The sequence below is a fragment of the Terribacillus saccharophilus genome (genome assembly GCF_000725365.1).
In the GTDB taxonomy this organism is placed as follows: domain Bacteria; phylum Bacillota; class Bacilli; order Bacillales; family Amphibacillaceae; genus Terribacillus; species Terribacillus saccharophilus.
Genome location: NZ_CP008876.1, coordinates 701,989 through 817,331, shown reverse-complemented (window position 1 = coordinate 817,331; position 115,343 = coordinate 701,989). Strand labels below are relative to the sequence as shown.

The following is a 115,343-nucleotide window of genomic DNA, read 5'->3' as shown; positions in this document are numbered from 1 at the left end:
TTGCGTTACAGTCTCACCTTGCGCAGGTAGAACACGGAGACTCCAACGGGAACAGCGCGAGGTGAAGACCCCGCAGTGGCGATCTTTCCACGAGGAGGCTGAGGCCGTGCCCGTGGAAAGCGGAGTGTTCTGCCGAAGCGGTACACAAGAACAATATTCGGTTCTTAGCACTGACACTTTAGTTATGTCCCAGGCTGTTTTTTAACCTCTTCCTGCTTGGAAGCTTGGATACTTGGTCATACCACCATCTGCAAATAATGTAATACCTGTTACATAGCTTGACTCATCAGAAGCAAGCCAAACAGCAACAGCTGCAATTTCCTCTGGTTTTCCGATATACCCCATTGGAATCATGCTCTCTACATCTGCTTTTTGCTTTGGATCTGCGAATTTTTCAGCATTGATCGGCGTATTGATAGCTCCTGGTCCAATATTGTTCACACGTATCTGTTTTGGAGCATATTCGAGAGCTAATGTTTCTGTCAAAAGCTTCACCCCGCCTTTACTAGCTGCATAATGTGCAAATAATGGCCAAGGGATCATTTCATGAACACTGGACATATTGATGATATTTCCTTTTACATCATGCTCAACGAAATACTTCAATGCCTCCCGAGATCCTAGAAAAGCACCTGTCAAATTCGTTCCGATAACACGGTCCCAGTCCTTTAGAGGCAATTCATGAGAAGGAACTGGATTTTCGACTCCTGCATTATTAATCATGATATCTAATTTACCAAATGAATCAATAGCTGTCTGAACTAGTTTTTTAACGTCCTCTTCCACCATTACATTTCCTTGTATAGCTACTGCATCACTGCCGCTGTTCTTGATTTCTTTGACTACCTCATCGGCCTTTTCGCCATTATTGTAAAAATTCACGACCACTTTGGCACCTTCTTGGCCAAAGCGTAAAGCCATAGCTCTCCCGAGACCAGTAGATGCACCTGTAATGACGACTACTTTACCTTGTAAACTTGGATACATTAGAAACTCTCCTTTTATTATGATTTCGTATAGCCTAAGAGGAAACCGGCAACAACAATTAAGACGATACCAATACTAATGCTGATTAGCTGTCCCCTCGTTTTCTTCTCACCTAAAATGAAAATACCGCCTAGTGTGGAAATGACGATCCCCATTTGAGATAAAGAGAAACTCGTCGCAACCCCTACACGCGGCTGCGAAATAAACAAGAACATATTCCCTGCAGCCCAGATCAAACCAGGAAGTATATTTTTTATGGTATAGAAATCATATGGTCGGTATTTCACTGTCAATATTATTCCGCCTGCAACCATACCGACAGCCTGTGGGAATAAAGCAGTCCACCCATCAACTCCGAATAGTCTGGCGATAACAACATAAACGAGATATCCGATTGTTGAGATAGCAATGTAAATTAGGCCTTTACGGAAAGCACCACGACTCTCTTCGTCGTTTCCCTCTCCTTTTGCTCGTCGGGAAGTAAGGATTGCACCAACGATAATCAGCAATAATGCCAGGATTCCTAGAATGACAGCTCTGGTTGTATTCCATTCTCCGAACACAATCACACCAAAAAGAGAAGTAGAAACAAGCTGTGCTCCGGTCGAAATAGGCATTGTTCTAGAAACACCGATTGCATGGACACTTTTCAGCTGAAAAGTTTGCCCAAGTGACCAAAACACTCCAGACAAGAAGCCAATCAAAAAGATAAAGCCGGTCAGTTCGGGCCGTACGAAGAAATACAGTACGATCGAAAGCAGCAGAGCACCGATAGTCGTACCTAGAATCTGGTGATAAGGGCTCCCGCCAAGCTTGACATTGAATAACACGATACTACCCCAAAACAATGCAGGCAGAACGGCAAGAAGTATATCCATCACGTCACTCCATTTCCAATATGCTTACGGGTAGTATGATGAGCTTTCTATCGATTTATGCATAAAAAAAGATCCAAAGCTATATAGCTTTGAATCAAACACGCTGGAGTGCCGCTGGGCGGTCCAGCTCATATAGTTTTCTATAATGCGCTGATTCCTGCAGCAATTGTGCATGCGTCCCTCGCATTTTTATTTTTCCTTCCTCAAGGAAGATAATTTCATCCATCTGTTCCATTCCGACAAGGTGATGTGTTACCCAAAGCAAGGATTTTCCTGCCAGGCTATCGAAAATCGTCTTCAGTAAATCACGTTCTGTGATTGGATCCAGACCTACAGTCGGTTCATCTAGCATGACGATTGGCGTATTCTGAAGCAAGACACGTGCCAAAGCAATACGCTGGCGCTCACCGCCGGAGAAACGCTGTCCGGTTTCCTGCATTGATGTCTGATAGCCTTCTGGCTGACTAGCTACTAAATCATGCAAATTGACTTGTTTCATAATAGCTTTCACTTCTGCTTCAGTCGCAGATTCATTTGCCAGCAGCAAGTTATTCGCTACACTTGTGTAGAAAAGATAAGGATTTTGATTCAATACAGAAACCAGTTTTGTCATATCCGGACGAATAGATGATGCTTCATGTCCATTGATTCGTACAGAACCGGAATCTGGAACCAGCATTCCTTGCAGAAGCTTAAGCAATGTTGATTTACCTGCACCACTCTTACCGATAATGGCAATCTTCTTACCTTGCGTCAGCTCGAGTGATAAATTCTTGATAACACTTTCCTGTTCCTCATAACCGAATCCTACACCATCCATAGTCAGCTGCACATTTTCAAACGAACCTTCGTAGGAGACCGCCTCAACGATTGTTTCCTGATCTGATTCGAGTTCGGTGACACGGTTTAGCGACTCCTCATACCGAGGATATTTTTCTACAGCATTTGAAACCGGTAAAATCGCTTCTGTCAGTGGAATGATGACAAGAACAAAAGCAGCAATAAAAACATCTGCTATTCTGCCATCCGTAAACAGGCTGGCACCAAAAGCAAGCATTGTGATAAGCATGGCTGCAACAACTACTTGCCCGATGAATTCACGATAATAAGACCAGTTTTTTGACCGTTTATCAGCTTTATCCTGTGTTTCTTGACGCTTGAAAAAGCGGCTGAAGAAATGTTGTTTCTGTCCGCTCAGCAGCCAATCATGGATGCCAAGGAAACCATCTGTCACATATTGATAAAGCTTATCCTTATCCTTCTTGTAAGCCTGATTGGCCGCACGCATATGCAATAGCGAGAAAATCGGCATAACAACAACCAGTACGAAGAAGTAAATCGCCATAAGTAAAGCAAATCCAACACTAAAGTAACCGAGTGCACAGATACTGATAACATATAGAAGAACTGCGGATGCAGTCGGCAGAATCGTACGCAGGTACAAATCCTGCAGGCTTTCGATATCCTCAGCCAATATACCGAGCACTTCTCCGGTTTTCATTGATTTGCTCGTTGCTGCTTTCGGCTCTACTAGATGATAAAGTCTAGTCCGCATCTTTGCCAGCACCCGGAGAATAAAATCATGACTCACCAGTCGTTCGGAATAACGGAATACAGAGCGTCCCAGTCCGAATGCCCGAACGAGCACAATCGGCACATACACGAGCAGGATGTTCTCCGGCCGAAGTGATGATTTAGAAATCAAGAAGCCAGATGTGAACATCAATGCTGCTGCTGATCCGACTGTCAGCATACTTAGCAGCAATATGGTCAGCATGCGATACTTATATCTTTTAACATATGGCATGATCCAGTCACGATGCTTCATGATTATCCCCCATTTGTGCTTCGAGCAAACGAACATATAAGCCACGGTTTGCCATTAATTGTTCATGCGTACCACACTCTGCTATTCTCCCGTTATTCATGACCACAATCAGATCCATTTCCTGCATCCAATGAAGCCGATGGGATGCGAAGAACAACAGTTTATCTGCAGCAAGCTCCTCAATTACTTCTTTCAATTCATATTCCGTTTCAATATCAAGCTGTGCAGTAGGTTCATCCAGCAGAACAATCGAACGATCACTTAAGAATGCCCGTGCTAATACAACACGCTGTGCCTGACCGCCGCTCAATGCCCGGGCCCCTTCACCAATTAAAGTATCTGATCCCTCTGGAAGTCTTTCGACAACCGCTCTGAGCCCAGCATGATCAATCGCTTTTTCTACTCGTTCATCCGTGGCTTCCGGCTCATAAAACCTTACATTATCCTTGATGCTACCTTGGAAGATGAATGGGTGCTGCGGAATGTATGCTGTCTGTTTCTGCCAAGCTTCAGCTGAGAAATCAACAGGCATTCCATCCAGTTCCCTTTGACCGGAAATAGGATCAATAAAACCACTAAGCAAATCAACGAAAGTCGATTTACCTGCACCGCTTGCTCCAATCAAACCGACCTTCTGATTTCCTTTAATACTTAGCTTTATCTCTGACAAAGCAGGACGATCATTATCGTACGTAACCGTCACGTCGTTTAAGACAAGCTCACTGTCTTCTCTCCAAATTCCTGCTTGATTTCCTTTATGCTTCTCATCTGCAAGCTTGACAACTGCAAGCATCTGATCACCAGCGTCTTTCCCATCCAATGTCGCATGATAATCATTTCCCACCTCACGAATCGGAAGGAAATACTCTGGTGCAAGCAGCAGGATCATCAATGCTGGCTCCAGCAAAAGTGTACCATCAATCAACCGTAAGCCAAGTGTCACAGCGACGAAAGCAATGGCAAGCTGCGTAAATAAGTCCAGCGCAAATGAGGAAAGAAACGCAATTCGCAATGTACCTAACGTGGATTTGCGGTACTGTCCGCTTACCTTCTCAATCGTCTCACCATGTTCCTTGCTGCGACCTAGGAATTTCAATGTTTCCAATCCTCTTAACGAATCAACGAAGTGATTGGAAAGCATACGATATGCCTTCCATTGACTGTCCATCTTCTTCTGCGCAGCTAAGCCAAGCAAAATCATAAATGCAACCAAGATAGGAATGGTAACCAATAAAATAACAGCAGAGATATCATCGTGCATCCAAATATAAATAAGTACTAACCAAGGTGTAATCATATTGGAAACAAGCTTCGGCAGGAATAGCTCCAAATAGTCCCGAAGCTTACCTGCGCCTTCCAGCAAGAAGGTAACCAGATTCCCGGTTCCTTCCTGTCTAGTGTAGCGTGGCCCCAGCTTGAATACACTTTCCAAAAATGCTTTCCGCATATCCGCGACAGTTGCTTCTGCGAAGCGGAAACATATTTTTTTAATAATCAGCTGTAAAAGCTGTCTAGCAAGAAAGGCTGCTATAAAGCAGCCTATAAGTGGTATTTGGGAAGTAAAGCTTTCCCCATGGAATAGGTGCGTGATAGCTTCCGCCAGCCATTTCGCTTGAAAGATAATGGCTACAGCTTGCAGCAGCGTCAATGCGGATAGCCCTAGCAGCACCGTTTTTATTCCTTTGTAAGCCATTAAATTTCTGCCCATTAGTATTCCATATGCTCCTTATGATCTACACGTTTACGGAAAACGTAATAGCTCCAGATTTGATAACCTAATACGAATGGCAGCAATGCCAAACTAATATAAGTCATGATTTTCAAAGAATAATCTCCTGATGATGCTGACTGTACAGTCAAGCTGTAAGCTTCACTGATAGAACTGATCATTACTCTTGGGAATAGACCAATAAATACAGAAGCAATCAACAGGATCATGATTAAACCAGACATTAAGAATGCCCAGCCATCACGCTTACGTGTGATGAAGTAGCCTGATGCGATATAAACAAGAATACCGACCATAAATAGATACTCTAAGATATTGCCATGAACACTGAACATATCTGTTTTAAAGAATGTCATCCCAAGGAATGCAACTAACAAAATTGCATTGATCGGAAGCAAATTCTTCGCTACACGACGGCAGCGTTCCCGTAATGTGTCCATCAAGCGTAGTGTTCCGAAGATAAGGCCATGCCATACGCAAAGCATTGTCAATGTCACTCCGCCAAGAACTGTATAGACGTTAATAACATCGGATATGCCAGCATGCATATGCATATTCTCGTCAATTGGCACACCTTGGATTAAGGCAGTAAACATGATACCGAAAGTTAAAGGCGGAATGATACTGCCGAAAAGAATCACCCAATCCCATGTCTTGCGCCATGTCGGATGCTCTGCTTTACCGCGGAACTCAAATGCTACACCCCGCCCGATTAACCCGAACAAAATGAAAGCGAAACAAAGATAAAAACCGCTTAGCATGGACGCATACCAGTTAGGGAAGGCTGCGAACATTGCACCAATAGCTGTAATCAGCCATACCTCATTTGCATCCCAATATGGACCGATTGAATTGATGAATGCGCGTTTTTCCAAATCATCTTTAGCTACAAATTTACTTGCAATCCCGACGCCGAAGTCGAAGCCTTCCAGGAAGAAGAAGCCAACGAACAAAACAGCGACGAGGATAAACCAGAATTCATTAAGAGAAAGCATGTTGACCCTCCTTCGTGAATGGATCTGCGATTGGTTCTGTTTCTTCTATATCATGCTCTGGTCCTTTTTTGATTTCACGGACGAATAATGTAATCATGACCGCGAACAGAATCAAGTACATGGCCGAGAAAGTGATAAGGGAGAAAAGAACTTCTCCAGCTGTGACACCAGCACTGACCGCATCCTCTGTTTTCATATAACCAAACACAACCCAAGGCTGACGACCGATTTCAGTCATAATCCAACCGGCAGAGTTGCCGATAAATGGAAAACTGATTGCAACGATCATAATGCGCAAATACCATTTGCTATTAACAAGTTTTTTACGTGCATAAAGATAAGCACCCCAGATGGATAAAGCAAGAACTGCTCCGCCTAGTACCGTCATAACACGGAAACTCCAGAATGTCGTCTTAACCGGCGGGATGTAATTGCCAGGACCATATAGATCTGTATATCGTTCCTGCAACGAATTCATACCTTCAACTGAACCGCTGAACTCACCGTATGATAAGAAACTTAATACATAAGGGATTTTAAGCTCGCCCGTATTTTCTTTCGCTTCTGTATCAATATTAGCGAATACTGTCCAAGGAGCAGGATCGGCACTATCTTCCCATAGACCTTCACTAGCAGCCATTTTCATTGGCTGTGTTTCAACTAAATACAATGCTTGCTCGTGACCAGAAAGTGCGATACCAATACCACTGATCAACGCGACAACAATAGCAATCTTAAATGAACCTTTATAAAATGCCACATGTTTCTTGCGCAAGAGCGCAATGGCACTAATACCTACGATGAATAATGCACCAGTCGCGAACGAACCGAAGACTGTATGCGGGAATTCGACCCAAAGCTGACCATTTGTCATGATTGCCAAGAAGTCATTCATCTCAAGCCTGCCATTTTGCAATACTTCTCCGACTGGATGCTGCATGAATGAGTTCGCAGACAGAATAAAGAATGCGGAGAAAATCGTACCTAGAGACACAAGCCAAATACATAATGCATGCACCCATTTCGGCAAGCGATCCCAACCGAAAATCCACAAACCAAGGAATGTGGACTCCAAGAAGAATGCCAGCAACGCTTCTATAGCAAGCGGTGCACCGAAAACATCTCCTACAAAACGTGAGTATTCCGACCAGTTCATCCCGAATTGGAATTCCTGTAATATACCGGTGACAACACCGACTGCGAAGTTAATTAGGAATATATGACCCCAGAACTTCGCCATTTTTTTATATTTATCATCTTTTTTGACCACATACATCGTTTCCATGATTGCAATGATGAATGCCAAACCTATACTTAACGGAACGAATAGGAAGTGGAACAATGTCGTTGATGCAAATTGGATACGCGAAAGCTCTACAACATCCATTTTGCCGCCTTCTTTCTTTTCATAATTTTACCGGAAACTTTGTGAAAATAGTCACAATGTCCTGTTACATTTAGTATACTCCTGCTTTCCTATTTGGGATTGTGAAATATTGAACAATTTGTGGCGTAATCGTCACAGCTTTGTTAACAAACAAAAAAATCCCTTCGAAAGGGATTTTCAAGTAGTTAATATGAATTTATTTTGACATAAATTTATAACTGTTGTTTCATTTGGCTGATAAATCTCGAATAGTCGCAGAGGCAAATTCCGGTAAACTTAGTTCTAGTACTTGCTGTAAACTATGCAGATTTTGCAGTCTGCTTCGGCGGACTAGCGGTCCATTACAGAACACTTATCTTCTTTTCCCGGCAACAGCCAGTACATGATATACCATGCCTCTATAACAATTGGCTAACCGTGCAATAGCTCGCCTTCTATCCATTAATTATAAATCTTTGATATACCACACATCACAAGCATAATGCTCTGTTTCACTTAATGGCTTATCCAAACGTTGAAAACCTTGCTTCAGATAGAAACGATTTGCAGCGCTCATATTGCTCAGCGTCTCCAAGTAACAGCGATTATAATGCCGTCCGGCAAAATTTAGAGCTGTCTGCAGTAGATCTTGGGCAACACCCGTTCCTCGGGTATTTTTGGCTGCATACATTTTCTGGAGTTCACACACTTCCGGATGTCCTTCTACAGGGCCAATTCCACAGCCTGCCACAATCGTTCCTTCTTCTTCCACAACCCAGTATTTAGAACCTGGCTGCTGGTATAAATAATAGAAGCGACCAAGTTCAGGATCACTCCAGGCTGTTCCAGGCTTATCAGCACCGAATTCCTTCAAGCATGTCCGGATCAGCTGCTCGACTGGCTGATTATCTTTTTCTTCTATTTCCCTAATTCGCATACTTCCACCTCTTACGCTTCCCGTTCGAAAATCAGCTCGATACTTAGAGCCATTCCGTCATGCCCTGGAATCGGGTTCATGCTATGTAAACGCCAGCCTTTTTGAGCGTATTCCTGCACAACTTCCCGATAGTCTGTTTTCATCTTACCCGAAAAAGCCTTCATCTGAATTGTTTCAAATGCGTATGTCAACATCCACGCTTCCCCCTTGTATCTCCTATTTAACAAAATGTATCTACAGTCTTTTAACCAAAAAATATTGGGTATGTCCAACCGGATGATCCTCTAATTTCCCGTACACTGTATAGCCATGTTTTTCGTAGAAACGAGGAGCCTGAAAGCTAAAGCTATCAAGTTTGATAAGTCTAGCACCTTTTTGTTTGGCGAAATTCTCAGCTTCGGCTAATAGCTTTGCACCTAGGCCTTCCTTACGTTTTGTTTCCTCCACCCAAAGAAAATCAATATGCATATGCTGCCAGAAAAGTGTGCAGGTAACACCACCTACTATACTCCCTGCTTCATCTCGAACTGTAAACGCAGCGGTTTCCTTTTTTGATTTCACCTCTGCTGGGAGCTGTTCTGCATTATAAGCAATAAGTCTTTCCCGGATATATTGACTTACTTCTTCATTGCTCTCCTGTATTATCCTCATTTTCGTTTCCGCCTCTCAAAAAGAAACGCTCGGTTTCGTCAAATAGGATACCCCTGTCTTCAAGGCTTGCCCAGCCATGATCTGCCCCAGATACTGTCACAAGTTCTGCCGATTCTGGATATACCTCCATATACTTCTCCGCATACACAATTGGGGCAATGTCATCTGCGTCGCCATGGATGATTTTCACTAGACCTTGGTAGCTTTTAGCTGTTCCATAAATGTCTAATGTCTTTACATCTTCTATTAATGCAGGTCCAAGCTTTCTACCGCGTATGTCCATGTAACCTTGCTTTTTAATGATATCGACGGATTTTCCTTGGATGGTGCCTTGCTTCATGATTTCATCGACAATCACAGCTGCTGGTGACCATAAGCAAAGCGACTTAATCAGCTCCGGATGCTTACCGGCAGCTATACTGGCTACGACACTTCCAAGACTCATCCCTAGCAAATGGAATTGATCTGGATCGACCTCAGGATGCTGGCGGCAAAAATGAATAAGTGCGATTGCTTCTTCTATTTCCCTCGATACGGTCAAATCGAAGAAATCTCCTTCACTTTCTCCACAACCACTGAAGTCAAAACGGAACACCACGAAGCCGGCAGATTCCAGCTGATTCCCCATTCGTACAAAACTATCCTGGTTTCCCATACGATTTGAAGCGAAGCCATGCAGCATGAGAAGTGCAGGAAACGGTCCTTTGCCTTCAGGAATATGTACAGAGCCTTGCAGCAGTGTATCCTTATGTTTATATACGAGTGTCTTCTTCATTTTAAATTCCTCCTTATTTTACCATTATCCAGATGATTGTATAGAGAATACAAGGGATACAGAAATACAAAAACGCCGCTAATTTTCCTTGTTCCTGCATTTGTCCTTTGATTGCATGATAGATAATGCCTCCCGAAACGAACGCATATAGGCTGGACAGGGTTCCTGCACCTAATGAAAAAGTCGTACCAAGAAGCCAGCCACCAAGTACTCCGACTAAAAGCAGCCATCTGCCTATTCTCCTGAAAAAGCGCGGACTTTCCTGAGAGAGTTGCAAATCTGATGAAAACAAATAAATACCTAAAGCAGTAAAATAGAATATAGTTTCCTGTGCATTTCCTATTTGACCATGCAATAAAAGATATCCTGTTATGATATTGAAAAGCACATAGTAGGCAACAGGAATAGCAGCACGCACATGCAGACGAGGATTTTCCTCCCTATATGCTGACTGCATCATTTCCAAGCCATAATTCATTACCAGGCCAAGCATGGCCACTAGAAAACCATGACTGTTCAGCATATCAACAAGATTACTCGAGGTTGATTTCTCTACGGTTCCCTGTGTCGTGCTGAGATTCGGTAAGGTAATGGAAAATACGTAAGCAATTGTTATTCCTCCTGAGATAGATCCCAGCCGATATCTAATGCCAGCAGGTATATGATCGAAATATGCTGACAAAAAATGAATCACTGCGAAAAGACAAACAAATACGAAACTTGTTAACAGCAAGATACTTCTTCCTCTCCATCAGATGCTAACCCATTTCCACTCTGGATCAAACCTAAACAAAAAAACCAGACAATTATCACTGTCTGGTTTTACAATCTATCACGCTTCTCCAAATTTAGTCCGATCTTATTCAATGCACGTTCCAAATTGGCTTCTATTGTTATGTCTTTTAATTCCATCTGCAGAGATAAAGCTTTTAATGCTAAATCCGGATGGAATCCGGTTAGAATTGGTTCCACACCGATAAGCTTCAGTAAGTTGGCTATCTTTAATAAAGAATTGCTTACAACATGATCAATCTGAGAGATACCAGATAAGTCGATTACTAGGTAATCCAAATTCAGCTCCTGGCTCTTCTGCAAAGATAGCTGAATGATTTTTTCAGATCTGTCCTCATTGATAAATCCGATGATGGGAAGCACTGCAACCCCAGAAGTAATCGGAACGAATGGCGCCGATAGATTTTGTATCTGCTTGTTGGCATTATCAAGCTCTAATACAAAAGTCAAAAGTGAAGCCATCGTTTCAAATAAACGAACATGTTCTTCCGTAAACGGAAATGATTTCGAGTCAAGCCCGCAAATGGTTCCGTAGTTTTCTCCGTTCTCAAAATAAATCGGAATCCCGATAAAGCTACCGCCCGCCAGGTTCTTTGCTACATCGAGTGATTGAGATAATTCGCTATTCGCCAAGTCAGGGATAATTAGAATTTCTCTCCCGTGATCGACACTGAGCTTGCACAATGTCTCATTGAAAGGAAGCTTTTCTCCTTCTTGAAGAAGTTTTTCTTTCTGATTAACCACTTTAATGATTTGATTATGAACGGTGTCATTTTTAGCGATAAATAATGTGTTAATCTTTACGAATTCACTGATAATATTTAGCACACCTTGTGCCGCTTCATCGAAATTATCAAAAGCACTTACACTTTTGGTCATCTCTGCAAATGTTTTCATTTCCAAGTACCTTTCTCCTTAAACATAATTCGAATATCATACCTTTACCCTAATTAGATTAAGTTATAACACATTTCACAAAGAAAAGTTAGTAATTTTGGCACATAAAAAAAGCGCGCCGCCTGAGCAGCACGCTAAAATTATTTAATTAGCTTTTTTATATGTTTCTGTCTGAGTTTCCGTCACATTTGCAAATTGCTCTCCGTCTTGCTTGACCATTTTCAACCAAGCTGCAAAACAGCCAACAACACAAGCTACTGCGAACACAATTAAAAGATAGATCATTTTGTGCACCTCACATAGTCATTTGATTATGATTATGCCATGGTTTAACGCAAAGGAAAACAATTTGTGACGATGTTCACAAACAGTTCAAATTTCACTGACACATAAGTGTCACACTTATTCCCCGATTCGGACAAGATATCTGCCGCGGGCATGACCTTGTAATAACTTAGGTAATGCTTCCGGCAATTGCTCCAGCGTCAATTCGTCGATAACGAAACGTTCCAAATCTCCAGGATTGAAAGCAGTTGCCAGCTGCAGCCATACTTTTTCCCGTGTTGGTTTCGGGCAATAAACAGAATCTATACCAAGTAAGTTGATCCCACGAAGAATGAATGGGAAGACACTGGTGGGAACTTTACCTCCGGCAGTCAATCCGCTTACTGCAGCAGATCCGTTATACTTGAGCTGGCTAAGGACAGATGCAAGCGGCTCCCCGCCGACCGGATCGACTGCTGCTGCCCATCTCTGGCTTGCGATTTGCTTTAGATTGCCATCATACACCTCGTCGCGTGCAATAATACGAGCAGCTCCAAGCTCCTTCAGATATTCGTGTTCCTCTTGTTTGCCTGTACTTGCTTCCACCTCAAAGCCCAGCTTGTACAATATAGCTACCGCAAAACTTCCTACTCCTCCGGTTGCTCCAGTAACAAGTACTGGACCATTTTCTTTATCCAGACCGTTCTCCAACAGACGCTGAACTGAAAGTGCAGCTGTAAACCCTGCTGTTCCGATAATCATTGCTTCTCTCGTCGTCATTCCTTCTGGCACTGGAACGATATAATCAGCTGGTACTCTTGCGTATTCGCTGTATCCCCCATGTCGTGCAACCCCAATTTCATAGCTCGTAGCAATAACATGATCACCCGGCTGGAAACGTTCATCCTCAGAGGAAACTACCTCTCCAGCTAAATCTATACCTGGTACGATAGGATAAGACTTCACTACATTGCCATTCGGTATTGTCGCTAGACTATCTTTATAGTTGACTCCGGAATAGTGTACCTTAATCAATACTTCTCCCTCCGGCAACTGGTCAACGGTCAATTCTTTCACTTGAACAGAGAAATCTTCTCCTTGTTTATCTGCAATCAATGCTTTAAATGTCTCATTCATCTGCATACCCTCCTACTATCTACATATTAATCTTTTTCATAATCAGACACAATTTATGCGCATTTTGCTGAAGAAATCATTTTCTGTATGTTATTACCCTTTCTGCAGCATTTACAAAACAGGAAGATAATCTTTCAAAATCTTGTCAAGTAATATGGCAAGCTATATTGCAGTGTGATATAATCTCGTGGTCTATCAGAGAAGAAACAATATATTAAAAGGAGGTTATCAGATGAAACAGATAAAGAAGCACTTCCTCAAAGACCTGGTATTCCTCATGGCTGGATCCTTTCTATTTGCCCTGGCAGTGAATATATTCGCCATCCCTAGTGAATTGGGTGAAGGCGGCGTAACAGGTGTTACTATTATCTTATTTTATGCTCTTGGCTGGGCTCCGAGTATTATGAACTTAATATTGAATGGTCTTCTGATTATCATAGGATACCGATTCCTAGATAAGCAGACCGTTTTTTATACAATCATTGTCGTCATACTGAATTCTTTCTTCCTTCATTTAACGGAGAGCTGGGAAATAGCGTCAGATCAGATACTTGTAAATGCAGTCTTTGGCGGTCTATTTGCCGGTGTTGGTATCGGACTTGTACTTAAAGTAGGAGGTACGACAGCTGGAACTGCCATCCTTGCCCGACTTGCGAATAAGTATCTCGATTGGAACACAAGCTTCGCCTTATTGTTCTTTGATTTGATTGTTGTAGCAGCTTCATGGTTCATCATCGGCACAGAAAAGCTTTTAATTACTGTGATCATGCTGTATATCGCAACGAAGGTGATGGAATTTGTTATTGAAGGATTAAATCCGAAAAAAGCAGTATTCATTATCTCCAATCAAAAGGATACGATCGCCAAAACAATTTCCACAAAGCTCGACAGAGGCGTTACCCTGCTGGAAGGACGCGGATACTATACACAGAACCAGAAGGAAATTCTGTATGTAGTTATCAGTAAGCAGGAATTGCTTCCATTGAAAAAAATCGTTCGCTCTATCGATACAAAAGCTTTCATCACGTTATATGATGTTCGCGATGTATTTGGTGAAGGATTTATGGATATTACAAAATAAGAGAAAAAAAGCGTGCTAATTTAGTACGCTTTTCTCTTATAGTTACGTATATTCACATGTTAAAATCATATTGAAATTTTTAGATTGCACACCAACAAGCATCTATTAGTATTATGTGCTATGGTTGGTATAATGAAACAATTTAAGAGAAATGATAGTTAAGACTTACTGCGTGACCGCAAAACTAGCATTGTAACTGGATAAAATTTATAATGTTACTTGGATGATAAAACGCACGAAAAAGGGGTACGGAAGCATTGGACAAGATAGAAATTGGCGGCCTCCAGTTTGCTTGGGAACTGGATAAAGGCAGATTCTTATACGAAGATCAGGATTCAGTACTTTTTTGGATTTCCAGTGCTATGCGTGAATTTTTTGACACGATAGAGGAGATCTCAGGGGAAGAGGTTTCCAACCTTGTTTTTGAAACAACAGGATATCGGCAAGGTTTGGTTGTCGGAGAATATTTCCAAAACAAACCTAATGTTGGTAGTCATGAAGCTGCGGAACTGATTACGAATACGTATGCTTCTGCTGGTTGGGGAAGGACTACCATCAAGAATCTTGATCCCGAAAAACGAACACTTACAGCAGAACTAGTTGACAGTTGGGAACATAAATTAAATATCGCTCAAGGAAAAACTGAGGGAGGTTGCTTCCTGCCTGCCCATTATGCGGGTATATTCACTGGCTTGTTCGGAACGAATATTTGGTACAAGGTAGAACACTATCAATTGGAAGGCTATGAGAGCACTGTTATCCATTACTTCCCTTCAGAAGTTACGGTTTCTGAGAATATCCATCAGTTAGCCCGAAAAAAAGAATCACAGCAAATACTTCAGCTGGAAGCGACAGTTGAGGATAAGACCCGGGAATTGAAAAAACTGGTACGTGATCTATCCTCCCCGATTATCCCTGTACTTGACCATGTCGTTGTCGTTCCTTTAATCGGTAAATATGATGAAGAACGATCCGAGGAGCTGTTATTCAAGACACTGGAAAATTTACCAGCATATAAAGCAAGATACCTGCTGCTTGATCTGACAGGACTGGATAAGGACGTTAGCCAATATACGGCGAACCTTATCAGCAAGGTTGGATCAGCTTCATCCTTGATTGGTACGCAGACATTACTAGTCGGAATCTCACCAGAGCTCGGTTTGCAGATCACAAACTCCGGCATTTCGCTTGCCACATTCGACTGTTTTCAAACATTACAGCACGGAATCCATTATGCGCTCGGGCAAATGGGTAAACAAATCATCTAAAATTAACGAACCTCTCCTTCAGTAGGAGAGGTTTTTTACATCTAGCACCATACGAATAAAAGGATACACCGAACCATTTGTCTGCTGATCGAAACGTTCAGTAAGTCGAAAACCAATTCGTTCGTACAATGTAATGGCTCGTTTATTGAAAGTAGCTACAGCAAGAGAAATATTTTCTGGGTGATATGTTTTTATGATGTAATCAACTAGAAAAGTTACGAACTCTTGCCCGAAACCTCTCCCTGTCAGATCAGGACGCATGCCAAACCCTATTTCTACTTCACCATTTTCTGTTTGGATACTGCAAAAGCCAACCACATCTTCCATCTGTGATACCGTAAAAACATTTCCTTCTCTTGCTTTGGGATCAAGGAATTCAGCCAAGTCTTCTTTATCTTGATCCATATCATAGAAAGCATAGAGGCCTTCATATCTCCACGTGTTCGCAATCAATTCAGCTTGCGACTGCGTCATAGGCCCAATCTGATACATTGTCATTCTCGCTGCCTCCGATCTGCTTGCCATTCATCCATATAAGCATGTTGCTGTCTCTTGTTATATGCTCTGAAACCTAAGTAGGTACCGATGATAAGACCTATCACAATTAGCAGAATAAGCGCAATGATAGCAACGGTGTAAAAAGATAATGCTGTCATGAGATTGTGACTCCCTCTGTTGTAATTTATTCTATTATAAATAGAAAACATATGGAAAACCAATACAAATATAGCTAATTGTGGTTTAGTGTAGCTAACCGTGAAGGATAGCTGTACACCAATTATAGAATTGTATTTAATTAAGGTCCCTCGAAGAATATGTACACACAAAACCGGCTATGAACTATAGTTCATAGCCGGTTACACTTCTTATCATTTATTCACTTTTGCTTCGGCCGCTTTAATTTCTTCTTCGGTCGGTGTGATTGTATTAGCCACCCATTCTTCTCGATATGCGTGGTCTAGAGCACTCAAGCCTTTCTCAGCATCATCTGTTTTTGCATCAGGACTTGGAAGCTTGTCCTCCCGCTCTTTATCCTGCAAATTTGATCCTGTCACATTTGGATCTTCCTTCTTGCGTTTCAAATAAGAAAAGGTACCTGCTGCTGCGGCTACTGCGACTGTTCCTCCTGCGATCCATCCAATATTCGTTTTCTTCATCTTGTTACTTCCCTCCACTCATTTGTGATGACTCAGTAACGCTCTAATTACATATTCCTTGTTTGCGCTTTCTTCAAACTATTATTAAGCTTCTTGTTTCAGCTCGAACTCTACAAGGTTTTCTCCAAGGACACTTAGTGTGATATGGTTGTCACTCATGTTAATATAGCCATATTTAGAGCTAGAAGTATCTGTAATACTTTGTCTTAGATTGCCTGGTACCTTCCGCTCGCCATTTTTATAGCATGTGTAGATATGATCAATTGTCACATCCGGTATATGCAGGACATTCTTCAAATAGTAGACTGCCACTGTATTGAACTTGATATTGGAATTTACTTCATATCGTTCTAGGTAATCACGGAATGGTTCCACACCGCTTTTACCTAGTAAGTCAAGGTCTTTCACCATGCTATAGGAGTCCTTATTCCGGCGAATCGGACGCTTTTTGATTGATTGGACTCGATTGGAGTCGACAACCGAAATATGCTGTACTGTTTCTGTTTCTGGCTCCTCTGTTGCTGCTGCCTCATAGCCATAACCCTGCTCACCAAGATAGCTTTTTACCATAATGTCGAAAACCTTACCTTGCAGGTTTTCCGGAAACTTCTGTATCACTGTCGAAATACGTTCCATTTCTGCTACTAATGCCTCGTACGACGTCGTCATAATTCCCCTCCCATAGCTTTTTCTATTTGTTTCTCGATTGTTTATGCTATTTCCTGCAAAAATTTCAATTTTTCTATATTGAAAGATTCCCTATGTTACCATTCCACTATCCTTATCTTTTCACACCTTCTTTAGATTAAGGGTTTTCTATGTAGAAAGAAGAGCAGATTACTGCTCTTCTCCTCCTGCTTTTTCTTCGGCTGCTTTTTGTTTATCCCATAGCCTGAAAAATGGATAATAAATCAGGAACGATAAGGCAAGAATGACAATCTGCAAAATTGCCCCAGATATGCTTCCTGTAATCAAATAACCCTGCAAAATCGGCGGCATTGTCCATGGAGGCACAATTCCAATTGGCTTTGCAACTATTCCCCAGTCCATAGCAAGATACGTAATCAGCACCGAGACAAGCGGTGTGAAAATAAAGGGTACGATCAGGAGTGGATTCATGACAATAGGCATCCCGAATAGTACTGGTTCATTGATATTGAATATACCTGGCCCGATACTCAGCCTTCCAAGCTGCTTCATCTGCTGACTTTTCGCAAATAACAGCATTGCTAACACCAGACCAAGCGTCGTTCCGGAACCTCCGATAAAGACGATATCATTGATTTCATTTGTTACGATATGCTGCACTGGTTCGCCAAGCTCAAAGGATTTAGCGTTCTCTGCTGTTAATGTCAGCCAAATCGGTCCTGTTACAGCGCCGACTATTGTCGCTCCATGCAAACCTGTGCTCCAGAGCAATGTAATTAACAGGAAGATAATCATTGTACCTGCAAGACTTGTTCCGATGGATGTGAGCGGTTTTTGCAGCAACACAGTTATGACGTTGTGGATACTACCGAAGGAACCTACGTTTTCCACTAGTAGTCGGATGACCCAGATAGCAATGATTGCAAAAAATCCTGGTATCAAGGCTGTAAAAGAACGAGCGACCGCCGGCGGTACACCGTCTGGCAGCTTGATGACTAAATTACGCTGTACGATAAATCTGTATATTTCTGTACACAGAAGCGCAATTAGCATCCCCACAAAAAGCCCCTTGCTTGTGAACATCGCTGTTTGATAAGCTGTCTCGGTAATATCAATGCCTTCAGGTGTCTTGCCGATGATATACGTTACATATGGTGTGCCGACGAAATATGCTGATAAAGATACAGCTCCAGCAGCAAGTGGATCCACTTTATATGACTCAGCCAAACGATAGCCGATACCAAATACAGCAATCAAGGTCATCAATTCAAACGTGCCGCGATATGGGTACAATAAACTCTCCTTGAGCTGCGGCCGTTCAGCAAGGAAATCCATATACGGCTGAATCGGGAAATTGGCTAGAATTAAAAAGAAAGAACCGATGATGATAAGCGGCATTGATAAAATAAGTCCATCACGGAGTGCATTTAAATGTCGCTGCTGCGCTACCTTCGCAGCGACAGGCATTACCTTATCCTCCAGGAACTGATTCACTTTACTCATGACTGTACCTCCTCAGCAGATTTACAGCAGTTTATGTAAACGCTTTCAATTTGATGAGCCCAAAAAATAAATTAATATGTATGAGCTTATTTGTTGCTATAACATTGTAATTGTATACAATTAAATTGTGCACAACTTAAAGTGAAAGGGGATGGCCATTCCTTGTCTATCGAGACGCTGCCATTAGATAAGCAGCTATGTTTTGCTTTGTATGCTTCCTCAAAGGAAATTGCAAAAGCTTATCGTGATAAACTTGCTCCTCATGGGATAACTTATCCGCAGTACCTCATACTGTCAGCTCTCTGGGATCAAGATCATCGTACAGTCTCTGAGATTGGAGCCGAGCTGCAGCTCGACTCTGGAACACTGACACCTATGATAAAACGGCTAGAAGAAGCCGGATGGGTACTTAGAATACGTCAAAAGCCAGATGAACGTCGAGTATACGTAGATCTTACAGAAAAAGGAAAAACATTAAAAGATGACGCAGCCTGTGCCGTTGCAGAGATTTGGAGCGATCTTAACCTAAATGAGGATACGTACCATGTCCTACTGAATCAACTGCATAGCATTACCGCCAAATTACAAAAAGGAGACGATTGAGATATGAAACCTTTATACACAACTGCAGTTACTGCTGTTGGAGGACGCGATGGTCATGTTGCATCCGAAGACGGCGTATTGAAACTTGATGTACGTACACCTAAGGAGCTTGGAGGTGCTGGCGAAGCCGGTACTAATCCAGAGCAGCTTTTTGCTGCAGGTTATGCAGCATGTTTTGAAAGTGCACTAGGTCTTGTTGCAAGACAAAAACGTGTAAAACCAGAGCATACTGAAATAACCGCTCATGTAGCGATCGGCAAAGAATCAGATGGTGGATTTGGCCTTGAAGTAGAGCTTGTCATTACGCTTAAAGGTGTTTCAAGAGAACAAGCTGAAGAGCTGGTTCAGCTGGCACATCAAACTTGCCCTTATTCCAGAGCAACACGAGGCAACATTGATGTACAACTAACTATCGCATCCTAAAAAAAAAAGAGGCTGGGACATAACTAAAAACTCAGTTCTTAAAGCCGAATATTATTCTTGAACGCCGCTTCGGCAGAACACTCCGCTTTCCACGGGCACGGCCTCAGCCTCCTCGTGGAAAGTTCACCACTGCGGGGTCTTCAGCTCGCGCTGTTCCCGAAGGAGTCTCCGTGTTCCGCCTATGCTAGTATAGTGTACGAATTAAAAACCCGAACTTATGCAAACCTTCGTATGAAGATTTGTAATATAGTTCGGGTTTTCATCTAGCTAAAACACTTTTGTCCCAGCCTTTTTCTTTCATATATTACAGAACTTTAAGTGTATAGTGTCCTTACAAGCTAAAATTGTAAATACAGTTTATTGCTCGTTTAATCTCTTCGGCTTGTCTATTAGCTGCTGAATTATTCCCTGCATAATCTTGTCTCGGGTTGCTGTCAAGCTGCTTAAGTCGAGAACTTCATCTAATTGCTCGTTTAGGCTCTCATTCTTAAGCTCTTTTACTTCATTATGGATTTTCTCCATCTTATCATCCAGTGCTGACGCAGAATCAGCAGCTGCTTTTAATTCGCTTGCCAGTCGATTAGGTATGTCTTTCTCGTATTTATAGTAAATTTTGTGTTCCAGACTCGCCCAAAAATCCATAGCGATTGTTCTTATTTGAATCTCCACACACACGCTCTCTTCCCTATCTGACAAAAATACGGGTACTTTCACGATGAGATGCAAACTTTGGTAGCCATTTGGCTTCGGGTTTTTAATGTAATCTTTTCGTTCGATAACCTCGATGTCCTTCTGTTTTTCGATCATATCGCAGAGTGCATAGATATCTGATTTAAATGAACAAGTGATTCTGATTCCAGCAATATCTTTAATGTTTTCCTTTATTGCATCTAATGAAAAATCTATATTCTTTTTAAATATCTTCTTTAAAATACTTTCAGGAGATTTCAATCGGGAATTGCAGTGTTCTATCGGATTGTACTCATGAATAATAGAAAATTCTTCTTTTAAAATATTGATTTTCGTATTCACTTCATCCAGAGCGAATTTGTATACGGCGGTAAATCTTGTGAGTTCTGTTTTCAGTTCTTTAAGCTGCGATAAATTTTCATGTGTCAGTGACTGCATATTAAAGTTCCTTTCTACTTGCTCTACAAAATATTGTGGACAAACGACGGTAAAAGATTCTTCCTTCCCCACTTCCATTTTAACAGGATAGGTAACGATTTTTAGAATCTCTTTATGAACATTGTTCGTTATAAGAAAAAAGACGCTCTCGTGAGAACGTCTCTTTCTTTTACACTCAGCTTGATTTTCTTTCTTTTTCTTTCTCGTGAAGAAGTGCTTCTCCTTCTATGTCAATGTTCGGTAGAATCTTATCGAGCCATTTCGGCATATACCAAGCAGCATTGCCCATTAAGGACATAACAGCCGGCACGATCGTCATACGAACAACAAAGGCATCAAATAGGACACCAAATGTCAGCGCCATCCCGATTGATTTGATCATCGCATCAGGTGTAACCATAAAGCCGACGAATACTGACATCATGATCAACCCAGCTGCAACGACGACCTTACCGCTATCTCGCATACCTGCTAGTATTGCTTCTTTTGGATCACGAGTTTGAGAATATATTTCCCTCATCCGGCTTACGAGGAATACTTCATAGTCCATCGCCAAACCGAATAGAATTCCAATCGCAATGATAGGCAGGAATGCAAGTATCGGACTTTCTCCTGGGAATCCGAACAAGTTGATCATGTTCCCGTCCTGAACAACAAACGTTACAAACCCTAATGTTGCACCGATAGAAAGCAGGAATCCTAAAACTGCTTTAAGCGGCAGAAGAATCGATCTGAATACTAATACAAGAAGGACATATGCAAGCCCTACGATTAGCAATGCGAAAATTGGTAGTGCATCATTCAGTTTCTGTGCAATATCAATATTGACGGCAGCAGTACCTGTAACAAGCAATTCCATATCTTCATTGGACAAGTCTCTGATTTCATTTACGATATCTTTTGTTTCCTGGTCATTTGGCCCAGTTTCCGGTGTCACACTGATGATAAATACATCACCAGCTTCATTCGGCATTGCTGGAGTGACAGTTTTTACATCATCAAGCTCACTGATATCTTGGCTGACAGCTTGTAAATCCTGCTGGACTTCTTCGGCATTCTCATCTGCATCAATTTTTGCTGCAACTACTAAAGTAGAATGGAAGCCTTCACCATAAGCATCTGCCTGTATATCGTACGCTTTTCGTTCTGTTGTATCTTCTTGTTTGGCTGTTCCATCATCCGGCAGGCCTAGATTCATATGAGTGAATGGAATAGCAATAATCAAAAGTATTGCTACAGAAAGGAACGTAACAAGCCATGGACGTGTAGTAACAAATTTACCCCATCTATTATTACTAGGCTTCCCTTCTGTTGTACCCGTGATTTTCTTCAGGAATCGGTTTCCTTTAGAAGGTGCAATTCTGTGCCCTAGCATCCCTAGAACTGCTGGAAGTACCGTAATCGATACTATTACAGACAATAGAATACTGATGGAAGCAGCTACACCCATTACTGTTAAGAACGGAATTCCAGTTACTGCAAGACCCAAGAGACCAATAATAACTGTTAAGCCTGCGAATACAACAGCGCTTCCGGAAGTACCAGTCGCTATTGCCACTGATTCTTTAACCGAATGACCTTCAGCCAGCTGCTGTCTGAATCGTGTCATGATGAACAATGCGTAATCAATTCCGACCGCAATACCGAGCATTGCCGCCAAAGTCAACGATACGTTTTGCATTTCAAAGAAGTTGGAACCGATCACGATTGTCAACAAGCTAATTCCGAGTCCAATCAACGCAGATAGAATTGGCATACCTGCTGCTAGGAAGCTAGTGAACGTCACCGCCAGCACAAGGAAGGCAACAATGATTCCGACGATCTCGCCAGCACCCAAATGCATGCCGGAAAATTCTACGTCACCAGTTAGTTCCGTCTGAATTCCCGCATCGCGAGTCTCTTCAACTTTCTCCGTCACATTATCGATTGACTTCTGTGATACTTCTGCTGCTTCATCTTTAAACGCAACAGTTCCGTAACCAACCGTTTTATCTTCATTTAGATTCTGAAGCTGAACTGGTGTTGCAACTGCGACAACATCCGAATCATCTTCTTGAATACTATTTAGCATATCTGTAATAACTTTATTAGATGCTTCGGAATCGAGTGTTTCATCATCCGATGCTTTGAATACAACCTGAACTTGCGCTCCTGATTCTGAATCAGGGAATGCTTCTCTCAGCAAATCATTGGCTTCTTCAGCAGGCGTATTCGGAATACTCAAGTCTTCGTTAAATGCCGTTCCTAAACTAACAGTTACGATAGCTAAGGCGACAAGAAGAGCCAACGCTCCGAACACCACGCTCTTTTTATAATTTACTGCCCATTTCCCTAACCTATATAAAAGTTTCGCGATTTTAATCTCCTCCAATGTCGTGAATTGCATACAATCGTGTTTAGCAGGAAGGATGCTGAGATCACAATGCATTTGACTCTGCTGTGACGTTCAGATAAACTTGCTCCATCATTAAAGCTAACGTTTGTACTTACATTTGTAAGTATACTAACGTATTAATATCTTTCAATAATTATGTGATAAATTGAACATAAAACGAACAGAACGAGGGGAAGTGTTAGCTTTTGAGGAAATCCAGACAGGATAGTTTGTATTCGCAGCAATATATCATGGAAGCTTTAGATCAATTATTGGAAGAAAACGATCTGGAAGATATCACGATAACGGAGATTTGCAAGAAAGCCGGAGTTGCCAGGGTTACTTTTTACAAGTACTATCACACAATTTATGATGTAATAAATGCATCCGTGGAAGCAGGTATAAAAAAAGCTATTGAGCAGCTTTCTAATATAAACCCTCAAGACAATATACAAGATGTAATTACAGACATCATCGCAGGGATAGCTGCAAGCCCGACTTCGCTGCAACGTCAAATAAACGCTAATACACATGGCGTGGTGCTTGATTATTTTGTGCACGCAATTAACCTCCTTTCACAAGCTGATACAGTCTTTAGCAAGAAGCTGAGCCAGGCAGAGGTGTTATTCATAGCAGGCGGTATGTTCAGCATCATCACCCATTGGTTCAAGAATGACTTGCAAGAGTCCCCTCGTTCTGTTGCGGCAATGATAACCGATGTCCTCCCAAGTTCAGCTTTGAAGCAATGAAAAAAAGAGAAAGGGCAGCAGCCTTTCTCTTTTAGTATATAAATTATATCAATAACCTTAATCTTTGACTGATTCTATCCAATCCTCTTTAAGTCGATTGACATCCGTGCGTGGAGGAAAACCATACATCCTTGCATACTCCCTGCTAAAATGCGAGACACTTTCGTACCCTACTCGCAATGCCGCATCTGTAGTATCTGCATCTTCATATAACAAAAGCTGCCGCGCTTCCTGAAGCCTTATTTGCTTCTGAAACTGGATTGGGCTCATAGCCGTAACTTCCCTGAAATGCCGATGAAGCGATGATACACTCATTCCTGCTATTTCAGCAAGCTCCTCTATTCGGAAGGATTGATCATAATGACTTCTTATATGGTCAATCACATCACGAATACGCTGAGTGTAACTGCCTTGAACGGCCATTTGGGCCAGAGTACTGCCATGTTTTCCTTGAAGTACGCGATAAAGGATTTCTTTCTTAATTAAAGGCGCAAGTACAGGGATATCCTCTGGCTTCTCCAGCAAATTAGCGAGTCGGACAGCCACATCCAATATTGATGCTTCAATTTCATTCACGTACATACCTCGCTTTGGATCTTCTCCAAAATCGAAATGTATAGCAGCCTCCTCCATTACCTCCAATATTTCAGCTGGTGTAAATTCCAGTTTCAAAGCCAAATAAGGAGCAGAACCAGAGGCTTCCAAAATTTGACCGGATACAGGCAGATCAACCGATGCTACCAGATAATGATTCGGACCATAAAGAAAGCGTTCCTGACCTAAAAGAATTTCCTTTTCACCTTGCACAATAATGCAAACAGAAGGTTTATAGACTCTGTGTACCGGCCCGTAAGTACTCGTATGATGAATGAAAAACAATGATGGTATATTGGTTTCGCAAATACCCTCTCTTGGTGCAAATTTATTGATCACTTCGGCAAGTGTTGTTTGCTTTTCTGACGTAGCATCCGTCATAAAACCTCCTCCTTTTCCACTTCATCTTTGTAATAGTATAAATCATTTCTTTTCCTTATCGGTACTAGTGACACTATTAGGCATGTAAATGATACGAATTGGATAACGCTTCTATGCTTATTCACTGCATAATAAAGCAGATAAATACGAGTTAGGAAAGGAAGATATACATTGCAGAAGCGCAAACTTGGAAATAGCGGTATTGAAATTTCAGCTATTGGACTGGGCTGTATGGGAATGAGTTATGGATATGGTCCCGCATCTGACCGAAATGAGATGATTGCTGTTATAAGAAATGCAGTGGAACAAGATGTGACTTTCTTTGATACAGCAGAAGTATATGGTCCATATATAAATGAAGAACTTGTCGGAGAAGCATTACTTCCTTATCTAAATCATATCGTAATCGTCACGAAATTTGGTTTCAATATTCAGGATGGCAAACAAGCCGGTATGAACAGTCATCCGGAACATATTAAACAATTGGTAGAACAGTCTCTTAAGCGCCTTAAAATAGATGCAATCGATCTCTATTATCAGCATCGCGTCGATCCCGATGTACCAATCGAAGAAGTAGCGGGTGCTGTGAAGGATTTGATTCAGGAAGGTAAAGTAAAGCATTGGGGATTGTCAGAAGCAGGCGTTCAAACAATCCGCCGAGCACATGGTGTACATCCGCTGGCAGCAGTCCAAAGTGAATATTCCCTATGGTGGCGACGTCCTGAAGAAGCATTGCTGCCAACTCTGGAAGAACTCGGGATTGGATTCGTCCCATTCAGTCCTTTAGGCAAAGGATACCTAACTGGCCGATTCAAAGCTGATAGCACATTTGCCGAAAATGACCTGCGCAACATTCTGCCGCGATTTACACCAGAAGCATTGGAAGCAAATCAATCTATGGTGGAACTGCTGGAAGATGTAGCTCGGCAAAAGAATGCTACTCCGGCGCAAATCGCGCTCGCTTGGCTTTTGGCACAAAATGACTGGATCGTACCGATTCCAGGTACCACCAAAAGAGAACGACTGACTGAAAATCTGGGAGCTGCAGCTATTGATTTATCTGCCGATGAATTAAACCAAATTGATACAGCAGCTTCAAAAATTGAACTGATGGGAGAACGCTACCCAGAAGAGCTCGAGAAAAGAACAGGTTTGTAAGATCAAAGGATTATCAGAGCCCTTTCTTTGGGCTCTGACTATCATTTACTATTTTATAGGAGTCACTGATAATGCTTAAAAAAAACTTTTATGTCACAATTGAAACCGGATTTGCGCGGCATGCTGCTGGATTGGTCAGCATTGCGGGAAGTTTCTCTTCCAGTATAAATATTTTGTATAAAGGGCAATCCGTTTATTTAAAAAATGTTCCTGAATGTATCATGCAGGTCATGAATCTTGGTATTAGTACACACAGTTGCTTTAAAGTGACAGCAGATGGGACAGATGAAGCTCAGGCTATAACAGCTATAGCCGATCATTTATTAAGTCTGAATACAATGCATGCAATCACTTATAAAAAATAATTCTATCAACGTTGTATCACAACATACTGCCGTTCACACCACCTGAATTTTCGAGCCAGATCAGCTACCTGATTTTCCTTGCTGATTGGAAAAGTTGCTCCTCCAGTTATGTATAGACCAGAATCCAAATGAATCACTGTATCACAAGCTGTACGGCGGGCAGCATCTTCCTCACCATCATAACAAGAGTACAACTCTATCTTCTCCCCAACCCATAGCCGCTCCTCTACAAATCGGAAAAGAGCTTCATAAGCAAGCCTTTCATCAGGACAATCTAATTCATATACAAACTTATTTGTAACATGCGGTATAGTGAGATCCCTCCTGCGCTCAATCGTAATACCAAGATAATCATCTTTGGTCTTATATATAAGCCAGTATTTCTGGCCCTTGATCTCATGCATCTGTCTAAAATAGACTTTTCTCAGCTCGTTTTCACCTATTTCTTCAGCAAGAACCCACATTGGATTACTGCCATATTCCCCTTGCTGAAGTCTTTTATTAGCAACAAGATAGTGTTTTTCTGTCATATTAATCCACCCATTCCTTCGTTCATCTATCACCTACTATACTGGAAACATGCTATACTAACAGCACACTATAACAAGCTATAACACATAGGAGCAGTATAGATGATTACTATTAATAAAAATGAAGCTATTCCGCTTTCTAAGCAAATATATGTTTCTTTCGTCGATAAAATCCGATCTGGTCTACTAACAGGCGGTACGAAACTACCTACAGTCAGACAGCTTGCAAAGGATATCGAGGTTAGTCTTGTAACTGTGATGAAGGCGTACAAACAGCTTGAAGAAGATGGATTCCTGGAATTGAGCAAAGGTAAAGGCACGTATGTAAAAACTCAGCAACATTCCGAACCTAGTAAAACAGGACATGATTTTGACTGGCAGCTGAGCATTCCCGATTATTTGCACCGTTCCCAATATGCTCGTTTTCAGGATTCGGATGCAAGTTACCATTTCTCCTCTTCGATGATTGATCCGGCATTATTCCCGAATCAATATATGGATCAGCTGATTGCACAAGTATTCATGCAAAATCCTCGTATTCTTTCGCAGTATGGCGGCATTCAAGGAGACCTGGCATTACGCGAGAAAATGGTACAAAACATGGAGAAATCCAAAATTACCACTACGCCAGAAAATCTTCTCATCACAAGCGGATCCCAGCAAGGTATTGACCTTGTCGCTCGTACATTTATCGGGCATGGTGATGTTGTCATTATGGAAGCACCAACTTATCCAGGTGCCATTGATGTCTTCCGCAGCCGCGGTGCAACAATCCTTACAGTTCCAGTTGATGAAGATGGCATGCGAGTAGATATGCTGCATAGTTTGTGTGAAAAACATAAACCAAAGCTAATTTATACAACTCCGACATTCCATAATCCGACCGGCACTATCATGCCGCTGCAGCGTCGTAAAGTGCTGCTCGATATCGCCGAAAGCCATCATTGTTTGATCATGGAGGATGATCCTTTCAGCGATATCTATTTTGACCGCAAGCCCCCGCTGCCTATCAAGAGTATGGATAAAACAGGGCATGTTATTTACTTAAAAGGTTTGAGCAAAACAATCGCACCTGGATGCCGAATCGGTCTTATAGCAGCATCAGGATCAATTTTTAAGCGGCTGTATGCAGCAAAAGCAAACATGGATCTCGGCAGTCCGCTTCTGCCTCAAAAGGTAATTCTTCCATTAGTGGATTCCACTAAAATGGAACAGCATTTAAAACGACTGCGAGCTGCCTTAAAGAGTCGTCGGGATACCGTTCTGGCAATACTGACAGAACAGGCACCATCTGGCGTTACATGGCATATTCCGAAGGGCGGCTTGAATGTCTGGATTCAGCTGCCCGCTTGGCTGGATAGTAACGTCCTTTTATATGAAGCTAATAAGCGGCATGTCTCCTTCCTAACAGGTTCGGCTTGCTTTGCTATTGAGAATGAGCATAGTACATTCCGCCTCAGCTACTCCTATGCAAATGAAAAGCTATTACGCGAAGGCGTTATGATTCTCTGCGATATTATGCAGGCAATGCAGCCTGCAAGCTCTTCTTCACCTACTTTTTAAAAACAAGACGAGAGTAGCCCCTGTTCCTTTGGTAACAAAAAGCTATCCGAATCGGATAGCTTTTAACCAAGAAATAGATCCAAAATATTACTGCCTTCTGAGGATTGCTTATTATAAAATTCCGAATAACCACATTGTGTACACGAAATCACCAAAAATTGATTGTGCTGTACATCAAATAATTTTGATAGACCAGTCCCTGTCATCGCAACTTCCTTTTGTGAAACCTCCGTACCGCCGCATTTTACACAACCTCTTTCACGCATGTATGCCACTCCCTTTATCTTTTCTCTTTTATACGTAGAAAGGATATTACAAGTTTCAACTTATTACCAGATGATTACATAAATGATATAATATGATATTCAATAAATTTAATATACATTATGAGACACAAAGTGAGTGAGAATATGAAAAAAGCAGTAGTTGGTATTCTGATAGTTTGTTTATATTGTTTTCCTTATGTTTATAATTCCATGTATCAAGATTTTACTTATCGCTCTATGCTTGGGTATTTAATTATGCTTGTGGCGACTTTACTTCTTCCTTTTTTCGGGAAACTTTTTAGTCATCCAATCTATCTACTTATTGGTAATATATTATCGGTAATAATATCATTTTATTTCATTAATGAAATGTCATGGAATGAAGACTGGGGCGGCTATTTTAAGCCTCTAACTCCAAATCAGCTATTAATTTTTGCTAGTGTTTTATTTTTAATTCCTCAGTTCATCGCTATGCGGTTAGCTAAGAAGTTAAAAGATAAAGCTAAAGGGTGAAGTTGCCTATTTCTTCAATATTTATTAACCATAGAAATGAGGAGTCAGTTCAATGAGGCTGACTCCTCTTTTATTTACTATATTTCTATTATTCCTGTTATCGCGTGCCCATCAAAGAACCACGCATATTTCATTATTGCAGAGGGCTTAAGAATGATGTTTAACCGTTGTAGTATTAGGAAAATTATTAAGGACTTATTCATTTTACAATCAGACTGAATAATAACTCTTCACTTATGACTTAACGTACATATTTTCTAGCTAGTAACTTATTATCCTACATACATAAGGGGAATCACACTATGAGGAAATTAAAGCACAGCATAGCAGCTATTGGTTTATCATCTCTACTTGTAGCTGCAGGTTGCAGTAACGATGATTCAAACGGCGATGATTTTAGTGAAAATGTTAACTACACTATTAGCGGAATCGAATCAGGCGCGGGAATTATGCAAGCAGCTGATAGAGCGCTAGATGAATATGATTCACTGGAAGGTTGGACATTATTACCATCTTCTACTGGTCCAATGGCAATCGCCCTTGATAATGCTATTAGAGATGAAGACCCCATTATAATTACAGGATGGACACCACATTGGATGTTTGCTAAATATGATTTGAAATATTTGGAGGATCCAAAAAAAGCGCTCGGCGAAACGGAACACATCAGTACAATGGCGCGTGAGGGGTTAGAAAAAGATAATCCCGATGCATACAAGTTGCTGGATCAATTTAAATGGTCAGTGGAAGAAATAGAATCTGTCATGCTGGAAGCGAGTGAAGAAGGTGACCCCGAAGCAGCTGCTCGTAATTGGATAGAAGATAACCCAGACAGAGTTGCTGAATGGACTAATGGAGTTGCTGAAGGAAACGGGCAGGAAATCAGCCTTACATACACGGAGCAGGATACAGAGCTAGCATCAACGAATGTCTTGAAACACGTATTTGAAGATTTGGGATATGAAGTCACTATCACTCCTGTAGACATAGCTATAATGTGGCAGTCAGTCGCTACAGGAGAAGCTGATGCCACGTTAGGCGGATGGCTGCCAACTACTCATGGAGATTTGTATAATGAATATAAAGATCAATTAGTAGACTTAGGTGCTAATCTAGAAGGCGCAAAATTAGGTTTGGTTGTCCCAAGCTACGTTGAAGCAGATTCTATTGAGGATTTAAAACCCAAAGAATAGTATATAGACAAAAAAGAGGAATCTGTCCTAAAGGGACTGATTCCTCTTTACATTTATTTATTTGTGCGCTTCAGGATGCTCTTATAATGAGAAAAAGTATCAAAGCTTGCTTTACCGTGATATGCTCCCATACCGCTTGCACCGACTCCTCCGAATGGAAGATAGTGAGAAGTCATATGGCTGATTGTATCGTTGATTGCGCCACCGCCAAATGAAATGCTGTTTAAGATTTCATCCTGAAAACTTTCATCTTCCGAGAACAGATAAAGTGCAAGTGGTTTAGGTCGTTTCACGATTCGATCTACCATGTCAGTTGGATCGTCATATGTGATAACCGGTAAGATCGGTCCAAAGATTTCATCCTGCATAATTGGATCGTCCCACGAAATAGAATCAAGAATTGTTGGTTCAATAATAAGCTGAGAACGGTCGGATTGTCCGCCTGCTGCAATTGTTCCGTTATTCAAGAAGCCTGCAAGACGATCAAAATGTCTTTCACTTACCACATGCCCAAAGTTAGGATTTTGAACGATGTTTTCTCCGTACGTTGCAGTGATGACTTCTTTCAGTTTTTCCAACAATGTTTCTTTCACACTGCTATGAACAAGAAGGTAATCCGGTGCAACACATGTCTGCCCGGCATTGGCAAATTTGCCGCGAGCAATTCGCAAAGCTGCTTCATCCAAATTCGCATCCTTATGGACGATCGTCGGACTTTTACCACCAAGCTCCAATGTCATAGGCGTCAAATGCTTAGCTGCAGCTTCTGCCACGATTTTACCGACGCCAGTGCTTCCTGTGAAAAAGATGTAGTCAAAGTCTTCTTTAAGAAGTGCAGTACTTGTTTCTACTTCCCCTTCAACAACACTCAAATATTCTTCCGGGAAGTTATCATTGATGATTGTTGAGAGTATTGCTGACGTTTTGGGCGTCAATTCAGATGGTTTCAATACAGCGGTATTCCCTCCTGCAATCGCCCCTACCAATGGGGATACTGCCAGCTGGAATGGGTAGTTCCATGGTGCAATTACTAGCGCAGATCCATAAGGTTCTGGCTTGATGAAGCTTTTTGCTCCTTCATGAGAAGCTGCTGTAGGCACTTCCTTTGTTTCTGCCCATGACTCCAGATTCTCTAAAGTGAAGTTAATTTCAGCTAAAACAAGACCAACCTCGGCACGTTTAGCTTCCATTTCAGATTTGTTCAAGTCCTGCTTCACTGCGTCCAGAATGTTTTGTTCATGCTTTTGGATTAAATCTTTCAATCTATTTAGTGTATCTATACGAAATTGTACTTCCTTCGTTTGTCCGCTTCTGAAGAAAGTACGCTGTTTCATCAAAAGGTCTTGATAGTTCTCCATCTTAAACTCTCCTTTGCAATAATGAGATGATTCATTCAATTGCATACAATTAGTTGACGTATCAAATATTCAACGAGAAAAAATATAATACACAGCAGAATAGATTGCAAGAGATACGAATTGGAGATACAAAGGGAAAATAAACCACATAACATACAAAAAAAGAAGATCACCAAATGATCTTCTTTTTTTTGTGAATACTATTAAGCTTATACAGCAGTATTTTTTACCATTTCAACGAAATAACCTATCAACCGAGTATCTGCAGTAAGCTCCGGATGAAATGCAGTCGCCAAGTAGTGCCCATCTCTTGCCGCTACAATCCGGCCTGTATCTTCACTAAGCACTTCAACTTCTGGTCCTGCCTCAAGAATATAAGGCGCCCGGATAAATACAGCAGGGAAATCCTGTGCCACTCCTTTGATTTCAAGATCTGTTTCAAAGCTATCCACCTGACGGCCAAAAGCATTTCGTTCTACTGTCACATCCATCAAACCAAGATGACTCGTCTCCTGGTTGTTAATGCGTTTTGCCAGCAGAATCATGCCTGCACACGTACCAAATATCGGCTTTCCAGCCGCACCAAAAGCTTTTAACGGCTCCAGGAAATCATAGCGATCAATTAGTCTGCGCATCGCAGTACTCTCACCGCCTGGGAGAATCAATCCATTCAATTCTGCCAGCTGCTCCACCCGTTTGACTAGGATTGCTTCTGCTCCAACCGCTTCTACTGTCCGTGCATGCTCCTGCACTGCACCTTGAAGTGCTAAAACACCAATTTTCATCGAGCAGTTCTCTCCTTCCCTTACCTTACCAGCCGCGTTCCTGCATTCTGTTTTCTGGTGATAGGCTCGCGATGTCGATACCTTTCATCGGTGTACCCAGTCCTTTTGATAGTTCTGCAATCAGCTTATAATCCTGATAATGCGTTGTTGCCTCAACGATCGCTTTTGCGAATTTTGCTGGGTTATCAGATTTAAAAATACCAGAACCAACGAAGACTCCATCAGCTCCAAGCTGCATCATTAGTGCTGCATCTGCTGGTGTCGCTACACCGCCGGCAGCAAAGTTTACGACCGGAAGCTTGCCAGCTTCACGGATTTGAAGTAATACGTCGTATGGTGCACCAAGATCTTTGGCAAATGTCATCACTTCATTCAAATCCATAGAGATTAGTTTGCGAACTTGGGACTGCACCTTACGCATATGACGTACAGCTTCAACGATATTACCTGTTCCTGGCTCTCCTTTCGTCCGGAGCATAGAAGCACCTTCTCCGATACGGCGGGCAGCTTCGCCAAGATCGCGACTTCCGCAGACGAACGGTACCGTGAATTCACTTTTGTTCAAATGATACTCTTCATCCGCTGGTGTCAGCACTTCACTTTCATCTATGTAATCGACACCCATCGCTTCCAGCACACGCGCTTCCACAATATGTCCAATTCGAGCCTTAGCCATGACCGGGATAGAAACAGCATTCAATACCTCTTCTGTAATTGTCGGATCCGCCATTCGCGCAACACCGCCAGCAGCACGAATATCAGAAGGCACACGCTCAAGTGCCATAACCGCTACTGCACCAGCTTCCTCAGCAATCTTTGCCTGCTCCGCATTCACTACATCCATGATGACGCCACCCTTTTGCATTTCCGCCATACCTCGTTTTACTAAATCTGTTCCTGTTTTCGCCATGTTGACTCCTCCTGCTCCTCTTTCCCGTTTTCGGAAAAGTTTGATAGGAGTATTGTACATATCATCAGGGTATAACACGCAAGCTTTGAGTATAACAATTTAGTATGCTGAATACTTTTGCAGAAAGTGGTCGTATTCCTTCCAAAAGTCTGTATACATATCTTGGTCGTATTCGTCTTCTATCTCTTTCGCCTTCGAGCTTTCAAATAATGCTTTAGCTTGTTTTGCAAATTGTAAGATCTCTTGTTCATACAAAGCCTTTTTTACAGATACACTTAAATCCGGATATTCGATTTTTCCTTCTGTCAGATCAGTGCTTGTGAATTTAACGAAGTCTGACAGAAATACTGCGCCTTCTTTGTGTTGGACTGACCAGTGAATAGAGATTGGACATCCAGACATTAGCATCGCCCCACATCCATGGAGGATCAATCCTTCCTCGCAGTCTGGATTACTTATATAATCCGCATCTAGTGTACGAAGTAAAGCTAGCGCGGATTCACTGATTCCCCATTCTTCTTTTACACCAGCGCTGGTTATTTTAGCACCGCCTATCTCTAGATGTATCTCTCCATGTGAGCATAAGTCTTCTTTTTCATCAGATAGCCAATATTGTGACTCAATTTTTATACTAAATGGTTTCATACATTATCCTTTTACTTTCTATAATTAGTACTTTATTGGGATTAATAATTCAATTGTATTATCGGCTGCTTTTTACTTTTACTCATTTTAACAATCATCTAAGATATAAGCTTTTAGAGCCTTCGGAATAAATAGTCCTCCAACAGCTAACAAAGCGTTCGTAAAAGTAAGAAAACAAAAGTTTAGTTTCTATAACCTTCATATGAAATTTACAACCCATGGTAAGGTATTTACTCCGCTTTTTATTGACCAAATAAGTAAGTAGCTAAATTGTTAAATTTTTATCCGATGAAACAGAAAACGTAGATATAAAAAACAGATTTACTTGTGATAAAAAATCCCTCTCAAGAAAGCTTGGGAGGGATTTTCTAAATTATATTCCTGAAGACACCATGTTTTCGTGATTCGATTTGGAAGTTAATTTCTTCATTTTTATATTAATAATCTGATGATTATCCATCTCCATCACAGTCCATTTATGGCCATGCGCTTCTAATTCGGTCATCACTTTAACTTCATTACTATTTCTAATAAGCCAACCGGCTATTGTATCAACTTCCATTTTATCTTCGTCAATGAATCGCAACCCAAAGGCAGCCTCTAATTCATCAAGCAACACACGTCCATTTAGCTTGTACGTTGTTTCATTTATCTTTTGGATATGTGGTACTTCATTATCATCAAATTCATCATGAATTTCGCCTACAATCTCCTCTAAAATATCCTCCATTGTCAGCATTCCTGCTGTTCCACCGTATTCATCGACAACTTGAGCAATGTGGACACGATTTGACTGCATAGTAAGCAAGGCTTCATGCAGCGTTGTGGATTCATGAATAGTTGGAACATCATGAATAAACTGTTCTAAAGGTTTTCTGCCATTTACAACAAAATCAGTAAGCATTTCTTTTACGTTGATAAAACCTAAGATTTTATCTTTATTACCAGCATCCGTAACGAGGTATCGTGTAAATTGGTGCTCATTAATTACAGCTCTTATCTCATCTCTGTCCATATCATTTGAGATAGAGATTATCTGAGGTCTTGGTACCATGATGTCTTTCACATCACGATCATTGAATTTAAATATATTTTGCATATAGTTGAACTCAGTTTCGTTAATTTCACCACTTTTATAGCTTTGCGCCATAATTATACGCAATTCTTCTTCTGAATGGGCATGTTGTTCACTAGCAGGTTTTACTCCAAACATTTTCAAGAATACTCTTGAGGAACCATTAAGGAAGAAAATAAGGGGTGCCATGATTTTTCCAAACCAATATAAAGGTCTAGCCAGAATCAGGGTTACTCTTTCTGTGTATTGAATAGCAAGTGTTTTTGGTGCTAATTCCCCTATTACTACGTGTAAGAACGTAACAAGGGCTAGTGATATTGCGTAAGATAGAACATCGGTTAACGACTCAGAGGTACCAAAGTACGAGAATACTGGATATAGAAGTTCCTTTACTGTCGGCTTACTCAATGCTCCTAAAGCCAAAGCTGTAACTGTTATACCTAATTGACATGCAGAAAGGTAATAATCCAAGTTATTGGCAACTTTTTTCGCAATGATTGCACTCTTATTTCCCTCAGCAACCATTTGTTCGATACGTGACATCCTTAGTTTTACGACAGCAAATTCTGCTCCTACGAAGAAAGCTGTCAGTAATATAAAGACTACTAATAACACTAAATTCAAAACGACAAAAGTATCCAAATTCTATCCCTAAAAAGGGATTCACCTCCAATGATTTTTACAAGCATAATTTCAGGCAATAAAAAAAACTTTATCCTTTGATAAAGTTTTCTTGAATAGGAAATCCTTTACCAAAATAATGGCAAAGGTCTCGCAAACAACATTACTGTTGCCAGATAAGCCGGTGAAATTCCTTTCACGTATATGTCGACTTAGCTGTAAGCTACTCCCCTTTGAATATTCGCTTGTAGTTATTATTAATCTATCATTTGCAAGAGTGGCGTGTCAACGATTTTTATAACTAATATTCATCTTTATTTAATTAATCTAAACAAAGTCTTATTATATAAGAAGACTGTTGAAAGATGTAAGATTTTCTATGATGCTAACTTGGTAAGCCCACAATAAGAAATCGCATGGTCTGCTTCATTACTTACTCTCTATTTAACGAGTTCTAGACTTATAATGAATTTGCTTTATGAGAATGGAAAGACTACTGTTTAACTATAAGCCTAAGTAGGTGACATAATGCATATTGATGAACAAGAATTAAGAAATGCCATTTTTTTTAGAACAACAAATACAAGCACAATTTCTAAGCAGGACGAGCAAAATGGAATTTCTGGAACAAAAGAGAATTATAGTGGACATGTTAGCAAAAAAACAAAGTGAGCATGAAGATTTATCTTAAACATTCCGTATTTACAAAATTAAAGGTACATGTGCTTCCTTAAGGAACATTGGCTTATAGGAAAATCATTAGCTGCAATTAGCTACATTTTGATTTCCCTACAAAATAAAGGTATACGTAAACGTTTGAGTTTACGTATACCTTTTCTTTATCAAAGTAAAGGTCAATAATTATATTTCCCAACCTCTAGCATTTTATTTTAAAAGCTTCAGGACTTAATTATTTTTAATAGGAATTTGTGAGAAGGCAGTTTTATAAACTTCAAGAATCAACTCTTTTGTACATGGACGTGGATTACCACCAGTACACACATCAGCCATAGCAGCGTCTGCTAAAGCATCAAGATCTTCCTCTTTTACGCCGATTTCGTCCAATGTTTGTGGTATGTTAAGATCAATGGATAATTGACGGACAGCCTCGATTGCAGCCTGACGGTATTCGTCTTGCGTCATGTCGTCAACACCTTCAACACCCATAGCACGAGCTATTTCCTTAAACTTTTCACCTGTGTAATCTTTGTTGAATTCCAAAACATATGGTAGCAGTACTGCATTAGCAATACCGTGAGGTGTATTATAGAAGGCACCTAATGGATGAGCCATACCATGAACCACGCCAAGACCTACGTTAGAGAAAGCCATACCTGTCATATATTGACCGAGAGCCATGTCTTCTCGTCCCTTAGGATCGTTATTGACAGCATCTCGTAGTGAGCGGGAAATCAATTCAATGGCCTTTAAGTTTAACGTATCAGCAAGCTCCCAAGCAGCTTGTGTAGTATATCCTTCGATAGCATGTGTCAGCGCATCCATCCCAGTGGCAGCAGACAATCCATGCGGCATGGAGGACATCATGTTAGGATCAACAACTGCAACGATTGGAATATCGTGCGGGTCGACACAAACGAACTTCCGGCGTTTCTCTTCATCGGTGATAACGTAGTTGATTGTAGTTTCAGCAGCTGTACCTGCTGTAGTAGCTACAGCAATCATCGGAACGGCTTTATTCTTAGTCGGGGCCGTACCTTCCAAGGAAACAACATCAGCAAATTCCGGATTATTGATGATAATACCAATGCCTTTACCCGTATCTTGAGGAGAACCTCCGCCTATAGCGATAATATAGTCAGCATCAGCATGCTTGAAGGCATCCACACCAGCTTTGACAATAGCAACAGTTGGATTAGCTTTCACTTGGTCAAAGATGTCGTAAGGCAAGTTAGCGTCATCTAGTAAATCAGTTACCTTTTTAACTACACCGAACTTAACTAAATCAGCATCCGTAACAATCAATGCTTTTTGGAATCTGCGGTTTTGAACTTCACCAACGATTTCGTTAATAGCTCCAGCACCATGGTAACTAGTTTCATTTAAGATAAAACGATTAGCCATTTCTATGACCTCCATTTATTTTTTGAGAGAATGGTGAATCCTTGTGATTGCTCATTCAACTATGTGTGAGTTGACCTCTTGTACTTTTCCTCCGCTATACAGACGTCGCGAATTGTCTCTACACTCTGTTAGAGCAATTCTTGCGGTAGATGAGAAGCTTCTAGATGACTTTCTACGTTTTAGAACATTATTTCTTTTCTTGGTTATATTGAAGATACACAACATGTGTTTGCAGATACTCATCTAACCCGTGTTTTCCATCAGCACCGCCGATACCGGACTTTTTCCATCCAGCATGAAAGCCTTGTATTGCTTCAAAGTTTTCACGATTAACATATGTTTCGCCAAATTCCAATTCCTTGCTTGCACGCATTGTTACATCCAGGTTTTGTGTATAGATAGAAGACGTTAGCCCGAACTCACAATCATTTGCCAGTTTAAGAGCATCGTCTAAATCTTTAAATGTGGCAATTGGAAGAACTGGACCAAAGATTTCTTGCTGCATGATATTCATCTCATTATTTACATTTACAAGAACAGTTGGTTCATAGAAATAACCTTTCTCTCTCGCAGAAGGCTTACCACCTGTCACTAGCTTTGCACCGTCAGCCACTGCTTCTTGAACCATTTGGTCTACAGATTCAAGCGCATCTTTACTAATAAGAGGACCCATATCAATATCTCCATCAACTAAAGGGTCACCATATCTTACTTCTGACATTGCTTTTGTTACTTTGGAGATAAACTCTTCTGCGATGCTTTCATGAACATATACACGCTCTGTACAGTTACATACTTGCCCTGTGTTAATGATACGAGAATCGATAACGGAACGTACCGCCAAATCAATATCAGCATCATCCATAACAATAGCAGGAGCTTTTCCTCCCAATTCCAAAGATACCTTTGTGATATTTTCTGCAGCAGCGCGCATAACGGCAGCTCCAGCATTATAACTTCCCGTTAAGCTGACCATCCCTATATCTTCATGTTTCGCCATTTCCTGACCAATTGTACGACCGCTGCCGGTCACGATATTAATAACGCCTTTAGGCAAACCAACCTTTTCTATAATCTTTGCAAACTCTAAAGCATTATTAGGAGATAAATCACTTGGCTTCAAAACAATTGTATTCCCTGTGACCAAAGCAGGAGCTGCTTTACGAGCAACCAGGAAAAATGGGAAATTCCATGGTAAGATACCAGCGATAACCCCAATCGGTTCTTTATGAACAAATATTTGTTCATTAGGACGATCACTTTGAACAATCTCACCTTCATAGCGTCTCGCCCATCCAGCCATATAATCAATGTAATCGGCTGTAAAGTTTACCTCTGTTCTAGCTAAGGCCAGTGTTTTTCCCATTTCCTCTGAAATGGTACGTGCTAAAACATCTTCATTTTTGCGTATTTCTTTGGAGATCTCTAATAAGTAATTTCCTCTTTCAAAAGCGGGAGTTTTCTTCCATTTTTTTTGAGCACGCTTAGCAGAGTCAATTGCTGCTCTTACATCTCCTATAGTTCCTCGAGGAATCTCTGAAATAATTTCCTCGGTTGCAGGATTCACAACATCGAGTGTTTCCTGGGAACTAGAGTTTACAAATTCTCCATCAATGAACATTTGATACTTCTTAGTAGTAATTTCCATAAATTTTCTCCTTCCAAATATTGTAGCATTATCATAAAAAAACTCATTGCAAGCGTTATCATTTTAAGTATCAATGATCTTTTTAACTAACTTATAATAGTCAAATTCATCGTGGTGTTTGGATATACAAATAGGAGTAACCTTCTTCTAGGGGCAGAAAAATATAAAGTACTGCTGACTCTTTCATAGCAATGCTGTATTAATCCAAGAAGTTAAGATGAAAACTGTGTGTGACAAATTCATCTAAGGGGTCAGGAGAGAAATGTACATAGTTCCTTCTAAAAACTTCAATCAGAAAGATTTTCTTTTTGAGGAGGTAAAAAAAATCTATATCAACTTTAACCACCCTTCCTTTTATTGACATCTAATCATCTAGTCATCAGATGACTCAATATCTAATGCTATTTAAACACTAACTAGATATATTTGTCAATTTGTAATCTAGTGAATTTCCCTATGAAACTTAAATTTGAAAACTATCTCCTTAGTCTTAGTATTGTTACCTATTAACGAAGACAAATAAAGAGGAAGCAAACTCATTTGCATGAGTGCTTCCTCTCTTTTATTATCTGTTAACGTACTTCCTGTTTACTTTCTTCCACAACACGATACTCACTATTCTGCCGAATCAAAAACATAAGGACTCCAAGCAATGCAATAGCTCCTCCAATAATCTGCAGCGTACTTAATTTCTCCCCTAGTAACCAGACCGCCAGAAGTGTTGCACCTACTGGTTCTCCCAATACACTCATCGAAATCGTAGTCGAATTCACATAGTTCAAGAGCATATTGAATATGACATGCGCTACTGTCGGGAATATAGCTAACAGTAAGAATATCTTCCACTCATCGAAATCATAACCGCGAACAGGCACCCCGGTCACTAGATTGTAGATGTTGAGCCAAACAGCAGCTGAAAGGAATACACAAAAGCTGTATATCCAATGTGATACTTTTTTTACATTGTTCTGTCCGATTAATAAATAACCGACAACAGCAATTACACATAGAAAGGATAAAAGATCTCCAATCAGAACGGATGGTGTCTGTAATCCAAAGTCTCCCCACCCGACCATCACTACACCAATGATGGAAATACAGATAGTGATAATGACAGCTTTAGACGCTCTCTCTTTATAAAGTAAGAATCCCCCTATCATTGCGACAATCGGCTGGAGAGAAAGAATGATAGTAGAGCTTGCCACTGTCGTTAGTTTTAAAGAACTAAACCATAGGGCGAAATGTGCTGCTAGACAGGCTCCTGACAATACGAAAGCCAACGCTTCTTTCCTTCCAATCTTCTTGAACTCTTTTCGCTTTATCCACACAATCGGAAGCAATAAAAGACATGCCAGATACATACGGTTCATACTTAAAATCGTAGCTGGTGCGTCTGACCATTTGACGAAGATGGCCGCGAAAGAAATAGCGATGATAGATATAACTAATAAAATGGCAGTTTGGTTTTGTTTCATATGCAGCCTCCTTCTCAAGCTATTAAGTTTTAAATATCAATTACATCCATTCTAGACCTTCACTTGTCATATTGTCTTGATAAAATTTTAATTTTTGCTATAAAAAAAGATTATGTATTATTCGCATGTAATCCACTTCTTAATGACAGAAGATGCACTAACTGCACGGTTTACATTCAACCAATGGCTCTTTCATCTTTATTAATCGCAAGCATCCATTCTGGGCAGTATGATAAGATAGATAAAAATTCAAAAAGCTAGGTGAATTGTTGTGGAAAACAAAGAAAAAATAACATATGTAAGAGGTACTCCCGACCTTAAACAAAAAACAAAACGTGCTGCTATGTTGACTCATGCATTCAATTCCTGTTCCCCAGATGAAGAAACTAAGAAGGAAGAACTTTTAAGGGAGTTGCTCGGAAGATGCGGTCAGCAGCTTTCCATTGAGCATAATTTTCATTGTGACTTAGGATATAACATTGAAGTAGGGGAAAACTTTTATGCTGGATTCAACTTCACGGTGCTTGATATGGCAAAGGTCACTGTTGGAGATAATTGCATGATTGGACCTAATGTCGGGATTTATACAGCTGGTCACTCCATACAGCCTGTTGACAGGACAAAAGACGGTTATGCTATTCCGATTACAATAGGTAATGATGTTTGGATCGGCGGAGGCTGTACGATACTTGCCGGCGTTACAATCGGGGATAATTCCATTGTGGCAGCTGGTTCTGTTGTAACGAAAGATGTACCATCAAATACGATTGTTGCCGGTAATCCAGCGAAGCGTATTAAGGATATAGAATAAACAAAAAGCCGTCAGTATTGACGGCTTTTTTATTACTCTTCTGGCCAAACTGTCTTCGACACATCAACGATAAAGCGCAGTTTTTCCCATTGCTCTTCTTCTGTCAGTTTATTGCCATGATGTGTAGAAGCAAATCCGCATTGGGGGCTTAAACAAATTTGGTCAAGCGGGATATATTTTGCTGCTTCATCAATACGGCTGATAACAGCATCCTTATCTTCCAATTCACCGAACTTCGAAGTTACAACGCCCAGCACGACTCTTGGACCGTCCTGCGGGATATATTGAAGCGGTTCAAATGTGCCGGAACGCTCATCATCATATTCTAGGAAGAAGCCGTCCACTTTCTCTTTCGCTAATAGATCTTGGGCAATCAGATCATAGCTTCCTCCGAACATATAAGTGGAGCGGTAGTTTCCTCGACAGAGATGCGTCGTCACAGTAAGGTCTTCTGGTTTTCCTTCCAATACACCATTGATTACTCGGCGTGCCAAATCGATCAGGAATTCCCGGGAATGCTCTCCATCGAATTTCGCATCAGGTGACGACAGCGTTGCAATATAGACATCATCCAGCTGCAAATAACGCACTCCCAGATCATAGAAAGCTTGGATGGCATCTTTGTATGCCTGGATTACGTCAGCCGCAAAATCCTCGATATCTGGATAAATCGAATGATCGCGAATATCTGTATGGAAAAGCTGGTTCGGACTAGGAATTGTCTGTTTAGCTACCGCCCTTCCTGCGACGATGTCTTGGAATACCTTATAGTCCTCCAAGAATGGATGGTCAGGATTGAATGAAACTTTGCCGGTATTCTTAATGTTATACCGTTCTGTCTCTTCACCTTTGAACAGATAGCCGGTGTCTGGAACATAGCCCGTGATGCCATTAAGATGCTCCAAAAAATCTGTATGCCAGAATCTTCTTCTGAATTCTCCGTCTGTTACGAGCTCCAAACCGACTTCAATCTGTTTGTCTACGATTCTTTTAATTTCTGACGTTTCAATTCCGCGAAGATCTTGTTTACTGATTTGTCCTTCTTTGAATTGCTGTCTTGCTTTGTGCAGTACATCTGGACGAAGTAAGCTCCCTACGTGATCTGCTCTGAATGGTGCCGTTTTAGTTTTCGTTGTCATGTTCATCTCTCCCATTTTAGTTTTCTACTTTTTCTGTTACTCGTCCAGCAGCCTTTAAGGCCTGCTGCAGATCTCCAATGAGATCCTCCACATGCTCCAGCCCGACAGATAACCGCAAGAGTCCATCTGATATACCTCGTTTCTTACGCTCTGCTTCCGGCATAGCAGCATGTGACATCGTTGCTGGATACGAAAGAATGGATTCAACTGCGCCTAGACTGACGGCAAAGATAGGGATGCGAAGCTGTTCCACAAAAATCTTGGCGTGCTCCCTGCTCGGCAGAGCGAACGATAGTACTGCTCCATTTCCACTGGCCTGCCCGGTATGTATGTCATGTCCGTTATGGGTGGGCAAGCCAGGGTAGAAGACATCTTCCACAAGCGGGTGATGCAGCAGGAATAAAGCTATTCTCTCCGCCGATTCCGATGACTGACGCAATCTTGCACCTAAGGTCTTTATTCCTTGAAGCAGCAAATAGCTATCTTGGGCACCAAGAATTGCACCAAACGTGTTCTGAATAAAAGCCAGTCGTTCTCCCAATTCCGTATCCTTTGTAATCAGCAGCCCAGCGATAATATCACTATGACCTGACAGAAACTTGGTTGCACTGTGAATGACCACATCCACACCAAATGCCAATGGCTGCTGATACAGCGGAGTCAAAAAGGTGTTGTCCAAGAAAGTTAAACAATCGTTCTGCTTTGCTATCCGGACAACTGCCCGGATGTCTGTCACCTTTAAGCAGGGATTAGACGGTGTTTCCAGGTAAATGACCTTCGTATTTGGTCGTACAGCTGCTTCAACAGCATCCAAATCTGTTAAGTCTACAAAGGAATGACTAATCTGGAATTTTGGAAGGATTTCTGTCACAAAACGATACGTTCCACCATATACATCCACAGTCACAATGACATGATCACCTGCCGACAGCAGCATGAACGCTGAGGATATTGCTGCCATGCCAGATGAAAATGCTAAAGCATCTGTGCCGGACTCCAATTCAGCGGCCTTTTGCTCCAGTGCTTTTCGTGTCGGATTGCCAGAACGACTGTAATCAAATGGACCAAAATCATCAAAGCTTTCCTGGTGGAAGGTAGACGATAGATAAATCGGCACATTGACCGCTCCTGTACGTTGCTCTTTGTATGATCCCCGTATACACGTCGTTTCTGCATGTTGTTCTTCCATATGATGACCTCCTAATCCAGTTTGGCGAATGCTTGCTGTAAATCACCAATCAAATCCTCTGCTTCTTCAATTCCGACCGAGAAGCGAAGCAGACAATCACAAATTCCTCTGGCTTCCCTCTCCTCAATAGGAATGTCCGCATGTGTCTGTGTTGTCGGATACGTTATAAAGCTCTCCACCCCACCAAGGCTTTCTGCAAACGTGATGATGTTTAGGCTGCGAAGGAATGTATCGACCCAGCTGCTGTCCTGCACACGGAACGAAAGCATTCCACCTTTGCCTGTATACAAGACATCCTTCACCTTTGACTCCTCTGCCAGGTAATTTGCAATATGCTGTGCATTTGCTTGGTGCTGCCGCATTCGTAGCGGCAGCGTCTTCAAGCCGCGGATGAGTAACCAGGAATCGAGCGGTGACAAGACAGCACCCGTGCCGTTATGCAATACTGCTAATCGATCTGATAATTCACAGCCCTTACTCACTACAAGACCGGCTAAAACATCATTGTGGCCGCCGATATATTTCGTCGCACTATGGATGACAATATCTGCCCCTTCTGTTATCGGCTGTTGGAAATAAGGCGTCAGAAACGTATTATCAACAATCAACAGCAGGTTATGATCTTTTGCTAATTGCGCATATGCAGCAATATCGATTTCCTGCATGAGCGGGTTTGTCGGTGTTTCAAGGAAAATTGCTTTTGTATCTTCCGTTATCAATGCTGCAGTCTCTTCAACGGAATGAAATGGCGCATATACCGGCGATACGTCATATGCATCTGAATAGAAATCAAACAGTCGATAGGTGCCTCCATAAATATCCTCTGGCACTAGCAGTGAATCGCCTGAACGAAAAAGGGATAATACAAGCTGAATTGCTGCCATGCCTGAGCTGCATGCAAAAGCTCGATCGCCTTTTTCCAGCATTGCAAAACCTTCTTCCAGGACAGAACGAGTAGGATTCTTCGTCCGTGAATAATCATACCCGGTAGATTCGCCGATTCCTCCATGTGCATAAGCAGTGGACAGATACACTGGCGGATTCACTGCTCCTGTTATTCCGTCACTGCGATTTCCTAACTGCACGAATGTTGTTTCCAAACTATTTCCCATACCGCTTCTCACCCTTCTCTTAAACAAAAAAAGAACCTTCTCCCCAAAAAGGAAGAAGGTTCAGTCATGACCGAATCAGCTTCTTATCTTTAAGGCGGATACCTTTTGGATTTAGCACCGTGTCTTTCTCAGACTGGTTGCTGAGACATCATCGGGCCAATTCCCTCCGTCTCTCTTGATAAGAAAATTTCTATTTAATTTTTATATTAAAGCTATGTTAACACACAAAAATATACAGTCAAGCATTATTTAAAATTTTCTGCCAAATGAATCTTTTTCTGATGTAATTTTTAGCATAGTACAGCTCATTAGGAAAAAAAGTGACAAAAAATAGGATTGACACCCAGAACTTTTCGGTCTATCCTTTTCCTTACAACTAATATTTCTTATCGAGATTGGTGGAGGGAATGGCCCAACGAAACCAAAGCAACAGGCTGCAAGGTGCAGTACTGTGCTAATTCCAGGTGTATAACACTGCAGATAAGAAGAGCGGAAAATCTTTAAAAGACCCTCTTCTGTCTGGAAGAGGGTCTTTTTTTAGCATCAATTCCGATTATATCCATTGGAAATATCAAGATTATTACAGGAGGTTGGAAATGGAACAGATCAAGCAGAGAATAGCAGAAGTACATACGGAACTAGAAGACAATTTCGCTGAAGTGGTTGAGTGGAGACGATATTTGCACCAGCATCCCGAATTGAGTTTCCAGGAAACAGAGACAGCCCGTTTTATCGCTGATAAACTGCGCAGCTTCGGTTATGAAGATATCCAGACAAACATCGGCGGTTATGGCATCGTCGCTACACTTGCAGGAAAGACAGCAGGCCCAACGATTGCTCTGCGAGCCGATTTCGACGCGCTACCGATTGAAGATGAAAAAGAGACTGCGTATCGATCCAAGACATCTGGCGTCATGCATGCTTGCGGTCATGACGGTCATACAGCCGCCTTGCTCGGAACTGCTAAAACATTGATCAAGCACAAGGAAAGCCTGAAAGGTAAAGTGGTCTTCCTGTTCCAGCCAGCTGAGGAAGTTCCTCCAGGCGGCGCGAAAGCAATGATTGAAGATGGTGCACTTGATGGTGTGGACTATGTTTACGGTGCCCACCTTAATTCGGCTGCTCCTATCGGAAAGATCGGTGTTGGCGAAGGCTTCAAGATGGCAGCAGTTGATAAATTTGCGATCACCATCCAAGGAAAAGGCGGTCATGGCGCAGCTCCACATGAAGCTGTCGATCCAATTGTCATCGGCAGTGATATTGTCAGCGCATTGCAGAAGATTGTCAGCCGCAGAGTCAACCCTCTGGAATCAGCAGTTGTGACACTTGGTGTGTTCCAGTCTGGCCAAGCATTCAATGTTATTCCGGATACCGCCAGATTGGAAGGAACAGTCCGGACGTTTAATGCTGATATCCGCCAGCAGGTGAGAAAACAGATAGAGTCCATTGTAGACGGTATTGCAACTGGATTCGGCGCAACCTATTCAATTGATTATCTGCACGGCTATCCTGCTCTTTACAACCACCCGGAAGAAACCGCACTTCTGCAGCGTCTGTTTGCCGAAGAATTCGGTGAAGAACAGGTTATTCCGCTTGAAACTGGGATGGGCGCTGAAGACTTCGCTTATTATTTACAGGAGAAACCCGGAAGCTTCTTTAAAGTTGGCTCCCGCAATGAGGATACTGCCACACATTATCCACATCATCATCCTAAGTTCGACATCGATGAGCGAGCTTTGCTTATCACGGAAAAAGCATTTACGAAAATTGTATTCTCGTTATTGGGAAGCTAAGGAGGAAGTATATTGAATAAGAAGTTTGCACTTATATTATTCGGCTTGATGGCCACTATTGCCCTATTCGGGTGCTCCAGCAATTCCAGCAGCAGTTCCGGTGCAAGCGGCGGAGATCCCGTTGAAGGCGGTGACCTAAATGTTGCCATGACAGCTGATCCCGATACGCTTGACTGGATGTATTCCGGAGAAAGTGCTACTAGAAAAATTGGCTGGCATATTTACGAAGGTTTATTTGCAATAGATCATGATTATCAAGTACGCCCTTTGCTTGCTGACGATCATACCGTCAGTGATGATAAAAAAACCTATACGATCACGCTTCGTGACGGACTGAAATTCCATAACGGGCAAGACGTAACAGCTGAAGACGCAAAAGCATCAATCGACCGCTGGCTGAAGGTCTCCTCTGTCGGTAAGATCGCTGCAACACATGTTGATTCAGTCGAAGCAACAGATAACCTGACATTGGTCATTACGCTCAACGATCCGTATACCGCTTTGCTTACTGATATGTCTGCACCAAAAGCATCAGCTGTCATCATTCCAGCTGACATTGCTGAAGCAGCAGGTGAGCAGCCGCTGACAAACGAGCAGCTTATCGGTACAGGTCCATTCAAATTTGATTCCTGGAAGCGCGGGAATGAAATTGTCCTTTCCAAATTCGATGACTATCAATCTCGTGAAGAAGAAGACTGGGGCGGTTTGACAGGTAAGAAAACCGCATACCTGGATACGATTCATTTCAAGATCGTAAAGGATCCGCAAGTCATGCTCAATGGACTTAAAACAGATCTATATGATTATGTACAATCGATCCCGCTTGATTTATATGATGTAGTTGATACGACACCAAATGTTGAACCAGCTATCTCCAGTAATGGCTACTCTGTCATTACACCGGATAAATCAGAAGCACCTTTCGATGATATCAAGGTCAGAGAAGCACTGCATGCTGCACTGGATAAAGAAGCAATCGCCAAAGCAACTTACGGCAACAGCGAATTTTATAATCTAGATGGTGCCTTGTTCACCCCAGATCAGACCGCTCTTTACTCGGATCAAAACATCGACAACTTCGAAGCTTTTAATCAGGATGAAGCTAAAAAGCTGCTTGAAGACAGCTCCTATGACGGTCAGCCAGTAAAAATCATCTTCTCTAATGATCATGCAGAGTATAAGAAAATTGCCGAAATCGCAGAACAGCAGCTTGAAGCAGTTGGCTTCAACGTCGAACTGGAGTCCTATGAATGGGCAACTTACCTGGAAAAATGGAGCGATGGCTCTAACTGGGATATGGTCGTAGTCGGCTGGTCTCCATTCTTCTCGCCAAACCAAGCTGGTGTAGTAAGCCAGGATTCCAACAGCAGCGGCTGGTACAACAGCGAACGCTGGCAGGAGCTTATCACACAATGGGGGGAAGCAGAAGATGAAGCCGCCCAGCAAGAGATCCTCGCTGAGCTGAACAAGACGATTTATGACGAGCTTCCGTTTGAGAAAGTAAGCAATCTTTCTACGCTCGATGCACGCACTTCCAATTTGCAGGATTATGATGATTGGTATGGTCCTCGCTTCTGGAATACATGGAAATCACAGTAATGCCCCGAGAAAATCGCCTGCGTTACCGCTGGCGATTTTCTTCCATTTCTAAATAAAGGAGTGACACATGTGCTTAGTTACACGATCCGAAGACTGTTATCTGTCATACCGGTTATGCTCGTTGTCAGCATCATTGTATTCCTGCTCGTTCACCTGACACCCGGAAATCCAGCCTTTATCATCCTTGGAGAAGACGCTTCACCGGAAGCCATTGCACAGCTAGAGAAACAGCTTGGTTTAAATGAGCCTTTGTATATCCAGTTCTTCGATTGGATCAAACAAGTTATGACCGGCGATTTAGGAACGAGTGTCTATTCTGCCCAGCCAGTTACGGAGCTGATTTTTGGCAATTTTGGACCAACGATTAGCTTGATGGTATTGTCCCTGCTCTTTATTTTGGTCATCTCCATTCCGCTGGCAATCCTGATTGTATCCTTGCGTAAAACGATACTTGATCCGTTATTTACTAACGCTTCCCTTCTTGGTGTATCCATACCGGAATTCTGGCTTGCGATTTTGCTTGTGCTTGTTTTTGGTGTAACATTCCCGATCTTCCCGGTCGCCGGATATATGCCGCTTGCTGAAGGATTTGGTCCATGGATTTATCATTTGCTGCTGCCTGCTTTCGTACTGGCATTAGTAGAAATCGGCATCATTGCCCGAATGCTGCGGGACAGCATGCTGGATTCCGTGAACCAGGATTATACAAAAACAGCACGAGCGAAAGGCGTCCGTGAACGCGATGTATTGATGAAGCACGTTTTCTCCAATGCGCTCATCCCAACAACAACTGTGCTTGGTGCCACAGTGGCAGGTCTGCTTGGCGGAACGGTTATCATCGAAACACTTTTCACCATCCCTGGTATCGGGCAGCTTTTAATCGATTCGATTCACCGACGGGATTACCCAGTGATTCAAGGCGTCGTGCTATTCATCGCTGCGATTTACGTTCTAGTCAACTTAATCGTCGATCTTTTGTATGCATTCCTTGATCCGAGGATCCGCTATGACTGAGCCGAAGGAGGTACATAAACGATGATGTCAAAGAAGAGGAATATTATAGCACTTACTATTTTCTTGCTTGTTGCATTAGCGACTATAACTGCAAATTTGTGGCTGCCTGTCTCCCCTGCAGCGATAGACGCCAACCAGCGTCTGCTTGCACCATCTGGCACCCATTGGTTCGGTACAGATGATTTTGGTCGCGACATCTTTGCTCGTGTTATTGTAGCTGCTCGCGTGTCTCTGGCTGTCGGCGTCATTGTAGCTGTCGTGGCAACTGTAATTGGTACACTGATTGGTCTGATATCCGGTTATTTCCGGAAAACTGATTTCATCTTGATGCGGATTGTAGATGGCTTTCTCGCCTTCCCTGCGCTTCTGCTTGCATTAGCACTCGTTGCGGCTTTAGGCGGAAGCATCACCAATATCGTCATCGCCCTGACAATTGCCTTCTTCCCAGTCATGGCTCGTGTTGTGCGCTCTGCTGTGCTGCAAATCAAAAACGCACAATACATTGAAGCAGCAAGAACGACGGGAACAAATAATGTGGTGATCATATTCCGTTATATCCTGCCGAATGTACTATCGCCAATTATTGTGCAAAGTACGTTCATCTTTGCCAAAGCAATACTGGCAGAAGCAGCACTAAGCTTCCTCGGTGTCGGAGTTAATCCATCCACACCGACATGGGGTAATATGCTGCAGGAATCACAAATTTATATCACAATCGCTCCATGGTTCTCGATTTTCCCAGGTGTCGCAATCGTCATTACTGTTTTATCGTTGAACATACTCGGTGACGGTCTCAGGGACGCCTTCGATCCACATAGCGTCAAGAAAAAACGGAAACGCAAACCAAAGCAAACAGCACCCGCTGCCTAGAGGAGGTTTCATTATGCTAGAAGTTAACAATCTGCATGTACACCTGGATACACCAGCTGGCCTCGTCAAAGCAGTTGATGGTGTATCCTTCCGGCTGGAAGCCGGGCAGACAATCGGTATTGTCGGGGAATCGGGCAGTGGAAAGAGTGTGCTCGCCCATTCGCTGACAAAGCTTAATCCAGAACCGCCCGCAACGTATCCAAAAGGTGAAATTCTGTTCGAAGGAGAGAACATCCTGACAATGGATAAAAAGCGTCTGCGTAATCTACGCGGAAAAGAAATCGCCATGATCTTTCAAGATCCGATGTCTAGCCTCAATCCTGTTTTCAAGATTGGCAGACAGCTGATGGAAGCCATTCAGACGCATCAGAAGCTGCCCAAAAAAGAAGCTCGCCAAAAAGCAATCGAGCTGTTGATAGATGTTGGCATTCCAGATCCAGAACGACGGATGCAGGATTATCCGCATCAGTTTTCCGGCGGAATGCGCCAGCGCGTTCTGATCGCCATTGCACTGGCAGCCAGACCCAAGCTGCTTATCGCCGATGAGCCGACGACAGCTTTGGATGTTACAATTCAAGCTCAAATTATTGAGCTATTAAAAAGTATCCAGAAGAAGTATGGTACCAGCATTATTATGATTACTCATGATCTAGGCGTCGTGGCAAACCTGGCAGACAGAATCCTTGTTATGTATGCAGGTAAAATAGTCGAATCCGGAAGTACAGCTGATATCTTCTATGATACGGCGATGCCGTATACATGGTCGCTGCTGCGCTCGATTCCAAGACTTGATGCAGGGGCTTCTGAGAGGCTGCTCCATATCGAGGGGCATCCCCCGAATTTGATTCACCCGCCAAAAGGCTGCAATTTCCATCCTCGCTGTCCATTTGCGAGAGATGCTTGCCTTCAGACTGACCCGCCGCTCGCGGAACGCGGTACAAATCACATGGCTGCGTGCATACTCACTAAGCCTGAATTCGATAAAGAAAAACGTGCTGTTGCCGAACGGAAAGGAGTGCTGCTGTCATGACTGCATTATTGGAAATAAAAGATCTGCATGTCCATTTTCCAATTAAAAACGGCGTCTTACAAAAGACAACAGGCCATGTAAAAGCCTTGAATGGAATAGATTTGAATGTAAAAAAAGGTGAGATACTAGGAATCGTTGGAGAATCTGGCTGTGGTAAAAGTACGCTTGCCCGCAGCATCGTCGGACTGCAGAAACCTACTTCCGGAGACATCCTTTTTGACGGAAACACGTATACAGACGCATCTGCCAAAGAGCTTTACGAGCTGCGGCGCAATATGCAAATGGTGTTCCAGGATCCGTATACAAGCTTGAATCCACGCATGAAAGTGAGCGAAAGCATTGCTGCTCCGCTTAAGGCTTATAAAAAGACCAAGAACCTGGAATCGCGTGTGAAAGAGCTGATGGAACTTGTCGGCTTGAATCCGGATGACCATTATAACCGGCTGCCACATGAATTCTCAGGCGGCCAGCGTCAGCGGATAGGAATTGCCCGCGCCATTGCTTTGGAGCCACAGCTGATTGTCTGCGACGAACCAGTCAGTGCGCTTGATGTATCCGTTCAAGCACAAGTAATCAACTTGTTCCAAGATCTTCAGAAGAAATTGGATCTAACGTATGTATTTATCGCACATGACCTTTCAGTCATCAACCACATTGCTGACCGCGTCGCCGTCATGTATCTCGGCAAAGTTATGGAAAGATCCAATCGCGAATCATTCCAGACACATGCGCAGCATCCATACACGAATGCACTGCTATCTGCTGTGCCACTGCCCGATCCAGACAAGGAACGCGCACGGGAACGCATCGTCTTAAAAGGCGAGCTGCCTTCCCCTGCTAATCCGCCATCAGGCTGCGTGTTCCACACCCGCTGCCCGAAAGCGACCGAATTCTGTAAAACTAACATTCCTGTTCCGGAAGAACGCGGTGTCCCAGGACAGGAAGTGGCTTGCTTCTATCCTGTTGGGGCTGAGGAAAAAGCAAGGATTACATTATAAGAAAAGCAACCTGCGTGGGCAGGTTGCTTTTTAACTTCTTCTAATTGTGTACTTAATAAATATTGTAGTTCTGACCTGTTTGTGCACCTTCTATACTTTTTATGTAAGCATTCGCAACACGGTCTACTGGTACTGGAGTAAATCCTGCGAAAAAGGATCCGTATTTATCTAACGATTGTTCTACAATATTTGGACTCACAGCATTTATCCGGATACCGTTCTTCAATTCGATTGCAGCTGATTTCACGAAGGAAGCAACACCACCATTTGCCATAGCAGCAGAAGCTCCATGTACAATAGGATCATCCTTCATAACACCAGTTGTTAATGTGAAACTACCGTTAGTATTCAAGTAGTGCTGCCCAATCAATACCAAGTTAATCTGGCCAAGCAGCTTGCTTTGAACAGCGACACTATTCAATTCTGGTGTCATTTCCTCCAGTTTTTTAAAAGAAGCTGATCCTGTTGCACTGACAACTGCATCCACATTCTCAATAGACTTGAACATTTTTTCAATTTCCTCGGGTGAAGTTATGTCTAATTGGTAATCACCGCTCTTACTTCCGACCTTTATTACTTCATGATGTTCTTTCAGTTTATTCACTACTGCGTTTCCTATTGTGCCTGTCGCTCCGATTACGATAATTTTCATGGTTTATCTCTCCTCCATGTACATAATCTTTCTACACCCAACAGTTTATCATTAGTGAATTCCATCTTGTAAATATCTGGCTTGGATGTTTGCAATAAAAAATCTATATTATATCGAGTGTCATAGTACTCCATCATCAAAGTCATGATTGCCCCATGGGTAGCAATCGCTATTTTTTTCCCTTTATAAACATGCAGTAAATCCTCCAATACTGCTACAGCTCTATTTTTGCAAGCAGCATTCGACTCTCCTCCTGGCAGGGCGAAGTTAGGATCAACAAAAGATTTCTTCAACAAAGGTAATAGTTTCTCATCCGAAATCCGCGTATCCCCAGAAGTAAAAACACGTTCCCGAAGATCCTCGATTTTCTCTACTTTGTTTCCCGCATGTTCAGCTAAGCCACGAATTGTGTCAACCGCACGTTTGTATGGACTAGAAACAAAAACTTCTATTCCTTCTTCCTTTAAGGAATCAGCAATCTTTATAGCATCCTGCTCTCCTTTGTCTGTTAGACCTCTAGTTCTTTCATTACCTTCCTTAGGCGATTTGCCATGCCTGATCATGTAAATGATAGTAGACATTTTACACCTCCAAAGAGATTTTATTGATTACGTTCATTACCGAACAACTCATTTAAGACTAAAATTAATGCGCCGAGTATTAGACAACCGATAATAACAATGTCTATTTCAATTGGAGTTTTTCCGTCCATCTATACAAAAAACTTTATACTGGGTAAAGAAGTCGGGCTATGCAATTCAACCAAATGAAAATGGATTGAGAAATCTATTGGTCCTTATAAAAAAAAATTATAAATTACAATTTTAAAAACATTATTATACAATTCTCCTATTATAGAGGGAGAGATTACTATTGAAGATGAAAAAAAAGTGGAGTGATTACTTTCAGGAAATTGTCAGAGCAATAATATTTTATAAGTGAAGTGGATGTGCCGTTTTTTAGGAATCAATGAAAGAAGAGGAGCTTAGTGCGTCTCTTCTTTGTATTTAGCATTAATTATAATGAAGACTACGCAAAGCTAATCCAGCAATTACAGCAATTATGATAACCCCAACGACAATTAATAAAAGAGCACCTAACACAAGACCCGAAACTATTTTGAAGTTACCCCGAGGTGCTTCGAACCAATAATAGAATGCAAAGAATAATGCTATTATAGTTAAGGTCTCTTCAAACTTATAAAAAAAGAATATGTAAAAAGAGAATATTAATGAGAATAACCCATAGTATTTACGCATAAAAGTTCCTTTCGAATTCATCGCACATCTGCTAGTTGAAGCAGCTGAAGTATGAATACACTTTGCAAAGTGTCAAAAACCTGCAGGTAATAACTGCGTATCTTTCTGACCAGGTGCCGCCATAGCGGTATCCAGCAAACAATGAGGATTATAAGTAAATTGATAAAACAAATAGAAAATAATGCACGACATTGCTAATCTATACCGGATCAACACGATTGAATTCACAAATTTCGGATGCAATATACGATATTGTATCCCTTTCTTCCTTTTACTTATATTTGTAAAACTTCTAATATGTTACGATTGCTTTATAACTATTTCTAAGAGAAAGAGTGATGAAATGACAATTCAGATTGAAAGAAAATTTGGTTATATGGGATACCTTGGTCGTGTTAAACTCTACGCAAATGATGAACCTATAGCAAAGTTGGCAGTCGGTGATACATATACTTATGAACCCGGAGAAGGCCAAGGAATCATAAGGCTAAAGGTTACGCAATTAGGTGGTGGAAGCAATACACTCTTTTTAAAAGATCCTGCAAAAGTGACTATATCTGTTAATCCATATTACACGATTACATTTCTGCTCTTTTTTGCGTGTCTTTTTGCTGCCAATATAACACCTTATTCCATCGTATTTCTTCCCCTAGCTTTACTATTATGTTTAGTATTTATATTACTCGGCTTTTCCAAAACATTTGTTCTAAAAGAAGTACGCGAATAAAGGGGTGTACAGCCCTTTTCTTCAAAACTCTTTTCTGCTTCTGTCTGTGTTACACCGAAATAAAGAAGCGTTGTCTCTTAATCCAAATGATGATTGAATATAACCATCAGCTAGTGATATTCTTGAGCATCGTATAGAATAATCAAAGAAGGCATAATAATTTGAGACAGACATGAGCAATGAACATACTATGTCAGTCTCCTAGTTTAAAAATTCCTTATTTCATTATCTTCTACTTCTTCTGCTCCCTTGTTAACCGTTCCCCATATTCGACCACTTAAATAAAAATATCCATTGTTACGTTTTGGAGCTGAATAGTTCTGGACTAATCAAATATACTCTCTTTCTCCGGATCTCGCAGAGCTTCGAACAGCATCTTGATTTGAGCTTCCGTATTTCTCTTTAACGACAATGGCGGCAGCTCTGTTTCACCAAAGAAACCTATTTCACTCGTCTCCACGCTTTCCTGCGCTCCCCCGCCGACAATCTCGCATTGAAGAAAGATTTTGTAGTAGTGGAACATTTGCGGCTTGTCGGTATGCTTATCCGAATCCAGCACCGCTAAAAGTTTCTTCGGCACAACGTCGTATCCAGATTCTTCTTTAATTTCCTTCACTGCATTTTCACTTGCCGACAGCCCTACCTCACAAAATCCGCCTGGCAGCGACCAGCGATTATCCATCTTTTCCTTCACTAAAAGTAGCTTTCCATCCTTCTGGAACACGACTCCTCGTATATCCAGTTTCGGAGTAGGATACCCTTTTTGGGCTGCAAGTGCTCCTCCAACTTCCTCTGCTGACTGGCCTGTGTAGTTCGCAATAATCTCCGCGCTTAGCTGTTGCAGTTCCTCATATCTCTCCCGATCGAATACATCCTTTGAGAAATGAAGCCCAGCTTGGGAGATTGCCTGTATTCTTCTTGCCCATTCGAGCCATTTTTCCAAGACTATCACCTATTATCCCGTTTTCGTTTTATGCTTCGTCTACTAGTTTATGCACCAGTTCCTTAGCAGTGATAGGCTCTGCTAAATTTGGGTTTTGCCCACACCACAAGGACATCATGTTTCTATCATTGTTTTGTGCTGCAGCGGATCGGATAGGTTTTGTTAATGTATTCTGTATAGGAAAATCCGGCAGTTCATGCTCAACCTTTCTCATTTTCCGGATAAAATCATTTTCAATCCCTCTAGCCATCTTGCCGGAGAACGCTTTCGTCAAGGTTGTTTTGTCCTCTTGCTGTCCCTCCAGAATCGCTTGTTTATGTAATATGTTTGCACCGCTTTCTTTACACGTTAAAAATGCAGTGCCGAGTTGTGCAGCCTCGGCCCCTAAACATCGGGCCGCCTGCACGCCGCGCCGATCCATTATACCTCCTGCGGCAATGACTGGAATATTTACTCGATCGACGGTTTGCGGTATCAGCGCCATCAGTCCGATCATGCTTTGTTCCACTCCAGCTAAAAAGTTGCCACGATGGCCGCCTGCCTCGCTGCCTTGAAGGACAACCGCATCCATTCCGGCTGCTTCAATTGCCAGCGCCTCTGACAGAGTTGTTGCTGTACCGATGGTGTATGTACCCGCTTGTTTTAGAGAGTGGATTACATCAGATGAAGGCATCCCAAAGGTGAAAGAGCAAACGGGAACCTGTTCTTCCACGATGACTTCCACCTGTTTAAGATAGATTTCTAAGGTCTGTTCATAAGATGTGAATTCAATTTCCAAACTCTTTGTACCCAGAAATGGCTTTAGTGATCGTTGCGCCTTGGCGATCACATCCTTCTCTTCTTTGTAAGGACTCGGTACAAACAAATTGATACCAAAGGGCTTATCTGTACTGGCTTTCACTTCGCGAATTTGGTGACGCGTACTTTCCGCATCCAGATAACCAGCACCAATCATCCCTAATCCGCCCGCTTCAGTTACAGCTGTGACCAGTTCTGCTGTTGTTATTCCTCCCGCCATCGGAGCTTGGATAATCGGATGAGAAATGGATAATGCTTCAAGCAAACGATTTGTCATTTCTTTGACTCCTCTCTTCATACTCTTTACACTCTCTTATCGCTGCACTTTATCTAATAGAATTTTCCTTCTCCCATTCACTCAAATACATCCTTGAAGTGATATTGTTTGGGTTATCTATCTTCGTAATCAGCTCCAGACTGTTCCCATCCGGATCATTAAAATGAATTTTCGCATGTGCCATTCCATCATGCGCCATTACAAGAGGTTCATGAGGGCCAAAACCGAAAGCCTCTCTAGGGTGATATCCTCTCTCTTTTAACCATCCGGATGCACCTTTTAGATTCTCTAAACTCACTTGAAAAGCAACATGTCTGATCGAGGGGTGATATGCAAGTTCTGCTTTATCCGACTCCCATAGACCAAGCCAGCTATGATCTTTTTTAATCCAAAAGAAAGCTAAGCTATCTTCATGAATATGGGAAAGCTCCAGTCCTAGTCCTTCATAAAATTTTATGGATTCTTTCAGATTACTTACTGGGAGATGTGCTTCGTATAAACCTTCTATCATCTATTTTGCTCCTTTCCAATCTACTATTAATATATAACAAACCGTTATTATATAAGATGTAGGATTGTGAAATAGAATATAGTTTTTATTTATAATGTGTTGATATTGATGTATGTAAAAGGCTGTGGAGAAAGCTCCACAGCCTTATTCTAATCATGTAACTTTGTCCATTACTTCAGACTATTAGCCAACCCTGTAAAAATAACTCCTAAACCATGAGCCCCGGCATCCGGATATCCAAGACTCCGCTCTCCGACTGTACCTGCACGCCCCATCCGTGCAACGATTTCCTTCGTCTTCTCTGCACCAGTAACTGCAGCCTCTGCGCCCTTTTTAAATGCTGTCTTCATATCTTCACTAGCTGCGGCACTCTGCTTCCAGCTATCCGCACATGGTGCGAGTGCATCAATCAATGTCTTATCTCCAACTTCCGCTCCGCGGCCAAAAGATCGTTCGCCAATATCCTGAATGGCCGAGACGACACGCTGTAGAACATCTGCGAATTCAGATACAGACAGCTCCTTCTTCTCACCAGCTGCTTTTCCAGCAGCTCGGAATGCACCGCCCCAGATAGGACCTGATGCACCACCGCAGTGCTCCATGATAACCATGGAAGAAGCATCAAAGAAACTAGCTATATTCAGGTCTTCTTGACCGAGTACCTGTTTCCATTCCCGTTTCAATTGACGGAAGCCTTTCGCTACACTATTACCGAAATCACCGTCTCCTGCGTGTGTATCCAGCTTATTGAAGGCAGATTCATTTTCAATGATAATCTCGCTCATTTTATCCACTAAGTAGATTATGTTTTCCAGTGTAATAGAGTCTTCTTTTACTTGCGCATGCGCGCTGTCTGTTTCTACCTGGTAAGAAACATCCGCATCATCTGCTGTTTCTTTATAATCGGAAAATGCCGGCTGCTCTACAGGTCCGTCAATCTTGAAAGCTGGTGTATCTGACTTACTCGAAAGCAAAGTACGCAGCTCATCATCAAGTGACATAATCGTTACCGATACACCTGCCATATCAATGCTGGTCATATAGTTGTCTACGAATATTCGATTAACCTTGATATTCCGTTCAGCAAGTTCACGATTGACAGATTGATTGAACAGATACAGTTCTTGCAACGGTGTCCCGCCAAATCCGTTTATCAATAAAGCCGCATCTTCCTCTGGCTGCCCTTCCTTCAGCAGATCCTCAACCATCTGTTTGGCCAGTTCGTCAGCTGACAGAACTTTTTCCCGTCGTATACCAGGTTCACCATGAATCCCGACTCCATACTCCATCTCATCTTCAGCCAGCTTGAAGGTCGGTTCACCTCCTGGTAAAGTGCAGGATGTTAAGGCAACACCGATGCTGCGCGTCCGAGAGACAGCTTTTTCCGCTACTGCTTTCACTTGCTGCAAGTCACGGCCTTCAGCTGCAGCTGCTCCAGCAACCTTATGTACAAGCACGACTCCAGCAACACCGCGTCTTCCGACTGTATACAGACTATCCTCCACAGCGATATCATCATCAACCTTCACATAATCCACTTCCAGCCCGTCTTCTTTAGCCAGGTGGGCTGCGTTTTTGAAGTTCATAATATCTCCGCTATAATTCTTGATAATAAGCAGTGCACCTTTCTCCCCTGCTGTCTCTTTGATAGCTTGATATACTTGTATTTGCGAAGGAGATGCAAACATATCACCGCATACTGCTGCATCCAGCATACCTTCTCCGACAAAGCCTGCATGGGACGGCTCGTGCCCACTGCCGCCTCCGCTGATTAAGGTTACTTTATCTGTCTGCGGCTGTTTTCTTTTGATCACTTTATACTTCTTCAATAGTTCGAGTTCCGGGTGAGCCAATACCAGCCCATGACACATCTCCAGCACAACATCCTCTGGTCGATTGATTATCTTTTTCATCGGTAATCCTCCTCTTGTACAAGCAAAAGTGTCTTTCTACTTCAAGCTTAACAGAACAAATCCACAATTGCACAAACTAGGTTGACAAGTCTGAATACTTTGTATGCATACAACAAATGGATATTTGTTATTTAACAAGAGAGGTGAAATGACGAATCCAGTGAAGCCTTGACAACCGACTGTTATCAGCACGGTGCCAATTCAGAAGGATGATACTCTGAAGATGAGAGGCGTGAACTGATGGTGTTAGGAGCCTGCCTACTATTAAATATCTCTATATTTTAGGTCTGCTTTTTATACAAACTTTTGTCCATTTTGAATATCTTTGCTACTCTTTTAAAGATAGTTATAATTGCTAGGACTATAACAAGAATCAAGGTAATTGTTGCACCTGGTGGAGTACCATACTCATAAGAAGTTACTAATCCGCTTAACATACCAGTTAACGTAATAGGTATCCCTATTAATATAGTGCTCGAAAAGCTTCTGCTCAAGCGCATAGAAATGGCTGCAGGTAAAATTAAAATTGCCGACACTAATAATGCACCTACAATTGGCATAATAATAGCAATGGTTATCCCGGTTAACACATTAAATAAGATTGACATAGTCTTTATAGGCAACCCGGCAGTAAATGCCGTTTCTTCATCAAAAATCATTACGTACATTGCCTTGCGAAATATTACATATAAAAACACAATGATACCTGCCAAAAAGTAGAGTATCCAAACCTGCTCCATACTAATTGTTACGATTGATCCAAATAAAAATTGGTTGATACTTAGTGTTGTACCACCTTGATTCAAACTAATTAGAAACAATGCTAAAGCCATTCCCCCTGACATCAAAATGGCAATAGAAACTTCAGAATATGTCCGATATAACATGCGCATATATTCCAGTAATATTGCAATTACTATTACCATCAAAATATTTGTCCAGGTTGGATTAATGCTTATTAATAGTCCTAATGCCACTCCAGCTAATGAAACGTGAGCTAGGGTGTCTGCCATAAGTGACTGCCTACGCAATATGAGAAACAATCCTAACATTGGTGCTATTAATGAAATGATAAATGAGGCTTGGAAAGCTCTTTGCATGAATCCATAGAGAAACATCTCCAAGGCAATCCCTCCTTTCGTATAAGTTCAATATGTTTATTACAGTATTTTCGAAGTTCATCGTGATCATGTGTGACCATCAAAATTCCCTTCCCGTGCGACTCACTGTGATGCTTTAACAACTTGTAAAATTCCTCGCGTGATTTAGTATCCATGCCTGTGGTAGGTTCATCTAATACAAACAGATCTGGGTCTGTCGCAAAAACACGTGCTATAGAGATTCTTTGTTTTTGTCCCCCCGACAATTCGCCGACCTTTTTGTAGCGCATATCCCACATTCCAACTGATTCAAGGGCACGCCTAACTTGTTCTTTATCCTCTTTATTTAATTTTCTAAACCATTTGCCTCTTTGATAACGACCAGACTGAACTAATTCCAATACTGTACTGGGGAAGCCAACATTAAATGAAGCCACTTGTTGAGGAACATATCCAACCATTAACTTCTCTCCGAAACGATTTTTGGGCGACAAGCTAACTTGTCCGGTTGTCGGCTTAAGCAGGCCTAAGATATTACGTATTAAGGTGCTTTTAGCAGCCCCATTTTCACCTGTCAGCATAATAAAATCCCCTGGGTTTAATTCAAATGAAATATTTGTTAGAACAGGTTCCTTTTCATAATGAAATGCTAGTTCATCAACTTTAATATAGTACATGATTATATCTACCTCTCTATTGACTCCGTGGAAAAGGGAACAAACTCTAAAAAATTATCAGCTGCCAAATGTCTTGGTAACTCCGCTTCACTATACAAGACAAACGAAGAAACTTCAGACACTAGAACTGCGATAAACTTGGCTAGCCACCAGTAAGGGGTCGATGGTTAACCTCATAGAGTTTGTTCCGCTTATTACATATTTAATAGATGCTGGTTTGCAATGCTTTTAGATTTTGACGCATTGCGTCTAAATATCCCAAATCGTTAGCTAATAATTCTTCAGAAAGTACCTCTAAATCATATAAGACAGCTGTTTCTGTCCCTGTTTCTGCAGCAACGGTTTGAGCAATAGAGGAGCTAGCACCTTGTTGGTAATAAATAACTGGAACGTTGTGTTCTTGAACTAACTCACCAATTTCAGCAATTCGGGATGGACTTGGTTCTACTTCAGTAGATAGTCCACCAATTGCAATTTGTTCTAAATCATAACGTTCTGCAAGGTAGCCGAATGCTTGATGCTGTACGACAAAGGCTCGATTTTCTGCATCTTCCAATGTAGTCCGATATTCTTCATCTAAAGCCTTAAGCTCTTCCACAAAAGCTTCTGCGTTCTCTTCATAAATTTCTTTTCCATCTGGATCTGCTTCGATTAAGGCATTACGAATAGCAAGTACCTGATCTTGCGCCAATACCGGATCAAGCCATATATGAGGATCTTGATCCTCATGGTCATCAATCAATACAGAAACTGAACTTGATTCTGCATGGACATTATTGTCATTATCATAAAGTACAGCTTTCGCTTCGAAACTTTCTCCTGTTGTTTTATATTCAAAACGCTCAGTCTCTTGATCTGGTACAGCTTCCCACTCTTGATCTGCATCTTCTCTTATGAACCAATTCCAATGTTCAAAATCTGTCTCTTCATGCGATTCTGCAACAAGTGTCACAACATCACCTGTATGATAATGATCTGCTAAACCCGCAATAGATATTTCTTCCCCTGCGTGTGCATCGCTATGATCTTCGTGTTCTTCATCTTCGTGTTCATGGCTATCATGATTATCGATATGAAGTTCTACTGGCTCAGATTCTGCATAAACTTCATGATTGTTATCATAAACAACTGCTTGAACTTCAAAGCTTTCTTCCGGAGCCTCGAAGGTAAATGTTTCTGTTCCTTGTCCAGAAATAGCAGCCCATTCTTCATCTGCATTAGCACGTTGATACCAATGCCAGTGATCATAATCTGCATCTCCTGTTAATTGCGCCGTTAGCTCAATCTCATCTCCAGTGTGATAATGATTAGCCACACCCTCGACTTGTACACTATCGGTGTCTGATTTACCAGGTCCATCTGCTGCTCGTGCAATGATAAGATTGTCATTTTCTATGGTGTTAAATAAACTTTTTGTCCAAAACTCCATCTCTTCACTGCTGTAGACAAATACATCCGCTTCGTTTACAGCTGCTACATCCTGTGCACTAGGTTCATAGTGATGGGCATCCTGTCCTTCTGAGACCATTAGCTGCACCTCCGCGCGATCTCCGGCTACATTTTTAGTGAATTCATACATTGGCAAAAAAGAAGCTATTACGGAAATTTTGTTTCCTTCGTTGTTAGAGGATTCTTGGGTGTCTTGTGACTGACAACCGAAAAGAACTGCTGTTACAGAAAAAAGAACTAATAAGGTGCGGAGTATTTTGAAATTCACTATGAACTCTCCTTTGTTATGTTGAAAAAGAAATAAGACAAAAGCAGGGAGAAGAGAAACTTTTGCTTCTCTTCTCCACTGTGCTTAATGCGCTAATTGGTCACGAACTATACCATCTGCATCTAAATTAGAAGGATAATACGTTGGCCAATGTGTAACCTCTTCTAATAGTTCTTCACGATTATCTCCCCAATATAAATGGTAGTGATGTGAATCCGTTGGAGATATGAGGTGGTCACTGAATTGAATGTATTGCGGCATATCAGCATCTCCATCAACTAGCTTGTAAACAAAACGTACGCCTCGATTACCTGCTTCGTAATTAAGAATCTCATATCCATCATTCTCGTAATTGCCTTGGAGTTCTTGTCCATCCTGGAAAAACGTTACATTACCATTGTCAATAATGATGCGTTCTACATCTGTTTCATATCCAGTTGTATAGTATTCTTTGTATTCTTCCGCTGTCATATCGCCTTCTTCTGCTTTGTGTTCAAAGACTTCGTCTAAGTCACCATCTAGAAGGTAAGGGTATACAGACTGCCAATCTCCTTCCCAGTCTGATAATTCACGATTCTCTACTTGTTCATCTTCAAAGATACCTGCATTAATATTTCTGCTTTCTTCATCATGACCATGGTGGTCATCAATAACGATAGTAACTGGTTCGGACTCTGCGTACACTTCATGATCACCATCGTAAAGCGTTGCCTTAATTTCTAAGCCATCAGTTGTTGCTTCCCCTGTAAAGGTTTCCCCTTGTTGACCGGAAGCCGCTTCCCATTCGGTTTGATCACTTTCTTTTATGTACCAATGCCAATGATCATAATCAACATCTTCACTGAGTACAGCAGTTAATTCGACTGTATCTCCTGTATGATAATGGTCACCTAAGCCTTCTATCTCAATTTCTCCTGACTCTTGTACTTCTGCCCCTTCTGTTTCTGACGCGTTATTATTAGTTGCTGCCTCTTCTTCTGTATTCTGGCAAGCTACTAACGTTACGCTTAAAGCTAATAAACTAATAAGCAAAGATAATTTCTTCAAGTATGTTCTTCCTCTCTCCATAATGGTAATCGTAATGTTTACGTTTTAAAGATTATACACACTTCCTCAAATTGTCAAGACATAATTTCTTTTGGTTTTGCCAATGGAGATTGAGAAAGTTGCTAAATGGATTGAAGAATATAAGGTAATTGAATTGTGTTGAAAATGTCTCTTGAGGATAAACATGACGAATCAGAGATGAATTTGGTATGTACACATTTGGTGAGAAGTACGCGGAATACATTCTAAAATGGAGAGAATAGCAGTTAAATATTAAGAGATAGGTAGAGTTATCGCTATCTATTTAGAGAAATAAAGATCAAACAAATTATTGGACTTGGAAAGGTATCATTTACAAGTAGGACACATCCCGTAAACTTCAAAACGGTGATTATCGATTGTGTAATCTTTCGGTAACACGCTTCGAATATTCTCTAACAAACAAACTTCAATTGCTTTAGTAAGTCCACATTTCTTACAGATAAAATGATGATCATACCCTTCAACGTTACAAAGGAATCTAAAGTGCTTCAAACCATCTATCGTAGTCATTTCTAAGATACCTATTTCTACCATGGTATAAAGGTTGCGATATAAAGTATTGTAACTTGCTCCTGCAAACTTTAAATTAAACTCTTTCCATACAACTATTGCAGCAGTATAATCTGAGTTCCTTTCAAATATTTGAAGTAACTTATCTCTCTGCACTGTTTGTCTATAACCATTTTTTTTTAAGATTTCTAGTGCTTTTTTTCTATTCACAACACTTCATTCCTTACTTATAAAATTAGATGTCCCGGCGTCAAAAGATTGATAAACCGCTCCCGCTAAATATTCTTCGACGTTAACGAACGTTAAATTACCAACTACGGTCTTTTGTTTCTGAGACCCCCATTTGTCATAACAAAATCTGTTCTTTCCTACTCTTTCAAATTACATGACCAAGAATATGATCATGATGCGGATGAGTTAAGAGTATTGTGACTATGTCATCACTTCACTAGATAAAGTGTAATCATTACAGTTTAACTTGGATACAGCATATCTTTTAATAAATCGTTGGTCAACATTTTTTCTGAAATAATGCCATATAACAAGCGTCAGCAAGTTTTTTACTGGAATTAAATTTTTCTTTTTCTTTACTCCATTTAATATTTTTGGTTTAATTCGTCTATACACAAATAATAATAATTACGATTTAAGGGTGAGATATGAATATGAATTTAAAGAAAGATTGTTTTAATTTTCTAACGGAGCATCTGACCACTACCAGAACTTATACTTTAGAACACAACAATATTTTTCATGTTATGGATAGTCAATTTATTGTTGCAGAAGTACTGGATGCTTCTGATGAGGAGCTTTACACAATTTTAGATATCTTAAGAAAGATGGAACCTTCTCAAGATAATCTTCACCAATTTTTATCTCATATGGCTGCATTGTATATTTCAGTAAATGTAAATTCATAATTGTAATCTTCCTCTACTTCCTAAACTTTATCTTGTACCTCTCCTTCTTGTTAAAAACTTTCCTTTTGTCAGCTAATAGTAAAAATTTTAATAAAAAATTTGACTTTCTCTATAAATAGGCGTAGTCTAATTCCTGTTAAATAGTAAAGGTTACGATTTAAGTGACGTAAGAAGGGATTTTAGTATGGCTAGGAAAAATAAAACATTTAAGGTGAGTTTAGGTGTAATGTTATTATCTGCTGGCCTAATGGGTTGCAGCAATGACAACGTACAAGATGATTCGGGAAATAAAAAAGATGAAAAGTTGGATATCGTAACAACATTTTATCCAATGTATGACTTTACAAGGAACGTAGCTGGTGAACATGCTAATGTTAGTGCTTTGGTTCAAGCTGGCGTCGAGCCTCATGAATTTGAACCTACTGCTAAAGATATTGCTAAAATTGAAGATGCAGATATATTTGTATACAACGGAAATGAGATGGAAACTTGGGTACCAAGTGTTTTAAATAGTATCGATACAGACAAAGTGACGGTAGTTGATGCTAGTAAAGATATTTCACTGGATGCTTCACCTGTTAATGACTTTGAAATCGAAGGCGGAGAAGAAGAGGAAGAAGAATCTGCTTTAGATCCACATGTGTGGTTAAATCCCGTATTGGCTCAAGAAGAAGTTAATGCTATTGAACAAGGACTCGTTAGCGTAGATAAGAATAATAAATCAGACTACCAAGAGAATGCAGCGGTCTATAAAGATAAATTATCCGATTTAGATCTAGAATTTCATAATGCTTTGGATAATGCCTCCAATAAAGAATTTGTTACCCAACATGCTGCTTTTGGTTATCTTGCCAAGGAATATGGTTTAACACAAATTGCCATTGCGGGTCTCTCTCCTGAAGAAGAGCCGAGTCCAGCTAAATTAGGGCAACTTCAAGATTATATCGAAGATAACAATATTGACGTCATCTACTTTGAAGAAGTTGCTTCTCCAAAAACTGCGCAAACTCTTGCTGACGCAACAGGTGCAAAAGCAGAGATACTAAGCCCTATAGAAGGAATTACAAAAGAAGAGCAAGATAAAGGTGTAGATTATATTCAAACAATGAAAAATAACCTTGATGCATTAAAACAAGTAATTAAATAAAATAGGTAACATCATGAAGAAGATTTAGAGTGCTTCAGCTGTGCGGTTATTCTGCTAGTACGGGAGAAATGTAAAACAGCCCATTTAATATGGGCTGTTTGCATTGTACTAAATACAGGATAGGCATAGTCATTCAAATAATTCTTCAACACCGAAATACTTCAATAAAGTAACTTTACGTCCTTCCCTATACCATTTGTGATATTCCTCAAATACTTTCATCTCGTCGTTTTGAAATTTCTTCTCAACCAGATATTTCACTGTAAAACCGCTTCGCCAGTAATCATACATAATACTAGTCAAGCTTCCCCCGTAGGAACTGCTGCCAAATGCCTCTAATGAATGATTTCCGTACTTGTCATTAAAAATTCTTATCAGCTTATATTCAATATAAGTGAGCTCCTCAAACTCCCGCTCTTCCAATAGGTGCTTTCTAGATAAATAATCGCACATACCTTCTTCAAACCAGATGCCATCTTCTCTATCATCTTCAAATTCATCCAAGAATAAGTCGGAATGATGTGTCAATTCGTGCCCTGCTATCGCCAATACTTGATTAATGCTAATTTGCTCGTAGAAAGCCTTTATTTCAGGATGATCTTGACCTTCCAATTGTTCAATAAACAGTGCTTTCCACGCAGAAAGATCAGGCGTCATATAAATAATGTTCTTACTAGTAAAAGCTGGGATTGGTACTTCAGAAAAAACGGATGTTGCCAGCTCCGGAGTAGTCCAGACAATTGCTTTTGGTAAGTCTACTAATTTATATTTTGTTTGGAGTACACTTTGGTAAGCGGAAAGTTTCTCTTTGAATTGTTCTGAGATTGTATGATACGTATCATAATCTTCTGCATTCTCTAAAGAAAAAATATATCTCATTCTAAAACCCCTTATGATATATGGTTTTTCTTTAGATTTTAACATAATTATCCATAATACAATTTCATAATTTCAAAAACCAACATTAAAAGTGCCTTTTCGCAATCTATCTCTATGTTAAAATAAGTGAACATGCTTTTCACTCTATCTATAAGGAACGGGAAACGATATGAATAAAAAAGACATCGCAACTATTCGCAGGCAATTCAAAAAAGGCAATGATAAACTTAAAATCTCTGATATTTTCAATGTATATATCATGAAAGAATCTAGTGATATCTATCACCATGAAAGTATGCCATTCGGTATGCTGGATGAAGATCAGCAGGAACTGTTCCTAGGCAACTTTAAAAAAGTATTGGCTGGCCAGCCGGATGAGAAATTATTCGAGTTGAAATTCAAACGCGACGTAGAAGACAGCAGTCAGTTCATCTTGCATCGCGGTTTACTTACGAATGATGTAGAAGAATGGATAACCGATATGTTAAAGCTAGTCGCAAAAATGCTAGAAGACAAGCAATACGAACATGACGTGGTCATCTCGTTCATTAAAGCAGAATATTTTAAAGCACAGAGACGCCAAAGTGAGGATTCCGAAGAAAGTGCCAATGATACGATGTACTCCCACTCCTTCCTTCTGTGCAGTATCAATAAAACACAAGAGCCGAAGAAGGAATTACAATTCGATTATGTTGAGCGGGAATTCAAATACAATATGACAGTAGATCCGGTCATAAACTTACAGGCGCCATTATCCGGTTTCCTCTTCCCTTGCTTCAATGACAGTGCAGCTGACGTCAACCACGTCCTGTATTCAACCGCAAAAGCATATGAACCTGATACAGCATTTATCGAAGATGTATTGAATGCTGAGGAAATCATGACAGCGAGAGATGACAAAAGTGTATTCGAAGAAATCGTCAAGGATATCACTGGAGATCAGCTCAGCACTTCATCCCTTGCCAGTGTGTATGAGGAAATTAATCGCGTAGTAGAAGAGAATGAAGAAGACGAAGCACCAAAGCTTGATCGACAGGATATTCAACGCGTCCTGACAATGAGTGGTGTAGAAGATGTGACCCCGGAAAAAGTGGAAACAGCTTATCAAAAGGTCATTGATGATGAGAAATATGAAATGAAGGCAACCAGTGTATTGCCGAAGTACAATTCTAAATCTATTAAAATTAAAACAAAGGTTGCTAATATTGCAATCAGCCCAGAAGATTTGCGCTATGTTCGGCAAGTTGTCTTCAACAACAAACGCTGTATTATGATTGAAGTTGAGGAAGATACTGTTATCGAAGGATTCAAGATGGCAGAAGAGGCCTTAGTGAATAGAATTAATAGAGAAGAAGAAACAGAATAGTTATAAAAGAAATAAGGATACTGCTATGTGCAGCATCCTTATTTTTATTAATTAAGCTTTTGCTTTCTTTCTTTTGAAGATAAAGGTAACTATACCTGTTGCAAGCAATACTGCTCCTGCCAGCATGTACGTATACATATTCGTTGCCGTGTTTGGCAGCTTACTTCCACTTCCACTGTATGCTGGACTCGTATTATCATCAGAGACTTTGACGATGCTGCCACCTGAGTTGCTGCCGTTTCCACCGTTATTTTGGCTGCTTGGCGGCGGTGTGCTGTCTTTATCATCTTGATTATTTGTATCGTCATCAGTTGGCTTATCGTCATCTTTCGGATCTTCCTGTGGCTTGTCCCCAGGCTTCTCTTCTTGATCGTTACCATCATCATTTGAGTCTGGCGTCTCTTCATTCGGATCTGGTGTTACTGGAGTTTCCTCGTTTGGCTCCTCTTCTACCGGAGGTTCTGTTGGCTCTAGATCTTTTCCTAATAAGTCCGTAATCCGGCCTTCAATGACTGGATTAACTTCACCATTCAAATCTTCCACCATATAATCACGGAATTGCTCCCAATCAATTTCGCCTAGATCCTGTACACGGCCATCTGCATATGCTTTGGCGAATACATCATAACCGTCTCCGCCCTTTGCAGTGAAGTTATTCGTTGTAACGGAGTAAGTTTGGTCTGGACTGATGTCCACATAATCTTCACCAGTTTTCACTTGCATGCTTACAACACGGGAACCTGCTTCTTTTGTGCTGTCATAAGCAAATTTCATGCCGGAAACCTGTAGGAAGCCGCCGCTCTCTTCTGGAGCCAAGCGAACACTGTACTCAAGAATCTGCTTGATTTCATCTCCTGATAACTGCACGACTGCCGGGTCGTTACCGAATGGCAATACAGTAATCACTTCACCAACTGTAATCGGCCCTTGATCAATCGCCGCCCGGATTCCACCGCCATTTTGCATAGCGATAGACACTTCGGGCATTTTTTCCTGTGCTTTGACAAGCATCGCATCCGTAATTAAATTACCTAATTCCGTTTCGTTTGCCCGCACACTTACGTCACTGTCGGTAAGTCTTGGATTTGTAAGAGGTTTTTGTGCTATTGCACCAGTCTCTTGATTGGATAACGCATCAACTTCCGATTTATAAGCACTAAGTGTGTTCAGTGCTTCTGGATCAGCTTGCTTCTGCGTCACATCGATTAAATGGCCTGAGGAGCCGGTTACAATACCTTGCTCGTTAAAGGTTACATCAAGCTCCCCTAGGTATTGTGAATACTGATAAGCCTGTACAATAACTGTCGGATCTTTTGCAGCACCATTCTCATCAGCGGTAACAACTGTCGGTTCATTCAACTGTGTATGTGAATGGCCGCCAACAATGACATCAATTCCGTCAACTTGTTCTGCCAGCAACAAGTCATTACCGACTGCAGGATTGCTGTCATAGCCAAGATGCGTGATGGCAACGATTTTATCTATTCCCATGTCTTCAAATGCTGCAACTGCTCGTTCAGCTTCAGCTTTGTAATTCGTAATTTGTGCATCAACAGGGCTGGAAGTCATCAATGTCTCCTCTGTTGTAAGCCCAAAGATACCAATCTTCTCCCCATTTACTTCTTTAACCATACCATCATATACCGTGCTATCCTGTGCATCTTCTGTAAATGTGCTGCTCACTCGGCCACCCGCAAAAGGATCAGCAGACAAGTCTACGTTCGCAGACACAAACGGGAAGTTCGCACCTTCAATAAATTTGTTCAAAGATGCATGACCGTTCTCACTGGAACCAAGATCGAACTCATGATTCCCGAATGTCATTGCATCAATATTCATCATGTTTAAAAGCGCCAAATCCGCTTGTCCTTGGAACTGGTTGAAATAGAGTGTCCCTGAAAAAACATCACCTGCATTAAATAACAAAGCATCTGGCTTTTGGGAACGAACTTCTTTTATCGCTGTCACCATATTCGGCAGCGGCTCCACACGCGCATGTGTATCGTTCATATGCATGATCGTCAAAGAAAAATCTTCCCCATTTTCATCAGCTGCATATGTACTGGTTGGTAAAACAATTGATGATAGAATAGCTATAATTGCAGCAGTGCTTAGTGAAAACTTGAAACGCTTCTTACCCTTCATAAAATCGATACCCCCAAATTAATAGTGAATTTCCGAAAAAGTGAGCACTAGTCTACTATGCCAACCTTGTCGACTCTTCTACATTATTGTAGAAGCATACTATTAATTTATCATTAAAATATTGTGAATATATTAAAAAGATTTCAAAAACTATAATTTTCTGTATAACTAGATAGATTCTGTGCTCTTTTATATTCCACTCATACACGGTGATAAGAATAGCTATAAGTCACTATATTTACCCACAAAAAAACTACTTTATAGTTAAGTAGTTTTTAACCTCTAAACTTCATCCTTATAAACGTATAAATTAGCATTTAATTAAAAGGTTTAAACTTTGATAAACTAACATGCGTCATTCTTTTTTGAGTTAATAATTAAGATTGTTATAAAGGATAAACATAGCACGAAGGCAGGCAAAACAATGTAGCTCACGAATGAGAAGTTGACAATACCACTAAGCATTAATACCAACCCCATAATTGAATAAAAGATTATTGCAACCTTGGGATTATTTTTAAATCCTAATGAGGTTACCAACCATTTATATTTATCCTTATTTATTGTTACTAATAGAGCACAAATAATGCTCAAGATACCTAAAAATGTTAAACTCATTTTCCTTTCTCCTTCCACTTGGAATAATTTGATAATTCAAGCCTATCATATCTTACATTAGTTGGAAACAAGCCATAAAGAAGTTAATTATCGTATTTGGGTATTAACTAAGAATTAAAGTTCTTTTGAACAGCCTAAATAAATATAAAAGAGTCAGGCCCCTTTATAATAATGGGCGCCTAACTCTTGTTCACTCTACCTCGGTTAACTCCTTCGCTGCTTCATAGAAAATTTCTGCAGCTTTTGCTATGTGCGCTGAGTCTGACCATTCTTCAGGACAATGACTTAGCCCTGCCTTACTTGGGATGAATAACATGCCCACGTCTGTAAAGTCGGAAAAGATCATCGCATCATGTCCTGCTCCGCTATTGATAGAGCAATACGATACATTACTTTCTTCGCTCTTGTCTTCTAGAAGTGCGCGGATATTTTCATTCAATGCTTTAGGCTGGATATATAACTGCTCCTCAGCCACTATCTCAATGCCACTTTCTTGATGTGTGTTTATGCATTCCTTCATCTTCTCAATCACATTCAGTACATGTTCTTCTTTCCCGGATCGTAAATCGACCGTGAATACAACTTTGTCAGGAATGACATTTGCTCCGTTAGGAAAAACATTTAGCCGTCCTACAGTAAGAACCGTGCCGTTCCCTTCTTCCACAGCAAGTTCAGGCAACTGACTGATGATTTTAGCTGCTGCTGTTAAGGCATCCGAGCGACGGTCCATTGGAGTTGTCCCCGCATGACCTGCCTGCCCTTTCACTGTCACTTCATATTGAGTCAACCCAACGATCGCATCAACAATACCGATAGGAATGTTTTTTTCCTCTAAGATTGGTCCTTGCTCAATATGCAATTCAAGGAAAGCCTTCATCTTTTTAGGGTCTCTTCCTTTTGGAAGCGCTGGGTCCAATCCTATTTTTTGCATTGCTTCTACTGCAGAAACTCCATCTCTATCTTTCAGGCTGTTAAAATCAGCTTCACTCAGTACTCCAGTAATTCCTCGTGAACCCATCAGCCCTCCGCCGAAGCGAGAGCCTTCTTCTTCCACTAACGCTATCATTTCAAGTGGATACTTCGGTTTCAGGTTATTCTTATGAAAAAGATGTGCAACCTCGAGCGCTGCTACGACTCCAGCTGGTCCATCATAAGCTCCTCCGTTCGGCACCGAGTCAAAATGGGAACCGATCATTACACTAGGTGCATCTTCCAGTGAGCCCTCCATCTTTCCAAAAACGTTGCCGAAACCATCTTCGGTTACATTCAAGCCTGATGCTTTCATTTGTTCTTTAATATAGTTACGGGCATGCAGGTCCTCCTGGCTGTATGTGAGACGCGTGGTACCAGAACCAGGAGTTGCAGTAAATTGCGCTAAAGCTTCTATATGCTGTTCAATCCGTACTTTTGTTTTACTCAAGTTATTCTCTCCCTATTACAAGAAACCAACAAAGATTCCTGCTAGTATGACTGACACGATGGTTACTGTGATAAAGCCTCCGACGAGCATCGGCGGCAGCATTCGACTCGTTAATGCTTCTCTTTCCTTTTCATCTTCGGTCAAAGACTTGATTACCTCGTTTGTAATAATGTAATCTGCCGGGAAACCGTAAAGAGCTGTCAAGGAAACCGCAAACGCCATATTCTTGCTTACTCCTAAAATTTTACCTGCAATAAAGGAGAAGATGTACATTCCAATAACCCCAATAACGATAGCTCCTACCAGCGGATACAAGATCTGCAGCATCATGCTTGGTGTAGCCTGATTCAATCCGTCGAAGATGAAGAGCATCAGCACTAAGATCGCAATACCAAATCCGTTTGCCTTTTGCAATGCCTGCTTTTCAAGGAAACCGACACTAGAGGCAATAACCCCGAATAATAAGCAAAGGACGAATGGACTGATTGAGAATAATGGCGCTACCAAAGTAGATACAAGATATGCTGCATAAGCAACTAGCGCCAGCTTGAAAAACTTCAAGAAATCGGTGTTGTATTTTTCAGGCAGTCTCCATCTAGATGGTGCTGTTTCCACAGCAGCTGCTATTTCTTCTTTTGCTTTATCAGTTACGTCCACTTGAAGTTCTCCATTCCGATAAAGCTTCAGCAGTCGTTTCCCTTCTTTCTTCAGTACAAATGATGTAATCGGATAGCCAGCAAAACCTTGCATCACGTAAATGACGATAGCAAATACTGCCAAAGATGAAAGACCTGCCGCACTAGCTGCATCAGACATGATCAGCGCAGAAACTACACCACCGACTAAAGGAGGAATCGCTACGACCATTGTTTCAAAACCGAATATAAGTGTTCCAACCGATAGTAGCAAAACAACGATACCCAAAATACCAGACAGTGCAATCACAATCGTTTTCCACTGGTTTTTCAATTCTTTAACTGACAGCAATGTCCCCATATTGGTAATCAAAAGGTACATCATCATCGTCGCTACAACGGGAGGAACACCGGCCACCGCTACGATATCTGCTGGGAAGAAGGTCCAATAACCTACAAGAAATAAAATCGCACAAATAAATATTGATGGCACCCAAGCCTTCGTCCGAACTGCAACTAAATCACCAATAAATAAAATAAGGGTAAGTATGACTAACGCTAGCATTTGTGACATGAGGGGTCTCCTAACTTCTTGCTGTATTTTTAAAACAACCAAATAAAGAATATTCAAATAAAGACATGTATGAATAATAATATATTTTAAGTTTTCAGTCAATTTAATTTTTTCTTTTCATTTTTTTTGGAAACCCTTTTAGACTTTGAGGCTTTCAAATTTATTGTTCCTACAACCACTTTATTCTGAATTTCTCTATTTCTGTTATAAACGTTTTATAAATTTTTTCTGTTTATAAAGGACATCATGAACAAAATCTCGACATCGGCGTAATGACGTGTTATCCATACTATTTGTTGGATAGTTTTACTAATTTTAAGGTCGGGTACTGTATTTACGATGCATGATATTAAACAACTTTTAATTAGGAGGCTATCATGGAATACATTAATTTAGGAAATTCTGGTCTTCGTGTTCCAAAGTATATACTTGGAACGATTCCATTTAGCGGCACGAATGGTTTTGAGGCTACCGGTAACATAAAAGAAGACGAAGCTCGCAGAATAGTAGATATGTCACTTGAGGCTGGTATTAATATGTTTGATACAGCGAATCTTTATTCCAAAGGAGATTCAGAACGTGTCCTCGGTGCTGCTATCAAGGGACGTCGTGACGAAGTATTAATCAACTCGAAAACGGGCTTTCAATTAGGGGACGGTCCTAACAATGGAGGAGCTTCCCGCGTTAATATTGAAGCATCCATTGACCAAACACTGCAACGTCTTGGTACGGATTATCTTGATTTGTATTTTGTCCATCTTTGGGACGGACGTACACCAGTTGAGGAAACAATAGATACGATGACCAACTTAATCAAAAAAGGGAAAATCCGTTATTGGGGTGTTTCTAATTATAGTGGCTGGGCACTTGCGAGAACTTTTACTGTCGCACAGCAGCCTGGATACATCCCTCCAATTACACAGCAGATCTACTATACACCTGAAGCTCGTGAAGCAGAATATGAACTGCTACCCGCAGGTACCGAACTCGGCGTTGGCAATATGATATGGAGTCCGCTCGGTGAAGGTCTGCTAAATGGTAAAATCGGACGCAATAAAACAGCACCAGAAAACACCCGCCAAGGCGGCGGCTGGTCAGAGCCTTGGGTGCAGGATCAAGAACGACTCTATCAGGTAATTGATGCACTGGAAGAAGTAGCAGCAAATCACAATGCTTCTGTGCCGCAAATAGCCTATACTTGGGTCAAAGACCGTCCAAACGTCGGCCCGATTGTTATTGCTGCCCGTAATGAAGAACAACTAAAAGAAAACATAGCTTCGTTTGATATCAAATTAACCCAAGAAGAACACGACCTGATTGAATCAGCTGCCAGACCAGCACCTATCTATCCACTGTGGCACCGTACTATGAGCAGTTTTGAAAAAGGAAGCCCGGCGGAGATGGCTTATTTACAAGGATATAAGCAGTCTATGGGTCTGGATGAATAATAATGGAACTCAAAAATACCGAAAACAGATCTTTATTTCTGTTTTCGGTATTTTAATTTATGTTTTATAAACTTTTAATAAGCTGTATCAACACTAATTGCAAAACACGAGAAGTGATAATCTTGTCATTCATAACGATAAATCGTAATGTAGTATGCTTACTAATTTTAGCTTGTCCTATGTATTGATTATATTTTGCTAAAATTTCTGTTGCAGAATGACGTTTTATTTCCCCTTCCTTTATAAATATTTTTATAATACAATGTTCATGATAACGCTTACATAGATATGGAGGGGATTTAGGATGATTACTTTCTTTGTTGCGATTTTAGCATTGGTTGCAGCGTATTTTACGTATGGAAAATACGTTGAGAAAGTATTTGGACCGAATGAGGAGCGACAAACACCAGCATATGCTAATCAAGATGGTGTAGACTTTGTGCCAATGAACAAACAGAAAAACGCATTAATTCAATTACTGAATATTGCCGGTACCGGTCCTATCTTTGGTCCAATTATGGGTGCATTGTATGGTCCTGCAGCATTCTTATGGATCGTGCTCGGTTCTATCTTTGCTGGAGCTGTACATGATTACTTAACTGGTATGATTTCGATTCGTAATCGTGGCGCTCATATTCCAGAACTTGCTGGAAGGTTTTTAGGTAAAATTTCTCGCCATTTAGTGAACGTCTTTGCATTACTGTTATTACTGCTGGTTGGTACAGTATTTGTAACGACACCTGCATCATTATTGCATAACTTAATTGATGGCAGAGTTGCTTTAATAGCTATTGTTCTTATTATCTTTACTTATTATTTTTTATCTACCATTCTCCCAATTGATAAGATCATCGGTCGTGTCTATCCGTATTTCGGGGCACTATTGATCATAGGGACAGTTGGTGTGGGTGCCGCGTTATTATTAAGGGGCTATACCATTCCAGAATTATCGTTAACGAATATGCATCCAGCTGACACACCTATTTTCCCAATCCTATTTCTAACGATTACATGCGGGGCTCTCTCTGGGTTTCATGCCACACAATCACCGCTTATCTCAAGAACAACTCAAAATGAAAAACAAGGCCGATACATTTTTTACGGCATGATGATTGCCGAAGGTGTTATTGCCATGATATGGGCAGCAGCAGCAATGACTATATTTGATGGACAAAGTCTTCAAGGATTAATAAATGAGGGTACAGCTTCCCTGGTAGTTAGTGAAGTCAGCATGACCTTACTTGGAGCTGTTGGTGGTACCATAGCCGTTCTTGGTGCAGTAGTGTTACCAATCACTTCTGGTGATACAGCATTTCGAGCAGCACGTAATATCATCGCCGATTACATCAATCTGAATCAAAGCAAACTGGCAAAACGATTGGCAATCGCGATTCCATTGTTTATCGTTTCTTATTGGCTGACAACGATTGATTTTAATATCCTATGGCGCTACTTCTCGTTTGCCAATCAAGGAACCGCAGCACTTGCGCTTTGGATAGGCACTATGTATCTATTTGTTAAAAAGAAAAATTATTTCATAGCATTAATTCCGGCAGTATTCATTACCGATATGGTGTTAACTTATATTTTATATGATAGTAACCTTGGTCTTGGCTTATCCTATCAGGCAGCACATACAGGAGGACTAATCATGACAGTGGTCATCACTGCTTTGTTCTTCTGGAAAGCCAGAAAAAATAAAAGAGAGAATTTGGTCGTAGATTTGGAAGTACCTTCTCTGCCTAAAAACGAGAAAATAAATTGATTTATTGGAGTTAGGTGAGGTCTACACCTAACTCCTTATTTTGTTATAGTAAGGATATTAAAATATGTCACATCCATTTTGAGTTACATCTAAAAAACTTTAATTAATCAGCTAAGACTTTCTAAGATTTGCAAGGCCGTTATGTGAACTCTGGTATTATAAGCATTACCCATAACATCTTTAGTTAAAAATAAAAATGCCATCATATTATCATGATGGCATTTTTATATTATCTCAGATTGATCTGTATTCTGTTGGTTTCAACGTTTGCTATCCCGTAAATTATTTAACTTTAATCACAATTTTCCCTTTGGCATGATGCGTTTCACTTAATTCATGTGCTTCTTGCAAAGCTTCTTCTGAAAAATCAAATACATGACCTACCTGAGGCTTAAGAGTTCCCTTCTCAAGTAATTCTCCTAATTCACTTAGCTGCTTCCCATCTGGTGTCAGCCAATAAGAGCTTGCCGTTACTTGATGTTTTTCTGCTAATGCTTCATCAGGTTGTCCCGCAATCGTTACCAGTCTTCCGCCGGGCTTTAAAACTTGGAAGCTTTTATTTAATATATCGCCGCCCATTGTATCAATGACTGCATCATAATCACTTAATTCATCTTCAAATTGCTGTGTGCGGTAGTTGATGAATTCATCAGCACCTAACTCTTTTACATATGCTTCATTTTTTTCACTCGCAGTTGTAGCAACATAGGCACCCAAATGTTTTGCCATTTGAATAGCCATACTTCCTACCCCACCAGCTCCAGCTTGGATAAGTACTTTATCACCTTTCTTGACCTTTGTATTATCCACCAGACACTGCCAAGCTGTTAACCCTGCTAATGGAATGGAGGCAGCTTCCTCAAATGTAAGATTGCTAGGCTTTTTCGCAAGTAATTCTTCATCCACTGCTGTGAATTCCGCATAAGTACCTGCAGCGGTAGTATCCGGTCGCGCGAAAATTTCATCCCCGACTTGATAATTCTTCACTTCGCTCCCAATCTCAACTATTTTACCTGCAACATCCCAGCCAAGGATAATTGGGAAGGACCAATCGAGCATCTGCTTTAAGTAACCTGCACGTAGCTTCCAGTCAATCGGATTAACTGAAGTGGCATACACCTCAACAAGCACTTGGTTTGGTTTTATTTCAGGTTTCGGCAATTCTTGCTCTACTAATACATTTTTATCGCCATATTCATTAATAATAACTGCACGCATGAAATGCACTCCCTTTTTTAAGAAATATATTTGTAAGCTTTAGTCTTGGTTCTGTCTTAAGAAGTTATTCCTTCTTGTCAGAGCTTGCTAAAAATTCAAATGAAATTCTCTGTAACCATGTATTTATTTAATACATGACTTATTTTAACCTCTAATAACTTTGAATCAAACTAAACTGCTTATAGATGGTATTTATGTTATTGATTTAAGCTCATAAGCTACTGCTATATTTAACCTAAATCCACTTATATTCTTAAACGTGCTACAACTATTGTTTTCTGATTCACGCAGATACTAGGTATCTTCGCTCTTATGTAAGTTCCAAGTATTTATAAGGTAAATCCATTAATCTAGAATACAAAAAAAGACCCTAACTTTACGTTAGAGTCTTGATTGGACAGCTTTGGCATACTGTCTAGTGATACCGGTGGCCGGGGTCGAACCGGCACTCCTTGCGGAACACGATTTTGAGTCGTGCGCGTCTGCCAATTCCGCCACACCGGCATGTCTCTTATGTATGCTGCCCTTTTCTTAAGGACAAGTTAGATTATATATGCTGCAGAAACAAAAAGCAATACAATTTTTAAAAATAACTAGTTTTTTTTGCATTACAATCTTTTTTTGAATCTAATGGCTAACTCAGGCAAAGATTTAAGATCTTTTTAAAACACGTAACTCTTATTTTACATGAATAGAATGCAATTTGGCAACTAACGACTGAGCAAATTTTAGAAAGCGCACATCCCAATAAAATTGCAATGCTTCTATTCATCGTCCCACTCATAATACATAATAGTGTGATTGCCAAATGCTCCTTACCAACTTTAAAATTCTTAATGATTTTGTATGACTGAAACCTAAAAAACTGCCGGATCCTATGTTCCAGCAGTTTCTAAACTTTTTCAAAAGCGAAGACCTTATTTAAAAGACCGATCGAATCACTTGTTTCATATAGAAAAATCGTACAACAAAGAAGTAAAATACTTGGATTACCGCAAAGCTTCCCAATACTAAAGCAGATTCAACTATTAAGTTGTAATCAAACAAACGCGATAAAGCTGTAAGTGCTACAGCACCATGAATGAGTGCCACTACAATAGGTGAGAAAAACAAAATAACAATTTGCCGGTTCACCACTTTTTTCAATTCTGATTCGGTTAATCCAATCTTGGCAATCGACTTAAATTTGCGCTTTTCTATATCAATATCCGTAAACAATCGAAAGTAGAGAAAGCTTCCAGCCGAGACAAAGAACACAATGCCGATAAATAAGCCAATAAATAATATCGGTCCATACGCTTTATTAATTTCATAAATGGAGTGATCAACTGAAAATACTTTATGCTCTATTTGCTCCTCTAACTTTTTTCCAGTTTCAATAACTTGCTCTTCATTCCCGTCATGTACATTCCATGCAGCAGTAAAATCTGTTCTTACTGGAGTTCCAAGCTGATCATAAGTGTTATCATTCACAACATAATAACCAGAAAAGCCTAGCCCTACAGCAGACTTCACTGTGTTACTTGGCAAAATTTCCTGTCCGTTATCCAGCTGAACGCCGGATGCCATCAATACTTCACTAGCTTTCTGTCCTTCCATGATTACCGCATCACTTTGTTCCATAATGATTGCCTCATTTTCCTTTGGGTGCAGTTTATTCTCATCGATTAATGCGGCAAAACGGTTATAATCAGAAGCTTTCACTATCAATACAGGCGATTCTTCCACAGAGGTATTATAAAATGCCAAGTCCGTGGATTCCATATCTGCGTCGATTTTCTGTTCATCTAAAATTGCATTGATTTTATGCATATCTTGCTCAATCACTTCGTCACTTTCGTCCAAAAAAGGACTATACGTATACGTATATGGATTCATCTCTTTTACTCCCTTTGTAAGATAAGATTGAAACCCATATAATGTCCCAATAGCACTAAAAGCTACGGTTGATATAATCGCTACCATGAAAAAGGTTCTAGCGTTATCTTTCATTCGGAACGATAAGTCACCAAATAGCAGTATGTTGGTCTTACGCCAGAAGATTGATTTATTTTTTTTCAGAAAACGAATACAATAAACACTTAATTGCGTAAACAAGATATATGTTCCCAGCGTCACCACGATAATGACTGGAATCATTACAAAGACAACACTGGCACCTTTAACATAAACAGAAGTACCATATCCTGCAATTAACAGAATAACCGCAAGGATAGATAAAATAATAGAGGCCTTCGGTTCTCCTTTGGACTTCTTATCTCCTTTAATGAGATCGACCAGTTTATTTGTACGTAAAACGAACGCCACCAAAACCGATATACAGAAAAAGAGAAAGATAAAACTGATAAACGTTATTACAATAGCCATTACTGGGAAATAAAAATCAAGAGATGCATCAATGATTAATATATTCTCAGCAAGTAAAAGGATGGATTTTGCAAATACTAGTCCTATCAAAATTCCGCCAGCTGTTGCAAAAAGTCCTATTAAAATATTCTCCATAAATACCATGAGCCGTATTTGCTTATCAGAAGCTCCTAAAGTGATGAGCAAGCCAAACTCCTTCTTCCTTGACTGCAAGAAAGAGCTTATCGAGTATAGAATAAAGAAGAAAGAAAATACATAAATAATTCCACCAGCAACAGCCATTCCAAACAGTGCATACTTATTAACGGATCCTTCTGAAAAAGCTGGATGGAATGCAAAGATTGCAAATGTGAAGAATACCATCACCGTAAACATGCTGCTGAGGAAGTAAGCAATATACAATCGTTTATTGCGTAAGACATTTCTAAACGCGAACTGACGAAAAGTCATTTCCCTCTCCTCCCATCAGCGAAAGCATATCGATTATCTTCTGGAAGAATGCTTGTCTGCTCTCCCCCCGATGAATTTCGGCATGCAGCTTACCATCCCGAATAAAAACAACACGATCAGAATAACTAGCAGCCTGCGGATCATGCGTTACCATCAACAAACTTGTTTTATTTCTCTCATTAATGGATACCAGCATTTTCATGACATCCTTGGCCGCTTTTGAATCAAGGTTTCCTGTTGGCTCGTCCGCTAGCAGCAATTTCGGTTCATGAATCATCGCCCTGGCGATGGCCACCCGCTGCGCTTGTCCTCCGGAAATCTCGTACGTACGCTTATTCATAATTGATTCAATTCCTAGACTCTTTGCTATCTGCTGTGCTTTTTGCTGCATCTCTCCTGCTCGGACACCATCTAATGTTAGCGGCAGGATAATATTTTCCTGAACCGTAAGGGTATGTAATAAGTTGAAATCCTGGAAGATGAATCCGAGTTGATTACGACGGAACTTAGCCAAAGCACTTTTCTTTAGCTGATGAGGTTGTTGTCCATCGATTTCCACCTGCCCTGTTGTCGGCGTATCGTTTGTGGAAACAATATTCAATAAGGTCGTTTTTCCGCTCCCTGACGGTCCCATGATGGCAACAAATTCACCCTTCTCTATTTCTAAATCGATATCGGTAAGGGCGCGATAAGCAACTTTACCTTCGTAGATTTTACTGACTTTTGTAAGTTTGAGCATAATCCATTCTCCTCTCCAATGCTTAATCTAAGCATAGCCTGAGCAGTACATGTCCTACTATCGATTATGCTTTCACGAATCTTACATTGATGTAAGGTTTTGTGTTTTGGAAAATATGATCCGGAAAGTTGTACCCTCTCCTACGGTGGAATCCATCTCCAGGCCGTGCTCCAGCTTGTCAGCGACTTCTTTTACCAAATACAAGCCCATACCGGTAGACTCCCGATATTTCCTGCCATTTTCGCCAGTATAAAATTTATTAAAGATACGTTTCCGGTCCACAACTGGAACACCCACTCCAAAGTCCTTCACTTCCAGCACTAATTCACCTGATCTTTCATAAAGAGACAGAACAAGTTGATTTGATTTTCCAGCAGAGTATTTGACAGCATTATGTACCAGCTGTGCTAACAGGAAGAAAAGCCACTTTTCATCCGTTTCCACGATTGCTCCTGCTTTCTCTTCCTTCAATACAGGAAATACTTCATTACGAATGTAAAATCGCTTGTTTTCTTGATTGACTTCGTGAATCAGCTTGGAAAGGACAACAGGCTTAATATGAAAATCTTCTGTAATAGTCCGAAGTCTTGCTAAATAGAGAACTGTATTCAAGCCCTCCCGCATTCGGTCTGTTTCCTCCCGAATGCTGGATGATTCTGGTTCATCTAGTGTTTGTGCCGTTAATTCAATAACAGAAAGCGGCGTTTTCATTTGATGAACCCAACGATCCATAAATAACAGATGCTCGTCCTGTCTGTCTTCTCCTTTTAGCAGTTCTTCTTGATATAAACGAAACTGAGCTGCAAGCAACTGATCAAGTGCTTCTGAAATAGGCGCACGTTCGGTCGTCTCTAACGATTGATCGAGTGATGTAAGTGAATGCTGTAATCTATAATAGAAATTCCTCCGGCTAAAATACCGATAACAAAGGAATGCGGATATTAAAAGCAATGACAGGAAGAAGGCGTATACACTAACCCCAACATCTCGGTAGCCATCCAGCCAAAATAAAATCGGAACCATCACACACTGAGTGAGTTGGAACATAATAAGCAGCACATGCTCGCGAAGGAATAATTTCATGCTTTATCCTCTTTCCATGTAATACGCAGTCGATAGCCCGCTCCCCTGACCGTTTCAACAGCATCTTCAATCCCTAATTCCTGGAACTTATTCCGAACACGAGCTATATTTACATTTAAGGTATTCTCATCCACATAGGCTTGATCATCCCATAATTTCGCTAATAGATCCTGCCTGCCAGCAACTCGCGGATAACGCTCCAGTAAACTTTCGACAATGTCCGTTTCTTTTTTTGTCAGTTGCGTTGATTCATTCCGAAAGCGCAGCTCCAATCGTTCAGGATAAAAGTGTAACCCTTCCTGAATAAGCACTCTTTCCTCTAACTTTACTGCATACTCCCCATAAGCACGCCGCATCTGGCTTCTGATTTTCGCCATGACAATATCTGGATTAAATGGCTTTGTGATAAAATCATCCCCGCCATTTTCAATCGCCATAACTTGATCCATCTCACCAGTCCGCGCAGAAATGAATATTACCGGGCAAATCGACACTTTCCTGATTTGTCGGCACCAATAATAGCCATCAAAACTAGGTAAGTTGATATCCAGTAAAATAAGCTTAGGCTGTACATCGAGGAACGCATCCATAATCTTTTCAAAATCCGCAGCAATAGTCACTTCATATCCATACTTTTCTATATGGGAACCTAAGTATTCTGCAATTTTTATGTCATCTTCCACAATCATAATCTTGTCCATAAATTATTTCTCCCCAGCTGTTTGTTTAGCTTAATTTTACCATCTGAATCTTAACTAATGTCACCTCTAATGAATTGACCTCTCCTGTAAAAAAAAGACTCTAACATTTTGTTAGAATCAAGCATTTGCTGAGATTTATTATGTAATGTGATAATTCCTATTCCACTTCGCTGTGTTTAACACGGCACTGCCTTTATATGCCAAATTCTATTCAGATCACCAGCTACTCCACGCTATCCTTGTTCCTTCATACAATTATCCGAAGCGTACAGCTCGCCATCCTCATTAAACTCCAGCTCATAAGGATTACGCAAACCCCAAGCAAGCAGCTCAACATCACTTCCATCCGGTTTAAAACGCCATAAACCAGTTTTGCACCAAAGCTTCCCTTTAATTTTCTCACCTTTTTCAGCTGGTATACCAAAACCTCGATATTGCCATCAGGATCCATCTTTAAAATTCTTGGTGGCAGCGTTGGACGTATCGGCCACGTACTGCCTCCTACCAATATGAATATCGAACCATCATCATTCAAACCCCATAACGGTGGGGAATGACAGACCAGCTGCGCCAACCTCGACTTGATAGCCTTCTGGTAGCTGATACCTAATGAAACAGGAGGATTTCTATTAAAGTTTACTAATTTAAATGCTTTATTAACTTTTAAGATAAAAAAATACCCCTAAATGATGTTGTTCAACATTTAAGGGGGTTACAGTATTGTAATCAGCTTTTCAGAATACCTTACAATAACATAAAAAAAGGACTTCAGTATTCCTGAAGTCCTTCTCATCGCTTGGCAATACGATGATTTGTGTGATACCGGTGGCCGGGGTCGAACCGGCACTCCTTGCGGAACACGATTTTGAGTCGTGCGCGTCTGCCAATTCCGCCACACCGGCACATTAAAAATATTATGGAGGCGGCAACCGGATTTGAACCGGTGATCAAGGTGTTGCAGACCTTTGCCTTACCACTTGGCTATGCCGCCAATATTGGAGCGGAAGACGGGATTCGAACCCGCGACCCCCACCTTGGCAAGGTGATGTTCTACCACTGAACTACTTCCGCATACAAGTTAGGCTTTAGGGATTCCATAGGAATCCCAGCCTGTTTACTTGGCTATAGCCTAAAGCTATATAGAGGGCGATCGATGGGAATCGAACCCACGAATGCCGGAGCCACAATCCGGTGCGTTAACCCCTTCGCCACGACCGCCATGATGAATATGTTATGGCAGGGGTAGCAGGATTTGAACCCACATTTACGGTTTTGGAGACCGTTGCTCTACCATTGAACTATACCCCTATGGTGGAGGGAGTAGGACTCGAACCTACGAACCCGATGGGAGCGGATTTACAGTCCGCCGCGTTTGGCCAACTTCGCTATCCCTCCGATGAGAGTGGCTCGGGACGGAATCGAACCGCCGACACACGGATTTTCAGTCCGTTGCTCTACCGACTGAGCTACCGAGCCATTATGTAACATACAATGTTGTAAAAAGTGGCGGTCCGGACGGGACTCGAACCCGCGACCTCCTGCGTGACAGGCAGGCATTCTAACCAACTGAACTACCGGACCACTTTAAGAGAAACAATATGATTGCACACTTCGTGCACCATGATTTAAAAATTGGTTGCACCTTCGGGTACTACCATTTTTCACTAGCTAAGAAGGATTTCAACGTAGTAAGTGAAATGATTTGGTTGCGGGGGCAGGATTTGAACCTGCGACCTTCGGGTTATGAGCCCGACGAGCTACCCCTGCTCCACCCCGCGATAATAAAAGGTATTTTCTATGAAACTAGATAAAGATGGTGGAGGATGACGGGCTCGAACCGCCGACCCTCTGCTTGTAAGGCAGATGCTCTCCCAGCTGAGCTAATCCTCCGGATTGGTCTTGAAAATAAATGGTGACCCGTACGGGATTCGAACCCGTGATACCGCCGTGAAAGGGCGGTGTCTTAACCGCTTGACCAACGGGCCATTTATGTAAAGTGTGATGGCGGAGAGCGAGGGATTCGAACCCTCGAGACCGCGTTAGCAGCCTACACGATTTCCAATCGTGCTCCTTCGGCCACTCGGACAGCTCTCCGTGGCTCCACAGGCAGGATTCGAACCTGCGACCGATCGGTTAACAGCCGATAGCTCTACCACTGAGCTACTGTGGAATAATCAGAATTGCCTGGCAACGTCCTACTCTCGCAGGGCGAACCCAACTACCATCGGCGCTGAAGAGCTTAACTACTGTGTTCGGCATGGGAACAGGTGTGACCTCTTCGCTATTACCACCAGACAATTCAAGAATTCAATTTGAATGAACCCTCAAAACTAGATAAGAAACATGTCTTGCCAGACATCTCATGCGGCCAAGCACCGGAGTGCTTGGCCTTTGGCGTTGACTTACTAGTCAGATCCAGCTCCAAAGGCCAGAAACTGCAGTATAAGCAATAGCCCTTCAAGGGAAATTACCCCTTTACGGCCTCTTACTTATCCTTTCGTTTCTAAACGGCCTTTTGCGCTTTTCGTTTTTAGTTAAGTCCTCGATCGATTAGTATTCGTCAGCTGCACGTGTCACCACGCTTCCACCTCGAACCTATCTACCTCATCGTCTCTGAGGGATCTTACTCATTTAAAATGATGAGAAGTCTCATCTTGAGGGGGGCTTCATGCTTAGATGCTTTCAGCACTTATCCCTTCCGCACGTAGCTACCCAGCTATGCTCCTGGCGGAACAACTGGTGCACCAGCGGTGCGTCCATCCCGGTCCTCTCGTACTAAGGACAGCTCCTCTCAAACTTCTAACGCCCACGACGGATAGGGACCGAACTGTCTCACGACGTTCTGAACCCAGCTCGCGTACCGCTTTAATGGGCGAACAGCCCAACCCTTGGGACCGACTACAGCCCCAGGATGCGATGAGCCGACATCGAGGTGCCAAACCTCCCCGTCGATGTGGACTCTTGGGGGAGATAAGCCTGTTATCCCCGGGGTAGCTTTTATCCGTTGAGCGACGGCCCTTCCATACGGCACCGCCGGATCACTAAGCCCGACTTTCGTCCCTGCTCGACTTGTAGGTCTCGCAGTCAAGCTCCCTTCTGCCTTTGCACGCTACGAATGATTTCCAACCATTCTGAGGGAACCTTTGGGCGCCTCCGTTACTCTTTGGGAGGCGACCGCCCCAGTCAAACTGCCCACCTGACACTGTCTCCGAACCGGATAACGGTTCTGGGTTAGAATGTCAATACAGCCAGGGTGGTATCCCACGGATGCCTCCACCGAAGCTAGCGCTCCGGCTTCTAAGGCTCCCACCTATCCTGTACAAGCTGTACCAACATTCCATATCAGGCTACAGTAAAGCTCCACGGGGTCTTTCCGTCCTGTCGCGGGTAATGCGCATCTTCACGCATAGTATAATTTCACCGGGTCTCTCGTTGAGACAGTGCCCAAGTCGTTGCACCTTTCGTGCGGGTCGGAACTTACCCGACAAGGAATTTCGCTACCTTAGGACCGTTATAGTTACGGCCGCCGTTTACTGGGGCTTCGGTTCACAGCTTCGGGACGAAGTCCCTAACCATTCCCCTTAACCTTCCAGCACCGGGCAGGTGTCAGCCCCTATACTTCGCCTTACGGCTTTGCAGAGACCTGTGTTTTTGCTAAACAGTCGCTTGGGCCTTTTCACTGCGGCTTCTCCTTAAAAGAAGCACCCCTTCTCCCGAAGTTACGGGGTCATTTTGCCGAGTTCCTTAACGAGAGTTCTCCCGATCATCTTCGGTTACTCACCGTGCCTACCTGTGTCGGTTTGCGGTACGGGCACCTATTTCCTCACTAGAGGCTTTTCTTGGCAGTGTGAAATCAGGAACTTCGGTACTAAATTTCCCTCCCCATAACCGCCTGGAATTAGTGTTGAGTGGATTTGCCTGCTCAACTTCCTCACGGCTTGGACGCGCATAACCAGCAGCGCGCTTTCCTTATCCTCCTGCGTCCCCCCATCGTTCAAGCGGATTTAGGTGGTACAGGAATATCAACCTGTTGTCCATCGCCTACGCCTTTCGGCCTCGGCTTAGGCCCCGACTAACCCTGAGCGGACGAGCCTTCCTCAGGAAACCTTGGGCTTTCGATGAAAGAGATTCTCACTCTTTTTTCGCTACTCATACCGGCATTCTCACTTCTAAGCGCTCCAGCCGTCCTCACGATCGACCTTCACTGCCCTTAGAACGCTCTCCTACCACTGACATCGTAGATGTCAATCCGCAGCTTCGGTGGTGTGTTTAGCCCCGGTATATTTTCGGCGCAGCGTCACTCGACCAGTGAGCTATTACGCACTCTTTCAATGATGGCTGCTTCTAAGCCAACATCCTGGTTGTCTAAGCAACGCCACATCCTTTTCCACTTAACACACACTTTGGGACCTTAGCTGGCGGTCTGGGCTGTTTCCCTTTCGACCATGAACCTTATCACCCATGGTCTGACTCCCAAAGTAGATTGATTGGCATTCGGAGTTTGACTGAATTCGGTAACCCGATGAGGGCCCCTAGTCCAATCAGTGCTCTACCTCCAACCATCATCCTTTGAGGCTAGCCCTAAAGCTATTTCGGAGAGAACCAGCTATCTCCGTGTTCGATTGGCATTTCACCCCTACCCACACCTCATCCCCGCACTTTTCAACGTGCGTGGGTTCGGGCCTCCAGTCAGTGTTACCTGACCTTCACCCTGGACATGGGTAGATCACACGGTTTCGGGTCTACGACCACCTACTATATCGCCCTATTCAGACTCGCTTTCGCTGCGGCTCCGTCTATACAACTTAACCTTGCAGGGGATCGTAACTCGCCGGTCCATTCTACAAAAGGTACGCCGTCACCCATTAACGGGCTTCGACTACTTGTAGGCACACGGTTTCAGGATCTATTTCACTCCCCTTCCGGGGTGCTTTTCACCTTTCCCTCACGGTACTGGTTCACTATCGGTCACTAGGGAGTATTTAGCCTTGGGAGATGGTCCTCCCGGATTCCGACGGAATTTCACGTGTTCCGCCGTACTCAGGATACACTCCGGAGGAAACCACATTTCAAGTACAGGGCTCTTACCTTCTATGGCGGGCCATTCCAAGCCGCTTCGTCTATATGGTTTCTTTGTAACTCCAAAGGAGTGTCCTACAACCCCAGAAGGCAAGCCTTCTGGTTTGGGCTAATTCCGTTTCGCTCGCCGCTACTCAGGAAATCGCATTTGCTTTCTCTTCCTCCGGGTAATGAGATGTTTCAGTTCCCCGGGTCTGCCTCGTATTACCTATGTATTCAGTAATACGTACTATCCAATAACGGATAGCGGGTTCCCCCATTCGGAAATCTTCGGATCAAAGCTTACTTACAGCTCCCCGAAGCATATCGGTGTTAGTCCCGTCCTTCATCGGCTCCTAGTGCCAAGGCATCCACCGTGCGCCCTTCTTCACTTAACTAATAACGCATGATAAATCTATAAATCGCGACAATAATTGTCGGCTTTAAAGTTTGATGTTTTGGCATTGTTGTTTCTTATCTAGTTTTCGAGGTTCACAAGAGAGATTGATCTCTCAAAACTGAACAAACAACCAATCACGATATCTACTACGAAGTAGTAGTTCCAATTATCCTTAGAAAGGAGGTGATCCAGCCGCACCTTCCGATACGGCTACCTTGTTACGACTTCACCCCAATCATTGATCCCACCTTCGGCGGCTGGCTCCTAAAAGGTTACCTCACCGACTTCGGGTGTTACCAACTCTCGTGGTGTGACGGGCGGTGTGTACAAGGCCCGGGAACGTATTCACCGCGGCATGCTGATCCGCGATTACTAGCGATTCCGGCTTCATGCAGGCGAGTTGCAGCCTGCAATCCGAACTGAGAATGGTTTTATGGGATTTGCTTAGCCTCGCGACTTTGCTGCCCTTTGTACCATCCATTGTAGCACGTGTGTAGCCCAGGTCATAAGGGGCATGATGATTTGACGTCATCCCCACCTTCCTCCGGTTTGTCACCGGCAGTCACTCGTAGAAGTGCCCAACTTAATGCTGGCAACTAGAATCAAGGGTTGCGCTCGTTGCGGGACTTAACCCAACATCTCACGACACGAGCTGACGACAACCATGCACCACCTGTCACGCTGTCCCCGAAGGGAACGTCTTGTCTCCAAGATTGTCAGCGGATGTCAAGACCTGGTAAGGTTCTTCGCGTTGCTTCGAATTAAACCACATGCTCCACCGCTTGTGCGGGCCCCCGTCAATTCTTTTGAGTTTCAGCCTTGCGGCCGTACTCCCCAGGCGGAGTGCTTAATGCGTTAACTTCAGCACTAAGGGGCGGAAACCCCCTAACACCTAGCACTCATCGTTTACGGCGTGGACTACCAGGGTATCTAATCCTGTTTGCTCCCCACGCTTTCGCTCCTCAGCGTCAGTTACAGACCAGAGAGTCGCCTTCGCCACTGGTGTTCCTCCACATATCTACGCATTTCACCGCTACACGTGGAATTCCACTCTCCTCTTCTGCACTCAAGTTCCCCAGTTTCCAATGACCCTCCACAGTTGAGCTGTGGGCTTTCACATCAGACTTAAGAAACCGCCTACGAGCCCTTTACGCCCAATAATTCCGGACAACGCTTGCCCCCTACGTATTACCGCGGCTGCTGGCACGTAGTTAGCCGGGGCTTTCTGGTTAGGTACCGTCAAGGTACGAGCAGTTACTCTCGTACTTGTTCTTCCCTAACAACAGAGCTTTACGACCCGAAGGCCTTCATCGCTCACGCGGCGTTGCTCCGTCAGACTTTCGTCCATTGCGGAAGATTCCCTACTGCTGCCTCCCGTAGGAGTCTGGGCCGTGTCTCAGTCCCAGTGTGGCCGATCACCCTCTCAGGTCGGCTATGCATCGTCGCCTTGGTGGGCCATTACCCCACCAACTAGCTAATGCACCGCGGGCCCATCTGTAAGTGACAGCCGAAACCGTCTTTCCATTTCCAATCAGGAGAAAGGAAATACTATCCGGTATTAGCTCCGGTTTCCCGAAGTTATCCCAGTCTTACAGGCAGGTTGCCCACGTGTTACTCACCCGTCCGCCGCTCATTCCACCAGAATCACCCCGAAGGGGTCATCTGGTTTCCTGCGCTCGACTTGCATGTATTAGGCACGCCGCCAGCGTTCGTCCTGAGCCAAGATCAAACTCTCCATGAAAGTTTTGATGCTTTTGCTCGTTAGAGCTGACGTTGATCTTACGATCTTGTCGTTTAATTCGTAATTGGTTGTTTTGTTCAGTTTTCAAAGATCAATTTCGTTCTGCCGCTCATTTGGCGACTAGAACATCATATCATGTTTTAACTTTCGTTGTCAACATGTTTTTTTATTTCTTATTTGTCAGCCGTTGTTGCTCCCTGGCGACGCATATAAATATAACACGCACTTCAAACCCTCGTCAACAGTTTTTTTATAAAAATCTTTGTTCCATTCAAATACGCTGAATACAGCCAGATCAGCTTACCATAGTAGCTATCCTAATACCATATCAACATTGGCTTTTCTGGGAGGACAGCATGAATTATAACAACGACTGTCCTCTCACATTATTTATCATAATTCTTTGATTCGATACTCCCGATGATATAAAGCCTTGCCTTTTGTTTCTGTCAGCACTGCTTCAATGATCTCCTTTTCCTCCAAATAATTAAGAAGAGCACTCAAATCAGCCGCATATGCTTCCACTTCCGGTCTGTTTTTTAGTTCTCCGAAGGTCCAGGCTCCATCCTTCATGCGCATGACACGAAGAAGATGCTCAGCAGCAGAGTGCGATCTGGCATTGATTGCAACATTGACGGCAAGGAGCATAAGCTGTACACGCTGGTCTGTTTCTTCCTTACTTTGAATGAATTCTTCACAAAGCTTATATACTTCCGAATCTATTCTACGCACCTGATTCCAGACGGTGACTTCCGGATGATGTCCTTTTTCAATAATAGACAGCCGCGCCAAGTAATGCAGGCACCGTACCATCCGCGTATAGGCATCAAGATATTGACCGCTGTCATGGAGATCCTTCGTTTCTGCATAAGAACGAATAAGCTTCGCAAATTCAATTGTCATTTTCAGCTTGCGCTTTTCATAAGGAAAACTTGCCAGTTCCCTTTTCAGATTGTCGATATATTCATTCCGATCAAAGACGACTTTCCCCTCGAAGATCCATTCGACTGCCCGCCGATATGTACTCGTATCTATCCAATAATGAAGGAGCGTCTCTTCGACAATATGCATTGCCGCTATTTTCCCTTCATAACTATAGTGTTTCGTAAACCATGGTTCTTCTGAGTGTTTAACAATTACCAGCAGAATCATATCGAAGTTATCTGTTGTCGGGCTCACCGGTCTCGTCTTTTCCACTAAGATGATACCCAATGTATTCGGCATACTTGCACGTTCCTGATAAATCGGACGAAGAATGTTCTCCAAGGCGATCCCTCCGCAATATAAATCTATATATTTTAGTAGTAATTCAACATATTTCTTCAAAATCCTTTTTTACCTGACAAAAGAAAAACCTTCATCACTATGTGATAAAGGCTTTTCTATCTATAGAAGAAATCCGCTGAGGTTAATGCTTGGTTGTTTGCTGACAATCCGGGCACGTCCCGTATAATTCCAAACGATGATGGGTCACATCGAAGTTTGTAACCTGGGCAGCGAGCTTCTCTACTTCATAAAGGCTTGGGTAATGGAAATCGACAATCTTGCCACATTGATCGCAAATCAAGTGGTAATGTTCTTCTGTATCACAATCGAAACGGCTGGAAGAATCTCCATAGGTCAACTCCCGCACCAACCCGTTTTCACGGAACACACGAAGATTATTGTAGACCGTCGCTACGCTCATATTCGGAAACTTATCCTCTAGCGCTCGATATATATCATCAGCGGTAGGATGGATCTTGGAATTCAGCAAGAACTCAAGCACCGCATGACGCTGTGGTGTTATTCTGACGCCAGATTCTTTTAATCGCTCCACTGCTGCTTGTAATCTCTGTTCAGACACCGTCATGCACCTCGCTTTCACTTGTAAATAAGACATTTGTCTAAACGATGACTATTATTACATTATACTTCTTCTAAATTGTAAAGGGGTCTCCCTTATCTTGTCAATAAAAAACCATCGTTTCCCTCAAATATCCGGGACGAGCAGTACCTCTTCTGTCTCATGAAGAAGATTTGCATACCTAGCCGCAACGAAAAGATAGTCTGACAAACGATTGATAAACCGTAATACTTCATCGTTACGATACTCCTCCGTTATGGAAACGATCAATCTTTCGGAGCGTCGTACAATTGTGCGTGCCTGATGCAAGGCAGCCGCACTCGGACAGCCTCCTGGCAGAATAAACTGCTTCAGCAACGGAAGTTCTGATGTCCATCGATCGATGTCAGCCTCTATATCATGTGTGTGCTTCGGCTTTAATTTCCATTGCACTTCCTTTTCAGCAGGTGTTGCAAGTTCTGCTCCTGCATGGAACAGCAGCGTCTGAACTCGTTGCAATGATTCTTTAAAAGCATCGTTTTCTGCAGTCAAAAGACTAACAGCTGTCCCAATTGCTGCATTCGCTTCATCCAATGTCCCATAAGCTTCTACTCGAGGGTGATCTTTCGGGACTCGTGATCCATAGATAAGAGACGTCTCTCCCTTATCTCCGGTTTTGGTATAAATCTTCATTAGTATCCTCTGTCTAAATCGATTTTATTTATATATTGCTTCTCAGCTTCTTCATTTGTATATATATCTAAGTTTTTTTCAAAAACATCCATTGCTCGTTCTGTGTAATAAGGAGTTTTGCCGGCCATATGTGGAGTTAGTATAACTCTTTCGTGATCCCAGAATGGGTGATCTTCCGGAAGCGGCTCTTCCTCGAAGACATCCAATACTACTGCTTTTATTTGCTCCTTATTCAGCGCATTCAGTAAAACATCCGTAGCTACCGCATCACCGCGCCCCATGTTGAGGAATACTGCATGCTTCGGCATAAGATTAAAATGTTTCTCTTTATAGAAGTACTTCGTTTCTTTCGTACTTGGAAGGATGGAAATCAGGTAATCCGCATGAGGTAAAACTGTTTCGATATCAGTTTGTTTATATACTTCATCAAAATGGTCTTTTGGAGATCCACTGCGGCTAACGCCGATTGTATGCATACGGAACGCTTTACCTAAACGCGCCACTTCCTGGCCAATAGCACCCGCTCCAACAACGACTAGTTTTTTCGCTGTGATTTCATCTATCATTATATCCTTATCCCATACGTGCTCTTCCTGCTTCTTCAAAAAAGCGCGTTCGTTGCGGGCAACTGCAAGGATGGACGAAATCGCATATTCCGCCATCTGGATACGATGGATACCATTTGCGTTTGTCAGCATGATACCTTTCTCCGCGATAATATCCAGCGGCAAGTAATCGACTCCTGCTGAAATTACCATGATCCACTTCAATTTATCTGCTGTACGGAGTGATGCTTCATCTGCTCCAGTTCCGCCAGTAACCAAAACGTCTGCATCCTTCACCAGCTTCTCTGTTTCTTCCTTTGAGGAACTGAAGTGGAATGTCACACCTGGATAAGAGCTTTCAAAATGCTGTTTCATTTTCTGATCTAATTTCACCGCAACTAATACTTGCATATGTATCCCCTCCAAGAAAGTTTGTTTGCCTTCTTCTACTATAACCCTTTTCCATTCCACACGAAAAGCGACATCCTACATAAAAAAAGCCCAGACGGTAAACGCCTGAGCCAATTTTCATGTAGGGGAGGTTTCATAGTGTACTATATGCGCACGATCCGCCTCCGGTATATGCGCTTGTCACGGATTAAGTCCTTTCAGTTCTTCCAGCACAAATAATCCGTCCTTGCGAATAAGAACATCATCGAAATAAACCTCTCCGCCGCCATATTCCGGACGCTGAATAAGGACCATATCCCAATGCACAGAAGAGCTGTTGCCATTTTCGGTTTCATCATAAGAATCCCCTGGTGTGAAATGCAGACTACCTGAGATCTTTTCATCAAAAAGGATATTCCCCATTGACTCCTTGATCACAGGATTCAGGCCTAATGCGAACTCACCAATGTAACGAGCCCCTTCATCCGTATCCAGCACCTCATTCAGTTTATCCGTATAATTCGAAACAGCCTCGACAATTTTCCCGTCTTTAAATGTTAGAGATACATTCTGGTGGACAACCCCCTGATAAGGGCTTGGCGTATTATATGTAATCGTACCATTCACACTGTCTTTTACAGGAGCGGTGTAAACTTCTCCATCCGGCACATTATGCGTGCCCGCACAAATGACTGCAGGAATGTCTTTTATAGAAAATGCAATATCTGTGCCAGGACCGACAATACGAACTCGGTCTGTCCTCTCCATCAAATCTTTTAATGGCTGCTGCGCTTGATGCATTGCATCATAGTCGACCGTACTTACATCAAGTACATAATCGTAAAATTGATCAAAATTCATTTTGGCCTTCTGCGCCGCTCCTGGTGTCGGATATTCAAACAGGACCCATCTCAGGTTTGCGTATAAATAATCATCAGAAGGCTTCAACAGTTTACCGCGCTTAACGAACTGATCACTTGGAATGCTGCTAAACTCCGCATCATTTTCTTCTCCACGAATCGCAATCAAAGCATCCATATCTTTGAATTGCTCCAGCAACCATTTATCATGTAACCGGAACTGTTCATCTGGAGCATGCTCCAACATTATCCGATCACTTTCCTCATCTTGCCAAAGTATAAATGGAATCACACCCAGTGCATATGCTTCCTTCTGGATTTCCTTCACAAGCGGTTTACTGGATGGAGCAGCACTTATCATCACCTTCTCTTTTTCACAAAGCTTTAAACTATGTGACAAAAGCAGCTTGGCCAGCTTTTTCAGACGTGGATCTTTCACAGTATCAACTCCCTTTAATTTCCATAATAACAAAAAAAGCGATCCAATGTATGTACATCGGATCGCAGATTTTGTTACAGGTTTTCCCGGATGAACTCCAGCGCTTCTTCTGTATGGCCATCCACTTTCACTTTGCGGAATTCCTTCTGGAGATTCCCTTCTTTATCAATAATGAAAGTAGAGCGTTCAATTCCGTAATACTCTTTACCAAAATTCTTTTTTAGCTTCCAGCATTCGTAATCTTCCGCAACAGCGTGGTCTACGTCTGCAAGTAAAAGAAATGGCAGATCGAATTTATTCATGAATTTCTCATGGCTTTCAACCGGGTCAGGGCTAACTCCGATGATAACTGCATTCAAGTCAGTGAATTTATCATGGTTATCACGGAAGCTGCATGCTTCTGTCGTACAGCCTGGTGTATTATCTTTTGGATAGAAATAAAGAACGATATTTTTCCCTTTGAAGTCCTGCAGCGATACGATTTCACCGTTCGTTGCAGGTAATGTGAAGCTAGGTGCTGCTTTGCCAATTTCAGTTGTCATGAATAGGCCTCCTCTAGTTTCTGATATATTCTTAGCCTATCCGATTTACGCAAGGAGCACAACTAATCTCCTTCCCCTTTCATCTTCTGCCTCACAACTGTATGCTGCCATACCTTTAATACGAGTCCTGACGGCAGCAGGTATCCAATCAACGCCTCTATTAATGCTAGGAATCGTCCGACTCCTACAGGCAGAATATCACCGTAGCCGACAGTGAGTAACGTAACGCCACTGAAATAGATGGAGTGCATCAAGGAACCCGCAAGAGATGAATCTATCAAGTCGCCTCCTTCTGCAAGCACGATGCCTTCGATCGACAGAATGAAATAAATCAAGCCGAAAGCGAGCATGACACTTATATATAGAAATAACAAAGATAAGAACAAATCAACGGAAAATATTGAGGTGTCTTTTACCTCATGTTTGAAAAAGGAATACATACAGCCGATCAGGGCAAAAAATATCACTATTACCAATACAAACACCATGTCCATCCCTCCGGTCCAGCTGCAAAAGTCAGGAACTAGAGGATAAGCAATGAATCCCTGCACGGGAAGGACACCGCTCTGGGCTTCCTTTCTTATCCTTATGTCCCTAAACGACTTTCTCCACTTTCCTATTTAGTTATTAGTTTACGAGCGGCATGTCCCGACTATGTGCAGCAAGACGCTTTTTTCGATGGCTTGTTGTGCATATGCTATACTGGATAAGAGAAATTTACGGAGGTTTACCTACATGAACAAGACCAAATCAGAACAATTACATAAAGAAGCACAGGAACATATCGTCGGTGGCGTAAATTCCCCATCACGCTCTTTTAAAGCAGTCGGCGGTGGTTCTCCAGTTTATATGGAAAAAGCAGAAGGAGCTTATTTCTGGGACGTAGATGGTAATAAGTACATTGACTTTCTTGCTGCATACGGCCCTATCATTACTGGACACGCACATCCTCATATTACAGAGGCTATTACGAAAGCAGCTCAAAATGGTGTATTGTACGGAACACCGACGCGCCTGGAAAACCAATTTGCTCAAATGCTGAAGGAAGCTATTCCTTCCTTGCATAAAGTCCGTTTCACTAACTCTGGTACAGAGGCAGTCATGACGACGATCCGAGTTGCTCGCGCCTATACCGGCCGCAATAAACTGATCAAATTTGCCGGCTGTTATCACGGTCACTCCGACCCAGTACTAGTAGAAGCAGGTTCAGGTCCATCCACATTAGGTACTCCTGACTCCGCTGGTGTTCCAGCTTCAATCGCAGCAGATATGATTACAGTTCCATTCAATGACCCGCAAGCATTGTATGACGCTTTGGAAAAATGGGGCGACCAAATTGCAGGTATTCTCGTTGAACCGATTGTTGGAAACTTCGGTATCGTAACGCCGGAGCCAGGATTCCTCGAGAAAGTAAATGAATACGCGCACGCTAAGGGAGCACTTGTCATTTACGATGAAGTCATTACTGCATTTCGTTTCACATACGGCAGTGCCCAGCAGCTTCTCGGTGTTGAGCCGGATCTGACAGCAATGGGTAAAATTATAGGTGGCGGTCTGCCGATCGGTGCTTACGGCGGTAAGAAAGAAATTATGGATCAGGTAGCTCCACTCGGTCCTGCTTATCAAGCTGGAACAATGGCCGGAAACCCTGCCAGTATGGCAGCAGGTATCGCTTGTTTGGAAGTGCTTCAGCAGCCAGGAGTATATGATCGCTTCGAAGAGCTCGGTGCAAAATTAGAAGCTGGTATCTTGCAGCATGCTAAAGATGCAGGCGTAACAATTACTGTCAATCGTTTGAAAGGTGCACTTGCTGTATACTTTACTGATGAGAAAGTAAAAAATTATGTACAAGCTTCTGCCTCCGACGGCGAAAAGTTTGCTCAATTCTTCCGGCTTATGCTGGAACAGGGCATTAACTTGGCTCCTTCCAAATATGAAGCATGGTTCATTACGACAGCTCATACAGAAGAAGATATTGATCGTACACTTGAAGCTGTGAAAACAAGCTTTGAACAGATGAAATAAGGGTATGCTTAAAGGCATCAGCACTTTCGCTGATGCCTTTTTTGGTCTAAAAATTTTCTTCAGTAAATACTTTATTATCTATGAGCATTCGTGTAACATCATATAGAATAGTTTTTCAAGGAAAGAACGGAGGATCCAAGACTATGAAACTTGGTGCCAGAATGCTAAAAACTGGCGTGGCAATCACACTTGCCTTATATGCAGCAACATTACTTGGCTTAGCGCCTGTATTCGCTGCAATCGGAGCTGCCTTTTCAATGCGGCAGTCCGTTTATCAATCTTATATCGGACTCATGGATCAGGTGAAGGGAAATGTAGTTGGTCTGGTCGTTGCCATTACAATGTTCTATACATTCGGAACCGAACCGATCATCATTGGTGTTTCCGCCATCCTGACAATTGGACTATGCGTAAGCCTGAAAATACGGGAAAGTGTTATTGCGATCGTGTCACTCGTTTCAGTAATGGAAAATACGAGCGATATGGATTTTCTTCCTTTCGCACTGCTGCGATTCTCGACACTGACATTAGGTATTCTGTCCGCTTTCTTCGTGAACCTGGTTTTTCTGCCTCCTAAGTATGAAGTCGTTCTGCTGCAGAAGATTGATCAATTTAGTACCGAAATTCTGCAATGGCTCCGTGTTGCGACCCGCAGTTGGTCCGACCAGCCGGCACTGAAAGACGAAATAGCCAGGATAGAATCGGAAATCCAGAAAATAGACGATATCTATATCCGTTTCACAGAAGAACGAACATACACAAAAAAACAAAAACTCGTGAAGGCTCGGAAACTAGTCGTTTTCCGTCAGCTCATCACGACCCTGAAGCAATCACACGGTATTTTGCAAGAAGTTTATGATCTCGGTGACAAGATGACAGAGCTTCCGACACGCTCAAGCGACACATTCGTAGAAGAACTCGATAAAGCGATCATGTCGCATGAAAAGCTCATTCTGAGTGCAATGGGACGCATCAAGCATCAGCAGGAAGACAGTAATTTCCGCGAAACGCTCGATCCGGATATCCCCGCACTTGTCGATCTGCTTATCCATGTATTCGAAAACAAAGAAAACGAAGAGAAAATGCTCTTCCTTCCGCTTGCTTCTCGTCTGATGGAATATCACAGAGAACTAGACAGACTGAAGCGACTATTAAACAGCTACCTGAAATACCATAACGAGGATTCTACGGTAGTTATGCCAAAGGAATAAGTGGCTGGGACTTTAGCCAGATGAAAACCCGAACAGTAACGTAAATACGTTAGTTCGGGTTTTCTATTTGGAGATATGCTATATAGCGTAGGCAGAATACGGAGCCTCTTAAGGGAACAGCACGCGCCGAAGACCCCGTAGTGGTGTTTTTCCATGAGGAGGCTGAGGCCGTAGAACTATTTTCTCTCAGAGCTCATTAACTTAATCTTCAAAGAATCAACACAAAAAAGGATAGATGAGCAGGAATCCACCTGTCCATCTATCCTTTTTTAAGTTGTACTTAATGTACCTGAATCCTCATCCAGATGCTGTATCTGATAAAGGTTAAAGTAATTACCTTGTAGTGTCATCAGATCAACGTGAGATCCTTGCTCTACAATCTGTCCATCCTGCACGACGACAATTCGGTCTGCATGTGTAATTGTTGCCAATCGATGGGCAACGATAAATGTAGTCCGATCTGATGCAAGTTTCTCCAATGCTTCCTGGATCAAATGCTCGCTCTCCAGATCCAGTGCAGATGTCGCTTCATCAAGGATGAGTATAGGCGGATTTTTCAAGAAGATACGCGCGATAGCAATACGTTGCTTTTGTCCGCCGGATAGCTTAACACCGCGCTCACCTACAAGTGTTTCGTATCCTTCGGTTAGATGCTCGATAAAGTCATGGGCATTGGCTGCTTTTGCTGCAGCCACTACTTCCTCATGTGTTGCCTCAGGTCTTCCAAGTTTGATATTCATCTCGACCGACTCACTGAACAGAATATTATCCTGCAGCACCATCCCGATTTTATCTCGTAAAGAACGTGACTGAACATCACGGATATCTGTCCCGTCAATCGTTATACGTCCATCCGTCACATCATAAAACCGCGGAATAAGACTGACAATTGTTGATTTACCGCCACCGCTCATTCCGACAAAAGCGATTGTTTCCCCTTGCTTCACATCTAGCGAAATATCCTTAAGCACAAGCTCTTCACCTTCACCATAACGGAAGGAAACATTTTCAAAAGATACATGTCCATCAACCTTTGTCAGCTTCGCTGCTGCTGGTTTATCTTCAATATCATATTTTTCATCAATAAATTCGAAGACCCGATCCATTGATGCGACTGCTTGCGTCAGCGTCGTAGAAGAGTTCACCAGTCGGCGAAGCGGGCTGTAAACACGGTCCATAAAGCCTGCGAAGGCAACCATCGTTCCTAAAGTAAGATTACCTTGGATAACTTCATATGCAGCATATCCAATAACGAGCAGCGGTGCCAAGTCTGTTATCGTATTCGTTACCGCAAAAGTTTTGGCGTTCCAGGTTGTATGCTGAATGGCGCTATCAAGAAAATTACGGTTTTGCGTATCAAACTGCTTTTGTTCATATTCCTCAAGCGCAAAGCTTCGCGTAACAGGGATACCCTGTACCCGTTCATGCAGATGCCCCTGCACTTCTGCCAAGGCCTGAGAACGTTGCCTTGTCAGACTGCGGAGACGCTCATAGAAATACTTGATTGCCACACCATAAACCGGAAACAAGACAATTGCCACCAATGTAAGTGACACATCCATCGTGAACATGATACCCACCGCAATGACAATCGTAGCCAAATCCAGCCATACATTCATCAAACCTGTCATAATGAAGTTTTTTGTCTGTTCAACGTCATTGATGACACGAGAAATAATTTCCCCGGTTTTTGTTTGAGAATAATAGCGGAGGCTCAGGCGCTGAATGTGATCAAACAGCTGATTCCGGATATCATAGAGCACCCGGTTTCCTGTCCATTGCGCCAGATATTGACGATAGTACTCAATCGGCGGACGCACGATGAGAAAGACAATCAAGGCGCTGCCAAGCAACCACAACAGCCGATTCACTTTATCAGCCGTAGATAAATCTGCATTGACGACATGATCGACTACATAACCTAAAATCAATGGAATCAATAAAGGTATTGCGAATTTAACGATACCAATCAGAATCGTAAATATAATTTTCCATTTATACGGCTTTACAAATTGTAAATACCGTTTTGTACTGCTCAACACATATCACCTCTCTGTTGTGCACAATGATAAATCCCTGCCGCTTCCGGCAAGGATTCATAGCTTATGTTATTTATCTGTAGGTTAGGAACAGCTCATACCATGTATCGATGAAATCGGGTGAAAACGGTCCTTTTCCTTGCCTGATCCAGCTGATCAGAATATCGACCTGGTTCCACAGGATTCGTTCGATTTCGGGTGGATAATTCATCTGGCGCTTGTGTACATTGAATTCATCTTCATCCAGCAGCGTAAATGTCATATCAGGATAGATCTTGATATCCAGATCATAATCGATATACTTTAGCGCTTCCCCATCATAAACATACGGGGAGCTGATATTACAATAGTAATAAATGCCGTCTGTACGCAGCATACCGATAATATTGAACCAGTACTTCGCATGAAAATAAACAATGGCTGGTTCGCGCGTGATCCACGTCCGTCCGTCGCTTTCCGTGACCATCGTCCGATCATTGGCACCAATCAGGATTTCTGCCGTACTCTTCAATACTGTGCTGCTTTCCCATACCCGATGGAGCTGGCCGTTATGCTTATAGCTGTGTATCTGAATTTTCGTTCCTGCCTCTGGGCCAGCCATGCGAATCTTCCTTCCTTTGTTATTGTCCTATGTAAGATGGTTTCTTTATATTATAAAGATATTTCAGACACAATGGAAATGAAAAACGCTGATAGTTGCCCAAGCAAAGATAAAAGAGCCCTCCAGCGAGTGCTGAAGGGCTCTTTTCATACGAAAGTAACAGTTCGGACGATGTCCGTCTTTTTACTTGCGGGACTGTTGATTTTGCTGCTGAACTTGCTGTACGTCTGTTTCAGAAGCAAATTCAGTACCGTATTGTTGGCTAGAACCACCTTGACGGGACTTCTGGTTTTGCTTCTGTACTTGCTGTACGTCTGTTTCAGAAGCAAACTCAGTACCGTATTGTTGGCTGGAACCGCCTTGACGGGACTTCTGGTTTTGTTGTTTTACGTGGTTTACATCAGTACCAGATTGTGTCTTTTTGTTCATCGTTATCACCTCCGCCACATTACTTTCTCCCGAATGTGACGTTGTTATCCAAAAAAGATAAAAAAGATATTGGTTTATTCTGGTATGTGAATTTGCTGCAGAATTTTCTGATGCGGAACCGGAAATGGATAATCATCTATATCTGTAAAATTAACGAATCTGCCCTTCTCCGCTTCTTTATCGCTTGTTTTTGCACGCAGAACAATCATCTCCCAAATGATATGAGAAAATATGTGCCGAACAGGCTGCAGAGTTTCTTCAAGTTTTATATCAATTCCATATTCAAGTTGGAACCAATATGCAAGCTGCTCTAACGAAACCTCCGTCGCATCTGCCATCGGGAATTGCCATAAATTCGCCAATAAGCCGAACTCCGGCCTTTTTTCGATAAGGATCTCACCTTGTTCATTTTCCACAACAACTGAAAGGTATGGCATTGTTTTCTGCTTCTTGCCTTTTGATTTGATCGGTAGTTCCTCCTGCAATCCTTGCTCGAATGCTGTACAATGCGACTGCACCGGACATAATAAACACGCGGGCTTTTTCGGTGTACAAATAAGTGCACCAAGTTCCATTAATCCTTGGTTGAATGCAGAAGGATTGCTATGTGAAATCATTTCCTCGACTGCCGCCTCGAATATTTTTCTTGCTTTCGGCTTGGCGATGTCTTCGGTTATTAACAAAATTCTGGATAGTACCCGCATAACATTTCCATCGACTGCCGGCTGCGGAATCCCGTAAGCTATGCTAAGTATGGCCCCCTTTGTATAAGGCCCAACACCCTTAAGCTTACCAAGCTCTTCCACATTATCAGGCACCTTGCCACCGTAAGTCTCTGAGACCTCACGTACAGCGGTTTGAAGATTCCGAGCTCGGGAATAGTATCCTAAGCCTTCCCACGCTTTTAAAACGTCCTGCTCATCCGCTTCGGCCAATGCCTGGATTGTCGGAAAGCGTTCCATAAAACGATGAAAGTAGGGTATTACTGTATCCACCTTCGTCTGCTGGAGCATGATTTCTGACACCCAGATTCGGTAAGGATCCTGATTTTCTCGCCAAGGAAGAGTACGTTTTTCCTGCTGGAACCAATTAATTAAATCATTTTGAAATAAATCTATAGAAAAATGCTGAAACTTAACATGTAGATCGTCTAATTGCAAATTCACTCACGCTCCGTGTTACAATATTAAAAGTATTAGGTGGTTTTGTTTCATCAGAAGGAGGACATTAAGATGGACACTGGTACCCATATCGTAATGGGAATAGCCCTAGGAGGGCTTGCCACACTCGATCCTGCTGTTCACCAAGATCCTGTATTGTTCAATGCAGTACTTGCTGGCACGATCCTTGGTTCACAGGCACCCGACTTTGATACAGTATTGAAATTACGCAACAATGCTTCTTATTTACGAAACCACCGGGGAATTACGCATTCAATCCCCGCTGTCATATTATGGGGACTCGCGATTTCCTTGCTGCTGTACGTGTTAGTACCAGAAATTAACTTCCTGCATTTATGGCTTTGGACATTCGGGGCCGTTGTGCTGCACGTGTTTGTCGATGTATTCAACGCTTACGGAACACAGGCGTACCGGCCATTCACCAGACGCTGGGTAGCTTACGGCTTCATTAACACATTTGATCCATTCATCTTCGCGATGAATGCGATTGGTATCGTGCTTTGGCTAATCGGCTTGGAACCCGGTCCTACATTTGCCGTTATTTACGCAATCCTTGTTCTGTACTATGTGAAGCGTTACTTGGATAAGCGACGAATCATCAAACAAGTGAAAGAAAAAATACCCGATGCTCAAATCATCGCTACTTCACCGACAATGAAACAAGCATTTTGGCGTGTTGCCATTACGGCTCCCGATCGTTTTTATGTCGGGAAAGTAGAGAATTGGCAGCTTCGCATCATTGACGAATTCGAACGAAAGCCATTGCCAGATAATGAACTGATAGAAGTTGCCAGAGAAGACAAGAATATTGCTGCCTTTCTCAGCTTCTCCCCTGTTTTCACATGGGAAGTAAACATGTATGATGATTTCACCGAGTTGCGGCTGATTGACCTTCGCTACCATAATAGCGCACAGCATTATCCTTTCAAAGCAGTCGTTCAAATCGATGATAATAATCAAATAATGAGCTCCTATACCGGGTGGATTTTCTCCGAACAGAAGCTGCAGCGTAAACTGGTTACAGATGACAATCCGTCTGCATTATAAAACCTGGAGATTTTTTCTCCAGGTTTTTTATTGCTTTCTTCGTTCCATGAATAAATGATGGTACTTCGAATTACTGTCGAGGAATTCATCCAATCGCGGACCATAATGCTGAATCCACTGACGCACAATCGCCTCTGTCATTTCCTGACCTTGATATTTACGGCCGGCCTTTGCACGTGTTGCCTCGAAATCCTCCCAAAGAATTTCAACCCATGTCCGGGCCTCATCTATTGTCAATCGTTCGTTCTGCTCCTGCAAAAGTGCAGCAAGCTCACGGAATTTATTTTCCATTCTTCTTTCTTCCCTTCCATCAAAATCCCAACATATTCGTAAAAAATAAGAGCAAGCTAGTAGTACTGCGGGGCATCCAACTCTTGCTCGAGGAGGCAGATAAAATGTCCAAGTTTGATCGTTTTTCTAAAACAGGCACCATCAATTCCGTTATTCAATCCCCACGCAGCTCAGCGAAGCATGCGAATAACCAGGTGAATGGAGAAACACAGCAAACACAGACTGATATCATCATCCGCACTCAAGCAGTGAAGAACTACCGCAGATAAAATATACCTCGGCTTTTCAGCCGAGGCAATTACATAGTTGTCCTGCCAAGCACACTGATTGGCAAAGCTTCCAGCTCTTGTCCTTTTTCACTGCCTTGGCTTCGATAGCCCCAAGCAAAGACACCGTTTAGATAATCAATCGTAAAGACATGCGTTCGATCACCCTTAATCTCATACGTCGCACCTGGTTTGAATTCATCAGGATTTATCGTATAAGCTTTGGCCATCTGCCGTTTACGCTCCAAAATCTGATATTCACTGAAGTTCCCCATTTGCTCTGCTTTTTGCTGTTGAATCTTCAGCTGTTTCATTTCTTCCTTCAATTGCTCCACTGTCAAGTCACTGTAACGTAATTGCATTATCGCACCTGCTTTCCGCTAGTAAAGGTCTTTTTCCTTAGCTTCCTCAATATACTTCTGAATCAGTTCCATCGGGAAGCCCTTTCGATAAAGTGCCATCTTAATTTTTTGATTAAGCTCGTAGCCTTCCGCTTTTTGCGCATATTTGCGTAAAAGCTTATCTCCCTGATAACGGACAGCCTCAAGCTCTGCATCTGTATCCTGATCGGAATCCGAGAGTGCCAAGGACACTGCTTCCTTAGCAGCTGCACTTGAAAAGCCTTTCGACAGCAGCTGCTGCTGTGCAAGCTGAATTTTCTCTTGATGAGATTTCTTTGCTTTTGTTTGCAGCTTCGAACCGGCAAGCTTGACCGCTTTCTCCAGCTCTTTTTCAAAAGTGTAATATGTCATCGCTTGTTCTGCAGCTGCCCCGGTAATACCTTTTTCCTGCAATTCCTTCCGAATGACGAGCGGACCTTTGCTTGTCGTATTTACCTTTGTCCGAACAAAAGCACCGGCAAAAGAGGCATCATCAGTATATCCCTGTTCCTCTAATCTGGTCAGAGTCTCTTCGACATGCGTCGGGTTCTGCTCTTTCTTCAGCAAATACGTTTTTATTTCTTTTTTGGAGCGCATCCGGTAGCTTAAATATTGTAAAGCAAGGGTAAAACACTTATGTGCAGCATCTTTTTCGATAATGGACTGCAAAGCTTCTTCGGATATTTCCTGTCCTTTGGTAATTCCGCTTGTGATCAGGACATCTTCATCGAGACCGAAGCCAAATTTTTCACCTTTACCATTGTCGAGAAAGATATTATAGCGCCCGATATTATTTTTTTGGGTCGTGATTTTCGTGATTTTCACCATATTCGACACCTCTGTGTCTTTATTTTAACACGAAATGACACCATACAAAATTGTTAGCTTACCTAATATTAAAGGAGGAATCAGTCATGAATATCGTCATTAGCGGCGGAACAGGTTTTGTCGGAAAGCAGCTATCAGAAACACTGATTGAGAAAGGACATCATGTGTATATTCTTACTCGATCACCAGAGAAGAAACTGGATACAAAACAAGTCACCTATATTGGCTGGCTAAAAAAAGGATTCGATCCGCTTTCTGAGCTTCCAGAGATTGATGCAGTCGTCAACCTGGCTGGCACCAGTTTATTTGGTAAGTGGACGAAGGAAAAAAAGGAAGACATTAGAAGCAGCCGCTTGGAAGCTACCGAAACACTAGTCGATATGATCGGAAAAATGTCGAAGAAGCCAAAAGTTTTCGTCAGCGGTTCTGCTGTCGGCTATTACGGTACAAGCGAACAAGATGCTTTCACCGAAGATACAACAAAGCGCGGACAGGATTTTCTGGCAGACGTAACATATGAGTGGGAAGAAACCGCCAAGCAAGCAAAAAGCCTCGGTATACGGACCGTACTTGCACGCTTTGGTATTGTTTTAGGTGATAAAGGAGCACTTCCACTCATGCAGCTGCCTTTCCGTTATTTCGCAGGCGGTAAGATAGGCAGCGGCGAGCAATGGCTTTCCTGGATTCATGTCCAAGATGCAGCAGGGTTGATTGCTTATGCAATTGAACAGGATACTATCAAAGGACCACTCAATATTACTGCTCCCTCTCCGCGACGGAATAAGGATTTCAGCAAGACACTAGCCAAGACGCTGCATCGACCTTATTGGACTGCAGCACCAGCTCCGGTAATACAGAAAGCTTTGGGCGAAATGAGCACGTTAGTTCTTGAAGGACAATGTGTCTATCCGAAAAAAGCTCTCGATAACGGGTATCAATTCCGATTCCCTGCCTTATCCGAAGCGTTGGAACAAGCCTTATAATCATCTGCATGAAGTATACTGACAATATGTCAATACCAACTGACTTGTGCACAATTATCTAACCCGAGGTTGTGGATAATGTGCATAAGTCTATTTCTAGTTTATTTTTCAGTGATGTCACTGTTGATAATATTGTTAATAACTTTTCCAATAAAATTAATATCTCTTAATTTTGCCTTACATCGAGTACTTAAGTAGATTAATTCTGTACATAAGATTAAAATAAACATAACGGTTATATGCCATTATATTAGGCTATAATGATAGAACGATAGAATTATGTAACAGCGGGCCAAAGAGGAGAGGATTGCCATGCCAGATCTACAACGCAACAAGCAGGGAAAATTCAGCAAGTTTTTCCTGAATAATAAATTTGTCATCGCGATGCTGATTCTTTTCATCATCGGGCTGAATGTACTTGTTTATTCACGAGTATCATTTATTTTCACACCGATTGTCGTTATCGTGAAAACAATCATATTACCCATCATTTTAACTGGTATTGTCTATTATTTGACAGTGCCTATCGTCAATTACCTAGAGAAAAAGCGTGTAAAACGCGTTTATTCCATCATCGTCCTCTACCTTGTTATAATTGGATTACTGACAATTCTTATTAGCTCAGTTATTCCTGTTTTAAAGGAACAGACATTGAGCCTGATCGATAATAGTACCGATTACTTTGAGCAAGGTGTTGATATGGTTCAATCCATAACAGGCAGCAACATTGTCAACCAGATTCAGCAATCAGGCAATTTTGATTTCAACCAAATCCTGAATGAATTGCAGACTCGCGGAACTAGTATGCTGAATAACTTATTCTCTAACTTAACGAGCTTTGTCGGCGCAGTAACAGAAGTGATCATAGCTATTGTGACAGTGCCTTTCATTCTCTTCTATTTACTGAAGGATGGCAAGAAACTTCCAGTATATATCTTAAAATTGCTTCCAGTACGCTTCCGAAGCCAATCTTACGAAGTAATGTCCGAGATGAACCATCAGATCAGTTCCTACATACGCGGTCAGATAATCGTCAGCTTTGTTATTGGTATCCTGCTGTATATTGGTTATTTGATCATTGGTCTTGATTACGCACCAGTACTTGCAGTCATTGCGGCGTTCACTAGTGTTGTTCCTTATCTTGGACCTGCAATAGCCATTACACCTGCGATCATCATTGCGATTGTTACATCGCCGTTCATGCTCCTGAAGCTGATTATTGTCTGGACTGTTGTTCAGTTAGTAGAAGGAAAGCTGATTACTCCGCAAATAATGGGTCGAAACATTCGCGTACACCCAATTACGATCATATTCGTTATCCTGACTGCCGGAAATCTATTCGGCGTAGTGGGCGTTATCCTAGCCGTTCCGGGATATGCAATTCTGAAGGTCATTGTCACCCATACCTTCCATTGGTTCAAAAAGAGATCACATCTATATGAAGAAACAACCAAGTCAAATTAAAACAGGAGCTGCATCTCGCAGCTCCTTTTTTTTATGGCTTCAATAGTACTTTGATGTTATTATCCGATTTCTCGTCGAATATTTTGTAAGCTTCTTTTGCTTCACTAATTTTCATTGTGTGTGTGATGATATCTGTAGGGTCGAATACCCCTTCCTCTACCATCTGATATAGCTTCGGCATCAGATGAATAACCGGAGCCTGTCCCATTGTAAGAGTCACGTTCCTCGTGAAGAAATCACCAATTGGGAATCCATTTGCTTCTGTTCCATATACGCCAGTCAGCTGAACAGTTCCGAATTTAGCGACTGCTTCACTAGCTGTAATAATTGGCTGAATTGTTCCGAATTGATTGTCATGTTCAGAACCGAATGTTACACCCTCCGGCACTGCACCATCCATACCGACACAATCAATCACAACATCGGCTCCACCATTCGTATCACTATGAAGTAAAGAACCAATTTCAGGATTATTGGTAAAGTCATAGGTTTCTACATTATTCATCCGTTTTGCATGTGCCAATCGATGCGGTACATTATCTACTGCAATAACGCGCTCTGCACCTTTCAGCCAAGCAAACTTCTGCGCCATCTGGCCGATTGGACCTGCACCCAAGATGATGACAGTATCTCCTTTTTTGACTCCGCTGTTTTCTACACTCCAATAAGCTGTTGGAATAACATCGGAAAGGAATACTACACTTTCATCCTTCAATTCACTTGATTCAGGTACTTTGAAGGAGGTGAAATCAGCAAATGGTACGCGCAGATACTCCGCTTGCCCTCCGGGATAGTCACCAAACTGATCTGCAAACCCGAATAATCCACCTGCATCGGTATGTGGATTGCCATTCGAATTATCACATTGACTTTCCATTTGATGGTTACAATAATAGCATTCGCCGCAGCCAATATTGAATGGGATAACAACACGATCCCCTTTTTTCAGGTTTTTCACATCAGGTCCTACTTCTTCTACAATACCCATCGGTTCGTGACCAATAATATAATCTTTCTCCGGTGTAATACCTCCATGATACAAATGCAGATCAGAACCACATATACCAGTTGCTGTAATACGCACGATCATATCGGTCGATTTCTCAATCGAGGGAGCTTCTACTGACTTGACTTCGATGTTTTCCTTACCTTGGAACGTGACTGCTTGCATGGTACCAATCTCCTTTATTTAATTAGTTGATAGACTATACCTTTTGCCCGTTGAACCTAAACCTCTCGAAGCTTTCTTCAAAAAAATTGAAACCATTCCGCAGTGGCTTACGTCTATATAACTGAGGACGATAAAATATGTTTTCTAACAACATTACCTCCCACATATTTCGTTCGTCTCACCACACTTATTTCTAACAACAGCAGAAAAGCAGGCAGCCCCCGTTGCCTGCTTTTCCCCGTTTATGAGTTCCCGCTTCCTCTCTCTGCTTACTTTCTTTATAATAGTTAGGTGAACTATTTTTTAATTTCATTTTTCCGAGAAAACTTTACATCATTTTGAGTCATCTGAGCTGGAAAACCTGTTTTACCTCAGCTCTTTCTGCCAGCCGCCAAATGGTGCTGTCAGCATTCGAAAGGAGAGCACTATGTTTAAAGTCATTGCAATCGACTCAAACCAAGTGAAGCTTGAATTCGTCGGAAAGGACGGAGAAGTATACACTTTTGACACATATGAAGAAGCAGAAGCCTTCATGCAGCACGTGAAGGCAAAAGATACGCTGCCGGAACGATACCGGGTGCTTGTAAAAAAGATTGACTAAAGCCCCTTCCTTGCATGACAAGGAATTGTTCCTCATAATAGAAACTAGAAGTAAACAAGGAGGCACACCTTATGAAATGGAACCTATCACAGCTCCTAGCGAAACGGCATGCTTATACACCAAAGGCAAAAGCATTGCTGCAGGATAAGGAAAAATCGAAGGAGCTCCTTGCTAATGTATCAACAAAAGCAACGGATAATAAAGGTAAACTAGCGGAAATCTGGTCCGATTTGCAGTTGATGGTGGACATGCTCCGTGACTGGCGCAAAGGTGCGTACACCCACCTGCCTACGAAATCGCTGCTAATGATTGCAGCAACCTTCCTCTATTTCCTTAGTCCAATTGATTTTGTACCGGACTTTATTCCTGGAGGATTGCTTGATGACGTTGCGCTCATCGCTTTCACCTTTAAGCAGATACAGCAGGATGTAGCAGCATATAAGCAATGGAAACATCAGCAGCCGATTGAACCCCAGACAACTGGTGCAGCGGGTGCATTGTAAAAAAGAGTGCAAATTGCACTCTTTTTTTTCGGGTTAAATTTCCCATTTTGCTTTTTCATAGGAATCTGTTATATTTATAGATTATGAGCCCAAATTTCATTTTGGGTCTTAGTTGTTTTTTAGATTATAAATTGATAGAATCTATGTCGTTGTTCAACTCAATATGACGCCTGATAAGAAAATGAAGAGGTGAAAGATAATGAAGAAGCTCCTGGCTTCAAAAAAAGGATTTTTTGCGCTGGCCGTGATCTTCTTATGGGCCAAGACGTATTTTTCTTATAAACAGGAATTCAACCTGGATATAACAAATGCCATGCAGGAATTCCTGCTGGTTATCAACCCATTAAGTGCGAGCATTGTATTTTTAGGGCTTGCATTCCTGGCAAAAGGCAAACGGATGGGAATCTGGCTTTTAGTCATTGATTTCATCATGAGCTTCCTGCTTTACGCCAATGTTCTGTACTACCGATTCTTTAATGATTTCATCACCCTGCCAACATTAAAGCAGACAGATAATTTAAGTTCCGGTATGGGCGGCAGTATCTTCGGATTGATGCAAGGCTATGATTTCATCTACTTCCTAGATATCATCCTGCTGATCGCTCTATATGTTTTCACAAGAAAGAACTGGAGTATCGAACGCCTCGCTTTCAGAAAGACAGCTATGGTCATCATCTCCGGTGTGGCTCTATTCGCAGTCAACCTTGGACTGGCTGAAGTCGATCGCCCGCAGCTGCTGCAGCGTACTTTCGACCGCACGTACTTGGTGAAGTATCTTGGACCATACAACTATACAATTTATGATGCAGTTCAAAATGCGAAGACTTCCACTCAGCGAGTTATGGCAAGTCCAAGTGATTTATCCGAAGTAACAGAATTTACGAAGGAAAACTATGCTGAACCGAATGAAAAATATTTCGGTAATGCAGAAGGCATGAACGTCATCAAAATCCATTTGGAAAGCTTCCAAAGCTTCCTGATCAATTACAAGCTGGATGGCGAAGAAGTTACACCGTTCTTGAATTCACTTGTGAATGATAAGCAAATAACTTACTTTGATAACTTCTTCCACCAAACAGAGCAAGGTAAAACCGCAGATGCAGAGCTGTTAATGGATAACTCTCTATACGGTTTGCCGCAAGGATCTGCCTTCTCTGTAAAAGGTACGAACACGTATCAAGCAGCACCAGCTATTCTGAACCAAGAGCAAGGCTATACAAGCGCTGTGTTCCACGGTGACGAGAAGACATTCTGGAACCGCGATGAAATTTACAAGCAATTCGGAGTCGATCATTTCTTTGATTCCACATATTACAACATGGAAAACTCGGTTAACTACGGTTTGAAGGATAAACCATTCTTCGAAGAATCCATGCCGTTGCTTGAATCACTTGATCAGCCATTCTATGCACATATGATCACGCTGACGAACCATTATCCGTTCACGCTTGATCCAGAAGACGCTACGATTGATAAAGCAACAACAGGAGACTCCACTGTCGATAACTACTTCCAGACAGCACGTTATCTGGATGAAGCATTGGAACAGTTCTTCAATGATCTTAAAGAATCAGGCATGTACGATAACTCTGTTATCCTGCTTTACGGAGATCACTATGGTATCTCTACAAACCATAACCGTGCCATGGAAGAGATTACAGGAAAAGAAATGACAGATTATCAAAATGCTCAAATGCAGCGTGTACCGCTTATGATCAAGGCTCCAGGTCTTGAAGGCGGCGTTAACCACACGTACGGCGGCGAGCTTGATGTTCTTCCGACACTTGAGCATTTGCTCGGTATTGATTCATCTAAGTATATCCAGTTCGGTACAGATCTATTGTCCGAGGAGCATAACGGTGTAGTGGGCTTGCGCAATGGTGACTTTATCAGCAAGGATTACACTGTACTAGGCGATACGTATTATGATACTGCCACTGGTGAAATAGTTGAAGATGAAGCCAAGATTGAAGAAATCAAAAAAGAAAAAGAGGAATTAGCTAAGAAGCTAAGCCTCAACGATAAAATCCTTTATGGTGACCTGCTCCGCTTCTATGATCCGGAAGACTGGACGCCAGTCAACCCAAGAGATTATGATTATAATAATCGTTCTGAATCAGAGGAAAAATAACTATGGAACACCTGCCTATGATGGCAGGTGTTTTTTATTGTACAAGCCTATTTTTATTAATTTCTTTAGACAATACCCTGCAATATCGATACAATTAAGAATGCTGTATATAATAGAAAACAGGGAATACATCATATAGTAACCTGCTAAAAGGAGGAACGGCCTTATCGGAAGCTTCATCTATGCCATATCCATTATTCTTATCGGACTTATCATCGGCAGGGTCATCCGGATAATCGCCGAGAAATACCGGCTTCCCGAATGGTTTTCGCTCAATTATTTCATGAACGCGCTGATTCGAGTCGTCCTGCTCGTCCTGAATCCAATTATTCTAATTAGTGCCTTCTGGTCAGCTGACCTCACTAACGTCAAACTGATCTATTTACCAATCTTCGGTATCGCAACAATTTTCCTAGGTGCAGGACTTGCCTTACTCTTCTCCAAATGGCAGAAGCTGCCGAAAGACCAGATTGGATCTATGTTCGTATCTGGCGCATTCCTTAACCTTGGAAGCTTCGGATTACTCTTCTGTGTGCTGTTCATTGGCGAGCAAGCAGTCGCATATGCTGCAATGTTTCGTTTGCTTGAGGAATTCACGTACTATACGATTATCTATCCAATCGCAAAATCATACGGAACAATTGAAGAGAATAGTTCAGGATCACGTGTGATGAGGATTATTAAAGATCCATTCATTATGATCACCTTCTGTTCTATTGTCATTGGTGCTGCGCTGAACCTATCGCCAATAGATAGATTCGAATGGCTGGGCGCAAGCAACTCGACACTTGTTGCACTAGCATCCATCCTGCTTCTAATTCCAATCGGCTTCAGCATGCGAATTGCATCAGTGAAAAAATACTGGAATCTGAGCATTTGGCTGATACCGATCAAGTTCCTGGCTGTACCGCTTGTCATTACCGGCATTGCTTATTTAATCGGACTTGGTAATTTGTATGACGGTATATTATTACAGGTACTTCTCATCATGTCTGCAATGCCGCCCGCAGTAGCTTCTCTTGTACCGCCAAGGCTGTACAATCTCGACATGGAGCTAGCTAACTCCAATTGGATTGTTGCGACATCTTCTCTTATTGTTGTCGTACCAATATTATTCGTGCTTGTTAATTGGATGAATTGAAAAAAAGCTGCTGCCTCACATAG

104 protein-coding genes, 14 tRNA genes, 3 rRNA genes and 2 riboswitches are annotated in these 115,343 nt (G+C 42.0%); of the genes, 34 read left to right on the top strand and 87 right to left on the bottom strand.

What is annotated here, in order from left to right; genetic code table 11:
* Nucleotides 1-201: 201 nt before the first annotated feature.
* The 14 genes from gdh to GZ22_RS04195 all read right to left on the bottom strand — a co-directional run bounded on the left by gdh (nt 202) and on the right by GZ22_RS04195 (nt 13,236).
* Entirely contained in the window at nt 202-987 is a 786-nt protein-coding gene (gdh, locus tag GZ22_RS04255) for a glucose 1-dehydrogenase (protein WP_038559053.1), read from the bottom strand.
* Between the two features lie 17 nt (nt 988-1,004).
* Complete coding sequence (locus GZ22_RS04250) at nt 1,005-1,865, bottom strand: GRP family sugar transporter (protein WP_038559050.1); 861 nt, start codon at nt 1,863-1,865, stop codon at nt 1,005-1,007.
* 94 nt (nt 1,866-1,959) lie between these two features.
* Nucleotides 1,960-3,693, bottom strand: coding sequence for a thiol reductant ABC exporter subunit CydC (cydC, locus tag GZ22_RS04245; RefSeq protein ID WP_038559049.1), 1,734 nt, complete (start codon nt 3,691-3,693; stop codon nt 1,960-1,962).
* The gene (cydD, locus tag GZ22_RS04240; protein ID WP_038559046.1) at nt 3,680-5,401 is read right to left on the bottom strand and encodes a thiol reductant ABC exporter subunit CydD; all 1,722 of its coding nucleotides are present in this window, start codon (nt 5,399-5,401) and stop codon (nt 3,680-3,682) included. Before cydD ends, cydC begins: the two co-directional genes overlap by 14 nt.
* Nucleotides 5,401-6,417, bottom strand: a complete 1,017-nt coding sequence (gene cydB, locus GZ22_RS04235) for a cytochrome d ubiquinol oxidase subunit II (protein ID WP_038559044.1) — start codon at nt 6,415-6,417, stop codon at nt 5,401-5,403. The genes cydD and cydB overlap by 1 nt, the downstream gene beginning before the upstream one ends.
* Nucleotides 6,404-7,804 (bottom strand): cytochrome ubiquinol oxidase subunit I, encoded by a 1,401-nt coding sequence (locus GZ22_RS04230; RefSeq protein ID WP_038559041.1) that lies wholly within the window; start codon nt 7,802-7,804, stop codon nt 6,404-6,406. Before GZ22_RS04230 ends, cydB begins: the two co-directional genes overlap by 14 nt.
* A gap of 445 nt (nt 7,805-8,249) precedes the next feature.
* Complete coding sequence (locus tag GZ22_RS04225) at nt 8,250-8,720, bottom strand: GNAT family N-acetyltransferase (RefSeq protein WP_038559038.1); 471 nt, start codon at nt 8,718-8,720, stop codon at nt 8,250-8,252.
* A gap of 11 nt (nt 8,721-8,731) precedes the next feature.
* Nucleotides 8,732-8,914, bottom strand: coding sequence for a DUF4177 domain-containing protein (locus GZ22_RS04220; protein WP_038559035.1), 183 nt, complete (start codon nt 8,912-8,914; stop codon nt 8,732-8,734).
* 40 nt (nt 8,915-8,954) lie between these two features.
* Entirely contained in the window at nt 8,955-9,371 is a 417-nt protein-coding gene (locus GZ22_RS04215; RefSeq protein ID WP_038559033.1) for a GNAT family N-acetyltransferase, read from the bottom strand.
* Entirely contained in the window at nt 9,346-10,146 is an 801-nt protein-coding gene (locus tag GZ22_RS04210; RefSeq protein WP_051748017.1) for an alpha/beta hydrolase family protein, read from the bottom strand. The genes GZ22_RS04215 and GZ22_RS04210 overlap by 26 nt, the downstream gene beginning before the upstream one ends.
* Nucleotides 10,147-10,159: 13 nt before the next feature.
* On the bottom strand, nt 10,160-10,879 hold the full coding sequence (locus GZ22_RS17965; RefSeq protein WP_051748015.1) for a hypothetical protein: 720 nt from the start codon (nt 10,877-10,879) through the stop codon (nt 10,160-10,162).
* Nucleotides 10,880-10,968: 89 nt separating this feature from the next.
* A complete protein-coding gene (locus GZ22_RS04200) occupies nt 10,969-11,835 on the bottom strand; it encodes a GAF domain-containing protein (protein ID WP_084160804.1) in 867 nt (288 codons plus the stop codon).
* Between the two features lie 144 nt (nt 11,836-11,979).
* Nucleotides 11,980-12,120 (bottom strand): hypothetical protein, encoded by a 141-nt coding sequence (locus GZ22_RS18555; RefSeq protein WP_164072027.1) that lies wholly within the window; start codon nt 12,118-12,120, stop codon nt 11,980-11,982.
* Between the two features lie 117 nt (nt 12,121-12,237).
* Complete coding sequence (locus GZ22_RS04195) at nt 12,238-13,236, bottom strand: acrylyl-CoA reductase family protein (protein ID WP_038559030.1); 999 nt, start codon at nt 13,234-13,236, stop codon at nt 12,238-12,240.
* A gap of 232 nt (nt 13,237-13,468) precedes the next feature.
* Here GZ22_RS04195 and GZ22_RS04190 point away from each other — a divergent pair, with 232 nt between their 5' ends.
* Complete coding sequence (locus GZ22_RS04190; RefSeq protein WP_217258988.1) at nt 13,469-14,317, top strand: YitT family protein; 849 nt, start codon at nt 13,469-13,471, stop codon at nt 14,315-14,317.
* Between the two features lie 257 nt (nt 14,318-14,574).
* Entirely contained in the window at nt 14,575-15,585 is a 1,011-nt protein-coding gene (locus GZ22_RS04185) for an STAS domain-containing protein (protein ID WP_038559028.1), read from the top strand.
* Between the two features lie 18 nt (nt 15,586-15,603).
* Here GZ22_RS04185 and GZ22_RS04180 read toward each other — a convergent pair whose 3' ends face one another.
* From GZ22_RS04180 to celB, 5 genes are all read right to left on the bottom strand, one after another.
* Nucleotides 15,604-16,083, bottom strand: coding sequence for a GNAT family N-acetyltransferase (locus tag GZ22_RS04180; RefSeq protein WP_038559025.1), 480 nt, complete (start codon nt 16,081-16,083; stop codon nt 15,604-15,606).
* The gene (locus GZ22_RS18550) at nt 16,080-16,241 is read right to left on the bottom strand and encodes a hypothetical protein (protein ID WP_164072025.1); all 162 of its coding nucleotides are present in this window, start codon (nt 16,239-16,241) and stop codon (nt 16,080-16,082) included. The genes GZ22_RS04180 and GZ22_RS18550 overlap by 4 nt, the downstream gene beginning before the upstream one ends.
* A 213-nt stretch (nt 16,242-16,454) precedes the next feature.
* On the bottom strand, nt 16,455-16,742 hold the full coding sequence (locus tag GZ22_RS04175; protein WP_051748014.1) for a hypothetical protein: 288 nt from the start codon (nt 16,740-16,742) through the stop codon (nt 16,455-16,457).
* A gap of 84 nt (nt 16,743-16,826) precedes the next feature.
* Nucleotides 16,827-17,411, bottom strand: coding sequence for a hypothetical protein (locus tag GZ22_RS04170; protein WP_038559023.1), 585 nt, complete (start codon nt 17,409-17,411; stop codon nt 16,827-16,829).
* 168 nt (nt 17,412-17,579) lie between these two features.
* Entirely contained in the window at nt 17,580-18,893 is a 1,314-nt protein-coding gene (gene celB, locus GZ22_RS04165) for a PTS cellobiose transporter subunit IIC (protein ID WP_038559020.1), read from the bottom strand.
* Nucleotides 18,894-19,055: 162 nt separating this feature from the next.
* Here celB and GZ22_RS04160 point away from each other — a divergent pair, with 162 nt between their 5' ends.
* Together GZ22_RS04160 and GZ22_RS04155 are read left to right on the top strand one after the other, a co-directional pair.
* Entirely contained in the window at nt 19,056-19,496 is a 441-nt protein-coding gene (locus GZ22_RS04160; RefSeq protein WP_038559017.1) for a MarR family winged helix-turn-helix transcriptional regulator, read from the top strand.
* 3 nt (nt 19,497-19,499) lie between these two features.
* Nucleotides 19,500-19,919: an organic hydroperoxide resistance protein gene (locus tag GZ22_RS04155; RefSeq protein ID WP_038559014.1), complete on the top strand. Its 420-nt coding sequence runs from the start codon at nt 19,500-19,502 to the stop codon at nt 19,917-19,919.
* A gap of 357 nt (nt 19,920-20,276) precedes the next feature.
* Here the strand turns inward: GZ22_RS04155 and GZ22_RS04150 are convergent, their stop codons facing one another.
* Both GZ22_RS04150 and GZ22_RS04145 read right to left on the bottom strand, forming a co-directional pair.
* Nucleotides 20,277-21,047 carry a GTP pyrophosphokinase gene (locus GZ22_RS04150; RefSeq protein ID WP_038565586.1) on the bottom strand — a complete coding sequence of 257 codons (771 nt, stop codon included), beginning with the start codon at nt 21,045-21,047 and terminating at the stop codon, nt 20,277-20,279.
* A gap of 175 nt (nt 21,048-21,222) precedes the next feature.
* On the bottom strand, nt 21,223-23,403 hold the full coding sequence (locus GZ22_RS04145) for an MMPL family transporter (RefSeq protein WP_038565584.1): 2,181 nt from the start codon (nt 23,401-23,403) through the stop codon (nt 21,223-21,225).
* Nucleotides 23,404-23,672: 269 nt separating this feature from the next.
* Between GZ22_RS04145 and GZ22_RS04140 the strand changes: the two genes are divergently transcribed.
* A complete protein-coding gene (locus GZ22_RS04140) occupies nt 23,673-24,170 on the top strand; it encodes a TetR/AcrR family transcriptional regulator (RefSeq protein ID WP_123921884.1) in 498 nt (165 codons plus the stop codon).
* Nucleotides 24,171-24,227: 57 nt separating this feature from the next.
* Here GZ22_RS04140 and GZ22_RS04135 read toward each other — a convergent pair whose 3' ends face one another.
* Nucleotides 24,228-25,145 carry an AraC family transcriptional regulator gene (locus tag GZ22_RS04135; RefSeq protein WP_038559009.1) on the bottom strand — a complete coding sequence of 306 codons (918 nt, stop codon included), beginning with the start codon at nt 25,143-25,145 and terminating at the stop codon, nt 24,228-24,230.
* A gap of 171 nt (nt 25,146-25,316) precedes the next feature.
* Between GZ22_RS04135 and GZ22_RS04130 the strand changes: the two genes are divergently transcribed.
* Both GZ22_RS04130 and GZ22_RS04125 read left to right on the top strand, forming a co-directional pair.
* A complete protein-coding gene (locus tag GZ22_RS04130; RefSeq protein ID WP_038559006.1) occupies nt 25,317-26,303 on the top strand; it encodes an aldo/keto reductase in 987 nt (328 codons plus the stop codon).
* Nucleotides 26,304-26,374: 71 nt separating this feature from the next.
* Entirely contained in the window at nt 26,375-26,668 is a 294-nt protein-coding gene (locus tag GZ22_RS04125; RefSeq protein ID WP_038559003.1) for an HPr family phosphocarrier protein, read from the top strand.
* A gap of 5 nt (nt 26,669-26,673) precedes the next feature.
* Here GZ22_RS04125 and GZ22_RS04120 read toward each other — a convergent pair whose 3' ends face one another.
* Nucleotides 26,674-27,198, bottom strand: a complete 525-nt coding sequence (locus GZ22_RS04120; RefSeq protein ID WP_038559001.1) for a hypothetical protein — start codon at nt 27,196-27,198, stop codon at nt 26,674-26,676.
* Nucleotides 27,199-27,300: 102 nt separating this feature from the next.
* Here GZ22_RS04120 and pdxR point away from each other — a divergent pair, with 102 nt between their 5' ends.
* Nucleotides 27,301-28,761: a MocR-like pyridoxine biosynthesis transcription factor PdxR gene (pdxR, locus tag GZ22_RS04115; protein ID WP_038558998.1), complete on the top strand. Its 1,461-nt coding sequence runs from the start codon at nt 27,301-27,303 to the stop codon at nt 28,759-28,761.
* Nucleotides 28,762-28,823: 62 nt separating this feature from the next.
* On the opposite strand, the gene GZ22_RS04110 is transcribed toward pdxR, so the two are convergent.
* Complete coding sequence (locus tag GZ22_RS04110; protein ID WP_038558994.1) at nt 28,824-29,027, bottom strand: zinc ribbon domain-containing protein; 204 nt, start codon at nt 29,025-29,027, stop codon at nt 28,824-28,826.
* A 144-nt stretch (nt 29,028-29,171) separates the two neighbouring features.
* Here GZ22_RS04110 and GZ22_RS04105 point away from each other — a divergent pair, with 144 nt between their 5' ends.
* The gene (locus GZ22_RS04105; protein ID WP_038558991.1) at nt 29,172-29,540 is read left to right on the top strand and encodes a hypothetical protein; all 369 of its coding nucleotides are present in this window, start codon (nt 29,172-29,174) and stop codon (nt 29,538-29,540) included.
* A 302-nt stretch (nt 29,541-29,842) separates the two neighbouring features.
* Nucleotides 29,843-30,733, top strand: coding sequence for a glycine betaine ABC transporter substrate-binding protein (locus GZ22_RS04100; protein WP_038558988.1), 891 nt, complete (start codon nt 29,843-29,845; stop codon nt 30,731-30,733).
* A 53-nt stretch (nt 30,734-30,786) separates the two neighbouring features.
* Here the strand turns inward: GZ22_RS04100 and GZ22_RS04095 are convergent, their stop codons facing one another.
* The 5 genes from GZ22_RS04095 to GZ22_RS04075 all read right to left on the bottom strand — a co-directional run bounded on the left by GZ22_RS04095 (nt 30,787) and on the right by GZ22_RS04075 (nt 36,148).
* Entirely contained in the window at nt 30,787-32,091 is a 1,305-nt protein-coding gene (locus GZ22_RS04095; RefSeq protein WP_038558984.1) for an aldehyde dehydrogenase, read from the bottom strand.
* A gap of 209 nt (nt 32,092-32,300) precedes the next feature.
* Nucleotides 32,301-32,876 (bottom strand): pyridoxal 5'-phosphate synthase glutaminase subunit PdxT, encoded by a 576-nt coding sequence (gene pdxT / locus GZ22_RS04090; protein WP_038558981.1) that lies wholly within the window; start codon nt 32,874-32,876, stop codon nt 32,301-32,303.
* A 25-nt stretch (nt 32,877-32,901) separates the two neighbouring features.
* Entirely contained in the window at nt 32,902-33,786 is an 885-nt protein-coding gene (gene pdxS / locus GZ22_RS04085) for a pyridoxal 5'-phosphate synthase lyase subunit PdxS (protein ID WP_038558979.1), read from the bottom strand.
* A gap of 99 nt (nt 33,787-33,885) precedes the next feature.
* Entirely contained in the window at nt 33,886-34,431 is a 546-nt protein-coding gene (locus GZ22_RS04080) for a hypothetical protein (protein WP_038558976.1), read from the bottom strand.
* A 373-nt stretch (nt 34,432-34,804) separates the two neighbouring features.
* The gene (locus tag GZ22_RS04075) at nt 34,805-36,148 is read right to left on the bottom strand and encodes a hemolysin family protein (RefSeq protein ID WP_038558973.1); all 1,344 of its coding nucleotides are present in this window, start codon (nt 36,146-36,148) and stop codon (nt 34,805-34,807) included.
* A 507-nt stretch (nt 36,149-36,655) separates the two neighbouring features.
* Between GZ22_RS04075 and GZ22_RS18545 the strand changes: the two genes are divergently transcribed.
* Nucleotides 36,656-36,799: a hypothetical protein gene (locus GZ22_RS18545; protein WP_164072023.1), complete on the top strand. Its 144-nt coding sequence runs from the start codon at nt 36,656-36,658 to the stop codon at nt 36,797-36,799.
* 234 nt (nt 36,800-37,033) lie between these two features.
* On the opposite strand, the gene fucO is transcribed toward GZ22_RS18545, so the two are convergent.
* From fucO to GZ22_RS04060, 3 genes are all read right to left on the bottom strand, one after another.
* Entirely contained in the window at nt 37,034-38,209 is a 1,176-nt protein-coding gene (gene fucO, locus GZ22_RS04070) for a lactaldehyde reductase (protein ID WP_038558970.1), read from the bottom strand.
* 187 nt (nt 38,210-38,396) lie between these two features.
* Nucleotides 38,397-39,857, bottom strand: coding sequence for an aldehyde dehydrogenase (gene aldA / locus GZ22_RS04065; protein ID WP_038558967.1), 1,461 nt, complete (start codon nt 39,855-39,857; stop codon nt 38,397-38,399).
* Between the two features lie 572 nt (nt 39,858-40,429).
* Nucleotides 40,430-41,332, bottom strand: coding sequence for a DMT family transporter (locus tag GZ22_RS04060; protein ID WP_038558964.1), 903 nt, complete (start codon nt 41,330-41,332; stop codon nt 40,430-40,432).
* Nucleotides 41,333-41,603: 271 nt separating this feature from the next.
* Between GZ22_RS04060 and GZ22_RS04055 the strand changes: the two genes are divergently transcribed.
* Nucleotides 41,604-42,143, top strand: a complete 540-nt coding sequence (locus tag GZ22_RS04055; protein ID WP_051748012.1) for a sugar O-acetyltransferase — start codon at nt 41,604-41,606, stop codon at nt 42,141-42,143.
* A gap of 32 nt (nt 42,144-42,175) precedes the next feature.
* Here the strand turns inward: GZ22_RS04055 and GZ22_RS04050 are convergent, their stop codons facing one another.
* The 3 genes from GZ22_RS04050 to GZ22_RS04040 are packed head-to-tail and all read right to left on the bottom strand — an operon-like array spanning nt 42,176 to nt 45,583.
* On the bottom strand, nt 42,176-43,282 hold the full coding sequence (locus GZ22_RS04050) for a 5-methyltetrahydropteroyltriglutamate--homocysteine S-methyltransferase (RefSeq protein WP_038558960.1): 1,107 nt from the start codon (nt 43,280-43,282) through the stop codon (nt 42,176-42,178).
* Between the two features lie 16 nt (nt 43,283-43,298).
* The gene (locus GZ22_RS04045) at nt 43,299-44,471 is read right to left on the bottom strand and encodes an aminotransferase class I/II-fold pyridoxal phosphate-dependent enzyme (RefSeq protein ID WP_038558957.1); all 1,173 of its coding nucleotides are present in this window, start codon (nt 44,469-44,471) and stop codon (nt 43,299-43,301) included.
* 11 nt (nt 44,472-44,482) lie between these two features.
* Nucleotides 44,483-45,583, bottom strand: a complete 1,101-nt coding sequence (locus GZ22_RS04040) for a methionine biosynthesis PLP-dependent protein (RefSeq protein ID WP_038558954.1) — start codon at nt 45,581-45,583, stop codon at nt 44,483-44,485.
* Nucleotides 45,584-45,663: 80 nt separating this feature from the next.
* A riboswitch (SAM riboswitch) is annotated at nt 45,664-45,768 on the bottom strand.
* A 198-nt stretch (nt 45,769-45,966) separates the two neighbouring features.
* Nucleotides 45,967-46,070: riboswitch (SAM riboswitch) on the top strand.
* Between the two features lie 109 nt (nt 46,071-46,179).
* Between GZ22_RS04040 and GZ22_RS04035 the strand changes: the two genes are divergently transcribed.
* The 6 genes from GZ22_RS04035 to GZ22_RS04010 all read left to right on the top strand — a co-directional run bounded on the left by GZ22_RS04035 (nt 46,180) and on the right by GZ22_RS04010 (nt 52,887).
* Nucleotides 46,180-47,376: a M20 metallopeptidase family protein gene (locus tag GZ22_RS04035; protein WP_038558941.1), complete on the top strand. Its 1,197-nt coding sequence runs from the start codon at nt 46,180-46,182 to the stop codon at nt 47,374-47,376.
* A gap of 12 nt (nt 47,377-47,388) precedes the next feature.
* A complete protein-coding gene (locus GZ22_RS04030; RefSeq protein ID WP_038558938.1) occupies nt 47,389-48,975 on the top strand; it encodes an ABC transporter substrate-binding protein in 1,587 nt (528 codons plus the stop codon).
* 69 nt (nt 48,976-49,044) lie between these two features.
* Nucleotides 49,045-49,989: an ABC transporter permease gene (locus GZ22_RS04025; protein WP_038558935.1), complete on the top strand. Its 945-nt coding sequence runs from the start codon at nt 49,045-49,047 to the stop codon at nt 49,987-49,989.
* A 21-nt stretch (nt 49,990-50,010) separates the two neighbouring features.
* A complete protein-coding gene (locus GZ22_RS04020) occupies nt 50,011-50,859 on the top strand; it encodes an ABC transporter permease (RefSeq protein ID WP_038558932.1) in 849 nt (282 codons plus the stop codon).
* A 13-nt stretch (nt 50,860-50,872) separates the two neighbouring features.
* On the top strand, nt 50,873-51,889 hold the full coding sequence (locus tag GZ22_RS04015; protein ID WP_038558930.1) for an ABC transporter ATP-binding protein: 1,017 nt from the start codon (nt 50,873-50,875) through the stop codon (nt 51,887-51,889).
* Complete coding sequence (locus tag GZ22_RS04010; RefSeq protein WP_038558927.1) at nt 51,886-52,887, top strand: ABC transporter ATP-binding protein; 1,002 nt, start codon at nt 51,886-51,888, stop codon at nt 52,885-52,887. The genes GZ22_RS04015 and GZ22_RS04010 overlap by 4 nt, the downstream gene beginning before the upstream one ends.
* 52 nt (nt 52,888-52,939) lie before the next feature.
* On the opposite strand, the gene GZ22_RS04005 is transcribed toward GZ22_RS04010, so the two are convergent.
* Both GZ22_RS04005 and GZ22_RS04000 read right to left on the bottom strand, forming a co-directional pair.
* A complete protein-coding gene (locus GZ22_RS04005) occupies nt 52,940-53,539 on the bottom strand; it encodes a short chain dehydrogenase (protein WP_038558925.1) in 600 nt (199 codons plus the stop codon).
* The gene (locus GZ22_RS04000) at nt 53,536-54,120 is read right to left on the bottom strand and encodes a histidine phosphatase family protein (protein ID WP_038558923.1); all 585 of its coding nucleotides are present in this window, start codon (nt 54,118-54,120) and stop codon (nt 53,536-53,538) included. The genes GZ22_RS04005 and GZ22_RS04000 overlap by 4 nt, the downstream gene beginning before the upstream one ends.
* Before the next feature lie 1,021 nt (nt 54,121-55,141).
* On the opposite strand from GZ22_RS04000, the gene GZ22_RS03990 reads away from it, so the two are divergent.
* On the top strand, nt 55,142-55,525 hold the full coding sequence (locus tag GZ22_RS03990) for a hypothetical protein (RefSeq protein ID WP_038558917.1): 384 nt from the start codon (nt 55,142-55,144) through the stop codon (nt 55,523-55,525).
* A gap of 325 nt (nt 55,526-55,850) precedes the next feature.
* Here the strand turns inward: GZ22_RS03990 and GZ22_RS03985 are convergent, their stop codons facing one another.
* The 9 genes from GZ22_RS03985 to GZ22_RS03945 all read right to left on the bottom strand — a co-directional run bounded on the left by GZ22_RS03985 (nt 55,851) and on the right by GZ22_RS03945 (nt 65,270).
* Nucleotides 55,851-56,468, bottom strand: a complete 618-nt coding sequence (locus tag GZ22_RS03985; RefSeq protein ID WP_038558913.1) for an NUDIX hydrolase — start codon at nt 56,466-56,468, stop codon at nt 55,851-55,853.
* A gap of 28 nt (nt 56,469-56,496) precedes the next feature.
* A complete protein-coding gene (locus GZ22_RS03980) occupies nt 56,497-57,543 on the bottom strand; it encodes an NAD(P)H-dependent flavin oxidoreductase (protein WP_038558910.1) in 1,047 nt (348 codons plus the stop codon).
* Nucleotides 57,544-57,592: 49 nt separating this feature from the next.
* Nucleotides 57,593-58,054, bottom strand: a complete 462-nt coding sequence (locus tag GZ22_RS03975; protein ID WP_038558906.1) for a VOC family protein — start codon at nt 58,052-58,054, stop codon at nt 57,593-57,595.
* 170 nt (nt 58,055-58,224) lie between these two features.
* The gene (gene dhaK / locus GZ22_RS18160) at nt 58,225-59,967 is read right to left on the bottom strand and encodes a dihydroxyacetone kinase subunit DhaK (RefSeq protein WP_038558903.1); all 1,743 of its coding nucleotides are present in this window, start codon (nt 59,965-59,967) and stop codon (nt 58,225-58,227) included.
* A gap of 281 nt (nt 59,968-60,248) precedes the next feature.
* Entirely contained in the window at nt 60,249-61,091 is an 843-nt protein-coding gene (locus GZ22_RS03965; RefSeq protein WP_038558900.1) for a metal ABC transporter permease, read from the bottom strand.
* Nucleotides 61,028-61,744 (bottom strand): metal ABC transporter ATP-binding protein, encoded by a 717-nt coding sequence (locus GZ22_RS03960; protein WP_038558897.1) that lies wholly within the window; start codon nt 61,742-61,744, stop codon nt 61,028-61,030. The genes GZ22_RS03965 and GZ22_RS03960 overlap by 64 nt, the downstream gene beginning before the upstream one ends.
* A gap of 202 nt (nt 61,745-61,946) precedes the next feature.
* On the bottom strand, nt 61,947-63,461 hold the full coding sequence (locus tag GZ22_RS03955) for a metal ABC transporter solute-binding protein, Zn/Mn family (protein WP_099046357.1): 1,515 nt from the start codon (nt 63,459-63,461) through the stop codon (nt 61,947-61,949).
* 84 nt (nt 63,462-63,545) lie between these two features.
* Nucleotides 63,546-64,508, bottom strand: a complete 963-nt coding sequence (locus tag GZ22_RS03950; RefSeq protein WP_038558891.1) for a metal-binding protein ZinT — start codon at nt 64,506-64,508, stop codon at nt 63,546-63,548.
* Nucleotides 64,509-64,856: 348 nt separating this feature from the next.
* Complete coding sequence (locus GZ22_RS03945; protein WP_038558888.1) at nt 64,857-65,270, bottom strand: Fur family transcriptional regulator; 414 nt, start codon at nt 65,268-65,270, stop codon at nt 64,857-64,859.
* 455 nt (nt 65,271-65,725) lie between these two features.
* Here GZ22_RS03945 and GZ22_RS03940 point away from each other — a divergent pair, with 455 nt between their 5' ends.
* Nucleotides 65,726-65,980 carry a hypothetical protein gene (locus tag GZ22_RS03940; RefSeq protein ID WP_038558885.1) on the top strand — a complete coding sequence of 85 codons (255 nt, stop codon included), beginning with the start codon at nt 65,726-65,728 and terminating at the stop codon, nt 65,978-65,980.
* Nucleotides 65,981-66,164: 184 nt separating this feature from the next.
* Nucleotides 66,165-67,127, top strand: coding sequence for a metal ABC transporter substrate-binding protein (locus tag GZ22_RS03935; protein WP_038558882.1), 963 nt, complete (start codon nt 66,165-66,167; stop codon nt 67,125-67,127).
* A gap of 129 nt (nt 67,128-67,256) precedes the next feature.
* Here the strand turns inward: GZ22_RS03935 and GZ22_RS03930 are convergent, their stop codons facing one another.
* Nucleotides 67,257-68,006 carry a hypothetical protein gene (locus GZ22_RS03930; protein ID WP_038558879.1) on the bottom strand — a complete coding sequence of 250 codons (750 nt, stop codon included), beginning with the start codon at nt 68,004-68,006 and terminating at the stop codon, nt 67,257-67,259.
* A gap of 169 nt (nt 68,007-68,175) precedes the next feature.
* Here GZ22_RS03930 and GZ22_RS03925 point away from each other — a divergent pair, with 169 nt between their 5' ends.
* Nucleotides 68,176-69,372, top strand: coding sequence for a DUF4317 domain-containing protein (locus tag GZ22_RS03925; protein WP_038558876.1), 1,197 nt, complete (start codon nt 68,176-68,178; stop codon nt 69,370-69,372).
* A gap of 51 nt (nt 69,373-69,423) precedes the next feature.
* On the opposite strand, the gene GZ22_RS03920 is transcribed toward GZ22_RS03925, so the two are convergent.
* The 3 genes from GZ22_RS03920 to GZ22_RS03905 all read right to left on the bottom strand — a co-directional run bounded on the left by GZ22_RS03920 (nt 69,424) and on the right by GZ22_RS03905 (nt 74,764).
* Complete coding sequence (locus tag GZ22_RS03920) at nt 69,424-71,517, bottom strand: 5'-nucleotidase C-terminal domain-containing protein (RefSeq protein ID WP_038558873.1); 2,094 nt, start codon at nt 71,515-71,517, stop codon at nt 69,424-69,426.
* An 808-nt stretch (nt 71,518-72,325) separates the two neighbouring features.
* A complete protein-coding gene (locus GZ22_RS03910) occupies nt 72,326-73,555 on the bottom strand; it encodes a Zn-dependent hydrolase (protein ID WP_038558865.1) in 1,230 nt (409 codons plus the stop codon).
* Between the two features lie 15 nt (nt 73,556-73,570).
* On the bottom strand, nt 73,571-74,764 hold the full coding sequence (locus GZ22_RS03905; protein ID WP_038558862.1) for a hypothetical protein: 1,194 nt from the start codon (nt 74,762-74,764) through the stop codon (nt 73,571-73,573).
* A gap of 377 nt (nt 74,765-75,141) precedes the next feature.
* Here GZ22_RS03905 and GZ22_RS03900 point away from each other — a divergent pair, with 377 nt between their 5' ends.
* Nucleotides 75,142-76,212: an aldo/keto reductase gene (locus GZ22_RS03900; RefSeq protein WP_038558859.1), complete on the top strand. Its 1,071-nt coding sequence runs from the start codon at nt 75,142-75,144 to the stop codon at nt 76,210-76,212.
* 304 nt (nt 76,213-76,516) lie between these two features.
* A complete protein-coding gene (locus tag GZ22_RS03895) occupies nt 76,517-77,977 on the top strand; it encodes a carbon starvation CstA family protein (protein WP_038558856.1) in 1,461 nt (486 codons plus the stop codon).
* 282 nt (nt 77,978-78,259) lie between these two features.
* On the opposite strand, the gene GZ22_RS03890 is transcribed toward GZ22_RS03895, so the two are convergent.
* The 29 genes from GZ22_RS03890 to GZ22_RS03745 form a co-directional block, all read right to left on the bottom strand.
* Nucleotides 78,260-79,195: an NADP-dependent oxidoreductase gene (locus GZ22_RS03890; RefSeq protein ID WP_038558853.1), complete on the bottom strand. Its 936-nt coding sequence runs from the start codon at nt 79,193-79,195 to the stop codon at nt 78,260-78,262.
* Nucleotides 79,196-79,617: 422 nt separating this feature from the next.
* Nucleotides 79,618-79,699 (bottom strand) — tRNA-Leu (locus GZ22_RS03885).
* Nucleotides 79,700-80,116: 417 nt separating this feature from the next.
* Nucleotides 80,117-82,012, bottom strand: coding sequence for an ABC transporter permease (locus tag GZ22_RS03880; RefSeq protein WP_038558850.1), 1,896 nt, complete (start codon nt 82,010-82,012; stop codon nt 80,117-80,119).
* Nucleotides 81,987-82,751, bottom strand: a complete 765-nt coding sequence (locus GZ22_RS03875; protein ID WP_038558848.1) for an ABC transporter ATP-binding protein — start codon at nt 82,749-82,751, stop codon at nt 81,987-81,989. Before GZ22_RS03875 ends, GZ22_RS03880 begins: the two co-directional genes overlap by 26 nt.
* A gap of 81 nt (nt 82,752-82,832) precedes the next feature.
* Nucleotides 82,833-83,834: a sensor histidine kinase gene (locus GZ22_RS03870; protein ID WP_038558846.1), complete on the bottom strand. Its 1,002-nt coding sequence runs from the start codon at nt 83,832-83,834 to the stop codon at nt 82,833-82,835.
* Entirely contained in the window at nt 83,831-84,535 is a 705-nt protein-coding gene (locus tag GZ22_RS03865; protein ID WP_038558844.1) for a response regulator transcription factor, read from the bottom strand. Before GZ22_RS03865 ends, GZ22_RS03870 begins: the two co-directional genes overlap by 4 nt.
* 820 nt (nt 84,536-85,355) lie before the next feature.
* A tRNA-Leu gene (locus GZ22_RS03855) sits at nt 85,356-85,437 on the bottom strand.
* 15 nt (nt 85,438-85,452) lie between these two features.
* Nucleotides 85,453-85,526: transfer RNA gene (locus tag GZ22_RS03850), tRNA-Cys, on the bottom strand.
* 5 nt (nt 85,527-85,531) lie between these two features.
* Nucleotides 85,532-85,606, bottom strand: a tRNA-Gly gene (locus GZ22_RS03845).
* 74 nt (nt 85,607-85,680) lie between these two features.
* Nucleotides 85,681-85,753, bottom strand: a tRNA-His gene (locus GZ22_RS03840).
* Nucleotides 85,754-85,769: 16 nt separating this feature from the next.
* A tRNA-Trp gene (locus GZ22_RS03835) sits at nt 85,770-85,843 on the bottom strand.
* 1 nt (nt 85,844) lies between these two features.
* A tRNA-Tyr gene (locus GZ22_RS03830) sits at nt 85,845-85,930 on the bottom strand.
* A gap of 8 nt (nt 85,931-85,938) precedes the next feature.
* A tRNA-Phe gene (locus GZ22_RS03825) sits at nt 85,939-86,011 on the bottom strand.
* A 28-nt stretch (nt 86,012-86,039) separates the two neighbouring features.
* Nucleotides 86,040-86,116, bottom strand: a tRNA-Asp gene (locus tag GZ22_RS03820).
* Nucleotides 86,117-86,238: 122 nt separating this feature from the next.
* Nucleotides 86,239-86,313: transfer RNA gene (locus GZ22_RS03815), tRNA-Met, on the bottom strand.
* A gap of 36 nt (nt 86,314-86,349) precedes the next feature.
* Nucleotides 86,350-86,425, bottom strand: a tRNA-Val gene (locus GZ22_RS03810).
* A 20-nt stretch (nt 86,426-86,445) separates the two neighbouring features.
* A tRNA-Glu gene (locus GZ22_RS03805) sits at nt 86,446-86,520 on the bottom strand.
* Between the two features lie 17 nt (nt 86,521-86,537).
* Nucleotides 86,538-86,629: transfer RNA gene (locus tag GZ22_RS03800), tRNA-Ser, on the bottom strand.
* A 1-nt stretch (nt 86,630) separates the two neighbouring features.
* Nucleotides 86,631-86,705 (bottom strand) — tRNA-Asn (locus tag GZ22_RS03795).
* A 12-nt stretch (nt 86,706-86,717) separates the two neighbouring features.
* Nucleotides 86,718-86,830 (bottom strand): 5S ribosomal RNA (rrf, locus tag GZ22_RS03790).
* 235 nt (nt 86,831-87,065) lie between these two features.
* Nucleotides 87,066-89,991 (bottom strand): 23S ribosomal RNA (locus GZ22_RS03785).
* A 178-nt stretch (nt 89,992-90,169) separates the two neighbouring features.
* A 16S ribosomal RNA gene (locus GZ22_RS03780) occupies nt 90,170-91,734 on the bottom strand.
* Together the 16S, 23S and 5S rRNA genes with 13 tRNA genes alongside form the textbook arrangement of a ribosomal RNA operon.
* 393 nt (nt 91,735-92,127) lie before the next feature.
* Nucleotides 92,128-93,000 (bottom strand): nucleotidyltransferase-like protein, encoded by an 873-nt coding sequence (locus GZ22_RS03775; protein WP_038558840.1) that lies wholly within the window; start codon nt 92,998-93,000, stop codon nt 92,128-92,130.
* Between the two features lie 142 nt (nt 93,001-93,142).
* Nucleotides 93,143-93,586 (bottom strand): peroxide-responsive transcriptional repressor PerR, encoded by a 444-nt coding sequence (perR, locus tag GZ22_RS03770; protein ID WP_038558837.1) that lies wholly within the window; start codon nt 93,584-93,586, stop codon nt 93,143-93,145.
* Nucleotides 93,587-93,706: 120 nt separating this feature from the next.
* Nucleotides 93,707-94,252 carry a cob(I)yrinic acid a,c-diamide adenosyltransferase gene (locus tag GZ22_RS03765; protein ID WP_038558834.1) on the bottom strand — a complete coding sequence of 182 codons (546 nt, stop codon included), beginning with the start codon at nt 94,250-94,252 and terminating at the stop codon, nt 93,707-93,709.
* The gene (locus tag GZ22_RS03760) at nt 94,252-95,208 is read right to left on the bottom strand and encodes a D-2-hydroxyacid dehydrogenase (protein WP_038558830.1); all 957 of its coding nucleotides are present in this window, start codon (nt 95,206-95,208) and stop codon (nt 94,252-94,254) included. Before GZ22_RS03760 ends, GZ22_RS03765 begins: the two co-directional genes overlap by 1 nt.
* Before the next feature lie 180 nt (nt 95,209-95,388).
* Nucleotides 95,389-96,486 (bottom strand): aminopeptidase, encoded by a 1,098-nt coding sequence (locus tag GZ22_RS03755; RefSeq protein WP_038558827.1) that lies wholly within the window; start codon nt 96,484-96,486, stop codon nt 95,389-95,391.
* Nucleotides 96,487-96,560: 74 nt separating this feature from the next.
* Nucleotides 96,561-97,028, bottom strand: coding sequence for a thioredoxin-dependent thiol peroxidase (bcp, locus tag GZ22_RS03750; protein WP_038558824.1), 468 nt, complete (start codon nt 97,026-97,028; stop codon nt 96,561-96,563).
* Nucleotides 97,029-97,090: 62 nt separating this feature from the next.
* The gene (locus GZ22_RS03745; protein ID WP_051748010.1) at nt 97,091-97,516 is read right to left on the bottom strand and encodes an ion channel; all 426 of its coding nucleotides are present in this window, start codon (nt 97,514-97,516) and stop codon (nt 97,091-97,093) included.
* Between the two features lie 247 nt (nt 97,517-97,763).
* Here GZ22_RS03745 and GZ22_RS03740 point away from each other — a divergent pair, with 247 nt between their 5' ends.
* Nucleotides 97,764-99,053, top strand: a complete 1,290-nt coding sequence (locus tag GZ22_RS03740) for a glutamate-1-semialdehyde 2,1-aminomutase (protein ID WP_038558821.1) — start codon at nt 97,764-97,766, stop codon at nt 99,051-99,053.
* Between the two features lie 143 nt (nt 99,054-99,196).
* Complete coding sequence (locus tag GZ22_RS03735; RefSeq protein ID WP_051748009.1) at nt 99,197-100,264, top strand: FUSC family protein; 1,068 nt, start codon at nt 99,197-99,199, stop codon at nt 100,262-100,264.
* Nucleotides 100,265-100,533: 269 nt separating this feature from the next.
* On the opposite strand, the gene GZ22_RS03730 is transcribed toward GZ22_RS03735, so the two are convergent.
* The 4 genes from GZ22_RS03730 to mutY all read right to left on the bottom strand — a co-directional run bounded on the left by GZ22_RS03730 (nt 100,534) and on the right by mutY (nt 104,493).
* Entirely contained in the window at nt 100,534-102,303 is a 1,770-nt protein-coding gene (locus GZ22_RS03730) for an ABC transporter ATP-binding protein (protein ID WP_038558815.1), read from the bottom strand.
* A 73-nt stretch (nt 102,304-102,376) separates the two neighbouring features.
* A complete protein-coding gene (gene ntdP, locus GZ22_RS03725; protein ID WP_038558812.1) occupies nt 102,377-102,904 on the bottom strand; it encodes a nucleoside tri-diphosphate phosphatase in 528 nt (175 codons plus the stop codon).
* A 183-nt stretch (nt 102,905-103,087) separates the two neighbouring features.
* Nucleotides 103,088-103,333 (bottom strand): gamma-type small acid-soluble spore protein, encoded by a 246-nt coding sequence (locus tag GZ22_RS03720; RefSeq protein ID WP_038558810.1) that lies wholly within the window; start codon nt 103,331-103,333, stop codon nt 103,088-103,090.
* 74 nt (nt 103,334-103,407) lie between these two features.
* The gene (gene mutY / locus GZ22_RS03715; RefSeq protein WP_038558808.1) at nt 103,408-104,493 is read right to left on the bottom strand and encodes an A/G-specific adenine glycosylase; all 1,086 of its coding nucleotides are present in this window, start codon (nt 104,491-104,493) and stop codon (nt 103,408-103,410) included.
* A gap of 72 nt (nt 104,494-104,565) precedes the next feature.
* Between mutY and GZ22_RS03710 the strand changes: the two genes are divergently transcribed.
* On the top strand, nt 104,566-105,561 hold the full coding sequence (locus tag GZ22_RS03710; protein ID WP_038558806.1) for a metal-dependent hydrolase: 996 nt from the start codon (nt 104,566-104,568) through the stop codon (nt 105,559-105,561).
* Between the two features lie 27 nt (nt 105,562-105,588).
* On the opposite strand, the gene GZ22_RS03705 is transcribed toward GZ22_RS03710, so the two are convergent.
* Nucleotides 105,589-105,852 (bottom strand): YfhJ family protein, encoded by a 264-nt coding sequence (locus GZ22_RS03705; RefSeq protein WP_038558804.1) that lies wholly within the window; start codon nt 105,850-105,852, stop codon nt 105,589-105,591.
* Nucleotides 105,853-105,956: 104 nt separating this feature from the next.
* Between GZ22_RS03705 and GZ22_RS18420 the strand changes: the two genes are divergently transcribed.
* Nucleotides 105,957-106,121, top strand: coding sequence for a YpzG family protein (locus GZ22_RS18420; protein ID WP_102706656.1), 165 nt, complete (start codon nt 105,957-105,959; stop codon nt 106,119-106,121).
* A gap of 29 nt (nt 106,122-106,150) precedes the next feature.
* Here the strand turns inward: GZ22_RS18420 and GZ22_RS03700 are convergent, their stop codons facing one another.
* Nucleotides 106,151-106,480 (bottom strand): YfhH family protein, encoded by a 330-nt coding sequence (locus GZ22_RS03700; RefSeq protein WP_038558802.1) that lies wholly within the window; start codon nt 106,478-106,480, stop codon nt 106,151-106,153.
* Nucleotides 106,481-106,498: 18 nt separating this feature from the next.
* The gene (gene recX, locus GZ22_RS03695) at nt 106,499-107,326 is read right to left on the bottom strand and encodes a recombination regulator RecX (protein WP_038558800.1); all 828 of its coding nucleotides are present in this window, start codon (nt 107,324-107,326) and stop codon (nt 106,499-106,501) included.
* 86 nt (nt 107,327-107,412) lie between these two features.
* Here recX and GZ22_RS03690 point away from each other — a divergent pair, with 86 nt between their 5' ends.
* Both GZ22_RS03690 and GZ22_RS03685 read left to right on the top strand, forming a co-directional pair.
* Nucleotides 107,413-108,309 carry a TIGR01777 family oxidoreductase gene (locus GZ22_RS03690; protein ID WP_038558797.1) on the top strand — a complete coding sequence of 299 codons (897 nt, stop codon included), beginning with the start codon at nt 107,413-107,415 and terminating at the stop codon, nt 108,307-108,309.
* 312 nt (nt 108,310-108,621) lie between these two features.
* Nucleotides 108,622-109,773 carry an AI-2E family transporter gene (locus tag GZ22_RS03685; protein ID WP_038558795.1) on the top strand — a complete coding sequence of 384 codons (1,152 nt, stop codon included), beginning with the start codon at nt 108,622-108,624 and terminating at the stop codon, nt 109,771-109,773.
* A 31-nt stretch (nt 109,774-109,804) separates the two neighbouring features.
* Here the strand turns inward: GZ22_RS03685 and GZ22_RS03680 are convergent, their stop codons facing one another.
* The gene (locus GZ22_RS03680) at nt 109,805-110,944 is read right to left on the bottom strand and encodes an alcohol dehydrogenase catalytic domain-containing protein (protein ID WP_038558793.1); all 1,140 of its coding nucleotides are present in this window, start codon (nt 110,942-110,944) and stop codon (nt 109,805-109,807) included.
* Between the two features lie 427 nt (nt 110,945-111,371).
* Here GZ22_RS03680 and GZ22_RS18540 point away from each other — a divergent pair, with 427 nt between their 5' ends.
* The 4 genes from GZ22_RS18540 to GZ22_RS03665 all read left to right on the top strand — a co-directional run bounded on the left by GZ22_RS18540 (nt 111,372) and on the right by GZ22_RS03665 (nt 115,320).
* Nucleotides 111,372-111,545: a hypothetical protein gene (locus GZ22_RS18540; protein ID WP_164072020.1), complete on the top strand. Its 174-nt coding sequence runs from the start codon at nt 111,372-111,374 to the stop codon at nt 111,543-111,545.
* 71 nt (nt 111,546-111,616) lie between these two features.
* Nucleotides 111,617-112,048 carry a YkvA family protein gene (locus GZ22_RS03675; RefSeq protein WP_038558791.1) on the top strand — a complete coding sequence of 144 codons (432 nt, stop codon included), beginning with the start codon at nt 111,617-111,619 and terminating at the stop codon, nt 112,046-112,048.
* Between the two features lie 199 nt (nt 112,049-112,247).
* A complete protein-coding gene (gene ltaS / locus GZ22_RS03670; RefSeq protein WP_038558789.1) occupies nt 112,248-114,179 on the top strand; it encodes a lipoteichoic acid synthase in 1,932 nt (643 codons plus the stop codon).
* A 283-nt stretch (nt 114,180-114,462) separates the two neighbouring features.
* Nucleotides 114,463-115,320, top strand: a complete 858-nt coding sequence (locus GZ22_RS03665) for an AEC family transporter (protein ID WP_038558787.1) — start codon at nt 114,463-114,465, stop codon at nt 115,318-115,320.
* Nucleotides 115,321-115,343: the final 23 nt, after the last annotated feature.

Excerpts from the sequence above, each read along its gene's own strand:
- GZ22_RS04020 (WP_038558932.1), top strand. The coding sequence starts at position 50,011 with ATGATGTCAAAGAAGAGGAATATTATAGCACTTACTATTTTCTTGCTT.
- GZ22_RS04190 (WP_217258988.1), top strand. The coding sequence starts at position 13,469 with ATGAAACAGATAAAGAAGCACTTCCTCAAAGACCTGGTATTCCTCATG.
- GZ22_RS03960 (WP_038558897.1), bottom strand. The coding sequence starts at position 61,744 with ATGTACTATATTAAAGTTGATGAACTAGCATTTCATTATGAAAAGGAA.
- aldA (WP_038558967.1), bottom strand. The coding sequence starts at position 39,857 with ATGGAAATTACTACTAAGAAGTATCAAATGTTCATTGATGGAGAATTT.
- GZ22_RS03905 (WP_038558862.1), bottom strand. The coding sequence starts at position 74,764 with ATGTCACAAATGCTAGCGTTAGTCATACTTACCCTTATTTTATTTATT.
- GZ22_RS03705 (WP_038558804.1), bottom strand. The coding sequence starts at position 105,852 with ATGGAAAATAAATTCCGTGAGCTTGCTGCACTTTTGCAGGAGCAGAAC.
- GZ22_RS03685 (WP_038558795.1), top strand. The coding sequence starts at position 108,622 with ATGCCAGATCTACAACGCAACAAGCAGGGAAAATTCAGCAAGTTTTTC.
- GZ22_RS04200 (WP_084160804.1), bottom strand. The coding sequence starts at position 11,835 with ATGAAAACATTTGCAGAGATGACCAAAAGTGTAAGTGCTTTTGATAAT.
- GZ22_RS03700 (WP_038558802.1), bottom strand. The coding sequence starts at position 106,480 with ATGCAATTACGTTACAGTGACTTGACAGTGGAGCAATTGAAGGAAGAA.
- GZ22_RS04150 (WP_038565586.1), bottom strand. The coding sequence starts at position 21,047 with ATGCAGTCACTGACACATGAAAATTTATCGCAGCTTAAAGAACTGAAA.
- cydD (WP_038559046.1), bottom strand. The coding sequence starts at position 5,401 with ATGGGCAGAAATTTAATGGCTTACAAAGGAATAAAAACGGTGCTGCTA.
- GZ22_RS03920 (WP_038558873.1), bottom strand. The coding sequence starts at position 71,517 with ATGAAGGGTAAGAAGCGTTTCAAGTTTTCACTAAGCACTGCTGCAATT.
- GZ22_RS03680 (WP_038558793.1), bottom strand. The coding sequence starts at position 110,944 with ATGCAAGCAGTCACGTTCCAAGGTAAGGAAAACATCGAAGTCAAGTCA.
- GZ22_RS03895 (WP_038558856.1), top strand. The coding sequence starts at position 76,517 with ATGATTACTTTCTTTGTTGCGATTTTAGCATTGGTTGCAGCGTATTTT.
- GZ22_RS03875 (WP_038558848.1), bottom strand. The coding sequence starts at position 82,751 with ATGCTCAAACTTACAAAAGTCAGTAAAATCTACGAAGGTAAAGTTGCT.
- ntdP (WP_038558812.1), bottom strand. The coding sequence starts at position 102,904 with ATGGCTGGCCCAGAGGCAGGAACGAAAATTCAGATACACAGCTATAAG.
- GZ22_RS03935 (WP_038558882.1), top strand. The coding sequence starts at position 66,165 with ATGGCTAGGAAAAATAAAACATTTAAGGTGAGTTTAGGTGTAATGTTA.
- GZ22_RS03870 (WP_038558846.1), bottom strand. The coding sequence starts at position 83,834 with ATGAAATTATTCCTTCGCGAGCATGTGCTGCTTATTATGTTCCAACTC.
- GZ22_RS03740 (WP_038558821.1), top strand. The coding sequence starts at position 97,764 with ATGAACAAGACCAAATCAGAACAATTACATAAAGAAGCACAGGAACAT.
- GZ22_RS03880 (WP_038558850.1), bottom strand. The coding sequence starts at position 82,012 with ATGACTTTTCGTCAGTTCGCGTTTAGAAATGTCTTACGCAATAAACGA.
- GZ22_RS04050 (WP_038558960.1), bottom strand. The coding sequence starts at position 43,282 with ATGACAACGAAAACTAAAACGGCACCATTCAGAGCAGATCACGTAGGG.
- GZ22_RS04140 (WP_123921884.1), top strand. The coding sequence starts at position 23,673 with ATGGAAGCTTTAGATCAATTATTGGAAGAAAACGATCTGGAAGATATC.
- GZ22_RS04035 (WP_038558941.1), top strand. The coding sequence starts at position 46,180 with ATGGAACAGATCAAGCAGAGAATAGCAGAAGTACATACGGAACTAGAA.
- GZ22_RS18550 (WP_164072025.1), bottom strand. The coding sequence starts at position 16,241 with ATGACAGCATTATCTTTTTACACCGTTGCTATCATTGCGCTTATTCTG.
- bcp (WP_038558824.1), bottom strand. The coding sequence starts at position 97,028 with ATGACAACTGAAATTGGCAAAGCAGCACCTAGCTTCACATTACCTGCA.
- GZ22_RS03930 (WP_038558879.1), bottom strand. The coding sequence starts at position 68,006 with ATGAGATATATTTTTTCTTTAGAGAATGCAGAAGATTATGATACGTAT.
- GZ22_RS04195 (WP_038559030.1), bottom strand. The coding sequence starts at position 13,236 with ATGAATGAGACATTTAAAGCATTGATTGCAGATAAACAAGGAGAAGAT.
- GZ22_RS03710 (WP_038558806.1), top strand. The coding sequence starts at position 104,566 with ATGGACACTGGTACCCATATCGTAATGGGAATAGCCCTAGGAGGGCTT.
- GZ22_RS04215 (WP_038559033.1), bottom strand. The coding sequence starts at position 9,371 with ATGAGGATAATACAGGAGAGCAATGAAGAAGTAAGTCAATATATCCGG.
- GZ22_RS03760 (WP_038558830.1), bottom strand. The coding sequence starts at position 95,208 with ATGCAAGTATTAGTTGCGGTGAAATTAGATCAGAAAATGAAACAGCAT.
- recX (WP_038558800.1), bottom strand. The coding sequence starts at position 107,326 with ATGGTGAAAATCACGAAAATCACGACCCAAAAAAATAATATCGGGCGC.
- GZ22_RS18545 (WP_164072023.1), top strand. The coding sequence starts at position 36,656 with ATGCATATTGATGAACAAGAATTAAGAAATGCCATTTTTTTTAGAACA.
- GZ22_RS04080 (WP_038558976.1), bottom strand. The coding sequence starts at position 34,431 with ATGAAACCATTTAGTATAAAAATTGAGTCACAATATTGGCTATCTGAT.
- GZ22_RS04110 (WP_038558994.1), bottom strand. The coding sequence starts at position 29,027 with ATGCGTGAAAGAGGTTGTGTAAAATGCGGCGGTACGGAGGTTTCACAA.
- GZ22_RS04180 (WP_038559025.1), bottom strand. The coding sequence starts at position 16,083 with ATGACAATGTATCAGATTGGGCCTATGACGCAGTCGCAAGCTGAATTG.
- celB (WP_038559020.1), bottom strand. The coding sequence starts at position 18,893 with ATGAGTAAAGTGAATCAGTTCCTGGAGGATAAGGTAATGCCTGTCGCT.
- GZ22_RS04000 (WP_038558923.1), bottom strand. The coding sequence starts at position 54,120 with ATGTCTACTATCATTTACATGATCAGGCATGGCAAATCGCCTAAGGAA.
- GZ22_RS04100 (WP_038558988.1), top strand. The coding sequence starts at position 29,843 with ATGAGGAAATTAAAGCACAGCATAGCAGCTATTGGTTTATCATCTCTA.
- GZ22_RS03990 (WP_038558917.1), top strand. The coding sequence starts at position 55,142 with ATGACAATTCAGATTGAAAGAAAATTTGGTTATATGGGATACCTTGGT.
- GZ22_RS04015 (WP_038558930.1), top strand. The coding sequence starts at position 50,873 with ATGCTAGAAGTTAACAATCTGCATGTACACCTGGATACACCAGCTGGC.
- GZ22_RS04135 (WP_038559009.1), bottom strand. The coding sequence starts at position 25,145 with ATGACGGATGCTACGTCAGAAAAGCAAACAACACTTGCCGAAGTGATC.
- GZ22_RS04045 (WP_038558957.1), bottom strand. The coding sequence starts at position 44,471 with ATGGAAGAACAACATGCAGAAACGACGTGTATACGGGGATCATACAAA.
- cydC (WP_038559049.1), bottom strand. The coding sequence starts at position 3,693 with ATGAAGCATCGTGACTGGATCATGCCATATGTTAAAAGATATAAGTAT.
- GZ22_RS04105 (WP_038558991.1), top strand. The coding sequence starts at position 29,172 with ATGAAAAAAGCAGTAGTTGGTATTCTGATAGTTTGTTTATATTGTTTT.
- cydB (WP_038559044.1), bottom strand. The coding sequence starts at position 6,417 with ATGCTTTCTCTTAATGAATTCTGGTTTATCCTCGTCGCTGTTTTGTTC.
- GZ22_RS03665 (WP_038558787.1), top strand. The coding sequence starts at position 114,463 with ATGAACGCGCTGATTCGAGTCGTCCTGCTCGTCCTGAATCCAATTATT.
- GZ22_RS03865 (WP_038558844.1), bottom strand. The coding sequence starts at position 84,535 with ATGGACAAGATTATGATTGTGGAAGATGACATAAAAATTGCAGAATAC.
- pdxS (WP_038558979.1), bottom strand. The coding sequence starts at position 33,786 with ATGGCGAAAACAGGAACAGATTTAGTAAAACGAGGTATGGCGGAAATG.
- perR (WP_038558837.1), bottom strand. The coding sequence starts at position 93,586 with ATGACGGTGTCTGAACAGAGATTACAAGCAGCAGTGGAGCGATTAAAA.
- gdh (WP_038559053.1), bottom strand. The coding sequence starts at position 987 with ATGTATCCAAGTTTACAAGGTAAAGTAGTCGTCATTACAGGTGCATCT.
- GZ22_RS03720 (WP_038558810.1), bottom strand. The coding sequence starts at position 103,333 with ATGAACAAAAAGACACAATCTGGTACTGATGTAAACCACGTAAAACAA.
- ltaS (WP_038558789.1), top strand. The coding sequence starts at position 112,248 with ATGAAGAAGCTCCTGGCTTCAAAAAAAGGATTTTTTGCGCTGGCCGTG.
- GZ22_RS04230 (WP_038559041.1), bottom strand. The coding sequence starts at position 7,804 with ATGGATGTTGTAGAGCTTTCGCGTATCCAATTTGCATCAACGACATTG.
- GZ22_RS04095 (WP_038558984.1), bottom strand. The coding sequence starts at position 32,091 with ATGGAGAACTATCAAGACCTTTTGATGAAACAGCGTACTTTCTTCAGA.
- GZ22_RS04225 (WP_038559038.1), bottom strand. The coding sequence starts at position 8,720 with ATGCGAATTAGGGAAATAGAAGAAAAAGATAATCAGCCAGTCGAGCAG.
- fucO (WP_038558970.1), bottom strand. The coding sequence starts at position 38,209 with ATGGCTAATCGTTTTATCTTAAATGAAACTAGTTACCATGGTGCTGGA.
- GZ22_RS04175 (WP_051748014.1), bottom strand. The coding sequence starts at position 16,742 with ATGAAGAAAACGAATATTGGATGGATCGCAGGAGGAACAGTCGCAGTA.
- GZ22_RS04120 (WP_038559001.1), bottom strand. The coding sequence starts at position 27,198 with ATGACAGAAAAACACTATCTTGTTGCTAATAAAAGACTTCAGCAAGGG.
- GZ22_RS04040 (WP_038558954.1), bottom strand. The coding sequence starts at position 45,583 with ATGGGAAATAGTTTGGAAACAACATTCGTGCAGTTAGGAAATCGCAGT.
- GZ22_RS04250 (WP_038559050.1), bottom strand. The coding sequence starts at position 1,865 with ATGGATATACTTCTTGCCGTTCTGCCTGCATTGTTTTGGGGTAGTATC.
- GZ22_RS18420 (WP_102706656.1), top strand. The coding sequence starts at position 105,957 with ATGTCCAAGTTTGATCGTTTTTCTAAAACAGGCACCATCAATTCCGTT.
- GZ22_RS04170 (WP_038559023.1), bottom strand. The coding sequence starts at position 17,411 with ATGACGACGTCGTACGAGGCATTAGTAGCAGAAATGGAACGTATTTCG.
- GZ22_RS03940 (WP_038558885.1), top strand. The coding sequence starts at position 65,726 with ATGAATTTAAAGAAAGATTGTTTTAATTTTCTAACGGAGCATCTGACC.
- GZ22_RS04005 (WP_038558925.1), bottom strand. The coding sequence starts at position 53,539 with ATGAAAATTATCGTAATCGGAGCGACAGGCACAATAGGAAACGCAGTA.
- GZ22_RS03890 (WP_038558853.1), bottom strand. The coding sequence starts at position 79,195 with ATGCGTGCAGTTATTATTAATGAATATGGCGATAAAAATGTATTAGTA.
- pdxR (WP_038558998.1), top strand. The coding sequence starts at position 27,301 with ATGATTACTATTAATAAAAATGAAGCTATTCCGCTTTCTAAGCAAATA.
- GZ22_RS04060 (WP_038558964.1), bottom strand. The coding sequence starts at position 41,332 with ATGAAACAAAACCAAACTGCCATTTTATTAGTTATATCTATCATCGCT.
- GZ22_RS04220 (WP_038559035.1), bottom strand. The coding sequence starts at position 8,914 with ATGTTGACATACGCATTTGAAACAATTCAGATGAAGGCTTTTTCGGGT.
- GZ22_RS03925 (WP_038558876.1), top strand. The coding sequence starts at position 68,176 with ATGAATAAAAAAGACATCGCAACTATTCGCAGGCAATTCAAAAAAGGC.
- GZ22_RS03745 (WP_051748010.1), bottom strand. The coding sequence starts at position 97,516 with ATGGTGTTTGTATTGGTAATAGTGATATTTTTTGCCCTGATCGGCTGT.
- GZ22_RS18540 (WP_164072020.1), top strand. The coding sequence starts at position 111,372 with ATGTTTAAAGTCATTGCAATCGACTCAAACCAAGTGAAGCTTGAATTC.
- dhaK (WP_038558903.1), bottom strand. The coding sequence starts at position 59,967 with ATGAAAAAGATAATCAATCGACCAGAGGATGTTGTGCTGGAGATGTGT.
- GZ22_RS03900 (WP_038558859.1), top strand. The coding sequence starts at position 75,142 with ATGGAATACATTAATTTAGGAAATTCTGGTCTTCGTGTTCCAAAGTAT.
- GZ22_RS03980 (WP_038558910.1), bottom strand. The coding sequence starts at position 57,543 with ATGACAAATCGTTTGCTTGAAGCATTATCCATTTCTCATCCGATTATC.
- pdxT (WP_038558981.1), bottom strand. The coding sequence starts at position 32,876 with ATGAAAATTGGTGTTTTAGCACTTCAAGGTGCAGTGCAGGAGCATGCA.
- GZ22_RS03975 (WP_038558906.1), bottom strand. The coding sequence starts at position 58,054 with ATGATAGAAGGTTTATACGAAGCACATCTCCCAGTAAGTAATCTGAAA.
- GZ22_RS04125 (WP_038559003.1), top strand. The coding sequence starts at position 26,375 with ATGCTTAAAAAAAACTTTTATGTCACAATTGAAACCGGATTTGCGCGG.
- GZ22_RS04210 (WP_051748017.1), bottom strand. The coding sequence starts at position 10,146 with ATGAAGAAGACACTCGTATATAAACATAAGGATACACTGCTGCAAGGC.
- GZ22_RS18555 (WP_164072027.1), bottom strand. The coding sequence starts at position 12,120 with ATGATCTATCTTTTAATTGTGTTCGCAGTAGCTTGTGTTGTTGGCTGT.
- GZ22_RS03765 (WP_038558834.1), bottom strand. The coding sequence starts at position 94,252 with ATGAAGATTTATACCAAAACCGGAGATAAGGGAGAGACGTCTCTTATC.
- GZ22_RS04155 (WP_038559014.1), top strand. The coding sequence starts at position 19,500 with ATGAAACCTTTATACACAACTGCAGTTACTGCTGTTGGAGGACGCGAT.
- GZ22_RS03675 (WP_038558791.1), top strand. The coding sequence starts at position 111,617 with ATGAAATGGAACCTATCACAGCTCCTAGCGAAACGGCATGCTTATACA.
- GZ22_RS03735 (WP_051748009.1), top strand. The coding sequence starts at position 99,197 with ATGAAACTTGGTGCCAGAATGCTAAAAACTGGCGTGGCAATCACACTT.
- GZ22_RS03690 (WP_038558797.1), top strand. The coding sequence starts at position 107,413 with ATGAATATCGTCATTAGCGGCGGAACAGGTTTTGTCGGAAAGCAGCTA.
- GZ22_RS04010 (WP_038558927.1), top strand. The coding sequence starts at position 51,886 with ATGACTGCATTATTGGAAATAAAAGATCTGCATGTCCATTTTCCAATT.